The organism is Enterobacter sp. CPE_E1241 (genome assembly GCF_045618265.1).
Lineage (GTDB): Bacteria > Pseudomonadota > Gammaproteobacteria > Enterobacterales > Enterobacteriaceae > Enterobacter > Enterobacter adelaidei.
In genome coordinates, this window is the sequence record NZ_JBIWYV010000001.1 from 4,163,425 (window position 1) to 4,278,767 (window position 115,343).

Annotated in this window: 99 protein-coding genes, 1 tRNA gene, 6 pseudogenes and 1 riboswitch (2 of these 107 only partly in view); of the genes and pseudogenes, 50 read left to right on the top strand and 56 right to left on the bottom strand. The window is 53.3% G+C overall.

Features of this window, described 5'->3' with window-relative positions; translation table 11 throughout:
* Positions 1-954, bottom strand: the start of a protein-coding gene (locus ACJ9Y9_RS20385; RefSeq protein WP_023314849.1) for a P-loop NTPase fold protein. It extends 2,322 nt beyond the left edge of the window; 954 of the gene's 3,276 nt are visible here — the first part of the coding sequence; its start codon is at positions 952-954; its stop codon lies off the left edge, out of view.
* A gap of 858 nt (positions 955-1,812) precedes the next feature.
* Between ACJ9Y9_RS20385 and ACJ9Y9_RS20390 the strand changes: the two genes are divergently transcribed.
* On the top strand, positions 1,813-2,109 hold the full coding sequence (locus ACJ9Y9_RS20390) for a helix-turn-helix transcriptional regulator (protein WP_023314851.1): 297 nt from the start codon (positions 1,813-1,815) through the stop codon (positions 2,107-2,109).
* 423 nt (positions 2,110-2,532) lie between these two features.
* Positions 2,533-3,189 (top strand): TetR/AcrR family transcriptional regulator, encoded by a 657-nt coding sequence (locus ACJ9Y9_RS20395; RefSeq protein ID WP_023280966.1) that lies wholly within the window; start codon positions 2,533-2,535, stop codon positions 3,187-3,189.
* A gap of 62 nt (positions 3,190-3,251) precedes the next feature.
* Here ACJ9Y9_RS20395 and ACJ9Y9_RS20400 read toward each other — a convergent pair whose 3' ends face one another.
* The gene (locus ACJ9Y9_RS20400; protein ID WP_023280857.1) at positions 3,252-4,235 is read right to left on the bottom strand and encodes an MDR family oxidoreductase; all 984 of its coding nucleotides are present in this window, start codon (positions 4,233-4,235) and stop codon (positions 3,252-3,254) included.
* 400 nt (positions 4,236-4,635) lie between these two features.
* Here ACJ9Y9_RS20400 and ACJ9Y9_RS20405 point away from each other — a divergent pair.
* The 5 genes from ACJ9Y9_RS20405 to fghA all read left to right on the top strand — a co-directional run bounded on the left by ACJ9Y9_RS20405 (position 4,636) and on the right by fghA (position 8,208).
* A protein-coding gene (locus tag ACJ9Y9_RS20405) for an IS1 family transposase (protein WP_407198206.1) occupies positions 4,636-5,332 on the top strand; the annotation gives its coding sequence in 2 pieces (ribosomal slippage) (positions 4,636-4,889 and positions 4,888-5,332; 699 coding nt in all).
* 113 nt (positions 5,333-5,445) lie between these two features.
* A complete protein-coding gene (gene frmR / locus ACJ9Y9_RS20410; RefSeq protein WP_017384071.1) occupies positions 5,446-5,721 on the top strand; it encodes a formaldehyde-responsive transcriptional repressor FrmR in 276 nt (91 codons plus the stop codon).
* Positions 5,722-5,755: 34 nt separating this feature from the next.
* Positions 5,756-6,865 (top strand): S-(hydroxymethyl)glutathione dehydrogenase, encoded by a 1,110-nt coding sequence (gene frmA / locus ACJ9Y9_RS20415; RefSeq protein ID WP_017384070.1) that lies wholly within the window; start codon positions 5,756-5,758, stop codon positions 6,863-6,865.
* A 43-nt stretch (positions 6,866-6,908) separates the two neighbouring features.
* Complete coding sequence (locus ACJ9Y9_RS20420; protein WP_012561111.1) at positions 6,909-7,307, top strand: VOC family protein; 399 nt, start codon at positions 6,909-6,911, stop codon at positions 7,305-7,307.
* A 64-nt stretch (positions 7,308-7,371) separates the two neighbouring features.
* Positions 7,372-8,208: an S-formylglutathione hydrolase gene (fghA, locus tag ACJ9Y9_RS20425; protein WP_012561110.1), complete on the top strand. Its 837-nt coding sequence runs from the start codon at positions 7,372-7,374 to the stop codon at positions 8,206-8,208.
* 199 nt (positions 8,209-8,407) lie between these two features.
* Here fghA and ACJ9Y9_RS20430 read toward each other — a convergent pair.
* Positions 8,408-9,541 (bottom strand): annotated as a pseudogene (locus tag ACJ9Y9_RS20430) (IS3 family transposase).
* Positions 9,542-10,157: 616 nt separating this feature from the next.
* On the opposite strand from ACJ9Y9_RS20430, the gene ACJ9Y9_RS20435 reads away from it, so the two are divergent.
* On the top strand, positions 10,158-12,809 hold the full coding sequence (locus ACJ9Y9_RS20435; RefSeq protein ID WP_012561117.1) for an excinuclease ABC subunit UvrA: 2,652 nt from the start codon (positions 10,158-10,160) through the stop codon (positions 12,807-12,809).
* A 71-nt stretch (positions 12,810-12,880) separates the two neighbouring features.
* Here ACJ9Y9_RS20435 and ACJ9Y9_RS20440 read toward each other — a convergent pair.
* Both ACJ9Y9_RS20440 and ACJ9Y9_RS20445 read right to left on the bottom strand, forming a co-directional pair.
* Positions 12,881-13,180, bottom strand: a pseudogene (locus tag ACJ9Y9_RS20440) (transposase); the annotation flags it as partial.
* Between the two features lie 569 nt (positions 13,181-13,749).
* The gene (locus ACJ9Y9_RS20445; RefSeq protein ID WP_022651297.1) at positions 13,750-14,883 is read right to left on the bottom strand and encodes a glutathione-independent formaldehyde dehydrogenase; all 1,134 of its coding nucleotides are present in this window, start codon (positions 14,881-14,883) and stop codon (positions 13,750-13,752) included.
* A 431-nt stretch (positions 14,884-15,314) separates the two neighbouring features.
* Between ACJ9Y9_RS20445 and ACJ9Y9_RS20450 the strand changes: the two genes are divergently transcribed.
* Positions 15,315-15,641, top strand: a complete 327-nt coding sequence (locus ACJ9Y9_RS20450) for a four-helix bundle copper-binding protein (protein WP_022649401.1) — start codon at positions 15,315-15,317, stop codon at positions 15,639-15,641.
* A gap of 585 nt (positions 15,642-16,226) precedes the next feature.
* On the opposite strand, the gene ACJ9Y9_RS20455 is transcribed toward ACJ9Y9_RS20450, so the two are convergent.
* The 5 genes from ACJ9Y9_RS20455 to ACJ9Y9_RS20475 all read right to left on the bottom strand — a co-directional run bounded on the left by ACJ9Y9_RS20455 (position 16,227) and on the right by ACJ9Y9_RS20475 (position 21,227).
* Positions 16,227-17,033, bottom strand: a complete 807-nt coding sequence (locus ACJ9Y9_RS20455; RefSeq protein ID WP_016239971.1) for a hypothetical protein — start codon at positions 17,031-17,033, stop codon at positions 16,227-16,229.
* Positions 17,034-17,050: 17 nt separating this feature from the next.
* Entirely contained in the window at positions 17,051-17,491 is a 441-nt protein-coding gene (locus tag ACJ9Y9_RS20460; protein ID WP_016239970.1) for a hypothetical protein, read from the bottom strand.
* Between the two features lie 152 nt (positions 17,492-17,643).
* Entirely contained in the window at positions 17,644-19,005 is a 1,362-nt protein-coding gene (locus ACJ9Y9_RS20465) for an FRG domain-containing protein (RefSeq protein WP_000482601.1), read from the bottom strand.
* A 13-nt stretch (positions 19,006-19,018) separates the two neighbouring features.
* Entirely contained in the window at positions 19,019-19,822 is an 804-nt protein-coding gene (locus tag ACJ9Y9_RS20470; RefSeq protein WP_000589340.1) for a hypothetical protein, read from the bottom strand.
* A 58-nt stretch (positions 19,823-19,880) separates the two neighbouring features.
* Positions 19,881-21,227 (bottom strand): ISNCY-like element ISLad2 family transposase, encoded by a 1,347-nt coding sequence (locus ACJ9Y9_RS20475; RefSeq protein WP_076611902.1) that lies wholly within the window; start codon positions 21,225-21,227, stop codon positions 19,881-19,883.
* 187 nt (positions 21,228-21,414) lie between these two features.
* Here ACJ9Y9_RS20475 and ACJ9Y9_RS20480 point away from each other — a divergent pair.
* A pseudogene (locus tag ACJ9Y9_RS20480) lies at positions 21,415-22,011 on the top strand (LysR substrate-binding domain-containing protein); the annotation flags it as partial.
* Between the two features lie 41 nt (positions 22,012-22,052).
* On the opposite strand, the gene ACJ9Y9_RS20485 reads toward ACJ9Y9_RS20480, so the two are convergent.
* The 5 genes from ACJ9Y9_RS20485 to ACJ9Y9_RS20505 all read right to left on the bottom strand — a co-directional run bounded on the left by ACJ9Y9_RS20485 (position 22,053) and on the right by ACJ9Y9_RS20505 (position 26,767).
* A complete protein-coding gene (locus tag ACJ9Y9_RS20485; RefSeq protein WP_007897903.1) occupies positions 22,053-22,712 on the bottom strand; it encodes an SDR family oxidoreductase in 660 nt (219 codons plus the stop codon).
* 294 nt (positions 22,713-23,006) lie between these two features.
* Positions 23,007-23,843 (bottom strand): helix-turn-helix transcriptional regulator, encoded by an 837-nt coding sequence (locus ACJ9Y9_RS20490; protein WP_023279881.1) that lies wholly within the window; start codon positions 23,841-23,843, stop codon positions 23,007-23,009.
* A 75-nt stretch (positions 23,844-23,918) separates the two neighbouring features.
* Positions 23,919-24,770 carry a DMT family transporter gene (locus ACJ9Y9_RS20495; RefSeq protein ID WP_023279882.1) on the bottom strand — a complete coding sequence of 284 codons (852 nt, stop codon included), beginning with the start codon at positions 24,768-24,770 and terminating at the stop codon, positions 23,919-23,921.
* Positions 24,771-24,876: 106 nt separating this feature from the next.
* A complete protein-coding gene (locus ACJ9Y9_RS20500; protein WP_017384065.1) occupies positions 24,877-25,752 on the bottom strand; it encodes an MBL fold metallo-hydrolase in 876 nt (291 codons plus the stop codon).
* An 82-nt stretch (positions 25,753-25,834) separates the two neighbouring features.
* Complete coding sequence (locus ACJ9Y9_RS20505) at positions 25,835-26,767, bottom strand: LysR family transcriptional regulator (protein ID WP_158002126.1); 933 nt, start codon at positions 26,765-26,767, stop codon at positions 25,835-25,837.
* A 260-nt stretch (positions 26,768-27,027) separates the two neighbouring features.
* Here ACJ9Y9_RS20505 and ACJ9Y9_RS20510 point away from each other — a divergent pair, with 260 nt between their 5' ends.
* Both ACJ9Y9_RS20510 and ACJ9Y9_RS20515 read left to right on the top strand, forming a co-directional pair.
* The gene (locus tag ACJ9Y9_RS20510; protein WP_023279877.1) at positions 27,028-28,152 is read left to right on the top strand and encodes an alkene reductase; all 1,125 of its coding nucleotides are present in this window, start codon (positions 27,028-27,030) and stop codon (positions 28,150-28,152) included.
* A gap of 95 nt (positions 28,153-28,247) precedes the next feature.
* Positions 28,248-28,556: a helix-turn-helix transcriptional regulator gene (locus ACJ9Y9_RS20515; protein WP_032415288.1), complete on the top strand. Its 309-nt coding sequence runs from the start codon at positions 28,248-28,250 to the stop codon at positions 28,554-28,556.
* A gap of 546 nt (positions 28,557-29,102) precedes the next feature.
* On the opposite strand, the pseudogene ACJ9Y9_RS20520 reads toward ACJ9Y9_RS20515, so the two are convergent.
* From ACJ9Y9_RS20520 to ACJ9Y9_RS20540, 5 genes and pseudogenes are all read right to left on the bottom strand, one after another.
* Positions 29,103-29,791 (bottom strand): annotated as a pseudogene (locus ACJ9Y9_RS20520) (IS3 family transposase); the annotation flags it as partial.
* 90 nt (positions 29,792-29,881) lie between these two features.
* Positions 29,882-30,310, bottom strand: coding sequence for a hypothetical protein (locus ACJ9Y9_RS20525; protein WP_017384060.1), 429 nt, complete (start codon positions 30,308-30,310; stop codon positions 29,882-29,884).
* Between the two features lie 3 nt (positions 30,311-30,313).
* Positions 30,314-32,431, bottom strand: coding sequence for a hypothetical protein (locus ACJ9Y9_RS20530; protein ID WP_017384059.1), 2,118 nt, complete (start codon positions 32,429-32,431; stop codon positions 30,314-30,316).
* Positions 32,419-34,185, bottom strand: coding sequence for a hypothetical protein (locus ACJ9Y9_RS20535; protein WP_007897920.1), 1,767 nt, complete (start codon positions 34,183-34,185; stop codon positions 32,419-32,421). The genes ACJ9Y9_RS20530 and ACJ9Y9_RS20535 overlap by 13 nt, the downstream gene beginning before the upstream one ends.
* Entirely contained in the window at positions 34,172-35,419 is a 1,248-nt protein-coding gene (locus tag ACJ9Y9_RS20540) for a site-specific integrase (protein ID WP_007897923.1), read from the bottom strand. Before ACJ9Y9_RS20540 ends, ACJ9Y9_RS20535 begins: the two co-directional genes overlap by 14 nt.
* 613 nt (positions 35,420-36,032) lie before the next feature.
* Between ACJ9Y9_RS20540 and ACJ9Y9_RS20545 the strand changes: the two genes are divergently transcribed.
* Complete coding sequence (locus ACJ9Y9_RS20545) at positions 36,033-36,668, top strand: hypothetical protein (RefSeq protein WP_023279901.1); 636 nt, start codon at positions 36,033-36,035, stop codon at positions 36,666-36,668.
* A 135-nt stretch (positions 36,669-36,803) separates the two neighbouring features.
* Here the strand turns inward: ACJ9Y9_RS20545 and ACJ9Y9_RS20550 are convergent.
* Positions 36,804-37,979 (bottom strand): annotated as a pseudogene (locus tag ACJ9Y9_RS20550) (YgiQ family radical SAM protein); the annotation flags it as partial.
* 200 nt (positions 37,980-38,179) lie between these two features.
* Here ACJ9Y9_RS20550 and ACJ9Y9_RS20555 point away from each other — a divergent pair.
* The gene (locus tag ACJ9Y9_RS20555) at positions 38,180-39,655 is read left to right on the top strand and encodes a TrkH family potassium uptake protein (RefSeq protein ID WP_407226221.1); all 1,476 of its coding nucleotides are present in this window, start codon (positions 38,180-38,182) and stop codon (positions 39,653-39,655) included.
* Positions 39,656-39,687: 32 nt separating this feature from the next.
* On the opposite strand, the gene ftsP is transcribed toward ACJ9Y9_RS20555, so the two are convergent.
* The 4 genes from ftsP to ACJ9Y9_RS20575 all read right to left on the bottom strand — a co-directional run bounded on the left by ftsP (position 39,688) and on the right by ACJ9Y9_RS20575 (position 44,838).
* A complete protein-coding gene (gene ftsP, locus ACJ9Y9_RS20560; protein ID WP_028017172.1) occupies positions 39,688-41,100 on the bottom strand; it encodes a cell division protein FtsP in 1,413 nt (470 codons plus the stop codon).
* A 58-nt stretch (positions 41,101-41,158) separates the two neighbouring features.
* Positions 41,159-41,896, bottom strand: a complete 738-nt coding sequence (gene plsC, locus ACJ9Y9_RS20565) for a 1-acylglycerol-3-phosphate O-acyltransferase (RefSeq protein ID WP_028017171.1) — start codon at positions 41,894-41,896, stop codon at positions 41,159-41,161.
* 163 nt (positions 41,897-42,059) lie between these two features.
* The gene (gene parC / locus ACJ9Y9_RS20570) at positions 42,060-44,318 is read right to left on the bottom strand and encodes a DNA topoisomerase IV subunit A (protein ID WP_028017170.1); all 2,259 of its coding nucleotides are present in this window, start codon (positions 44,316-44,318) and stop codon (positions 42,060-42,062) included.
* A 118-nt stretch (positions 44,319-44,436) separates the two neighbouring features.
* Positions 44,437-44,838 carry a YgiW/YdeI family stress tolerance OB fold protein gene (locus ACJ9Y9_RS20575; RefSeq protein ID WP_028017169.1) on the bottom strand — a complete coding sequence of 134 codons (402 nt, stop codon included), beginning with the start codon at positions 44,836-44,838 and terminating at the stop codon, positions 44,437-44,439.
* A gap of 138 nt (positions 44,839-44,976) precedes the next feature.
* On the opposite strand from ACJ9Y9_RS20575, the gene qseB reads away from it, so the two are divergent.
* From qseB to ACJ9Y9_RS20595, 4 genes are all read left to right on the top strand, one after another.
* The gene (qseB, locus tag ACJ9Y9_RS20580) at positions 44,977-45,636 is read left to right on the top strand and encodes a quorum sensing response regulator transcription factor QseB (protein ID WP_028017168.1); all 660 of its coding nucleotides are present in this window, start codon (positions 44,977-44,979) and stop codon (positions 45,634-45,636) included.
* Entirely contained in the window at positions 45,633-46,970 is a 1,338-nt protein-coding gene (gene qseC, locus ACJ9Y9_RS20585) for a quorum sensing histidine kinase QseC (RefSeq protein ID WP_028017167.1), read from the top strand. Before qseB ends, qseC begins: the two co-directional genes overlap by 4 nt.
* A gap of 105 nt (positions 46,971-47,075) precedes the next feature.
* Positions 47,076-47,657, top strand: a complete 582-nt coding sequence (locus ACJ9Y9_RS20590) for an NAD(P)H-dependent oxidoreductase (RefSeq protein WP_023616895.1) — start codon at positions 47,076-47,078, stop codon at positions 47,655-47,657.
* A gap of 31 nt (positions 47,658-47,688) precedes the next feature.
* Positions 47,689-48,003: a putative quinol monooxygenase gene (locus tag ACJ9Y9_RS20595; RefSeq protein WP_028017166.1), complete on the top strand. Its 315-nt coding sequence runs from the start codon at positions 47,689-47,691 to the stop codon at positions 48,001-48,003.
* Positions 48,004-48,048: 45 nt separating this feature from the next.
* On the opposite strand, the gene ACJ9Y9_RS20600 is transcribed toward ACJ9Y9_RS20595, so the two are convergent.
* Genes ACJ9Y9_RS20600 through ACJ9Y9_RS20620 form a run of 5 tightly spaced genes read right to left on the bottom strand, consistent with a single transcriptional unit; the run spans position 48,049 to position 52,723 of the window.
* The gene (locus ACJ9Y9_RS20600; protein ID WP_028017165.1) at positions 48,049-48,936 is read right to left on the bottom strand and encodes a MurR/RpiR family transcriptional regulator; all 888 of its coding nucleotides are present in this window, start codon (positions 48,934-48,936) and stop codon (positions 48,049-48,051) included.
* A complete protein-coding gene (locus ACJ9Y9_RS20605; RefSeq protein ID WP_028017164.1) occupies positions 48,933-49,883 on the bottom strand; it encodes an iron-siderophore ABC transporter substrate-binding protein in 951 nt (316 codons plus the stop codon). The genes ACJ9Y9_RS20600 and ACJ9Y9_RS20605 overlap by 4 nt, the downstream gene beginning before the upstream one ends.
* 10 nt (positions 49,884-49,893) lie before the next feature.
* Positions 49,894-50,934 carry an iron ABC transporter permease gene (locus ACJ9Y9_RS20610; protein WP_028017163.1) on the bottom strand — a complete coding sequence of 347 codons (1,041 nt, stop codon included), beginning with the start codon at positions 50,932-50,934 and terminating at the stop codon, positions 49,894-49,896.
* Positions 50,931-51,914, bottom strand: coding sequence for an iron ABC transporter permease (locus ACJ9Y9_RS20615; protein ID WP_028017162.1), 984 nt, complete (start codon positions 51,912-51,914; stop codon positions 50,931-50,933). The genes ACJ9Y9_RS20610 and ACJ9Y9_RS20615 overlap by 4 nt, the downstream gene beginning before the upstream one ends.
* Positions 51,911-52,723 (bottom strand): ABC transporter ATP-binding protein, encoded by an 813-nt coding sequence (locus ACJ9Y9_RS20620; RefSeq protein WP_028017161.1) that lies wholly within the window; start codon positions 52,721-52,723, stop codon positions 51,911-51,913. The genes ACJ9Y9_RS20615 and ACJ9Y9_RS20620 overlap by 4 nt, the downstream gene beginning before the upstream one ends.
* A gap of 385 nt (positions 52,724-53,108) precedes the next feature.
* Between ACJ9Y9_RS20620 and ACJ9Y9_RS20625 the strand changes: the two genes are divergently transcribed.
* Complete coding sequence (locus ACJ9Y9_RS20625; RefSeq protein ID WP_028017160.1) at positions 53,109-55,250, top strand: TonB-dependent siderophore receptor; 2,142 nt, start codon at positions 53,109-53,111, stop codon at positions 55,248-55,250.
* A 37-nt stretch (positions 55,251-55,287) separates the two neighbouring features.
* Here ACJ9Y9_RS20625 and parE read toward each other — a convergent pair whose 3' ends face one another.
* The 5 genes from parE to nudF are packed head-to-tail and all read right to left on the bottom strand — an operon-like array spanning position 55,288 to position 59,696.
* On the bottom strand, positions 55,288-57,180 hold the full coding sequence (gene parE / locus ACJ9Y9_RS20630) for a DNA topoisomerase IV subunit B (protein ID WP_028017159.1): 1,893 nt from the start codon (positions 57,178-57,180) through the stop codon (positions 55,288-55,290).
* Between the two features lie 28 nt (positions 57,181-57,208).
* Entirely contained in the window at positions 57,209-57,790 is a 582-nt protein-coding gene (gene yqiA / locus ACJ9Y9_RS20635) for an esterase YqiA (RefSeq protein WP_028017158.1), read from the bottom strand.
* The gene (gene cpdA / locus ACJ9Y9_RS20640) at positions 57,790-58,617 is read right to left on the bottom strand and encodes a 3',5'-cyclic-AMP phosphodiesterase (protein WP_108090476.1); all 828 of its coding nucleotides are present in this window, start codon (positions 58,615-58,617) and stop codon (positions 57,790-57,792) included. The genes yqiA and cpdA overlap by 1 nt, the downstream gene beginning before the upstream one ends.
* Positions 58,618-58,644: 27 nt before the next feature.
* Positions 58,645-59,067, bottom strand: coding sequence for a DUF1249 family protein (locus ACJ9Y9_RS20645; RefSeq protein ID WP_014833293.1), 423 nt, complete (start codon positions 59,065-59,067; stop codon positions 58,645-58,647).
* Positions 59,064-59,696 (bottom strand): ADP-ribose diphosphatase, encoded by a 633-nt coding sequence (nudF, locus tag ACJ9Y9_RS20650; protein ID WP_028017156.1) that lies wholly within the window; start codon positions 59,694-59,696, stop codon positions 59,064-59,066. The genes ACJ9Y9_RS20645 and nudF overlap by 4 nt, the downstream gene beginning before the upstream one ends.
* Before the next feature lie 204 nt (positions 59,697-59,900).
* Here nudF and tolC point away from each other — a divergent pair, with 204 nt between their 5' ends.
* The 3 genes from tolC (at position 59,901) to ACJ9Y9_RS20665 (ending at position 63,369) form a co-directional block, all read left to right on the top strand.
* Positions 59,901-61,379: an outer membrane channel protein TolC gene (tolC, locus tag ACJ9Y9_RS20655; RefSeq protein ID WP_028017155.1), complete on the top strand. Its 1,479-nt coding sequence runs from the start codon at positions 59,901-59,903 to the stop codon at positions 61,377-61,379.
* 161 nt (positions 61,380-61,540) lie between these two features.
* Positions 61,541-62,206 (top strand): DUF1190 family protein, encoded by a 666-nt coding sequence (locus tag ACJ9Y9_RS20660; RefSeq protein WP_028017154.1) that lies wholly within the window; start codon positions 61,541-61,543, stop codon positions 62,204-62,206.
* Positions 62,207-62,208: 2 nt separating this feature from the next.
* Complete coding sequence (locus ACJ9Y9_RS20665; protein WP_028017153.1) at positions 62,209-63,369, top strand: glutathionylspermidine synthase family protein; 1,161 nt, start codon at positions 62,209-62,211, stop codon at positions 63,367-63,369.
* A 92-nt stretch (positions 63,370-63,461) separates the two neighbouring features.
* On the opposite strand, the gene ygiD is transcribed toward ACJ9Y9_RS20665, so the two are convergent.
* Positions 63,462-64,250, bottom strand: coding sequence for a 4,5-DOPA dioxygenase extradiol (gene ygiD, locus ACJ9Y9_RS20670; protein ID WP_028017152.1), 789 nt, complete (start codon positions 64,248-64,250; stop codon positions 63,462-63,464).
* Between the two features lie 196 nt (positions 64,251-64,446).
* On the opposite strand from ygiD, the gene zupT reads away from it, so the two are divergent.
* The 5 genes and pseudogenes from zupT (at position 64,447) to ACJ9Y9_RS20695 (ending at position 70,444) form a co-directional block, all read left to right on the top strand.
* Positions 64,447-65,220 carry a zinc transporter ZupT gene (zupT, locus tag ACJ9Y9_RS20675; RefSeq protein ID WP_028017151.1) on the top strand — a complete coding sequence of 258 codons (774 nt, stop codon included), beginning with the start codon at positions 64,447-64,449 and terminating at the stop codon, positions 65,218-65,220.
* 331 nt (positions 65,221-65,551) lie between these two features.
* Positions 65,552-66,112, top strand: coding sequence for a fimbrial protein (locus ACJ9Y9_RS20680; protein WP_028017150.1), 561 nt, complete (start codon positions 65,552-65,554; stop codon positions 66,110-66,112).
* 74 nt (positions 66,113-66,186) lie between these two features.
* A pseudogene (locus tag ACJ9Y9_RS20685) lies at positions 66,187-68,631 on the top strand (fimbria/pilus outer membrane usher protein).
* Between the two features lie 9 nt (positions 68,632-68,640).
* Entirely contained in the window at positions 68,641-69,399 is a 759-nt protein-coding gene (locus ACJ9Y9_RS20690) for a molecular chaperone (RefSeq protein ID WP_028017149.1), read from the top strand.
* Complete coding sequence (locus tag ACJ9Y9_RS20695) at positions 69,383-70,444, top strand: type 1 fimbrial protein (RefSeq protein WP_028017148.1); 1,062 nt, start codon at positions 69,383-69,385, stop codon at positions 70,442-70,444. The genes ACJ9Y9_RS20690 and ACJ9Y9_RS20695 overlap by 17 nt, the downstream gene beginning before the upstream one ends.
* Before the next feature lie 44 nt (positions 70,445-70,488).
* On the opposite strand, the gene ribB is transcribed toward ACJ9Y9_RS20695, so the two are convergent.
* Complete coding sequence (gene ribB, locus ACJ9Y9_RS20700) at positions 70,489-71,142, bottom strand: 3,4-dihydroxy-2-butanone-4-phosphate synthase (protein WP_028017147.1); 654 nt, start codon at positions 71,140-71,142, stop codon at positions 70,489-70,491.
* Between the two features lie 105 nt (positions 71,143-71,247).
* A riboswitch (FMN riboswitch) is annotated at positions 71,248-71,398 on the bottom strand.
* A gap of 120 nt (positions 71,399-71,518) precedes the next feature.
* Between ribB and ubiK the strand changes: the two genes are divergently transcribed.
* The gene (ubiK, locus tag ACJ9Y9_RS20705) at positions 71,519-71,815 is read left to right on the top strand and encodes a ubiquinone biosynthesis accessory factor UbiK (protein WP_028017146.1); all 297 of its coding nucleotides are present in this window, start codon (positions 71,519-71,521) and stop codon (positions 71,813-71,815) included.
* A gap of 78 nt (positions 71,816-71,893) precedes the next feature.
* On the opposite strand, the gene hldE is transcribed toward ubiK, so the two are convergent.
* From hldE to ACJ9Y9_RS20720, 3 genes are read right to left on the bottom strand one after another with little or no spacing between them, the layout of a single operon-like run.
* Complete coding sequence (gene hldE / locus ACJ9Y9_RS20710) at positions 71,894-73,324, bottom strand: bifunctional D-glycero-beta-D-manno-heptose-7-phosphate kinase/D-glycero-beta-D-manno-heptose 1-phosphate adenylyltransferase HldE (RefSeq protein ID WP_028017145.1); 1,431 nt, start codon at positions 73,322-73,324, stop codon at positions 71,894-71,896.
* Positions 73,325-73,364: 40 nt separating this feature from the next.
* Entirely contained in the window at positions 73,365-76,220 is a 2,856-nt protein-coding gene (gene glnE / locus ACJ9Y9_RS20715) for a bifunctional [glutamate--ammonia ligase]-adenylyl-L-tyrosine phosphorylase/[glutamate--ammonia-ligase] adenylyltransferase (protein ID WP_028017144.1), read from the bottom strand.
* Between the two features lie 21 nt (positions 76,221-76,241).
* A complete protein-coding gene (locus ACJ9Y9_RS20720; protein WP_028017143.1) occupies positions 76,242-77,543 on the bottom strand; it encodes an inorganic triphosphatase in 1,302 nt (433 codons plus the stop codon).
* 229 nt (positions 77,544-77,772) lie between these two features.
* On the opposite strand from ACJ9Y9_RS20720, the gene ACJ9Y9_RS20725 reads away from it, so the two are divergent.
* Positions 77,773-78,393: a TIGR04211 family SH3 domain-containing protein gene (locus ACJ9Y9_RS20725; RefSeq protein ID WP_028017142.1), complete on the top strand. Its 621-nt coding sequence runs from the start codon at positions 77,773-77,775 to the stop codon at positions 78,391-78,393.
* Between the two features lie 61 nt (positions 78,394-78,454).
* Positions 78,455-79,696, top strand: coding sequence for a multifunctional CCA addition/repair protein (locus tag ACJ9Y9_RS20730; RefSeq protein ID WP_028017141.1), 1,242 nt, complete (start codon positions 78,455-78,457; stop codon positions 79,694-79,696).
* Positions 79,697-79,706: 10 nt separating this feature from the next.
* On the opposite strand, the gene bacA is transcribed toward ACJ9Y9_RS20730, so the two are convergent.
* Both bacA and folB read right to left on the bottom strand, forming a co-directional pair.
* Complete coding sequence (bacA, locus tag ACJ9Y9_RS20735; RefSeq protein ID WP_032666809.1) at positions 79,707-80,528, bottom strand: undecaprenyl-diphosphate phosphatase; 822 nt, start codon at positions 80,526-80,528, stop codon at positions 79,707-79,709.
* A 106-nt stretch (positions 80,529-80,634) separates the two neighbouring features.
* Positions 80,635-81,003 (bottom strand): bifunctional dihydroneopterin aldolase/7,8-dihydroneopterin epimerase, encoded by a 369-nt coding sequence (gene folB, locus ACJ9Y9_RS20740; RefSeq protein ID WP_028017139.1) that lies wholly within the window; start codon positions 81,001-81,003, stop codon positions 80,635-80,637.
* Positions 81,004-81,110: 107 nt separating this feature from the next.
* Between folB and plsY the strand changes: the two genes are divergently transcribed.
* The 9 genes from plsY to ureG all read left to right on the top strand — a co-directional run bounded on the left by plsY (position 81,111) and on the right by ureG (position 87,321).
* Positions 81,111-81,725, top strand: a complete 615-nt coding sequence (gene plsY, locus ACJ9Y9_RS20745) for a glycerol-3-phosphate 1-O-acyltransferase PlsY (protein WP_028017138.1) — start codon at positions 81,111-81,113, stop codon at positions 81,723-81,725.
* A gap of 110 nt (positions 81,726-81,835) precedes the next feature.
* The gene (locus ACJ9Y9_RS20750; RefSeq protein ID WP_028017137.1) at positions 81,836-82,663 is read left to right on the top strand and encodes an urease accessory protein UreD; all 828 of its coding nucleotides are present in this window, start codon (positions 81,836-81,838) and stop codon (positions 82,661-82,663) included.
* Positions 82,664-82,673: 10 nt separating this feature from the next.
* Positions 82,674-82,976, top strand: a complete 303-nt coding sequence (locus ACJ9Y9_RS20755; protein ID WP_003862556.1) for an urease subunit gamma — start codon at positions 82,674-82,676, stop codon at positions 82,974-82,976.
* A gap of 10 nt (positions 82,977-82,986) precedes the next feature.
* On the top strand, positions 82,987-83,301 hold the full coding sequence (locus ACJ9Y9_RS20760) for an urease subunit beta (RefSeq protein ID WP_028017136.1): 315 nt from the start codon (positions 82,987-82,989) through the stop codon (positions 83,299-83,301).
* On the top strand, positions 83,294-84,997 hold the full coding sequence (gene ureC / locus ACJ9Y9_RS20765; RefSeq protein ID WP_028017135.1) for an urease subunit alpha: 1,704 nt from the start codon (positions 83,294-83,296) through the stop codon (positions 84,995-84,997). Before ACJ9Y9_RS20760 ends, ureC begins: the two co-directional genes overlap by 8 nt.
* A gap of 9 nt (positions 84,998-85,006) precedes the next feature.
* On the top strand, positions 85,007-85,471 hold the full coding sequence (ureE, locus tag ACJ9Y9_RS20770; RefSeq protein ID WP_028017134.1) for an urease accessory protein UreE: 465 nt from the start codon (positions 85,007-85,009) through the stop codon (positions 85,469-85,471).
* A 9-nt stretch (positions 85,472-85,480) separates the two neighbouring features.
* Positions 85,481-86,020: a HupE/UreJ family protein gene (locus ACJ9Y9_RS20775; RefSeq protein WP_028017133.1), complete on the top strand. Its 540-nt coding sequence runs from the start codon at positions 85,481-85,483 to the stop codon at positions 86,018-86,020.
* Complete coding sequence (locus ACJ9Y9_RS20780; protein ID WP_028017132.1) at positions 86,020-86,694, top strand: urease accessory protein UreF; 675 nt, start codon at positions 86,020-86,022, stop codon at positions 86,692-86,694. Before ACJ9Y9_RS20775 ends, ACJ9Y9_RS20780 begins: the two co-directional genes overlap by 1 nt.
* A 9-nt stretch (positions 86,695-86,703) precedes the next feature.
* Entirely contained in the window at positions 86,704-87,321 is a 618-nt protein-coding gene (gene ureG, locus ACJ9Y9_RS20785) for an urease accessory protein UreG (RefSeq protein WP_028017131.1), read from the top strand.
* Between the two features lie 47 nt (positions 87,322-87,368).
* On the opposite strand, the gene tsaD is transcribed toward ureG, so the two are convergent.
* Complete coding sequence (tsaD, locus tag ACJ9Y9_RS20790) at positions 87,369-88,382, bottom strand: tRNA (adenosine(37)-N6)-threonylcarbamoyltransferase complex transferase subunit TsaD (protein WP_028017130.1); 1,014 nt, start codon at positions 88,380-88,382, stop codon at positions 87,369-87,371.
* A 236-nt stretch (positions 88,383-88,618) separates the two neighbouring features.
* On the opposite strand from tsaD, the gene rpsU reads away from it, so the two are divergent.
* From rpsU to rpoD, 3 genes are all read left to right on the top strand, one after another.
* Positions 88,619-88,834: a 30S ribosomal protein S21 gene (rpsU, locus tag ACJ9Y9_RS20795; RefSeq protein WP_001144069.1), complete on the top strand. Its 216-nt coding sequence runs from the start codon at positions 88,619-88,621 to the stop codon at positions 88,832-88,834.
* A gap of 115 nt (positions 88,835-88,949) precedes the next feature.
* Positions 88,950-90,695 (top strand): DNA primase, encoded by a 1,746-nt coding sequence (gene dnaG / locus ACJ9Y9_RS20800; RefSeq protein WP_023294585.1) that lies wholly within the window; start codon positions 88,950-88,952, stop codon positions 90,693-90,695.
* Between the two features lie 154 nt (positions 90,696-90,849).
* Positions 90,850-92,697: an RNA polymerase sigma factor RpoD gene (gene rpoD, locus ACJ9Y9_RS20805; RefSeq protein ID WP_028017129.1), complete on the top strand. Its 1,848-nt coding sequence runs from the start codon at positions 90,850-90,852 to the stop codon at positions 92,695-92,697.
* Between the two features lie 87 nt (positions 92,698-92,784).
* Here rpoD and mug read toward each other — a convergent pair whose 3' ends face one another.
* Positions 92,785-93,291, bottom strand: coding sequence for a G/U mismatch-specific DNA glycosylase (gene mug / locus ACJ9Y9_RS20810; protein ID WP_028021370.1), 507 nt, complete (start codon positions 93,289-93,291; stop codon positions 92,785-92,787).
* 124 nt (positions 93,292-93,415) lie between these two features.
* Here mug and ACJ9Y9_RS20815 point away from each other — a divergent pair.
* Positions 93,416-93,491 (top strand) — tRNA-Ile (locus ACJ9Y9_RS20815).
* 296 nt (positions 93,492-93,787) lie between these two features.
* Here the strand turns inward: ACJ9Y9_RS20815 and ACJ9Y9_RS20820 are convergent.
* Positions 93,788-94,276 (bottom strand): hypothetical protein, encoded by a 489-nt coding sequence (locus ACJ9Y9_RS20820; protein ID WP_032666808.1) that lies wholly within the window; start codon positions 94,274-94,276, stop codon positions 93,788-93,790.
* Between the two features lie 525 nt (positions 94,277-94,801).
* Here ACJ9Y9_RS20820 and ACJ9Y9_RS20825 point away from each other — a divergent pair.
* Positions 94,802-95,626: a hypothetical protein gene (locus ACJ9Y9_RS20825; protein WP_028017127.1), complete on the top strand. Its 825-nt coding sequence runs from the start codon at positions 94,802-94,804 to the stop codon at positions 95,624-95,626.
* 89 nt (positions 95,627-95,715) lie between these two features.
* Here ACJ9Y9_RS20825 and ACJ9Y9_RS20830 read toward each other — a convergent pair whose 3' ends face one another.
* Positions 95,716-96,399 carry an outer membrane protein gene (locus ACJ9Y9_RS20830; RefSeq protein WP_028017126.1) on the bottom strand — a complete coding sequence of 228 codons (684 nt, stop codon included), beginning with the start codon at positions 96,397-96,399 and terminating at the stop codon, positions 95,716-95,718.
* A 367-nt stretch (positions 96,400-96,766) separates the two neighbouring features.
* Here ACJ9Y9_RS20830 and ACJ9Y9_RS20835 point away from each other — a divergent pair, with 367 nt between their 5' ends.
* Positions 96,767-97,936, top strand: a complete 1,170-nt coding sequence (locus tag ACJ9Y9_RS20835; protein ID WP_028017125.1) for a DNA repair protein — start codon at positions 96,767-96,769, stop codon at positions 97,934-97,936.
* On the opposite strand, the gene ACJ9Y9_RS20840 is transcribed toward ACJ9Y9_RS20835, so the two are convergent.
* Positions 97,937-98,701: a siderophore-interacting protein gene (locus tag ACJ9Y9_RS20840; protein ID WP_028017124.1), complete on the bottom strand. Its 765-nt coding sequence runs from the start codon at positions 98,699-98,701 to the stop codon at positions 97,937-97,939.
* Between the two features lie 146 nt (positions 98,702-98,847).
* Here ACJ9Y9_RS20840 and ACJ9Y9_RS20845 point away from each other — a divergent pair, with 146 nt between their 5' ends.
* Positions 98,848-99,342 (top strand): PadR family transcriptional regulator, encoded by a 495-nt coding sequence (locus ACJ9Y9_RS20845; RefSeq protein WP_028017123.1) that lies wholly within the window; start codon positions 98,848-98,850, stop codon positions 99,340-99,342.
* On the opposite strand, the gene ACJ9Y9_RS20850 is transcribed toward ACJ9Y9_RS20845, so the two are convergent.
* A complete protein-coding gene (locus ACJ9Y9_RS20850) occupies positions 99,339-100,898 on the bottom strand; it encodes a methyl-accepting chemotaxis protein (protein ID WP_028017122.1) in 1,560 nt (519 codons plus the stop codon). The genes ACJ9Y9_RS20845 and ACJ9Y9_RS20850 overlap by 4 nt on opposite strands.
* 336 nt (positions 100,899-101,234) lie before the next feature.
* Positions 101,235-102,755, bottom strand: a complete 1,521-nt coding sequence (locus ACJ9Y9_RS20855; RefSeq protein WP_028017121.1) for a PAS domain-containing methyl-accepting chemotaxis protein — start codon at positions 102,753-102,755, stop codon at positions 101,235-101,237.
* Between the two features lie 435 nt (positions 102,756-103,190).
* Between ACJ9Y9_RS20855 and ygjG the strand changes: the two genes are divergently transcribed.
* On the top strand, positions 103,191-104,570 hold the full coding sequence (gene ygjG / locus ACJ9Y9_RS20860) for a putrescine aminotransferase (protein WP_032666807.1): 1,380 nt from the start codon (positions 103,191-103,193) through the stop codon (positions 104,568-104,570).
* Between the two features lie 36 nt (positions 104,571-104,606).
* Here the strand turns inward: ygjG and lsrG are convergent, their stop codons facing one another.
* From lsrG to lsrA, 6 genes are read right to left on the bottom strand one after another with little or no spacing between them, the layout of a single operon-like run.
* On the bottom strand, positions 104,607-104,900 hold the full coding sequence (gene lsrG / locus ACJ9Y9_RS20865; RefSeq protein ID WP_028017119.1) for a (4S)-4-hydroxy-5-phosphonooxypentane-2,3-dione isomerase: 294 nt from the start codon (positions 104,898-104,900) through the stop codon (positions 104,607-104,609).
* Positions 104,897-105,784, bottom strand: coding sequence for a 3-hydroxy-5-phosphonooxypentane-2,4-dione thiolase (gene lsrF, locus ACJ9Y9_RS20870; RefSeq protein ID WP_028017118.1), 888 nt, complete (start codon positions 105,782-105,784; stop codon positions 104,897-104,899). Before lsrF ends, lsrG begins: the two co-directional genes overlap by 4 nt.
* A gap of 11 nt (positions 105,785-105,795) precedes the next feature.
* Positions 105,796-106,797, bottom strand: coding sequence for an autoinducer 2 ABC transporter substrate-binding protein LsrB (lsrB, locus tag ACJ9Y9_RS20875; protein ID WP_028017117.1), 1,002 nt, complete (start codon positions 106,795-106,797; stop codon positions 105,796-105,798).
* Position 106,798: 1 nt separating this feature from the next.
* Positions 106,799-107,776 carry an autoinducer 2 ABC transporter permease LsrD gene (gene lsrD, locus ACJ9Y9_RS20880; protein ID WP_028017116.1) on the bottom strand — a complete coding sequence of 326 codons (978 nt, stop codon included), beginning with the start codon at positions 107,774-107,776 and terminating at the stop codon, positions 106,799-106,801.
* The gene (gene lsrC / locus ACJ9Y9_RS20885) at positions 107,777-108,808 is read right to left on the bottom strand and encodes an autoinducer 2 ABC transporter permease LsrC (RefSeq protein WP_028017115.1); all 1,032 of its coding nucleotides are present in this window, start codon (positions 108,806-108,808) and stop codon (positions 107,777-107,779) included.
* A complete protein-coding gene (gene lsrA, locus ACJ9Y9_RS20890; RefSeq protein WP_028017114.1) occupies positions 108,805-110,292 on the bottom strand; it encodes an autoinducer 2 ABC transporter ATP-binding protein LsrA in 1,488 nt (495 codons plus the stop codon). The genes lsrC and lsrA overlap by 4 nt, the downstream gene beginning before the upstream one ends.
* 215 nt (positions 110,293-110,507) lie before the next feature.
* Here lsrA and lsrR point away from each other — a divergent pair, with 215 nt between their 5' ends.
* From lsrR to ACJ9Y9_RS20905, 3 genes are all read left to right on the top strand, one after another.
* Positions 110,508-111,479, top strand: coding sequence for a transcriptional regulator LsrR (lsrR, locus tag ACJ9Y9_RS20895; protein ID WP_028017113.1), 972 nt, complete (start codon positions 110,508-110,510; stop codon positions 111,477-111,479).
* Between the two features lie 32 nt (positions 111,480-111,511).
* A complete protein-coding gene (gene lsrK, locus ACJ9Y9_RS20900; RefSeq protein WP_028017112.1) occupies positions 111,512-113,104 on the top strand; it encodes an autoinducer-2 kinase in 1,593 nt (530 codons plus the stop codon).
* 165 nt (positions 113,105-113,269) lie between these two features.
* Complete coding sequence (locus ACJ9Y9_RS20905) at positions 113,270-115,291, top strand: NADPH-dependent 2,4-dienoyl-CoA reductase (RefSeq protein WP_028017111.1); 2,022 nt, start codon at positions 113,270-113,272, stop codon at positions 115,289-115,291.
* On the opposite strand, the gene rlmG is transcribed toward ACJ9Y9_RS20905, so the two are convergent.
* On the bottom strand, positions 115,288-115,343 hold the 3' end of the coding sequence (gene rlmG / locus ACJ9Y9_RS20910; RefSeq protein WP_028017110.1) for a 23S rRNA (guanine(1835)-N(2))-methyltransferase RlmG. It continues 1,081 nt past the right edge of the window; the window shows 56 of its 1,137 coding nt (coding positions 1,082-1,137); its start codon lies off the right edge, out of view; its stop codon occupies positions 115,288-115,290. The genes ACJ9Y9_RS20905 and rlmG overlap by 4 nt on opposite strands.

The following is a 115,343-nucleotide window of genomic DNA, read 5'->3' on the forward strand; positions in this document are numbered from 1 at the left end:
AATAAGAGGAGGAACCTGAAAACTTACAGGAATCCGCTTTGCAATAAACTCACGCCCGCTGAAACCCGCCACAGAAAGTGAGGCTGAAACCTGTCTTGCCGAATAGGGCACCACTATCCTGAAGTGTTCATGAGTGGCTCCGGCAATAAGCTCCATATCACTCCAGAGCTCTTTCACTTTGTCTGCACTGATTCGGTCCAGATTATCAATGATAAGGATGAAGCGATCTCCATGGGAAATGACCTCTTTGGAGGTAAATCCCTGCAGAGCTTCAGCCAGCTCAATAGCTCCGACCTCCTTATTAACTAGCCAAGTCTCTTCAATCCTGTCAGTACTGTTGCGTTTGAACAAATCACCAATACTCGAATACCCTTTCTTTCTGTACCATTCCATGTTCTGCAGGCATGCCAGTCCTGCGACCATAATGGCAGGAGAAAGAAACGCGGCCACCTCAACATAAAAAAGCCACCCTAATAATGACTCCTTGTTAGTAAAATATTGATTAAGGTCTGTTAGCACATAACGAAGCATCTGCACGGAAAGCAATGACAGTAAAATAAAAACGACGGTCAACCAGCTTAGCCTGCTGCTGACCCTCTTGTCGTATTCAACGATGTTACCCAGAGCCAGATTTTTATACTTATCCAACACATCCCGGGAGCCCGGACATTGTAGGCTGACCCCGTGGTGGATGACATCGATAAGCGCTTTTTTAGTTGAGCCATGATGGTAACGTTCTGCATCAAAGTTAATGAACGTAAAATCATCTTTAAGCTTTTTCTGCAGGAACTTCAATATTGTTGACTTACCTGAACCCAGCTCACCTTCCAGACCAATAATATTGACATCAGGTGTCCTGATGATCTGAGCCACATTCTCTGCAACTTTTTCATGACTGCTGCCTCTAAACATATCCTGGTCAGCGGGTGATTCCGTCTGCAATCGTAGAGTCATTCAGCAATTTCCTTCGTTATAACGTAAGATTCTTTCACTATTAGACACAGTACAGAGCCCACAGCAACCAAATGACTGCAGCCGGGGCAGTTTAGTTTTAAGCATGCATAAGCCGATTTCGATGGAATCCCTTTCACACAATAATATTGAATTGAAGCAATGAAAACATTAATGTGTTTGTTGTGACTAGCTGCAGGGGCCTGGAAGAAATTCCAAAGCCTGACAAACCGGAACAGGGCTTGCTCTGCTCCGGTTTTATCCAGTTCATCTTGAAGCCCTTGTTTTTGTTACATATCCCTGCTCACTCTTTCAGCCATTGTTAAGCTTCTTGTGTGTAATCTGCGAATAATACGGATGCAAAATTGATGCAATGGATTATACATACCTACAGCGCACGTTACGCTGAGCTGAATCGAATTTCAGAGAACGTTCTTCGCTATTACCCTGCCCAGCCAGTTGAACACATTTTATCATCCGGCCCCGAGAGTGACATGTTCTCTGCCTGGTACAGCCTTCATCAGAGTCAAACTAGACGTTATTTACAGGCAAAAGAAGACAGCTACAGAGTTTAAGTCTGACATTATTCGTGGCTGTGTCTGCCTTCGGAGTTTTCAGCTTATCCCGATAACAGCGGTTTTGAAAAATTGACGTTTTTTACACCGGTACATTGCCCGAACGCAATCTCCCCCGTAGCGAAATACCGCCCCGCAGAAAATCGTCCATGCTCGGCATGCCCCTGGAACATCAGCATCTTTTCAATAAAGGTTTTACAGCCTATAGTCTGTATAACACAAAATACACCTTACCTGCTGTATTACAGGGCGGTACTCCCTACTCAGTCTGCGAGGCAGGTCACTTATGAATAATCAGTTCCCGATAAAAACGCTGAACCAGCTCAGACCTGTGCTAATCGGGTTTCGCAAAATCAAGGGCTTCACGCAAAAAGATGTGTCTGAGAGGCTTGCCGTAACGCAGCAAACCTATGCCCGCCTGGAAGCAAACCCTGCTAGCGCCAGTATTGATCGTCTGTACAAGGTATTCAGTATTCTGGGCGTAGAAATAACGCTGTCATCTATTTCCCCTTCACCCTTCATTTCCCACACAGAGATGAGGGGGGCATTTGACAGCACTCCCGCCAGACGGGAGAAATGGTGACTATTAGAAGTTTGCTAGTTTTGTCGAATGACGCCAACTACATGTCCGCATCCATCGAGTAGTGGCTTCAAGCCACGATTGTCACTGCCTCCGCTGCCTTTTTCCAGTAACTCTCTCCTTTTAATTCTAATATTTAGGGGTGTCAACGCAAAGCAGAAACGGCACCTTCTTTGCGAGACAGAAATGACCTGTGATTGCCTGGCCGATTTATGGCAGCTAAGTGCGAGAAGCGGATATAGCGAATTCGCCATTGTACGGGATTAGCAGGTTTACTGAAGCAACCTGCGATGGCGTTATGGCAATAGTCAGTCCCCTGTCCAGTCGGCATAGGTGGCCACCTCGTCACCGCCGGGGATAAACTGATTGAAGCCTCCGCGCAAAATCACTTATTCTTTTCCGTTAATAAAATGCAGGAGCAAAGTCATGACTGGCGAAATTCGTGGGCGAGGCAGGCCACGAAAAACAGAGAGTACCTATACAGATACCCGTAATGACCTGATCCGAAGCGGGCTTGAACTGCTCACGCAGAATGGTTTTCTTTCAACGGGAGTCGATGCCATTGTCAAAAATGCCAGTGTTCCTAAAGGCTCATTTTATTACTATTTCAAGAGCAAAGAAGAGTATGCCCAGACTGTTCTGAGCGCCTATGACAGTTTCTTTGTGCATAAACTCCAAAAACATCTGTATGAATCATCCTTCACACCAATGATGCGTCTGGAAAATTTCATCGACGATGCCTGCGACGGCATTAAAAAGTACAATTTCACCCGGGGCTGTCTGGTTGGCAATATGATGCAGGAGAGTCCGGGTCTTCCACTGTCCTTTATCAAACAGCTCCACGAAATACTTGAGCGCTGGCAGGCGCTTGTGGCGTGCTGTCTGTCCGACGCGTTATCTTCGGGCGAAATCCGTTCCGATATGAATAATACGCAACTGGCGGCCATTTTCTGGAGCAGTTGGGAGGGTGCCGTAATGCGTGCCAAACTTTATTGCTCAACCCAGCCTGTGTACGACTTCTGGAGCTATTTCAAAAAGTCAGTACGCTATCAGCCCTCTAAGGACACGGCTGTTGAAAAGTAAAAAAGGGGCCGCAGCCCCTGATAATAATTATCAAACCCAGGCTGAGCCTGGCTTCCACTTCATTAGCTACACTGAATTACTGCCCGGCCACGAATTCCGCCACTCAGAAGTTTTTCGGCCACATTGATGGCATCACTCAGCGGATAAACGGTGGTCAGGCTATCCAGTCTGGACTCCGGTAAATACTGTACCGCCTGCTGCCAGATCGCCGCTCTTTTTTCCTTCGCGAACATGACACTGTCAATCCCTTTCAGCGTGACGCCACGCAGGATAAACGGAGCCACATTCCCCATTAGTTCCATCCCCTGTGCCATGCCGCAGGCTGCAACAATACTGCCATAACGCACCCCGGCGCATACATTGCAGAGCGTATGGCTACCGACTGTATCAATGGCGGCAGCCCAGCGTTCTTTCTGTAACGGTTTTCCGGGACAGGAGAGCTCGGAACGGTTAATAATCTCGTCCACACCGACCGTTTTATAGAGCCAGGCAGCCTCTTCCGGGCGTCCAGTAGACGCCGTAACGCGGTACCCCATTGATGCAAGGATCATGGCCGCAATGCTCCCGACGCCGCCGCTGGCACCGGTAACAAGTACCGGACCATCTTCAGGCTTAATACCATGATTCAGAAGTGCGTCTACGCACAGCATCGCGGTAAACCCAGCTGTTCCGATTGCCATTACGTGTTTGCCGTTAGCGCCAGCCGGGAGCGGCGTCAGCCAGTCTCCATTTACCCGTGCTTTTTCGGATAGTCCGCCCCAGTGTTTTTCCCCAACACCCCAGCCGGTCAGGAGAACCTTATCTCCGGCCTGATATTCGGGATGTGAACTGGCGGACACTGTACCGGTAAAATCAATGCCGGGCACCATGGGAAAGCGTCGGACGATTGGGCCCCGGCCCGTAATGGCCAGTGCGTCTTTGTAGTTGATGGATGAATAGTCAACATTGACCTCCACATCCCCCTGCGGTAGTTCACTTTCAGCGATTTCAGCAAGTTGCGCACTATAGCGTCCATCTGTTTTGTTGATTAATAAAGATTTAAACACGTTCACCTCGTTTGTCCGGGCGTTTACCGTTCAGTCATTAAGTCGTCAATAAATAATATTGACCGATCGTCTAATAATCAACACTACGATCCCAGTGCTTTGCCAGCATTCAAGAAACATTATTCATTTCATGCACTTAAAGCTGTCTTTTTTGACCGACATCAAACTGTATTCTGGTTTATCTGGTGCAGAGGGAAAATCAGCATCCCTGAAGATACATAGCTAATGCTTCAGAACACGGCTGATGATGCGATAAAACAACCAGGCTTTAATGAGTTAGTCTGAGCGGACCTTCGGCTCAGTAAATAGGTCCGCTCCGTGCCAAGAGCAGACGCTGGTAATTCGGGTAATGGTGCCAACTTACTGATTTAGTGTATGATGGTGTTTTTGAGGTGCTCCAGTGGCTTCTGTTTCTATCAGCTGTCCCTCCTGTTCAGCTACTGAAGGCGTGGTGCGTAACGGTAAAAGTACTGCCGGACATCAGCGCTATCTCTGCTCTCACTGCCGTAAAACATGGCAGCTACAGTTCACTTACACCGTCTCTCAGCCCGGTACACACCAGAAAATTATTGATATGGCCATGAATGGCGTCGGATGTCGCGCCAGTGCACGCATTATGGGCGTTGGCCTCAACACGATTTTACGACACTTAAAAACTCAGGCCGCAGTCGGTAAACTCACGCATACAACCGGGCAGTGACGTCATTGTTTGCGCGGAAATGGACGAACAGTGGGGTTACGTCGGCGCTAAATCACGCCAGCGCTGGTTGTTTTACGCGTATGACAGGATACGGAGGACGGTTGTGGCGCACGTATTCGGTGAACGCACGTTGGTCACGCTGGAGCGTCTTCTGGGCCTGCTGTCGGCCTTTGAGGTCGTGGTATGGATGACGGATGGCTGGCCGCTTTATGAATCACGCCTGAAGGGAGAACTGCACGTTATCAGCAAGCGATATACGCAGCGCATTGAGCGGCATAACCTGAATCTGAGGCAGCATCTGGCAAGGCTGGGCAGGAAGTCACTGTCGTTCTCAAAATCGGTGGAGCTGCATGACAAAGTCATCGGGCATTATCTGAACATAAAACACTATCAGTAAGTTGGAGTCATTACCGGTGCTCTGATATATTTATTATACTATAGTGGGGTATGTGTTGATCTTAATGTAATACTCCCCTATAGTATAAGAAATACAGAGCAGTGAGGTAAGCAATGCCCAGTACTCCTGAAGAGAAAAAAAAGGTCCTAACCCGGGTTCGCCGTATCCGGGGTCAGATTGATGCTCTGGAAAGAGCACTTGAAAGTGGCGCTGAATGCCGTTCCGTTCTCCAGCAAATCGCCGCCGTCCGGGGCGCCGCTAACGGACTGATGGCAGAGGTGCTGGAGAGCCACATACGGGAAACCTTTGACCAGAATGACAGCTACAGTCATGAAGTCAGTAAATCAGTTGACGATACGATTGAGCTGGTTCGTGCCTATCTTAAATAGGTGAGGCCATTATTACATTGAGGATATATTACGTATGAAATCACGTGCCGCTGTTGCATTTGCACCAGGGAAGCCCCTGGAGATTGTTGAAATTGATGTTGCTCCGCCTAAAAAAGGCGAGGTGCTGATTAAAAACACCCACACAGGTGTCTGCCATACCGATGCCTTTACCCTCTCAGGGAATGACCCTGAGGGCGTTTTCCCGGTGGTTCTCGGCCACGAGGGAGCCGGTATCGTCGTTGAAGTTGGTGAAGGCGTCACCAGTGTGAAGCCGGGTGACCATGTTATTCCGCTCTACACCGCTGAATGCGGGGAGTGTGAATTCTGCCAGTCCGGTAAAACGAACCTCTGTGTATCGGTTCGCGAGACTCAGGGCAAAGGACTGATGCCTGACGGGACCACTCGCTTTTCATACAACGGTCAGCCTCTTTACCACTACATGGGATGTTCCACATTCAGTGAATACACCGTTGTGGCCGAGGTTTCTCTGGCAAAAATTAACCCGGAGGCGAACCATGAACACGTCTGCCTGTTGGGTTGTGGCGTGACTACCGGTATTGGCGCCGTCCATAACACGGCTAAAGTGCAGCCGGGCGATTCAGTTGCCATTTTTGGTCTGGGGGCAATTGGTCTGGCTGCGGTACAGGGGGCCCGTCAGGCAAAAGCGGGACGTATTATCGCTATCGATACTAATCCGACAAAATTTGACCTGGCCCGTCAGTTCGGGGCCACTGACTGCATTAACCCGAATGATTATGACAAACCGATTAAAGATGTTCTGCTGGATATCAACAAGTGGGGTATTGACCATACCTTTGAATGTATCGGTAACGTTAACGTCATGCGTGCAGCGCTGGAAAGTGCTCACCGTGGGTGGGGGCAGTCCGTTGTCATTGGTGTCGCAGGGGCCGGACAGGAGATTTCCACCCGTCCTTTCCAGCTGGTCACCGGGCGCGTATGGAAAGGTTCCGCGTTTGGCGGAGTAAAAGGCCGCACTCAGCTCCCCGGTATGGTCGAGGATGCCATGAAGGGGGATATTGACCTTGAGCCATTTGTAACCCATACGATGACACTGGATGAAATCAATGACGCCTTCGAGCTTATGCATGAAGGCAAATCTATCCGGACAGTGATTCATTACTGATCCCATCAGAATTTTAATCAACTCAAACTGAAGGAAGTGGAAAATGACAACTCCGGTAATTTCTGGTGACGGCATCTTTTCTCATGTGTTCATTGGCGCAGCCGATGTCGAGAAATCCTCCGCATTTTACGATGTCGTCCTGGGCACGCTTGGTATCAATAACCTCGGCCCGTTTGGCAACGGCTGGGTACTCTATGGCCGCGAAAAGCCGGCATTTATCATTGCCCGTCCGGGCAACGGTGAAGCACCTTCCGCTAACGGGGTGACTGTCGGCTTCGCTGCTGCCACCCCGGAAGAGGTTGATGCTTTCCATGCTGCCGGCCTTGCCGCCGGTGGAGCTGATGAAGGTCAACCTGGCCCGCGTGGTCACCTTCCCGGGGCCTATGCTGCCTACCTGCGGGATCCGGCGGGTAACAAAATCACGGCGTATACGTTTATCTGACGTCCGGATTTAAAGATACTTCCCCTGGCTTCGGTCAGGGGAAATAACCATGAGATAACGGCTGATGGAACTCATTGAGCAGCATGCCAGCTCTGGCGGCTGGCAAAACGTGTACCGGCATTATTCACAATCCCTTAATTGTGAAATGAATTTCGGTGTGTATCTTCCTCCCAAAGCAGTAACAGAAAAACTGCCGGTACTATACTGGTTGTCGGGCCTGACCTGTACTGAGCAGAATTTCATCACCAAATCAGGTATGCAGCATTATGCAGCCCGGCATAACGTCATCGTTGTTGTCCCGGATACCAGTCCCCGGGGTAATAATGTCCCGGATGCCGACAGTTACGATCTTGGCCAGGGGGCCGGTTTTTATCTGAACGCGACGGAACAGCCGTGGAATGTTCATTACAGGATGTATGACTATATTCTCAGAGAGCTTCCGGATGTCGTCATGAATCATTTTCCTGCAACGGCAAGAAAATCTATATCCGGTCATTCTATGGGAGGGCTGGGTGCTCTGGTGCTGGCTCTGCGAAATCCTGGTGAATATGTGAGCGTATCAGCATTTTCCCCGATAGTATCGCCTTCTCAGGTGCCATGGGGGCAACAGGCATTTAGCGCTTACCTGGGTGAAAACAGAAAAACGTGGGAAGCCTACGATCCAGTCAGCCTCATTTTACAGGGTGAAAAATTACCAGAAATCTTCATTGATCAGGGGCTGAGTGACGCCTTTTATGAAGAGCAACTGCGCACCAAAATCCTTGAGAGAGTATGCAATGAGATGAACCTCAATGCGTCGTTCCGATATCATACTGGATACGACCACAGCTATTATTTCATTTCCAGCTTTATTGGTGAGCACATTGCTTACCATGCCAACAGGCTCAGGCTGTCAGCATGAGTTGATTTCCAGCCTCAGAAAATGTGCTTAATTTTCAGGCCTGAACAGGGCCTGAACCCTGCAGACCTGAGATGTACTGTAACTGAATCGCCACGGATAATCTAGACACTTCCGAGCCGTTGATGGACTGACCCCGCCCCGGTAGACGATCCTGCCCTATAGTTTGGACTGACCCCACGCCTGTAGACAAATCCTGTCCTCACGACGAGGCCTGTTCGAAGGCCTCCGGACTGACGTCGCCGAGGTGGCTGTGGCGCCGGGACCGGTTATAGAAGACTTCAATGTAATCGAAGATCCGCCCGGGCCAGATCCCTGGTTTTATATATGCGTTTTCTGATCCGTTCTTTTTTCAGCGAACTGAAGAACGATTCGGCCACCGCATTATCCCAGCAGTTGCCACGCCGGCTCATGCTCGGCGCCAGGTTATTGGCCCGGTAGAAGCGCTGCCAGTCGTCACTGCCGTACTGGCTGCCCTGATCGCTATGTACGATAACCTCGCTGTCTGGTTTTCGGCGCCAGACCGCCATCATCAGCGCGTCGAGCGCCAGTTCGCGTGAGAGAGTGGGTTTCATCGACCAGCCGACCACATTACGGGCGAAGAGATCGATAACCACCGCCAGATACAGCCAGCCCTGCCAGGTGCGGATATAAGTAATATCGGTGACCCAGACCTGGGTGGCCCGGACAACGGTGAACTGCCGCTGCACGAGATTAGGAGCAACGACTGAAGGCCTGCCAGCGATACGACGTGGCGCTTTATAGCCGCGCACAGCTTTAATCCGGTCCAGTTGCATGATCCGACCCACCCGGTTTCTACCACAGGTTTCCCCGATTTCGTTCAGATCGCCATGAACCCGCCGGTAACCGTATACGCCTCCGCTCAGGGAATATGAGTCGCGGATAAGCATCAGCAGGCGCTGGTTATCTTTATCACGCGCCGAGACAGGGTTATGCAGCCACGCATAGAACCCGGCCCGGGCGACATTCAGTACCCGACACATCGTCATCACACCCCATACAGTTCGGTGCTCATTGATAAAGCGGTACTTCAGTCGGGCTCCTTTGCAAAGTACCGCGCGGCCTTTTTCAGGATATCCCGTTCTTCTTCGGTGCGTTTTAGCTGCGCCCGGAGTTTCAGGATCTCGCTTTTAGCTTCCAGTAAATCCCGGGCATGCTGCTCGCTGTTATCAGGTTTGATAGCCCGTAGCCACTTGTAGAGGCGGTGTGCAGAGACGCCCAGACGCTCAGATACTTAGGCGACGGAATAACCGCGTTCCGTTATCTGACGGACGGCTTCTTCCTTAAATTCAGGTGTAAATCGTGGTGTGCCCATACGCTCCTCCTATACTCAAACTATAGGGCAGGATCGTCTACCGGGGCGGGGTCAGTCCAGGGAGCCGTTAACGACCTGATGGCGGTTGTTCTGGAAAGCTATCTTCGGGAGGAATTCCCCGATACGGGCAAACGAAATGAGTCGCAGAAGAGGTCAATCGACGACACCATTTCGATAGTCCGCTCCTATCTCCGTTAACTCTGCCAGGCAGATGTCTGATGGGGTCTAAAACTGTAATGAAAGGAAATGACATATGAAATCACGTGCATTATTCATCTGTATTTTTTAATTGGTACCCGAAACCGCCTGAGTGTCGCCATCAGCTGGGTCTGGAACCACAGCGTCGCGTACCGGGGAGCCCGCATTATCACGGGAGCCAAATCTCCGGTCCCGGGTACGCCGCCAGCCAGTTCTCATACAGAAGGCGGATCCGCAGGGTACCGCTGAAACTTCAGCGGTGTCCCACATGGTACCACCGGGCCCAGCTTCAGCAATCTGTTTCCAGTCACACAAACGCTTTTTTCGACGGGCTTTCTGATCGAGCGGTCCGGCACACCAGATACCGTCACAAGAGGTGGCCTTATTAAGAGCGGACACACCTAGCACAGGAAATTCTATGGCAAAGAAACTTTTCGGTTATCATCCCATCCTGACTGACGACAACAATTCAGTTGTGATTCGCGGTGCTCGCGAGAACAACCTTAAAGAGGTGGATGTTTCCATTCCGCGCAACGCATTGGTTGTTTTTTCGGGTGTGTCAGGCTCGGGTAAGTCTTCACTGGCCTTTGGCACCATTTATGCTGAGGCGCAACGGCGCTACTTTGAATCGGTTGCCCCCTACGCTCGTCGCCTCATTGATCAGGTCGGGGTTCCGGATGTGGATGCCATTGACGGACTGCCGCCAGCCGTTGCGCTTCAGCAACAACGCGGTGCCAGTAACGCGCGCTCCTCTGTCGGCAGCGTGACCACCTTATCCAGTCTGGTGCGAATGATGTACTCACGGGCGGGCGCTTATCCTGCCGGACAACCGATGCTGTATGCCGAGGATTTTTCTCCCAACACGCCGCAGGGGGCATGCCCTTCTTGCCATGGTCTGGGCCATATCTATGAGGTAACTGAAACACTGATGGTGCCCGATCCCTCACTTAGTATCCGTGAAAAGGCTATTGCTTCCTGGCCCCCGGCCTGGCACGGACAGAATCTGCGGGATATTCTGGTGACGCTGGGGTATGACATCGACACTCCCTGGAAAAATCTGCCAGCGGAAGACCGTCAGTGGATCCTTTTTACCGAAGACACCCCCACTGTACCGGTTTTCCCGGGACTGAGTCCGGAAGATACGCGCGAAGCCGTCAGGAAAAAAATGACGCCGGGTTATATGGGGACCTTCACCGGGGCACGTCGTTATGTGCTACATACCTTCGCCAGCACGCAAAGCGCGTTGATGAGAAAACGAGTCTCCCGTTTTATGGAAGGCAAGCTGTGTCCGGTCTGTCACGGGAAAAGACTGAAGTCAGAATCATTGTCCGTCACCTTTGCCGGTGTGGACATTGGTGAATTTATGCAGATGCCCTTAGACCAGCTGGCGGAATTGCTCCTTCCAATCTCCCGGGGGGATTTCAGTGCCCACCACGCCGGCGCAGATGCCGACAGGGATATCACCCGTCGGGATCTGACAGAGCGTGCTGCATCCGGAAAAGCGGTCCATTCCGATAACGCCGATGTCTGCCGGACATCGGCGTTATCGGAAGAGAAACGACTGGCGGCACAACGGCTGACCGGTGGTGTCATGGCCCGGTTGTATCAGTTGCAGAAGCTGGGGCTGGGTTATCTTACGCTGGACAGAGCAACCCCAACTCTATCTGCAGGAGAGCTTCAGCGACTGCGTCTTGCCACGCAACTCAGTTCGATGCTGTTTGGTGTGGTCTATGTTCTTGATGAACCGTCTGCGGGTCTGCACCCCTCAGACAGTAAAGCGCTTTACGATGCGCTTGAGAACCTTCGTGATGCCGGCAACTCGGTGTTTGTCGTTGAACATGATCTTAACCTGATGCGACGGGCGCAATGGCTTGTTGATGTGGGACCGTCGGCTGGTGAACAGGGAGGACATGTTCTCTACAGTGGTATTCCTGAAGATCTGAAAGCCGTCACCCAATCTCGTACCGCGCGTTATTTATTTGATGAAGTCCGGCCACCACAATCTTTTGCCCGTATCCCATCCGGGTGGCTGAAACTGCAGGGGATCCATCGCCACAATCTTAAGTGGATCGATGTTGATATTCCTCTGGGTGTGCTGACAGCCGTGACGGGAGTCTCTGGCTCCGGTAAATCCAGTCTGATTGCCCAGGCCTTACCGGAACTGGTGCTTTCTTCACTTGGCGGTGAGCCAGAAGACGTGCTTTCCGAAGCCAGCGACGCTGAGGGGCCATCCGTAACGGAGAAAACGTACGGTACCCTGACCGGTGATACCGGACTGGTAAAGCGTCTGGTTCAGGTTGACCAGAAACCGATAGGCAGGACCCCCCGTTCAAACCTGGCGACATATACCGGGTTGTTTGATCCTGTTCGTAAGCTCTTTGCCGGAACGACTGACGCCAAACTCCATCATTACGATGCGGGTCAATTCTCTTTCAATGTGGCAAAAGGCCGCTGTGCAACCTGTGAAGGTGAAGGATTCGTCAGCGTGGAGCTGTTGTTTATGCCGAGCGTGTATGCACCGTGCCCGACCTGCCATGGCGCGCGGTATAACCGGGATACTCTCAGGATCTGCTGGCAGGACAAAAATATCGCGGAGGTCCTGCATATGACGGTGGATGAAGCCAGTCAGTTCTTTGCGACTGAAGAACCAGTGGCTCGTCCCCTCCGTCTGCTGAGTGAAATTGGTCTGGGCTACCTGCGTCTGGGACAACCAGCAACCGAGTTATCCGGAGGGGAGGCGCAAAGGATCAAGCTGGCAACCGAACTACAACGTAGCCAACGTGGCCACACGTTGTATATCCTAGATGAACCGACAACCGGCCTGCATGCTTCAGACGCCGACCGCCTCCTTGTGCAGCTGCAGCGGCTTGTTGATGCAGAAAATACGGTGATAATGATTGAACACGATATGCGGGCGGTTACTCAGGCAGACCAGGTTATCGACATCGGTCCTGGAGCGGGACATGAGGGAGGACGCCTGGTTGCCGCAGGAACTCCCGAACAGGTATCGCAGGTCAAAGAAAGCCGTACCGCACAGTATATTGCCAGGGAACTCTCACGGAACGGTTAAAAAGGGCTGTGTCGTCATTGCGTCAATGGCGGCACATTCCCGGCGTGTTCTGTATCAGTAATCTCCCGCAGGTATAATTTCAGCGCATCCCACTGGTTCAGCGCGTACGCGAACGCCTTCGACAGCTCCGAGTGCCGTGACAGCGTTTTCTGCTTTTCACGCAGCCAGCCCTCCAGCGCGGTCAGCAGCGGTACCGCTTTTTCCTGCCGAATGGCCAGCCGTTCCGCCGCGCTTTTGCCCCGGATGCCCGCCTCGATGCCATACAGCTCGCCGATACGGCACAGCGCTTCGGTCGTGGTGTCAGAGGGCGTCCGCACGTGCACGTCCGCCTGCAACACCCCGCTGAACCCCGCAAGATGCGACTGCGGATGTGTAACGCTGGCGTGATAGAAATTTTAAGTCAGTCATCAGGTGTCCACCTAATTAGGGGTCAGTTTGGATATCGAAAATTATTGTACGTCAAGGTTATTTTTTGACCTCTCTACTTTAGCGGGCCTCAGCCGACGAAACTTATCGGAAGCCGGTACCGGCCAGTCTGACTGAAGATGGAAGCAAAATTAATGCTGTGGGCTACCATACCTTCTTTAACAGGTGATTTGTGAACTGCAACTTCTCGGAACGGGAGTTTGCGCAAGGACCGGAAGTCCGCTTTTCGCTCATAGCGGACCGTTCCTGCGCACATGTCTGCTATGTGGTAGAGGCAGACAATACTTACAGCACAGGGCGTTAATAAATACGGAACAGATCAACCGCAGATGCCTCCTCCTGAATGTATTAATTTTGCTATCTCGTCGGCAAAATCAGGGAACAAGTCTGGATATGGAAGCGCCTGGCAGCTGAAAGTATGAATAATAACGCCCTGACAGGATATTTTATTGCACCCTGTCAAAAGTCATACATTCTTTCCCGGTTTTTGCTTTCTCATACCGGATAACTCTATTTAAGGCTTAAGGATAACCTTCGTCCATCCTTCATCCCGCTCATCGAAGTGCTTATATCCGGCAGGAGCCTCTTCAAGCGAAAGACGATGAGAAATTATTTTGCCCGGACTGGCTTTATCGTGATGGATGAGGCGAGACAGCTGACGGTTATAGGCCTTAACGTTCGCCTGGCCGGTACGGATTGCCTGTCCTTTAAACCAGAAACTCCCAAAATCAAATGGCATCTTACCCTCTCTGGCAAGCTCCGATTCAGCCCCCGGATCCTGAGGAATAAAGACGCCAACCACACCAATTCCCCCGGTTGCTTTCGTCGACGCAACAAGACTGTTCATGGTAACAGAGTTATCTTCATGGCCATGTTTGTTACAGCACTGATAGCCAACACATTCGCAGCCACAATCCGTACCGCGTCCATCCGTCAGGTCGAGAATTTTTTGTACAGCTTCATCGCCAGTAGCATTGATGCCCGTCGCCCCCATTTTTTCAGCCAGAGCCAACCGGTCTGTGTGCGTATCAACCACAAACACCTGTGAAGCACCTTTAATGATCGCCGAATGAGCTGCCATCAAACCGACCGGCCCCGCGCCATAAATGGCCACGCTTTCACCAGGCTTCAATCCGGCAAGTTCTGTTGCATGCCAGCCGGTAGGAAAAATGTCAGAGAGCATCACATAATCATCTTCTTTTTCTGCCGCATCAGGGGGAAGAACAAGGCAGTTAAAGTCGGCAAATGGCACCCGAAGCAGTTCCGCCTGACCTCCCTCCCAGGGACCCATTTCAGCAAAACCATAAGCTGCGCCTGCCGTACCCGGATTGGTAGTGAGACAAAAGCCGGTCAGACCTTTTTCACAGTTTTCGCAAAAACCACATCCCACGTTAAACGGCAGACAAACATAGTCGCCCACCTTAATACGTTCAACGCCTGAGCCAATTTCGACCACTTCACCCAGGTTTTCGTGACCCAGAATCCGTCCCTGTTCAAAGCTGGTCCGGCCCTCATACATGTGCAAGTCCGACCCACAAATGTTGGTGGTGGTGATGCGGACGAGTACATCCGTGGGGCGGACAATTTTCGCATCCGGTACGTCTTTTACTTTTACATCATAAGGACCGTTGTAAATTACTGCTTTCATGATCTTCTCCTTCTTGCGTGCGGAAAGGAAATGCTGCCCCGCGGATTGGGGTATCAATCGAGTTTAGCTGCCATAACAGATCTCGCGATCGGCGAAAGGACGATTAGGATGTTTCTTAACTAAGTGCATTGAAGTCTGTAAGACAGGTACTTACCGATGAAGGCTGCCTGGAAAACGTAAAAACATCACACGTTAATCCGGTTTTTTTAAGCAGGCAAGGGATTACGGACAGCTTTGAGCGAGAAGCGGATAAAGTAAATCTATCTCATTTCTGCATTGTGCCAGAAGTAGACATAGGTGAATTAGGTAACCCTAGAGATGCACTTTGAATCAATGATATGAAATGCTGAAAAGGTAATTAACTAATTCAAAATTTGAATAATCAGTTATCTCTTCCATGCTTAATACGTAACCTTAGCTAAGGAGAAATTATGTTAGACGAATACAAAAAATGCATCGAAGCCTGTTATCTATGTGCAACGGCATGTGATAACTGTGCGGCTTCGTGTCTCGACGAAGAGAATCTGGAGATGATGCGCGAGTGCATAAAACTGGATATGCAGTGTGCAAATATCTGCCGTCTTGCAGCTCAATTCATGACACTAAATAGCGGGTCTGCCCAGGATCTTTGCCGTCTTTGCGCTGATGTTTGTCAGAAGTGCGGTGACGAGTGTGGAAAGCATGAACATGACCATTGTCAGGATTGCTCAAGCGCTTGTCATCACTGCGCCGAACAATGCAGAAAGATGGCCGCCTGAGAAAAACTCAAATTACCAAACCCGCTTCGGCGGGGTTTTATATTCCCGGTAATAAGTCGTAGAAGGATGAGATAGATGAGTTTAAGAGTACGGGCGGGAAATAGATCTACTCGAAAGTACTAGCCTCAATGACAAATTCTGGCACAGATTATTTGATTGGCTCAATGTCCGTTTTCGCTGACAGCGGACTGCACCCCGCCGGGGTGACCGCTTCGTGCCAGAATTGGACGTTTCCAAAATCTGCATGCACTAATCGGTGGAGAGCAGATCTCACTGCATAGCCATGCAGACGCGCAGAAATCATCAGGGGCGTTTGAAAGGTGCCGGAAACAGGCGGGAGGCCGCAGAAACGTGCTGAGGGCGCCTGCGGCTGTCAAAGCAAGTTTAAAATGTCACCTCTTTGTGCAAGATAGAAAGGGCACTTTCAGCCTATGTAATCATATTAATGTGACTGCTGCGTTATCCCACTCAACCAATTAATAAAGCAAAAGTTAAATATGAAAGACTGGAATAAAAATATAACGAAAACATCTTAATATGGAAATATCTGTGTCAACGGGATCTTTAGTTATTGAATATCTGGTTCTAAATAGGTTCTACATTCAACGGGAAGGGAAACCAAATATCTATATGTTTTTTATAAATACCATTACGTGGCAAACAACAATCTGCATATTTTTTTAAAGAATCTCCACATGGACAAATATTTTCTGGCGATAATACTCCATCATGTTCTTTCGCCTTAAATCTCCAGGTCGTAATATTGAAAATTTGATGTGGGGATTGTATGTATTTGACAACACTAATTAAAGTTGAATAGTTATAATGATCACCATCATTGGAGAAAAAAACACTACATTTGTTAACGGGATTACTAACTATGTCATAAGTAATTAATTCAAAATCGATCACTTCATCAAAGCAAAGAACTCCATTATAAAGTTTATTTTTAACATGACCACAATCATTAATAAAACTACGGGTTGTATTACATACTGAACATTTCACTTCTTTTATTATTTCACGAGAACTACCGAAGATTTTATATGGGAATAACGCCTGCCAATTACATACCATTCTCGCTAAGAAGTTAACACCATAGAAATTAACCTCAGGCAGAAACTCATTATTTTCTTTAATATGTATTAAATCTATTTCTATCCTTTCAAGTTCTACCCATGCTTCATAAAAATCACCTCTTGTAAGTAAATTAATGACTTGAATATATTTTAAATGGGCTAGTAAAATTGTTTTGTATAAAAACAATCTGTTTGATTCATTATTCAAGCTCAAGGATTGAGCTTTTTTTAACTCAGCATTAAGATAATCAAGAATAGCACTATCTTCTTGAGTAATACACATCCAACGCTTTAACTTTTCGTGAATATTCATAATATCTATATAGATTTTTATTTGATTTTGTTAATTACTTTTAAAACATCGTCTACTTTTCCAGAAACAGTGTATTTCACATGTTTTCCTGATTTATTTTTTTTAATTATAGAGACTTTAACGTCTATATCTCTAGTTCCAAAGTTATCAATTTTTTTCTGAATATAATTTGAAACAAGATTTACTAAAAAAGGTATCATTACTGATGTGGCAAAGAAAGTGCCTAACGCTAACGTTATACTGTTTAATTGCAGGTACGAAACACCATTAGAATCTCCGTACACTTTAACATTAGAATGTGATTGCTTGGTGAACTGGAAAAAATCCAGTGCATTACCTCCAGTAATTTTTGAACTATCAAAAACGATCGCAATCTCATCATCTTGAGGTTCATATGAAGAAATGATTTTTACCTCTTCATCTTCATCACTCATTTCACTCAAAGTAATGGGGTTCATTCTCAACTCCTTGTTTTATATTTTTACATTCAAATTTTACTATACGACTGGTTAATTGCTCCTGTCCAACACACACCAGAGTTCATATGCTTAGCATACAAGGGACCAATGCCAGTAGCGACAGGCTAGTGTGTCAAAAAACCACATGAAGATCAATCTCCTGCGGAAAATTTGGCCGCAATTAGTTTCATTGTCCTTTCCATGCCTTGATAAACTGTCGCATCTGTAATGTTTAACCTTGCGAGTTCCTTAAGTATTCTAGCTTTGTTTCTGATCACTATTTTTTCTACTTTAAACTCTTGCATAGCATCATCAGGGTTTGAAACTAAATCGGGATAAACAGCATTATTCCCAAATAATAAGAATGCACCTGACTGTGATGACATCCTTTCATTATTATTTCTTCCTTTAACGAAAATTAACCTTTCCAAATCTGATGGTATAATTACATCTTTAAAATAAGGTTTTTCATCTTTAATGTAATGTATGAGTTTTTGACAAGCTTCAGTTTTATTGAAAGCCTCCTTGTCCATTTTACAATCCAGCTGATCTTTCAGTGTTTGACTTAGCATTGATATATTTGATATGCAACTTACTGTATCAGAGTCAAAGAATTTTATACGATCCCTTTTTGTTTTGAAAATAATAACATGTCCATCAACCTCATTTGTATTTTCATTATTACTAATGTCGCAACAAGCGAAATACAGAGCGATTAGTGGATTTGATGTTATATCCAACAAACGAGTTGGTAGTCCGTAGTGTTGCATCCTTACTAACTTGTCTAGCATTGTTTTATCATCAACAAACTCAGTTGGCCTTGCTGTTAGGGCTTCACGGACTAAATTTGATTCACTGTGCAAATGCTTGAAGTTACCTTTTTTGTTTTTCCTGAAAACTGATGGAGCCAACTCGTAAGATACATCAGAATGTCCACGATAAAATATTTCTGCATCTTCTTCATGATCTTGTTCTAAAACACGCGCCATGAAACTTTGAACATTATCTATTATTGGGTAGTTATCAACTTCATCAGGAAGTGCTTCAGTAGGAGGAAGTGGTGTACTTCTTGTCGTTATATTTAGAAGTGCTAATGTTTGATTTAAATCACGTGCTTTTATTCCCCAGTGAGTCCGTTTCAGCCCATATGCACCTAATTCTAAAGCTGTTTGATATAACTCTTTGTTTATCACTACGACATCATCTTGTGAGTGAGTGATTCTGAAATCAAACTCAACATTTTTGTTAACTGTTCGTAGATTTGAAATTACACCAAGTCGCAAAGTAATGTATTCAACATTGTCTCGGGAATAAAGTTCTGACATAAAAAGCGTAGGTAATTTCTCAATATAAGATAATGCTTTATCATTCAAAGGCGTTAACTTCAACCGGATGTCATCAGAGGTGCCTTCTAACATACGTGATATAGGAAAATCACAACTCCCACTAACCCGTTCATACATGGGCCAATGTTCAAAATAGTCAGGTTCTCCGCCCATAATTAGATTAAACATTAAAACTAAATCCTTATATTTTACTTAATGAATTATTTACAATCCAATCAATTGCGCCAGAGGTGCGAATCCAAGGCTTTATATTATGATTCACATAATAAATGGCTTCATCCATTCCACCTAACGTGATATATCCACTGTTAGACTTGATCTGTAATCTGCACTTCGATAACAAGCCGGGGATGTGTCTATTAGAATCAATCGCAGCTTTAGCGATATCATCGGCATCCGGGGATGACTGTCGGTAGGCGAGTAGGGCGCGTGTATACTGAAAAAACGAACGCATATCCCCAGGATAATCGTCCAGTAGCAAGGCCAGATCATCCACCATTTCAAGCTCAAGGTAATAGTTCGCTAATAAATGACGAATCCCCTGGTTATCGTTCGGGTTGAGCTTCAGCATTTCGCGGCTATGAGCCATAGCCGGATAAAAATTACCAGACTCCCATAAGGCCTCAGCCAAAGCTGCTTTTGCTCTCATATATGGACGTGTTTCGACAAATCCCCAGAAACGTCCTGCGAACTCCTGAAAATCCTCGCCAAGTGCAATGCTGGCTGCGTACAAAGCAGTCTCCAGCTTCCCGATTTTTGACTCAGGAGGTTCTTGAGATATCTCGCAGTAGAATGAGTATGCGTCAGCACAGAGCGGGGATTTCTTGATAGCTTTTCTGATGAGTTTCAGCACAACTTCCAGGTCATCATTTTCCCAGGCATCGAACATGAACTCCTGAGCCGCAACCAGATCTAGATGTAATTGCTCAGAGCTGACAGCAGTTTTATACAAATCAACGCGCTTTGTAGTCGGGAATTTAATCATCTCAAGTATCCTTTTGGGGACTCACTGTTCCGGTACTTTGCAGCACTGATGGTCGATTCTATCGCTTTGAACTTGCCACAAACAAGCTCGGGTCTGCCAGAACGGGATTGATAGCCCGGAGCTGTTCCTGGATGCGCACCTGAGCCTTACGGCTGGGCGATTTTTTGCTTCGTTCCCGTTTGCCTTCGCTTTCCCGCTCATCCTGTTTTACCTGAGCCAGTCGGAGTACAGTCCCGAGACGTTTGTTATCAACAATCTGCCCCTGGTCGACACAGGCCAGCTTATCAAATGCCTGGCACTTAAGGCTCCGGTGCCCATAGAGGAAGGCGAGGGTGCCATCGGGATAATCCAGTACTTTAATTTTTTCACCGGCAAGACGGCTATTTTCTTCTGTGGTGTCCATGAGATAAAGGATCTTATCGTACTGGAAGGTCAGTGATTTCGACACGGTACGAACATCATGCCAGGCAAAGATGTCTCTTAATTCATCGGGGCTTTCCTGCACCGGACGATGCAAATCTTTGGGGAACTTAGCCGGTCGTGAAAACCGGCTGTTAAAGTCAGCGATGAAAGTGGCAAGCCAGGCATTTGCGGCCTCAATGCCGGTTATACCTTCCAGACGCATTTCTTTGATCAGCCGATCCTGAAGTGTCTGATTCGCACGTTCCACGCGGCCTTTAGCTTCAGAGCTGTTGGCACAAATAAGCTCGATTGCCAGGTCATAAAGCACACGTCCGAACTGGGTAACGGTGGTATTGCGTTTCTCCGGACCACTGACGCGAAATATTGCGTGTTTGTCACTGTACAGCGATACCGGCTTCCCATGCTGCTCGATGTATTCCCGGGTTGCCAGCATGTAGTCAAAGGCTGTTTCTGACTCGCTGAACCGCAAATGCATCAGACGCCCGGTGGCATCATCGATAAAGACCAGCAGGCAGCATTTTGGCGCACGGCCTTCAAACCAGTCATGGTGGGAGCCGTCGATCTGGATAAGTTCACCCAGACAATCACGCCGATGTCGGGGTTGATAAACCCGTGACTTACGGCGAGCATGCGGGACCCAGAGTCCGTCAGACGTCATCCAGTTGCGGACGGTCTCGATTGAAAGCCGGATATTATGGCGCTCTCTGAGTTTTTCTGCGGCCAGTGTGGGCCCAAAGTCACTGTAGTTTTCACGTATCAGCGTGAGTACTCGTAGTTTGAGAGATTCGGTCAACCGGCGGTTGCTGGGCTGGCCGCGTTTGCGGCTGACAAGTCCTTCAGCACCAGAAACTCGGTAACGATTGATAAGTCGTTGCGCCTGACGTTCTGAAATGCCAAGCTGTGATGCTGCATCACGACGGCGTAGACGCTTTTCACAAACTGCCTGTATCACCGGTAGGCGGTGGATCTCTTTATCTGACATGGTCACCAACATGCGTTGAGCCCCTTAGAATTGCATTCAGTTTAGCTTACTCTAAGGTGACGTTTCTATCTGGATAAAAAGTGACATTACTAAATGGTTCTAACATGCGGCGGTGCGCCCAAGGGTTGTTATGTTTAATATGGCAGAACTTTCCTGTCGCTATCATTTTGACGCCCGCTATTCGCTCATAGATATGCCTGTCGCGTTTGCGGCTTTACTTGTTATACCCAACCTGCCTGATTTTTATCGCCAGCATCCCGGAATTGAAATTATCCTGAGCAGCTCAGACCGCCGACGGAATATGCTGCATGATGGCCTGGACTGCATACTGAGGGTGGGGGAGCTGGACGATGGCGACTATATCGCAAAGGAGGTGGGAACCGTTAAAATGACGACCTGCGCCAGTCCTGCGTATCTTGATCAACACGGCACCCCGGAAACAATGGACGAGTTGCAGCAGCATCAGGCCGTCAACTGGATTAACAGCAGCAACAGACAAGTTATGCCCTGGACATTCGGGACGTCAGAGGGCTCCACCGAAATTGAACTTCCAGGCAGGCTTGTCGTGGATAACTCAGAAGCCTACATTGCAGCAGGCCTGGCGGGGCTGGGAATACTACAGGGCATGAATATTTTTTTGCAGCCTTATCTCGATCGCGGGCTGTTGGTAGAGGTTCTGCCAGATAATACGTCCCCGAATCGCAAACTGTAACTTCTGTATCCGCACCGCCATCTCTCCCGAAAAGTACGGGCGTTTACCGACTGGCTGGAAAGTTTATTGTAAACGCCTGGGGGCCTGCAGCCTGCTGGTACGTGCGCTGCCTTTTATCGGCCCGCCAGCTTCTGTATGGCTTCACGGACAGGAGCATCGCCAGACGTCAGCTCAATGATGACGCGGCTGACGGCAGGTTGCTCAATGAGTTCAGCCAGCGTAGCCGCCACGTCATCACGGGGCACGTTACCATACGGGATGGCCAGGCCGGCACGTACATAACCCGTACCAGTCTTATCCTGCAGCGCGCCGGGGCGCAGGATCACCCAGTCAAGCTCGCTTTGTGCTAGTTCCACATCGGCCATTTTTTTAACACGCATATAATTTTCGAATGATTCAGAAGTGGTTTCTCCCCGTGCGGACTCCGGGAATGCAGAAACGAGCAGAAAGCGAGACACACCGGCACTGAGGGCGGCAGCTACCGACTTTTTCAGCCCTTCGCCGTCGACCGCATTGGTCATCTCCTGTCCCCCCTTACCGCCGGCACCGGCAGTAAACACCACTGTATCACTACCTGCAAAGTGCATCGCCAGCGCAGCTGCATCCAGCTCTGTCAGGCTCCCACTGACGGGCTCAGCACCCAGCTCGCCTAGCAATGCCTGCTGCTCTGGCTTACGGTAGAGGGCACGAACAGCATGCCCCCTACCTGAAAGGATCCTGCACAGACGCTGGCCGATTTTGCCTGCACCACCGATAATGAAAACATGAACCACAGTTGTCTCCTTCTGGGGTTATGATGTGTCCGAAATTATAACCTGACATCAGGTCAGTTCCTTTGAGCCTGACCGATTGCACTGCATGCTGCTGCCAGCACCAGACAGCTGGTCAGATACTCAGTTGTTCTTATAGCTGAGAACAACAGCCGTACCGATTTAGCTCTCCCGTCACGATGAGAACTCCTGAACCGGTTACACGCAATGCCGGCCAATATCTTCCGTTATATTCGAAAGATCCACGCAAGTTACTGAAGTGCGAGGGACGCAATGTGTACCTTGAACGAACTGAAGTCAGCGGAACCCTGAAGGTTCGATTCCATAGCGTTCAGAAAACTGCTTGCTGAAGCTCGATAGTGAATTGTAACCCACCCGCCCCGCGACCGTTTTTACCGGCAGCGTCGATGTCATCAGCAGGCGGAGAGCCTCCGCGATACGTGCATCGGCGATAACTGAGCGTAAGCTGGTTGACTCACTGGCCAGGTGGCGCCGAAGCGTGGGGCCACTGAGTCCCGTCAGATCTTCAATTTCAGCAGCACTCCAGGGATGAGCCGGTTTGTCCGCTACCATCTGACGGATTTTCATGGCCAGACTTGGCTGCCGGGCTCGCAGCAAAGCATGGTATCCCATGCCATAAAGCCAGAGCACCACTTCAACCATGGCGTGCAGGGAAAGCGGACGCTTCCCTTCCCGCATTGCGGCTGTCCAGCGGTTAAGGGGTGAAAGAAGAGCTGATACGGAAATGGCTGCGATGCTGCCGGTGTCCTGTGGTGGTGGTGCGGCAAGTAACAGCCTGGCTGCTTCAAGCTGTTCCTCCGCGAGCACCACGCTCAGGGCAACAAACTCACCACTTTGTTCTGAAGGGGCATATTCTATATCGATGCTACGGGCATTCGGGACGACCATAATCTCGCCCGGGATCACCCGGTGCCATTTCTCATTTTCACGATACCGGAATTCTCCTTCCAGCGGGAAGGAAAGGGTCGCACCTTCCACCTCGAACTTCTTTACCTGATGCGTCTGTTCTGCGCGAAGGCAATCGCAGGGAAGTGGAAAACGGGAGCGTGCCAGGGTAAGAAGCTCAGCGAGGAGATCATCAACGGGAGAATCGGAAAAGCTGACTGTTTGCATATTCATCCGGAATTTGACTTTGACCGCTATTATACGTCGCCATATACAAAAGCATACAGCGACGCGTGCGGTTGTCTATTCCCGGATGACAAAAATCAGGCCGATTATAGTTATTGCCATACCCACAAGCATGGGCAATGTAATGGCCTCTCCAAACAGCAACCACGCTTCAGCTGCCGTGAGAATGGGAACCAGGTAAAAGTAAGTAGCGACTTTGGTTGCTTCACCGCTTCGTATCATAAAAATCAGCAACATAATCGCCAGAACCGATACGCCAATAACCAGCCAGCCCAGACCCAGCGCAAATGATAAGCTCCACTGCGTCGGAGCAGATTCGAACATCAGGCTAATTGCACCCATCGATATTGTCAAAGTGACGTACTGTAAAAACGTGTTCGCAAAGATATGTCCATCTCCCTGAGCACGGCGCTGATAAAGCGCTCCGATCGTTACGCCAAATAACCCCAGCATGACCGACCCAAAAGCCACAGGATCCAGTGCAAAACTATGCTGGCCTGGCGAGAGCACCAGGAAAACGCCCGCAAAGCCAATCGCAATACCCAGCCATTTCCGGGGATGCAGGGACTGACGGTGCATGAGTGAAACCAGTATTGCAGTCAGTACCGGCTGCAGGCCGGTGATGAGCGCCACAATGCCTGACGGCATGCCACGATGGATGGCATAAAAGCATCCGCCCAGAAAGAAGCTCTGCAGGAAAAGTCCGACAATCAGGTTGCGAACCATTCCTCTGCCGGACGGAAAACGGGCCCTGAACCCCAGTGTAAGCAGCAGAAGGACCAGACAGGAAAATGCGCCACGCAGGAATAAAAGATGAAACGGCGCGCTGTACTGCACGGTAAATTTGGCTGCGACAAACCCTGACTCCAGAGGAATACAAAAAGCCAGGGCGCAAGAGTAATGAGCCATTTTTTTGTGAGGCAGTGATATTCATAGTATTGCAGGTGGGTTCTTGTCGGGCGATATGAAAGGGGATCTTCCCGGTCACTATTGTGTGCACCGGGAAGGAAGGTGATCAGACTGCGGGTGACCACAGGTCGTAATTCAGTGCGAAGCTGTTACCTTCACGGATAACCTTACCGGTAGTAGGCAGGTTGAAGTGCATACCACTGACAGCCAGGTTATCGCTCGCTGCGCGGTCAAGCACTTTGCTACGGATGGCCGCCGCCGCCGCAGGATCGCTGTCGAACGCGATAGTAACGTCAGGCTGAGCAACCTGAATGTGCGGGAAGTGAACAATATCACCCCAGATGAGCAGCGACTCTTTTTCATCACCCAGCAGATAACCGGTATGTCCTGGTGTATGGCCGAACAGCGGTACAGTCTGAATACCTGGTAAAATCGCTTCCTCGCGGAATGGCACCAGTTTGTCGTCATAAGCGCTGAAGGCGTTCCTTGCTACTTCAAAGAACGGCTTGAATGCGTCAGGCGCGCCAGCGGAAATGGTTTCATCACGCCAGAAAGCGAGTTCTTTCTCATGCACAAACAACTGCTGAACATTGCGGAAAACGGGAGTCTGCAGGGGGCCTGCAAGCCCGCCGATATGGTCAGGATGCGCGTGAGTCAGGAGAAGGGTATCAATCTGAAGCGGGTCAATGCCTGCCGCGGCCAGGGCTACCTGAAGCCGACCGCCCCAGCCATTGATACCTCCGGCACCACTGTCAATCAGGATGGTTCGCTCAGGCGTCTGGATAACGTAGACGTTGATATTAATACGGGGTACTGCTGGCACACCGCGCTTCTGCAGTAAATCCTCGGCACGTGAGCCGTCAATACCAGACAGCAGCTCAAAAGATACGTCCAGATAGCCATCACTCAGCATGGTCACAGTCATGTCACCTACTTTTTTGCGATTGATAGCCGGGGCCTGCCAGTTCAGTTGTGAAGTCATATTGGTCTCCGTTACGATTAGAGGTCATCAGGTTTTACTTTAGCAATAGTAACGAAATTTCTGGTTCGAACTGCTCATCCTGCTACGTAAACCGCTCATTCTTAAAATCCGGAGCACAGCAGGTTATATTGCTTTTGCCTTTCTCATGTAAGGTGTCGGTATTATCTTTACCGGAGCCTGTAATGGACATTATTGGAATTATCATGTCGGCGGGAAAAGCCTCTGACCAGTCCTCAAGCACCCGACAATAGTGTCCCGCCTCAATCCCCGCCAGGGCAGAAGACTCCGGCAGGTAGGCCAGGCCGTAGCCATCTTTTACTGCCTGAAGCATTGGATAAATGCTTGAAAAAGTAAGCTGCCCGTCCACTTTTTTCACAATCTCCCCCTGCCTGACAAATTCCCAGCCATACAGCGGGCCTGTGGGTGACAGACGTATATTGATGCAGTCATGTTTTTCCAGCTGAGAGGGATGTAGCGGCAGACCTCTTTCTGCAAGATAGGTGGACGATCCAATGACGACAAACCGTATGTCCGGTGCGATTCGGACGGCCACCATATCCTTTAATATGTCATCACCAATTCGGACTCCGGCATCAAAATTGCCCTCAACAATGTCGACAAAACCGTTCTGCTGCGACATTTCCACCTTGATATCCGAATATTTTTTTAGTAACGGTGACAATCGTGGCCAGAGACATTCATGAATCATGTGATCTGATACCGTAAGTCTGACCAGCCCAGCCGGTGTATGGCGCAGTCTCTGAAGAGCTGTCACGCCCGCTTCAATGCGCGCAAGACCGGGTTCAAGCGTCAGTAATAATTGTTTACCGGCTTCGGTGACAGCCACCCGCCTGGTTGTACGCATAAGTAACGGCATGCCAACGCGCTCCTCGAGACGACGTATCGTGTGTGAAAGCGTGGATGCCGAGATCCCGAGGCGGACAGCAGCCCGTGAAAAACTGCACTCCTGTGCTACTGCCATGAATGCAACATAGTCATTAAAATCGTGACGCATACCGTTCCCGTTCAGGATCTCCGATAACATTATCAGAACCATTTAGGTTCATGATGCCGATTCTGTGAGCCATCAGGCAACCCCCCCGTTCCGCTCATCCGATCATAATTTTTATAAATCTAGATATTGGTAAATCTCAATATGTGGAATAAAGTGTCGTGGTTCTGCGGCTACATCGGCCGAACGACGACATGCCAGGTCGTAAATGCTGAGACATGGCGTTTCAGTGATATTGAAAATTCGCTATATCAGGATATGTAATGAAGACGAAAAACCTGTTCTCTCCCACCAGACTAGGTCCCTACACCCTGAAGAATCGTGTTGTACTTCCGCCTTTAACCCGCTCACGGAGCTCACAACCGGGTGATATTCCGAACGAACTGATGGCTGAATATTACGCACAGCGCAGCAGTGCCGGGTTTATGGTGACCGAAGGAACACAAATCGAACCTCGTGGGCAGGGTTATGCGTGGACCCCGGGGATCTACAGCTCACGGCAAGTGGAAGGCTGGAAGAAAGTGACGCGGGCAGTGCATGAAAAAGAAGGCATCATTTTTGCCCAGCTCTGGCATGTCGGAAGAGTATCCCATAACTCCCTGCAGCCATGTAACGCCTCGCCTGTCGCTCCGTCGGCGATACCGGCAGGGGAAAACGTTAAGGTATTCATCGAAACCGGGCCGGGAGAGGGTGCGCTGGCTACCGCTTCCTGCCCCCGCGCACTGGAAAAAGAGGAAATTAGTGAGATTGTCAGGATGTACGCCGGGGCAGCTCAGAACGCCCTTGATGCCGGTTTTGACGGTGTGGAAATTCACTGTGCAAATGGATACCTGGTTAACCAGTTCATGTCATCCCATAGCAACAAAAGAGAGGATGAATATGGTGGCTCATTACATAACCGGCTGCGGTTTCTGCGCGAAGTGACGCAGGCTGTCGCTGATGTGGTCGGTAAAGACCGTGTGGGAGTCCGTTTTGCTCCGCTCTTTCAGACCACGGATGAAGTAAGGGTCTATCTTGGCCTGGTGGAAGATGATCCCCATGAAACCTATACCGAAGCCGTTAAAATTCTTGAAGAAATCGGAATAGCCTATATTTCTCTTGCTGAAGCCGACTGGGATGATGCTCCCGAATTGCCTGAAGCATTCAGAGCTGAAGTCCGTAAGTTATTCAGCGGTGTAATTATGTATGCCGGGCGATATACGCAAGAAAAAGCCGAACGGATTATCGGTGCTGGCTGGGGAGACATTATCGGATTTGGCCGCCCGTTCATAGCTAATCCGGATTTACCGCAGCGCCTTTATCATGAATGGCCACTGAATCCGGTCGATCCAACAACCATGTATGGTGGAACGGCAAAAGGCTACACAGATTATCCCGCCTTTGGCTAACCATTCTTATGAGCATCAGCTTTTCAAAAGCTGATGCTTAACGTAGAGAAGTATCGTAACATTGCAATTCCTCAATGCGACAAGTGACAGAGTTTATGCCTGATATTGATTTGAATGACGTGATTAAGGCGCTGGGAAACCCTGTTAGAAGAAAAATTCTGCATATGCTCAAGGAACCGAAAATACACTTCCATCAGCCTTATGCTGATGCGGACGAGTTCGGTGTGTGTGTCAGTATCATTCAGGAAAAGGTCGGGCTCTCACAGTCTACCGTTTCTCTTTACCTCTCAGCTCTTCAACGGGCACAACTTGTTACTTCTCAGCGCATCGGTCCCTGGACGTACTACAAACGTGACAATGATAAAATAAGGGTTGTTCTTGAGTTGCTGAAAAATACAATCTGATACAGGACTGAGCACATTCAGTGTAACAGTACCGGGGGTTCGTACTTGCGATCCCGGCAGGCATTCCATGAAAGCGCACTAATTCCTCAATATCAGGCTGCAGACCGGTCATAAGAGGCTAATAGTTTTGCAAAATATCCACCAGTTTGGGTCAAATCACTCTGTCGGTTGGTGTGCATACTCGGTGCAAGGACCTGCAGATATTTAAGATGGCGGATAGCTTGTTACAGTGCCGCTGATGACATTCCGACCCTGTTGCCGTCCGGGTAAGATAATACCTCTGACAGCGGTCATAAAAGCCCAACATAATTGTCTTTCGAGCCATATATTAATCGCTCATCGCGCTCTCTTTTTCGAAGAGGTGTCACTTAATCATGATCGGTCAGTACAAAAAGACAGTGCTTTTCCAAATTCCGGACGGTTGTATGCGAAAACGGTGAAGCTCAACAAATGGTGTCATCGCTGTGCAATGCTCTGCGGGCTCATTCTTTCAGTTAACTGTTTGGTTACAGCTTCAATGAAGTATTTCAGTTAATTCACAGCGAGGGTTTGAGGAAACCACGCTGTGATTACCCAACGCTCATCCGGAGCATCCGGATTGAACTGTCGCTGGAGCTTGTTGGGCGACACGATACTGGCCTCGCCTTTACATGCCCTCGGGCTCCGGTATCCGACCTGAGCCTTTATCCCGACACGTTTCATCAGTCGCCAGACTCTGTTCACTCCGCACTGTTGCCCGCTGTCCCGCAGATCCAGATGGATTTTGCGATAACCATAGACGCATCCCGATTCCAGCCAGAACTGTTTAATCTGTCCTGTCAGTCTCAGGTCTGCCTGATGGCGTTGTGAATGCGGCTGCTGAAGCCAGGCGTAAAAACCACTGGGATGTTCATCCAGCACCCGACAGAGCAGGCGAACAGGCCAGCAATAGGTGTTGTCACGAATAAAGGCGTACCTCAGTCGGACAGCTTTGCGAAGTACGCCGCGGCTTTTTTTAATATGTCCCGTTCGTCGGTAACCCGCTTCAGCTCTTTCTGAAGACGGCGGATCTCGGCCTGAGCATCTGACTGTTCTTTATTAGTGGAAGAATCCGGACCGTAGTTCTTTATCCAGGCGTAAAGGCTGTGGGTGGTGATATCGAGACGCGTTGCAACGCTGGCAACAGAATAACCGCGATCAACAACCTGTTTGACTGCTTCAATTTTAAACTCTTCAGGATAACGCTTACCGCTCATGGGCACCTCTCTTTAAGTCATCTTAAATGACTCTGAGGTGTCTGTTAAACCTGTGGCGATTCACCTCGCGTCCTTCCGTTCAGTATAGCCTCAGTCCCTGACACCACCCGAGAACGGAATGACGTCCCCTTTCTCCCTCCCGGTGTTGCGTTCAAGCTCCCTGACATACTGCTGTAAAAGTATAAGGTTATGTAACAGCTCTACATTTTCAGCCATCATCTTTTTGATTTCTTCCCTCAGCTCATTTCTCTGACGGCGATACTTTTCTTTCAGCTTGATCTGCTGCTCAATGCCCTGCTCATCAACCGGCGCGGTGCCCTGGCACGTTTTTTTCAGACTGCGGATAGCCTCCCTGACCTGCCTGTACTCAGGACAGTTATAATTCAGGGTGCCGTTTGCCAGCCCCGCTCGTTTTTCCACAGCATACTGGCTGATACGCTCCCCTGATAACATCAGTTCCCTCAGGGCCTGCTCTGCTCTTGCCTGTGTTTTTTTAACCCCCGACTGTTCGTTCGTCATGCTCTATTCATCCTTTTCAAAAAAACGGACAGCATCTGCATAAAAATCTCTCTCAAGCATCAGAAAATCCCTGTCAGCCTGAGGAGCATTATTTCGCACGGCAATCTCCAGAAGGTTGTCATAATGAGCCATCCTGCGTTTCCACACGGGAACAGAATCAGCTCCGGCCAGCATGTTCTCACATCCCGGATTGCAGGACGCTGACTGAACAACCGCCTTAAACTCGCAGTCATGGCCATTCATGCAATAAAAACCGTTTCCAAGAGATACCAGTTTTTGCCCGCCTCGTTTAGCCATGCTCATCGCTTTTTTCAGTGTAGGAAACGTCATCTGATGTAAGTGCCCACCTCTCTGGGACATCAGTAACTTCCCGCCTTCGCCATAAAGCAGGCCTTCATGCTGATAAGAAACAGCCCTGGAAGCTGAGAGTTCGGTATCAACCCTCTCAATCTCGGCAGCGAATGCCTGAGGGATCGCCCGGCTAAAATGCGAAGCGTTGAGTGCACCGGACATATACCACTCCGTCATGCCTCTGATTAAGTGCTTAAACTGCCGGATAAGATCATTAGTAGAAATCAGATCAAGACGCCTGAGGTGTACAGCAAGTGAACGGCGAAACTGATGGGTTCGCAATGGCCAGAAAGCCCCCTCCCGAATCTCCATCGCAACGCGTTCATCATCACGTATGTTTGGATTTAAAAGCCTGAACTCATCAATATGGTCACGTCGGATGAACAGATGGTGTCTTTTCACAAATTTCTTTGCCCACTCAGTCTGGCGCTGCGTCCCCATAAAAGAGAGTTTTTGCTCCGAGAACCACGACCTGATATTTAAAGACAATGGAACATTGTCCAGCGTCTTCCCGTCCAGGCCTGTCATGATTTGATTAATTCTGCGTAAATGCTGAAAAGGCTTTTCCACATAGCGACAAACAACCCAGTCTTCGTGACTTCCACCTTCCGGGGCGAACTTATGCAACACCGAACGAAGTCCCAGGATATCACCATCATAAATCAGTGAACCGTGCATCACGCCAAGCACTTCGCTGTGTCTCATCCCCGACATGGCCTGTATCACATTCATGACTTTTAACGTCAGCTCAAAATGCCAGGTGTTCAGCTTTATGTGATCAACGCCAATAAAATCAGATCTCCAGCGCTTATTTTTATGTACCGAGAACCAGCCCTGCATCCCGGGGCCAAGTGTCGCGAAAAGCGCCCGAATTTCCCCGGCAACAATATTGTAGTAATACGCGGCCCGGTAATCCGGTATGCTTTTTGCTGTCCCTCTTTTACGGGCTTCCAGCATCGACGTATAGTAAGGCGAATCATAAAAACCGTTTATGATAGCGCACAGCCGGGAAAACCCGTCAAAATCGAAATCACTGATTTCAGCATCCAGTTCAGTAATCAGCCCTTCCCAGACAGACATCATAAGACTGAAAGGCATACAATATGTCTGGTTTGAATCATCCACACTGTTGTAACTGTCGAAGCTAATATCAGGAAAGTAACCGTATTTTCGAAGACGGGTATGACCTGTCAGCGAGATATCCGCCAGGTCCATAAAGTAATTACGTAATGTTCTTTCAGAACGCTTCCTGCCGTGCTCATCCTCCTCCTTCATCTTTACAATGAAAGCATTCCGGACAAGCGGAAAACGAAGCTGAAACAGACTGCGATACCCCATAGACTCAATAATACGGGCTCCCGCCACAATGTTTGCACATTTCCGGATCAGGGACTGCGTCTTCGCGGTCCTGCCGACAATCCAGAGCAGGCTGGCTGAGATGATTTTGGCTTCAAGACGCAGTTCAGGATCCCGTATGCCTGAAAAATTAACGGTTCTTAACGTTTCACCAATATGGGTTCTGACATAGCGATTGGTCCAGACATCATCCCTGAAATAAATATTCAGCGTCTCCTCATTGATAAAACGCATATCATGTTCATCTGAGCTGGCGATAACCAGGCAGTTATTCAGACGTTCAAAGCTTTTGTTTTCTAGTGCCTCACAGATGATATCCTCAGTCGGAAACTCATCCCCTGAACGAAGCGGCGTTCCGGCAGGAAACTCCGCCATTCGACTACGGCTTACCTCTTTTTTCTTCAAATCTGCCATACCGGAGCCACACCTTCTCGCTGAAGTTTAACGCGCGCTTTTTTCAGGGTCGCCTCATCTACCAGCCCAAGCCGTAAATCAATCTTCAGGAGTAACGTTTCATAACGCTCCACAGCATTGACCGAACCGATGTACAACGGTTTTCCATACTCGATAGCATGCCTGAATGACAGCAGGAGCCATACAGACTCCAGCGTTTCCACAACGCAACTTTTTGAACATTCGACACAATGAGAAAAATCCGCACAAGCCTTTGGTGTCCGGCCAAATCGTTTTTGCTTTTTTATAAAGCGCAATTCAATATCTGTAGGCGGCTCCTGCGATCGACATCCCAGGCCATTCAATAAAAGATCCACACCCTCATCGCTTCCACGCAGATCGATCCCCAGCTCATCAGCAACTTTTACCCGCTCGGATAACGCACGTGTCGCAATCCCCTGATTCATAAGCGTATCAAGTGCAGCACTGAAGTTTTCCTTCGCCCCCTGTGGGTTACCTGCAGCATAATTCCGCCTGTAAGTGCCCCAGTTATGCTGTGCTTTTTCCGCCGTAATCAGACCATTCTTTAATGTTCTGTCCGTATACTGCTCAGACGTTTTGCGCAAGCCAGAAACGGTAATTGATGGAAGCGAGGGATTAAGCTGCCGCATCGTGGCCCACGCCCCCTCAGAGTTAGAAAATTTAGTCAGATGACTGGGATTAAGAGAATAAAGCTTACGGAATTTCACCTGCGGCTCACTCAGAAACAGCGCCTGTACCGGAGGGAAGTTATCTGCGGAAACCAGATAGTTAACGATGTCGTCCCTGAGCCTGATAAAAGACAGAAACCAGTAATAGCCCGCACGTTTGGTCACATACTCCGATTTACCTATCGTCAGACGTATATACTTATTCGCTCTCCCCTTATAAACATAATCAGTGCTGATACCCTTTTCATCCAGATGTATATCATCCCGCGTCAGACCCAGAACCTGAGAGGTGTTTCCCCATGTGTGGTAACAGAACAGAAAAAAAGAAGTAAGAAAGTAATTTTCCAGAACGTCCCTGATGATGATCTCTGCCCTGCTGACCCCGTTCTCTCCCGGATACCGGAAATACGCTTCATAAACAGGTGCCAGCAAAGACGGTGAGAAATGCCGCACCCCTTTTTCCGATTTAGCGATATGCTCCCGGATACATCCCGCAAGGAACTCATTCATGGATGACAACTGCCTCAGGATCTCGGAAAGTTCATTCCTGGTATAGCTATCCCTTCCCTGCTGCTGATACGTTCCTTTCGGTAAGAATTCATATTCATACCGCCTCTGAATCTGCCCGCCCGTAAGCAAAAACCGGTTGACCACGGACAAGTAGTGTCTTGCCATCCTGACTGAAATTTTTCGCCGACGAATATCGTTCATGAGATGTTTAATATACATTTCAACGCCTTCAGCCGTGCCATAGTCATACTGATTGACTGACTGCCATATAAAAAACATATTGAGATAACGGAAAATGGTTAACCTTCCGGCGGGACGGTAAGACAGAAGAAATCGTTTCAGAGAGGCAATAAAATCGCGTTTTTCAGGGCGGGCAAGATGCGAATGTTCACTAAACCATCCGGGGAGCAACACATAATCTGAAAAATGAGCCTGAAGATAAACGTCAAGTAAATAATATCGGTTCAGATCCCGCTGAGTGATGTGTCCGCTGACCGTCTCCCATGACAGCACATTTTCGGCCATCCACGTTATCTGCGTTTCACTCCGGCTCATATATGGCTCCATCGCGACCTGCAGCACCGTCAATCAATGCGTCCATGACCCCGGCGACTGCATCAGAAATCTGGTTTTGCTGAAGAAAGACGATGTATTTCATCGTCGTATTTTCGCTTTTATGGCCCATCCAGTATTTTACTGTACCCAGCGCATTTGCGGCCTGATCGGGATAGCAACTCAGTGCCGAGCGTAAAAAATGGGTCGCAAACGTTGCCCGCAAATCATGGGGTTTATGTCTGAACACATTTCCCGGAGCAGACCGGGCCAGGCGATGGCGAAAACTGTACCAGCGGGAGTAAAAGGCTTTTTCAGACATCCGTTTCCCGTTTGCCATTAAAAATAAAGGCTCGTGCCGCCCTTCCCCACCCTGTCGTGCACGCCATTTTTGGATCTTCTTTTCATACTCCTCATCCGCCAGATAATCCAGAACCTGCTCGTACAATCGTCTGGTGATGAAGAGTTCTCGCGTCATCCCAAACTTCGTATGAACTCCGCATCTCGGACCAATATGAAGCCCCCTGATGGTCAACTCAGATACAGGGACACTGGCAAGGTACTCTTCAGTAAAGAGTGACGACGGCAGGGTCAGCATTTCATCCAGCCGTAACCCACAATTTTTCATCAGCACAATCATTAAACTGAACAACCCGGACTCAGATTTCAGTGCCTCATCCAGGATATGAACCTCTGCATCATTCAGTGGGTTGATTGTCCTTTTTGTTGTGCTGGTTATCCTGATGGCAAGATCCGAACTTATCACCTTGCGTCGCCCGTCAACGACTTTTTCGACCAACGTAAAAAATGAGCTGGCAGCCAGCTCACCACACTTGCCCAGAAATACGTAAAACCGTCGGATAACGCTGATGTACACCGCCGCGGTGGATGAGGCGATGCGCCCCTGCCTTACGGCCCCCAGAAGATACTCCCTGAAGCCATATGTAGGGCTTTGGTATTTCAACGTTCCCGGGGTGAAAGGGTCAAGTCCGTTATCCTCCAGCCACCTTATCCAGCGTAAAAATGCCCGGGCTAAAGGCTTTAAATCCCTGGCCTGCAGGATAGCTTTATCCATAAGATAAAAGTGTACATATCGGCTCAGTTTTCGATTCTGGATGCCGCTAATATAAGGTATTTCAGCATACAGAAATCCGGGTTCAAATTTCAGTTTCGGCTCTGTTGCATCCAGTTTGCTGACACGCCCATAACGCGCATGAATGTTAGTGATTATCCTCACAGTCTGTCGCCCTGAAACGCCACCTCATGCCTACACTATAAATCCGGAAGAAGAAAAAACAAACAACCAGGTTGCCGGGAGTGAATATGCAAATCAGGAGGAAAGTAAAAGATGTAACGACACCATCACGATGCAATACATTGACCTCAACACGTTACCCGGACCATACGTGATAAACATCACAAATCCTTTGAGTGAAGAACTTAAGATGTGATTTTCATTTCCCGGCACAAACCGTGCCCTTAAAAAACAGGCAACGGATACATCTTAATGCCAGAAGTAAACCTTAATTGATTGAATACAGCCTGAGTCCATTGCAAAAATAACACACAGGGTAAATTCGCATATACAGAACCCAACGAAAAGCAAAAGAAACCTGTAACACATTTCGTTTACCTGTCACTTTCAATTGTAAAAGCCAGCAGAAAAAGCGCATATAACTATATTTATCCCTGCGGGGACTTTTGTTTGTGCTATATATTTTTTACAGAGAACCGCAACGCGTCCAAACACAAGAATATATTTACCTCTGGAAAATGGTCTGACTCCCTTTCACGTGGTTGTAGTGACCTGTTCTGTGATTCATGTAATGTCTTTTCTGGATGAGGAAAATATGTCATCACTGATATTTTATACAGACGAAGCACAAGCACTGATTGTAACAGATACCCTTGCCGTCACCGATAATGGGGAGCCGTTATCTTTTGTTTCCAAAGCAGGTTACATCCCCCAGCTAAGAACCATCATAGCAGGTACGGGGGCAGGTGGATTTTCTAACACCTGGTTGCTTGAAGCATCAACCAGAATGGTCGTATCAGGTATACAAAATCTCAATTATCATACATCGGCCTGTCTAAGGAGGCTGTGGAAACAATACAAGCATGACCATGCAATTCCCTCTTCTTCAACGGTGACAACCAGTGTTTATCAGTTCGCAATTTGCGAGGAAACAGGAAATATCGTTTCGTTCGCCTATCGCTCAGTCCATGATTTCGAATCAGAGCAATTACAATACGGAACAGGAGTAAAACCTGAGTGCCAAATCCTGGATGGGGATTTGTTGCAGACAATTCCTGTAATGATGAATGAACAAAGGGCTATACAGGCGACATACTCACACCCGGAACGGATCCATATTGGCGGTGAGATGATTGCGCATTATCTGACATCATCTATGTATCAATGCTTTAAGATTGGGGAATTTGAGGATTTCAGAACTCAGGGAGAGTATATATTGAGCAGGATTTAGGCAAAACGCGGTTCAGATAAAGTGCTTTTAACAGGCTTGCTGAACATTAAAAGGATATCTCTCAATTACGATGAATAGCTTGAATTCTAAAAATAGAAAAGTAGAGTTTAACTCTAAATACATAAAAACAAGAGTAAACGAGCACCCGCCGAAGCAGCCGCGCATGATGTTGATCGAGAAGCGGATCATCTCATACGCCGGGATACGGGCGTTGCCATATGCCGGGTGCGGCACGCGCTTATAAGGCAGCGCAAAGACGCTATCCATCTCTTCAGTTGACAGCGGGATCGCTGGCGGGTTGATCCAGATATAGCGCTCGCCGTGTTTCTGCAGCAGTGCGCGGGCACAGCCCGGGTTGGTTTCATGGTGCAGAATACGCGACGCATGCGCGTAGAGCACTTTGTCAGCTTTTACCTTCTCGTAGGACGGCAGCAGTACATACGTTTTTTCCCACGGTTTCGGGCGTGGCGGTTGTACAACAATCGCCTTCGCTTCCGCTTTTTTCGGCTCAACCGGCTTGTTATCGGCACACGGCAGATCTTCGCCGTAAGGATGTGGGATAGGGTCGATTTTGCCCGGCATATCGATAATACGGGAATCCACCCCGCTCCAGCCCGGCAGCGCCTCTTTCACCATGATCGCGGTGTTACGCACGTCGCGAATACTGCTCACCGGTTCCCCCTGCGACAGACGGTGTGCGACTTCCACCAGCGGACGCTCGCCGTTACCGTAGATCAGCATGTCGGCTTTAGAATCCACCAGCACCGAGCGGCGCACGGTATCTGACCAGTAATCGTAGTGCGCGGTGCGGCGCAGACTTGCTTCAATGCCGCCCAGGATCACCGGCACATCTTTCCAGGCTTCTTTACAGCGTTGGGTATACACCAGGGTGGCGCGGTCCGGACGTTTACCCGCCACGTTATCCGGGGTATAGGCATCGTCATGACGCAGCTTACGGTCAGCGGTATAGCGGTTGATCATCGAATCCATGTTGCCGGCGGTCACACCGAAGAACAGGTTGGGTTTACCCAGACGCATAAAGTCGTCTTTGCTGTTCCAGTCAGGCTGAGAGATGATCCCCACGCGGAAGCCTTGTGCTTCGAGCATGCGGCCACAAATGGCCATGCCGAAGCTCGGATGGTCAACGTAGGCATCGCCCGTGACCAGAATGATGTCGCAGCTGTCCCAGCCCAGTTGGTCCATCTCTTCCCGGGACATCGGCAGGAACGGCGCCGGTCCAAAGCAGGCCGCCCAGTACTGGGGCCAGGAGAAGAGGTCACGATCCGGCTGGATCAGGGAAATTGCGCTCATAATGCTTCCGAAGAAAAAATAGACAAAAGGAGCCGGATTATACGCTGTTCATCCGCCACATTTGAAGAAAAGGATGCATGAAGCAGACAGATATTCCTGGAAGTCGTTAAAATACAGCGCCCTGTTAATTTTGGATCATAATATCCACTATATCTTCCGGTGTTTTGCCCCCGGAACGTGTTCTTGCGCGGAGTTCTGCTGTGAAGTCCAACGATTCGTTACACATTTCCCAGCTGCGGGTTGTCCTTCACCTCTGCGGTTTTCTGGTTCTGCTGTACAGCCTTTCGATGCTGCCGCCAATGGTCATCGCCCTGCTGAATAAAGAGCGGACCTACTTTGCATTTTTAACCACCTTTTTTACCTTTTTCAGCCTGGGTGGAGTGACGTGGAGGGCAACCCGTCATGCCGGTATTCAGCTGCGCACCCGCGACGGGTTTGTGATTATTGTGCTGTTCTGGCTGCTGTTTTCATTGATCAGTGCCATGCCGTTATGGATGGACGATGGTCTGCATCTTTCCTTTGCTGACGCGCTCTTCGAAGGGGTTTCCGGGATAACCACTACCGGTGCAACGGTAATCGGGGACGTCAGCGCCCTGCCTAAGTCGTACCTATATTACCGCGCCCAGCTGAATTTCATTGGTGGCTTAGGCGTCATCGTGTTGGCCGTCGCGGTCCTGCCGCTGCTGGGCATCGGTGGTATGAAACTGTATCAGTCAGAGATGCCGGGGCCGTTCAAGGAGGAGCGTCTGACTCCCCGCCTTGCCGATACCGCGCGCACGCTGTGGGTAACTTACTTCGCGCTGGGCGCGGCCTGCACCCTGGCCTACTGGCTGGCGGGCATGTCTTTTTTTGACGCCATTTGTCACGGACTTTCGACCGTGTCATTGGGCGGATTCTCTACCCGCAGCGAGAGCATTGGTTTTTACGACAGCCACGCGATTGAACTCGTCGCTGGCGCGTTTTCGCTGCTCTCCGCGTTCAACTTCACCCTCTGGTACGTCGCGATTGTCAGACGCACCCTGAAGCCGATTCGCCGCAGCCCGGAGGTTAAATTCTTTCTGGGTGCCGCCGCAGTGGTGATTGTCATTACCGCCTGGCAGGTCTGGCATGCGGGGATGTACAACGCGACGGATAGCCTGGTTCATGCTTTCTTCCTGGCCAGTTCGATGATGACCGATAACGGTCTTTCGACGGCCGATTATGCGCACTGGCCTGCCCACACCATTTTCCTGCTGTTGAGCGCCAGCTTTTTTGGTGGCTGCGTGGGTTCGACCTGTGGCGGGATCAAAGCACTGCGTTTTCTGATCATGTTCAAACAGAGTATTCAGGAAATGAATCAGCTTGCACATCCGCGCGCGCTACTGAGTATCAAGGTCGGTAAAAGCGTGGTGAATGAACGCGTCCTGCGCTCGGTATGGAGCTTCTTTTTCCTCTACGTGATGATTACGGGCTTTTTTGTCTGGGCGCTCAATCTGATGGGCTACGACCTGTTTACGTCATTTGCAACGGTCGCTGCCTGTATCAATAACATGGGGCTGGGTTTTGGCGAGACCGCGTCCACCTTCGGGACGTTAAAAGAAGAGGCCAAGCTGTTGATGTGCGCAGCGATGATCTTAGGGCGTCTGGAAATTTATCCGGTGCTGATCCTCTTCTCGCGCTTTTTCTGGCGGGCATAAAACATTCCCGGCGAACCGGGAATGTCGGGGGGTTATGGCGCAGGGTTGACCAGCATCTGCCCCACTGACCCCCTGTCCATCATCTCCAGCGTCTGGCTGTGGAACAGGAACGGGAAGTGCGGCCACGAAGGCTGACCATAGTAGACAAGCAGTTCGACCTGACCATCCACCCAGACGGTGTCTTTCCAGCCACGGTCTTCCGGGAAAGGCATCGCGCCGTTCACGTTGCGGATCAGGAATGACACACCTTCAATATGGAACGACTGCGGCATGTCGGAACGCACGGTCCAGCGCTCCCAACTACCCTGCTGCGCGGTAATGTCGATACGGTTGACGTCCCACAGCGCGCCGTTGATACCCGGATCGTCGCCCAGGCTGATATCGCGGCTGCGCACAGGCGAACCGCTCATGATCTCCTGCGGCAGCAGGCGCATGGGCAGGCTGTCGGTCACCAACGGCAGCAGACCGGTTGGGCGCAGGGTCAGCACCAGAGTAGAAACAAGAATGCTCGACGGCTCAAAGAACCCTCGAATACGGTCAACAATACTTGCTGCTTCACCGCAGGTGACAGACACTTCATCCCCATTCGTCATATCAATGAGAATTTCACGACGTTCACCCGGCGACAGCGCCAGTTGTTTGACGGAAACCGGCGCAGGTAAAAAGCCCTGGTCACCGGAGATCACGTGCAGCGCGCGGCCATCACTCATTTTCAGCTGATAACGGCGCGAGTTTGAGGCGTTGAGCAGACGCAGACGCACCCAGCCACGCGAGACTTCAACGTAAGGGCTTTGCGCACCATTGACCAGCAGCGTGTCGCCGACGAAGCCACCGCTGCCCGGCTCGCTGTATTCCGGCGTACCGAAATTATCCAGACGTTTGTCCTGGATGATGATCGGGAAATCATCCACACCGTAGTGATTCGGGATCGGCAGGGATTTGCTGACCTCATCTTCTACCAGCCACATCCCGGCCAGACCGTTATACACCTGTTGTGCAGTGCGGTTCGGGGTATTGGCGTGATACCACAGCGTTGCCGCACTCTGACGAATGGGCAGCACTGGCGCCCAGTCAGCATTGGGTGACATCATCCTCGGCGCACCGCCAATCAACGGGCCAGGAACCTGTAAACCGCTGATGGTCATGGCAACATTTTCGGACGTGCGGTTACTGTAGATGAGTTTAACGTCATCGCCATTCCACACGCGTATGGTCGGCCCAAGGTAACGCCCGTTAATGCCCCATACCGGCGCACGCGTCCCCTGGGTAAAGGACCAGTGGCTGCGCTGTAATGTCAGGAAAAGCGGTTGTCCGCGACGGGATTCAATTAACGGCGGAATGGGCAGCGGCTGTTGCTGCCCGGCGGCGCTGGCTGTCAGCGGCATCGCACCCGCACAAAGGGCGATCCCTGAAGCCTGAATAAACTGACGCCGACTGAGTGACATATAAGCTCCATCTGAAACGACTAACAACGCGGGAATTCGTTTTCCCTTTAACGCCGGATTAAATCTTACCGGCGGCTTCTCTCTCTGCGACTTCTTTGTCGAGCAGCGCAATATGCTGAGCCATCAGCTCGCGGCAGTGTGCTGCCAGCTCACGCACCTGATCTTTACCGTATTTGCTGGTATCGACGGGTGGCAGCATTTCGACAATTACCAACCCATTATTCAGGCGGTTAAGATTAATCTTATTAGAAGTATTGGAAACACACACAGGAATAATTGGAACACCTGCCGCAATTGCGGCATGAAACGCGCCAGTTTTAAACGGCAGCAGGCCACGACCACGGCTGCGCGTCCCTTCCGGGAACATCCAGATGGATATTCTGCGTTTTTTAAAATGATTCACGACTTCCGCAATAGTGCTGTGCGCTTTTGCACGGTTATTACGGTCGATCAGCAGGTTACCGGTGAGCCAGTACAACTGGCCGAAAAACGGGATCCACACGAGGCTCTTTTTCCCCACCGTCACGGTTGGTGGAAGAACGATATTAGAGGCCGTCACCATATCGTAGTTGTTCTGATGATTAGCGATAAAGATGGCATTACCGAAATTCTCAGCGCCTTCCGGCAGACGTTTTTCAACCTTCAGACCAAACAGCGGCGCAAGACGACCAAACATATGACCAAAGGTGGCAACATGCTTCGGATTACGCGGGCTGAACAGGCAATAAATAGAGCCGAAAATACAGACCAGAATGCAGTAGATAACGGTAAGAATAAGACGAACAATGTATAGCATAGCGACCTCTGAAGCCCCAACAGCTGACAATTATACTTCACCTGTGGCCAGGTAAGGACTTTATTACGAGCGCGTATTGTTAATCGCAACGCACGAATTAACAACGATTTTACGGGAAATTTTATTGAAACTCCCCCTCCGGACAGAGGGGGATATCACGACATTACTCTTCGCTGTCACCTGCGGTGCTGCGTGCAGGAGAGTCAATCTCCACGCGGTCAATACGCTGCAGGCCACGCATCAGTGAACCGCGACGGCCGCGCTCACCAACGACCTTCTGCAACTCTTCCGGACGAAGTTTGATTTTACGCTTACCGACATGAATGGTCAGCGTGCTCTGCGGCGGCAGAAGGAAGAGGTGCGCGAGACCATCTTCACCCTTCGCGGCTTCCGCCGACGGGATGTTGATGATCTTGTTGCCTTTGCCTTTTGACAGCTCCGGCAGATCGCTGACCGGGAACATCAGCATACGCCCGGCGGTGGTGATCGCCAGCAGCATGTCACTCTCATTCTCAATCACCAGCGGCGGCATAACGTGGGCGTTATCCGGCAGGCTAATCAGCGCCTTACCGGCACGGTTGCGCGAGACAAGATCGTTAAAGGTACAGATAAAACCGTAACCGGCATCAGACGCCAGCAGCAGTTTCTGCTCGTCGGCTTCCATCAGCATATGGTCAACCGTGGCACCCGGCGGCAGCGTCAGCTTGCCGGTGAGCGGCTCGCCCTGCCCGCGCGCGGAAGGCAGCGTGATTGGGTCAATCGCGTAGCTACGGCCCGTAGAATCGATAAACGCCACCGGCTGGTTGCTCTTACCTTTCACGGCGGCTTTGAAGCTGTCGCCCGCTTTGTAGCTCAGCCCTGGCGCGTCGATGTCGTGGCCTTTAGCGCTGCGCACCCAGCCGCTTTGCGACAGGACAATGGTCACCGGTTCGGACGGCTGCATGTCGTGCTCGTTCATTGCCTTCGCTTCTTCGCGCTCGTGCAGCGGAGAACGACGGTCGTCGCCGAAAGCATCGGCATCGGCCTGCAGCTCTTTTTTCAGCAGGTTGTTCATCTTGCGTTCGGACGCGAGGATCGCCTGCAGCTGATCGCGCTCTTTTTCCAGATCGCTCTGCTCACCGCGGATCTTCATCTCTTCCAGTTTGGCAAGATGGCGCAGTTTCAGTTCGAGGATCGCTTCGGCCTGGGTTTCGCTGATGCCAAAACGCGACATCAATGCAGGCTTAGGCTCGTCCTCGGTACGAATGATCTCAATCACTTCGTCGATATTGAGGAACGCCACCAGCAAACCTTCGAGGATATGCAGGCGCTTAAGCACTTTCTCCAGACGGTGGTTCAGACGACGGCGTACCGTATCGCGGCGGAAGGTCAGCCATTCGGTGAGGATCTCCAGCAGGTTTTTCACCGCCGGACGCCCGTCGAGGCCAATCATGTTCAGGTTGATGCGGTAGCTTTTTTCCAGATCGGTGGTGGCAAACAGGTGGTTCATCACCTGCTCCATGTCCACGCGGTTGGAACGCGGCACGATCACCAGACGAGTCGGGTTCTCGTGATCCGATTCATCGCGCAGATCGTCCACCATCGGCAGCTTCTTATTGCGCATCTGGGCGGCGATCTGCTCCAGCACTTTGGCGCCGGAGACCTGATGCGGCAGCGCGGTGATCACCACCGCACCGTCTTCTTTGGTCCACACCGCGCGCATACGCACGGAGCCGCGACCGTTCTGGTAGATTTTACGGATTTCCGCGCGGGAGGTGATGATCTCCGCTTCGGTTGGATAGTCCGGCCCCTGCACAATATCCAGCAGCTCGTCCAGCGAGGTTTTCGGCTGTTCAATCAGGGTGATGGCGGCTTTCGCCACTTCACGCAGGTTGTGCGGCGGGATGTCTGTCGCCATACCAACCGCGATACCGGTGGTGCCGTTCAGCAGAATGTTCGGCAGGCGCGCAGGCAGCATCTTCGGCTCCTGCAGCGTGCCGTCGAAGTTTGGCACCCAGTCAACGGTTCCCTGACCCAGTTCGCCCAGCAGCACTTCGGCATATTTAGACAGACGGGATTCGGTATAACGCATCGCTGCGAAGGATTTTGGATCATCCGGCGCCCCCCAGTTCCCCTGGCCATCCACCAGTGGATAGCGGTAAGAGAACGGCTGTGCCATCAGCACCATCGCTTCATAACAGGCGCTGTCGCCGTGTGGATGGTATTTACCCAGTACATCACCAACGGTACGGGCGGATTTCTTGAACTTGGCGCTGGCATTCAGCCCCAGCTCGGACATCGCATAGACGATGCGGCGCTGAACAGGCTTCAGGCCATCCCCGATAAACGGCAACGCCCTGTCCATGATGACGTACATGGAGTAGTTCAGGTAGGCGTTTTCCGTGAATTCATGTAGCGCGAGGCGCTCTGCCATATCGCTCATTACGTGTGATTCCTCAACTCAGAAACCGAAGGGTTTCAGGCAATATTGCCGCAGATACTACCTTATCTGCCGTGTTGAGTCACAAAGAAAAAGGGCCGCTTATGCGGCCCTTTCCGGGTTATTTGTTCAGCTTAATAACCTGCTTCACGTCGATTTCGAAGTCGTTCCACTCTTTATCGACCTTACCCTGGATTTCCACTTTATCCTGTGGACTTACAGTCACGCCGTTCCAGCGCTTGTGGTCAATCTCCACGTTGACCGTGCCGGTCTCATCGCGGAAGGTATAGCGATCGTCGGACAGGCGCTGGGTGATGTTCCCGCGCAGCTTCACCCAGCTGTCATCCTTCATCTCTTTCACCTTCACCGCGGTGGTGAGGTTCGCGTCATTATCGACAAAGCCGCCTGTCTGAGTTTGGGTCTGGGTTTGTGTGGCCGACGGGCCGTTAAATCCACCCTGTGCAGCAAAAACAGGGGCAGTGCTCATCATCATGATGGCGGCAATTGCAGCGAATTTTTTCATATTAACTCTCCCTTTAATCTGGTTTCGCAGTCCATTTAACAGGGTAATCCTTAACAACTTCTTAAGGGAAAAATTTATTTATTATTGCTGTACAGCAGGCGCTTACAGAGGGTTTACTGACGACATCAAGGAGGGAACATGCGCATTTTACTGGTAGAAGATGACAGGTTAATCGGCGATGGCATCAAAGCGGGTTTAGGCAAAATGGGCTTTAGCGTGGACTGGTTTACCGACGGAAAAACGGGTCAGGCTGCACTGTATAGCGCGCCGTATGATGCCGTGGTGCTGGATCTGACATTACCGGAAATCGACGGGCTTGAGATCCTGCGTGGCTGGCGCGAAAGCGGGCGCAGCGAACCGGTACTGATCCTGACCGCGCGGGATGCACTGAACCAGCGTGTTGAAGGGCTGCGTCTGGGCGCGGATGATTACCTTTGTAAGCCGTTCGCCCTGATCGAGGTCGGTGCCCGTCTCGAAGCACTGGTCCGCCGCAGCCATGGACAGGCACGCAGCGAGCTTCGCCACGGCAACGTCACGCTCGATCCGACCCGTCTCATCGCCACGCTGGACGGCGAAACGCTGACGCTCAAACCCAAAGAATTCGCGCTGCTTGAGCTGCTGATGCGTAATGCAGGCCGGGTGTTGCCGCGTAAGCTGATCGAAGAAAAACTGTATACCTGGGACGATGAGGTCTCCAGCAATGCCATCGAGGTTCACGTCCATCATCTGCGCCGTAAACTTGGCAGCGAGTTTATCCGCACCGTGCATGGCATCGGCTATACCCTGGGTGACGCATGAAACTGAGCCTGAAACTTCGCCTGACGCTTCTCTTCCTGCTGCTCTCTCTGACGGCCTGGTTTGCCGCCAGCCTGGTCGCCTGGCAGCAGACGACACATAAGCTCGATAAGCTGTTTGATACCCAGCAAATGCTATTTGCCAAACGGCTGCTGACAATGGATCTTGATGAGATCCGTGCCCCCGAGCGCATGCGTGAGATCCCAAAGAAAGCGAAGCATGGTCGTCTGGATGACGACGCGCTGGCTTTCGCCATCTATACCGTCGACGGCAAAATGATACTGAACGACGGGGAAAACGGGCGCGATATTCCGTACCACTATCGCCGCGACGGGTTTGATAACGGGCAGCTACAGGGCGACAACGACGAGTGGCGTTTTTTATGGCTGACCTCCCCCGACGGAAAGTACCGCGTGGTGATCGGCCAGGAGTGGGAGTACCGGCAGGATATGGCGCTGGATATAGTCAGTTCGCAGCTTACGCCGTGGCTGGTGGCGCTCCCCGTGATGCTGTTGTTGCTAATCCTTCTGTTAAGCCGTGAACTCAGGCCGCTGAAAAAACTGGCGCAGACCCTGCGCTCCCGCTCGCCAGATGCCACCGAACCGCTGACGGTTCAGGGTGTCCCCACGGAAGTGCGCCCCCTGCTCGACTCGCTGAATCATCTGTTCGCCCGCACCCAGGAGATGATGACCCGCGAGCGCCGCTTTACGTCCGATGCCGCCCACGAATTACGCAGTCCGCTGGCGGCCCTGAAGGTGCAAACTGACGTGGCACAGCTCTCCTCGGACGATCCGCAGGCGCAGGCAAAAGCGCTCACACAACTGCATGCGGGTATTGACCGTGCGTCCCGGCTGGTGGATCAACTTCTTACGCTGTCGCGTCTGGATTCACTGGATAATCTTGACGATGTCGAACCGATTACCCTTGCCGATTTACTGCAGTCGGCAGTGCTGGATATCTGGCATCCCGCTCAACAGGCAGGCATTGATATCCGGCTGAACATCAATGCGCCAGAGGTTACACGCACGGGTCAGCAGCTGCTCCTGAGCCTGCTTGTTCGCAACCTGCTGGATAACGCCATTCGTTATAGCCCGCGAGGCAGCGTGGTGGACGTGACGCTGGACACCCGAAGCTTTACCGTGCGCGACAACGGCAACGGCATTTCGCCTGATGCTCTGGCGCGCCTCGGCGAGCGATTTTATCGACCACCGGGGCAGGATGCCACGGGCAGCGGGCTCGGATTATCCATTGTGAAGCGCATCGCCGCCCTGCACGGTATGCGTGTTTCATTAAGCAATGCGGCGGAAGGCGGTTTTGAAGTGAAGGTCAGCTGGTAAGGGATTATTGCATTTAGCGCAAAAGACTTTGCACATTTTGCTCATTTTTCCGCTCCGTCCTCGCGCGTAGAATACCCGCCATACTCTCATCATCGAGGACAAATAATGAGCAACATTCTGATTATTAACGGTGCAAAAGAATTTGCGCATTCTAAAGGCCAGTTGAATGACACCCTGACCGAGGTCGCGGACGGTTTCCTGCGCGACGCCGGGCATGATGTTAAGGTCGTGCGTGCAGACAGCAACTATGACGTGAAAGCCGAAGTGCAGAACTTCCTGTGGGCTGACGTGGTGATCTGGCAGATGCCGGGCTGGTGGATGGGCGCGCCGTGGACCGTGAAAAAATACATGGATGACGTGTTCACTGAAGGTCACGGCTCTCTGTATGCCAGCGATGGCCGCACCCGCTCTGACGCGTCCAAAAAATACGGCTCAGGCGGTCTGATTCAGGGCAAAAAATATATGCTGTCACTGACCTGGAACGCCCCGCTGGAAGCCTTCACCGAGAAAGATCAGTTCTTCGAAGGCGTAGGCGTTGACGGCGCATACCTGCCGTTCCATAAGGCTAACCAGTTCCTGGGGATGGATCCGCTGCCAACCTTTATCGTCAACGACGTGATTAAAATGCCTGATGTCCCACGCTATATCGCAGAATATCGCAAGCATCTCGCGGAAATTTTTGCTTAACTGGTAGCCTGGAATTAAAGGAGTAGTAAACATGCTTACCGTTATCGCAGAAATCCGTACTCGTCCAGGTCAACATCACCGTCAGGCGGTGCTGGATCAGTTCGCGAAAATTATCCCGACCGTACTGAAAGAAGAAGGCTGCCATGGCTACGCGCCAATGGTGGATGCCACCACTGACGCCAGCTTCCAGGCCACCGCGCCGGACTCGATCATCATGGTTGAGCAGTGGGAAACCGTCGCGCATCTTGAAGCGCACCTGCAGACCCCGCACATGAAAGCGTGGAGCGACGCGGTGAAGGGTGACGTGCTGGAAACCCACATCCGTATTCTGGAGCAAGGGGTTTAAGTTTCCCCCAGGCCTGGTAAGCGCTAGCGCCACCGGGCTTTGTTTTTAGCTACTTTTCTTCCCCGGTTTTAATCCCCGATGAAACTCGTTGATCCGCTTCATTGATTTGATGGTGCGCTGCGGCTCGGTGGAGGCGACGGACACAATAATCATCTCCAGACACAACAGTACCGTACCATGAAGTGGGATTTTGCCCTTTTCACCGCCGCGCGGGACGTGGATCACCACGCTGGCCTCTTTACTGAAACGCGAGTCCAGGGCGTTGGTCAGCAGGATAGTCGGAATACCGAGACGTTTTGCTTCACGCAGCGTGGTTTGCCCCTCCCGGTGCGCGGATTTCTGGGCCATCATCACCAGCACGTCACCGCGCTGAAGGGCGATGAGCTGTTCGGCAAGCCCTATTCCTGTGCGGTTAAGCGGTGTGGCGGGTAATCCCATACGGCTGAACAACCTGGCGGTGTACTCGGCCAGAATACCCGAGGCGCCGATACCAAAAATCGCGACCTGCCTCGCCTGTGCCAGCAGTGAGACCGCCTGAGCCATCGCATAGCGGTTGTGGGGTTCGGATAACACGTCCAGGGTGTGCTGATGTCCCTCCAGCACAAAATCAATGCTCGCGTTGACGTCGCTGGTCAGTGTATTCACCGTGGTAGACATCTTTTCGCTGGAACTGACCACTGGGCCAAACCACTGTTCCAGCGTCTGTTTGAGATCGCGCAGCCCGGCGAACCCCAGCGCCTGAATGGCGCGAACGACGGTGGCATCCGAGGTTTTCAACTGCGTCGCGATCTCCATTGCGGTCTGTTCCATCACCGCTTCGCGGTTCTCATTGATATAGCTTGCCACCTGCAGCACGCGCGGCGTCAACTGGTGCGCACGCGAACGAAAGCGGTCACCGTAGACATCCACGCGCCCTTTCTCTTTGCGGATCACCGTGATGCCTCCGGCAGTGGTCGCCCGGCGATCTGCGATTGCACCTGCGCGGCCATCAGCCCTAAAGACGCGAAGGAATTCGAGATGGCCTCTTCACGTGAGATCAGCACGTAGTGTCCGGTTCGGCAGGCGTTCAGGAACTGACACCAGCCAGGCATTACCGCCTCCATCGCTGCCAGCTCGTCCTGCGGTTTACCGCCCGTATCCCCACGCCAGGTGGCGAAGACGAAATCGGCATCCAGCTCCGGCAGGCGCTCGGCGCTCACGTCAATCCTTCCCCCTTCCGGGATGGCCTCAATTAGCGGCGGGAAGGTGAACCCGGCATCACGCAGTACACGCCCCAACGAGTGGTAGCTGTGCATGGCGTTAATCTTTCCCTGATTCGCCTGAATCACTGATACGCTAATTTTGCGGGTATCCACCGTCGCTTTCAGCGCGTTGATTTGTTCCTGATAGCGGCGCTCCAGGATCTTCAGTCGCGCCTGCGTGCCGGTAAGTTGCGCCAGCTTGCGGTAGATTTCCGGTGCACCACCGTCGAGGTGATCGATGCTCACCGTCGGGGCAATTTTTTGCAGCTGTTCCACCGGCGTGTTGCGGGTCGGCTCGGTGATAATCAGGTCCGGTTTTGCGGCGGCGATGGCTTCAATGTCGATATCCGCAGTGCCGATAAACTTGATGTCGGAATTATCGAAATCGACGCCCGTTAGCATGCCGCTGGAGCGCAGAAAATGGCTGCCGTCCGGTCGCGTACGGCCGTGGCTGGCTACCGGCGGTACGCCAAGCTCAATGAGTGGGATGGTGATATCCAGGTCATGCAGCGAGACAATCCGTTTCGGATGAACTGGCACAACAACCTTGCGCCCCAAATCATCGGTAAATGTCTGAGTCGGTTCTGCCGCGCTCACCGCAAACCCGACCAGCAACAACATCGAAAAAAGTACGCGCATCCTCAGTCCCCTAAAATCTGTCCCGACGCTGCCAGAGCAACAGCAGGAAAAACGGTCCGCCAATCAATGAAATCACAATTCCCGCTGGCAGTTGCAGCGGGAGAAATGCCAGACGGCCAACGTTATCCGCCAGCAGCACCAGCAGCGCACCCAGCACAGCACTTCCCGTCAGGAGCGCGGTTTGCCCACCACGCAGCAGCAGACGTGCCATATGCGGGGCAATGAGTCCCACGAAACCAATACTGCCTACGCAGGAGACGCAGGCCGCCGTCAGCACCACCGGGGCGAGAACGCGCAGCAGTGCCAGTCGGGTTGTACGCACGCCCAGGCCTGTTGCGGCCTGATTACCGAGTAACGCAACATCGGCGGCACGCGCGGTAAACAGTAACAACGCAAACGCGGGAAGCGTCCAGAGTGCAGCCAGGCCCACCAGCGTCCAGTTTGCCGTATGCAGGCTTCCTGCCAGCCAGAGCATTGCCGTCTGCACGTCACGCACGTCTGCGGTGGTCATAAAGACGCCCATTGCAGCAGCAAAGGCCCATGACACGCCGATGCCAATCAGGATGAATCGCGGGCGCGAAATATCACGCGCCAGCAAGATCACCAGCATCGCAGTGAGTAGTCCCCCGGCCATTCCTGCCAGCGGACGCCAGGCCAGGCTCAACGCCGGGAACTGAAAGATCAGCACCAGCACTGCCGCACTGCAGCCCTCTTTCACGCCGATAAGACCGGGATCGGCCAGGCCATTGCGGGTGATGGACTGCATGGCCGCCCCTGCCATACCGAGCATTGCGCCGCACAGTATCGCCATCAGCAGGCGCGGCAGACGAATATCCATCACGATATAGTGCGCCTCTGCTGTCAGACCTTCAGGAGAAAACAGCGCGCGGGCAATAGCGGAGGTGGGAATGGGCAACGAACCGTGCGTCAGACCAAAGCCCAGCAGACTTAATGCTACCAGCGCTAAAAACGCCAGGCATGCCAGCGTCTTCGGGCGAACCAATGCTGACAGGCGACCAATACGGATCGCGCGGAGTCCGGCCCGGTTCATTTGAACATCCTCGACGCCATGAAAATGAAGACTGGTGCGCCAACCAGGGCTGTCATGATGCCGGTTGCCAGCTCCCAGGGCGTAAACAACGTACGGGCGGCAATATCTGCCAGCAGCAGAACCAGCGCGCCACACAGGGCAGACAGCGGCACCATCACGCGTAAATCGACCGACACCAGACGGCGAATGAGCTGCGGCACGACCAGGCCGATAAAGCCAATCGGCCCGGCGATAGAGACGGCCGCACCGCAGAGAAGCGCGATGGCCAGCAGGGCGAGCAGGCGAGTTTTCAGCAGCGATACGCCAAGCCCCTGCGCCATCCGGTCGCCCAGAGCCAGCATATTGAGCGACGGCGACACTCCGATAGCGAGAACAAAACCGGCAGCAGCAGCCCACAGGGCACTCCGGAGCGTTTCTTGTTTTACCCCCGCTAAATCCCCCGCCAGCCAGGTTCGCAGGGCGAGCAGGGTCTGTTCATCCAGAATCAGGACTGCGGCAGTCACTGATGAGGCAAATGCCGACAGTGCCACGCCACACAGCGTCACTTTCATGGGTGTGAGCCCGGTGCGGCCAGACGAGGAGAACATCAGCACCAGCAAAAACAGCGCGGCGGCACCGGCGGCGGCAACGAGCGGGCGACCAAACGGCAGCGTCATCCCGAGCGCACTCGTCAGCACCACCGCCAGCGCCGCCCCGGCATTCAGCCCCAGAATATGCGGTTCACCGAGCGGGTTGCGGATCACGGACTGCAGCAGGACGCCCGCCACGCCGAGCGCGGCGCCTGTCACCATCGCGGCGCTGAGGCGCAGCAGTCTTAATTTGATAATGACGTTATGGTCGAAATTATGGGGATTAAAATCAAAAAACGCCTGGACCACCGTCAGCGGAGGAATAACGCGCGCGCCGATACCCAGGTGGGCGATCGCCCCCATCATCAGCAGTAACGCAAAGAGAATAAAAGCCAGCGTCGTGCGTATCATGGTTTTTCAGTGACCTGACGAAACGGCATAAAAAACGGTTTGCCGGTTAACGGGTTAACCGACATATGCACGTCGACATCAAACACCGCTTTGATCAGTTCCGGCGTGCAGGCATCGCCCTCATGCAATACGCCTTCAACTTTCCCCTGACGTAAAAAGATCAGTGAATCACCGTAGTTCACCGCGAAGTTAAGATCGTGCAGCACCACCACGACGGTGCGTCCGTGCTGGCGGGTCAGCGTATGCAGCAATTCCAGGATCTCCACCTGATAGCGGAGATCGAGAAAGGTTGTCGGTTCATCCAGCAGGATATACGGCGTTTGCTGCGCCAGGGCCATGGCGATCCAGCAGCGCTGGCGCTGGCCGCCGGACAAGCTTTCGACCGGCAGATGCGCAAACTCCGCCGTCCCCGTCAGGTGCAGCGCCTCTTCAACAGCCCGTTCGTCCTCGTCGCTCCACTGGCGCATAAAATTTTGCCAGGGAAAGCGCCCGCGAGAAACCAGCTCAAAGACGGTTAACCCTTCCGGCAGCAGCGGAGACTGAGGAAGGATACCCAACTGACGGGCAACCGTTTTGGTCGGCTGCTCATGAATGGCTTTACCGTCCAGCAGCGCGGTGCCCCCGAGCGGCTGCAGCAGTCGCGCGATAGTGCTCAACAGTGTGGACTTTCCACAGCCGTTCGCCCCTACCAGCACCGTCATTTTCTGCTGAGGGATCGCAAGGGAGATATCATCAACGATGATTTTTTTCTGATAACCCGCAGAGAGGTTCTCCAGAACCAGTCCCGATTTTTTCGTGTTGTAAGTCACGTGAACGCCAACGTAATGAAAAACTAACAAATAAAAATAAAACTCATTCTCTTTTGAGAAGTTTGACGCTGCACCATGTAGTAGTCAAGAGAAGAAACACCCTGATAAAAACAGGGATAAGCAGGAAATTAATCGAAACTACCACACCTAATAAAGACATTAATTTCATCATGTTAAATGCAATTTCGTTTCGTTTTTACGTGTAATTTTCGGCTGTAGTCGATTTTTGTTTTTTTCCATTTACTACTACATCCTCACATGATTGAATGATTCTCAATTACATGTTCGATGCCTGAAAAGGCTAACGGATAGACCATTAAGGGCAATGACTCACACATTCTTCCGCAAACATTCATGTGCGGGATATTTCGGGAAAACAGATGTAATGGCTACGTACACACCTTCTCTCTCTGGGGCAAAAGGGCGCGCGCTCTTTTCAATGCTGTTTATGGCGCCGTTGGTACAGGCAGCGGACAACACAACGGCTAAAGACGGCGAAACGCTTACCGTCATCGCCAGTCCGAATGCCACGGCAGATGCTACAAATGGCTATCAGCCGTTGAATACCTCCACCGCGACACTGACCAACATGCCAATGCTGGATATCCCGCAGGTGGTCAATACCGTCAGCGATAAGGTGCTGGAAGATCAGCACGCCACTACGCTGGATGAAGCGCTCTATAACGTCAGCAACGTGGTGCAAACCAATACTCTGGGCGGTACGCAGGATGCATTTGTTCGTCGTGGGTTTGGCGCGAACCGCGACGGGTCAATCATGACCAACGGTCTGCGCACCGTCCTGCCGCGCAGTTTTAATGCCGCAACCGAGCGCGTGGAAGTGCTTAAAGGCCCGGCCTCAACGCTGTATGGCATTCTCGATCCTGGCGGTTTGATTAACGTCGTCACTAAACGCCCGGAGAAGACCTTCGGCGGCTCACTTTCTGCTACCTCTTCCAGCTTTGGCGGCGGTACCGGCCAGGTTGATGTTACCGGCCCAATTGAAGGCACGCGTCTGGCGTATCGTCTTACGGGTGAGTATCAGGACGAAGATTACTGGCGCAATTTTGGCAACGAGCGCAGCACCTTTATCGCACCGTCGCTGACCTGGTTTGGCGATGATGCCACCGTGACCGTGCTCTATTCGCATCGCGACTATAAGACACCATTCGATCGCGGAACGATCTTCGATCTCAACACCAAACAGCCGGTAAACGTTGATCGCAAAACGCGTTTTGACGAACCGTTTAACATCACCGATGGTCAGTCAGACCTGGCGCAGCTCAACGCAGAATATCGCCTGAACAGCCAGTGGACCGCAAAGTTCGACTACAGCTTTAGCCAGGATAAATACAGCGATAACCAGGCCCGCGTAATGGCCTACGATTCAAAAACTGGCAACCTGACCCGCCGCGTAGATGCGACGCAAGGCTCGACCCAGAGGATGCATACGACACGTGCGGATCTGCAGGGGAATGTGGACATCGCTGGCTTCTACAACGAGATCCTGACCGGCGTATCGTATGAGAATTACGATCTGCTGCGTACGGATATGATCCGCTGTAAAAACGTCAAAGATTTCAATATCTATAACCCGACGTATGGCAACCTTAGCAAGTGCACCACTGTCTCAGCGTCAGACAGCGACCAGACCATCAAGCAAGAGAGCTACTCCGCCTACGCTCAGGACGCGCTGTACTTGACCGATAAATGGATCGCCGTCGCCGGATTGCGCTATCAGTATTACACCCAGTACGCCGGTAAAGGTCGCCCGTTCAACGTCAATACCGACAGCAGCGACGACCAGTGGACACCGAAGCTGGGGCTGGTTTACAAACTCACGCCAGCGGTCTCGCTGTTTGCCAACTATTCCCAGACGTTTATGCCGCAATCGTCCATTGCGAGCTACATCGGCGATCTGCCGCCAGAAACATCAAATGCGTATGAAATTGGCGCTAAGTTTGACCTGTTCGACGGTATTACTGCCAATATCGCACTGTTTGATATTCACAAACGCAACGTGTTGTACACCGAAAGCATCGCGGGAGAAACCGTCGCAAAAACCGCCGGCCGCGTGCGTTCGCAGGGTGTAGAGGTGGATCTGGCAGGGTCCCTGACGGAAAACACCAATATTATTGCCAGCTACGGCTATACCGACGCAAAAGTGCTGGAAGACCCGGACTATGCAGGCAAACCGCTGCCGAACGTGCCACGCCATACCGGCTCACTGTTCCTGACCTATGACATTCACAATGCGATCGGCGGAAATACGTTGACGCTTGGCGGGGGTGGACACGGCGTGAGCCGTCGCTCAGCGACCAACGGCGCGGACTATTATTTACCGGGCTATTTTGTTGCCGATGCCTTTGCGGCCTATAAGATGAAACTGCAGTATCCAGTGACGCTGCAGGTGAACGTGAAGAACCTGTTTGATAAGACTTACTACACCTCATCTATCGCGACCAATAACCTGGGCAACCAGATTGGCGACCCGCGCGAAGTGCAGTTTACGGTGAAGATGGAGTTTTGATATAAAAAAAGCCCTGCATCGCAGGGCTTTTTCAGCATCAGGCTTCAATATCCGCCATATCGCCTTTCTCCTGCAGCCAGTTACGTCGGTCTTCCGAACGTTTCTTGGCAAGGAGCATATCCATCATCGCGTTGGTTTGCTGCTCGTCTTCGTCACTGATCGTCAGTTGCACCAGACGACGCGTGTTGGGATCCAGCGTGGTTTCGCGCAGCTGCATCGGGTTCATCTCACCCAGCCCTTTAAAGCGCTGGACGTTCGGTTTGCCCTTCTTACGCTTCAGCTGTTCCAGCACACCCGCTTTTTCTTCTTCCGTCAGCGCGTAATACACTTCTTTGCCGAGGTCGATACGGTACAGCGGCGGCAGCGCCACGTGAACGTGGCCGTTTTTCACCAGCGTGCGGAAGTGCTTCACAAACAGTGCGCACAGCAGCGTAGCGATGTGCAAACCATCGGAGTCCGCATCCGCAAGGATACAGATCTTACCGTAGCGCAGCTGGCTCAGATCGTCGCTGTCAGGATCGATGCCGATCGCCACCGAGATATCATGCACTTCCTGCGAGGCCAGCACTTCATCTGAAGAGACCTCCCAGGTGTTCAGGATCTTACCCTTGAGCGGCATGATTGCCTGGTATTCACGATCGCGCGCCTGTTTGGCCGATCCACCCGCCGAGTCGCCTTCCACGAGGAACAGTTCGGTACGGTTGAGATCCTGCGCGGTACAGTCCGCCAGTTTGCCCGGCAGCGCGGGGCCGCTGGTCAGCTTTTTACGCACCACTTTCTTCGCGGCACGCAGACGACGCTGGGCGCTGGAAATGGCCATTTCAGCCAGCATCTCTGCCGCCTGAACGTTCTGGTTCAGCCACAGGGTAAACGCATCTTTCACCACGCCGGAGACAAACGCCGCACACTGACGTGACGACAAGCGCTCTTTGGTCTGACCGGCAAACTGCGGATCCTGCATTTTCACAGAGAGTACGTAGGCGCAGCGATCCCAGATATCTTCCGCCGACAGCTTCACGCCGCGCGGCAGAATGTTACGGTATTCGCAGAACTCGCGCATCGCGTCCAGCAGCCCCTGGCGCAGGCCATTGACGTGCGTACCGCCGAGCATGGTGGGGATCAGGTTAACGTAGCTTTCGGTCAGCAGCTCACCGCCTTCCGGCAGCCACAGCAGCGCCCAGTCCACCGCTTCGGTATCGCCGGTGAAATTGCCGACGAACGGTTTTTCCGGCAGCGTCGGCAGGCCGTTTACCGCTTCGCACAGATAGTCGTTAAGACCGTCTTCATAGCGCCAGCTCTGCTCGGTGTTGTTAACGTTGTCTTTAAAGGTGATTTCCACGCCGGGGCAGAGCACCGCTTTGGCTTTCAGCAGGTGCGTCAGGCGGGAAACGGAGAAGCGCGGGCTGTCGAAGAAACTTTCGTCTGGCCAGAAGTGGACGCTGGTGCCGGTATTGCGTTTACCGCATGTGCCAACAACCTGGAGTTCCTGCACCTTCTCGCCGTTTTCGAACGCGATGTTGTACACCTGACCGTCACGGCGGACGTTTACTTCCACGCGCTTAGACAGGGCGTTAACCACAGAGATCCCCACGCCGTGTAAACCACCAGAGAACTGATAGTTTTTGTTGGAGAACTTGCCGCCTGCATGCAGCCGGCAGAGGATCAGCTCAACGGCCGGGACGCCCTCTTCCGGGTGGATATCCACCGGCATACCGCGTCCGTCGTCAATGACTTCCAGCGACTGATCGGCATGCAGGATGACGTCAACGCGTTTGGCATGGCCCGCCAGCGCTTCGTCCACACTGTTATCAATAACTTCCTGGCCCAGGTGGTTTGGGCGCGTCGTATCGGTGTACATCCCCGGGCGGCGGCGAACCGGCTCAAGCCCGGTGAGGACCTCAATGGCATCAGCGTTATAGGTTTGCGTCATGATTTAAACTAGCAATTCGCATTGATTGTCAGTGGCTGTGCAGTCCAAGAAAATCGACAATCTGGGTGAAATGATTCTCAAAGCCCGTGAAAGCATGGTTTCCGCCCTCTTCTATAGTCTGGCGGCAGGATGCGTAATACGCCACTGCCTGGCGGTAATCCAGCACTTCATCACCCGTCTGTTGCAGCAGCCAGATAAGATCCGGCGCTTCAAGCGGGTCAACCTGCATAACTTTGAGATCGTAAATATGGCGTGACTCTAGCACATATTGCTGGCCGGTGTAGGGGTTCTCGTTTGCGCCAAGAAAGTCACGGAGCAGCTCAAATGGCCGTACCGCCGGGTTAACAACAACTGCGGGCAGCATAAAGCATTGCGATAGCCAGGTGGCGTAGTATCCGCCCAGCGATGAGCCGACCACACCGAATGATTCGCCGCCGTGTTCAAGCACAATAGATTCCAGCATCTCCGCGGCTTCCGCCGGGTAAGGCGGCAGCTGCGGGATAATCATCTCAACATCGGGATGATGCTCGCTCAGCCACTGGCGAAACTGTGTCGCTTTTGCGGAGCGCGGCGAGCTGTTGAATCCGTGTAGATAAAGGAGCGTAGACATCAATAGCCTTCTGAAGCGGTGTCCGGACGGAATTTTGCGCCTGTCAAACGACAGACTTCCGTGGTCAGCGAACCATCGGCATGCAGTTCCAGCCAGCGCCAGCCTGGTGCGATGGTATCCAGCGTAAAGTTGGCACAGTGCGGCTTAAACTGAACGCAGGTCGATGGCGTCGCCAGCATACGGCGACCATTCCAGTCGAGATCCTGTTCCTGATGGATATGTCCGCACAGGAGATTCTTCACACGCGGGAATTTCGCCAGCACGCGATCCAGCGCAGCAGAATTACGCAGACTGTGCTGATCGAGCCAGCTGCAACCCGCTGGCAGAGGGTGATGATGAAGTAATAACAGCGTATGACGTTCAGGTTCAGCAGCCAGTTTGGTCTCCAGCCAGTCGAGCTGGAACTCGCTTAATTCACCGTGCGGGACACCAAACACCTGGCTGTCCAGCAGCAGGATCTGCCACTGTTCACCCGCAAAGACACATTTTGCCGGAGAAATCCCCGCATCCTGGAGTGCATTGTACATAGCCGGCTGGAAATCGTGGTTTCCAGGTAGCCAGACGCAAGGCACACTAAAACTCGCGATGCCTTCAGCAAAATGCTGGTAGGCCGCGGAGGATTGGTCCTGCGCCAGATCGCCCGTTGCGACAATCAGATCGCATGCACGATTTTCAGCGTGAATGGCGCTAAGTACCGCCTGATAGCTCTCCCAGGTGTTGACCCCCAGCAGAGTTTCATGCTTTTCGGCAAAAAGGTGGGTATCGGTGATTTGTAATATCCTGACTGGCGCCCCACCAGCAACAGTCAGGTTCAACAGGCTTTCCAAATGGTGTCCTTAGGTAGGTTTATGACGCTAACAAACCGGAATCGCCATTGCTCCATGTGCTAAACAATATCTTAGCCAGTCAGCTAAAAACTGGTTAATTTGATGCTTTTCGTCGCGTTGATGCAACTTTTTATTCGGGTAATCATACCGTGCCTTGAAGCGAAAGATCTGCTGACTTGAACACACTTCAGCGACCATTGCATCGTGATAGAGGCGCACCGTCATCGACGGCAGGCTCCAGTAGCTAATACTGGGTGCCGTTTGCTCAATCTCCACCAGCGTAGTGTAGCGCGTTGATTCTGTTATCGTTAACCGATACTGCGCGTTGCTCACCTGATAGCTTACCGTTTCGCCGGGTGCGTCATTTTTCGGCAGCAGGCGGCGCAATTGTGCGAAATTGGTTTCGCACAGGCGCATCATTTCTGGGAAGTCAGGTGTATAACGCTTCATTTTTTCCACTCGTTTCGTAATGTCTGATAATGCAGTTGCAGCCATTGCAGGGCGATGACAGACGCTGCGTTGTCGATTTTCCCCTCTTCTACCCACTGATAAGCCTGTTCCCGGCTCACCACATGAACCCGAATATCTTCGTTTTCATCTGCCAGACCGTGGATCCCTTCCGCCGTCGTGGCGTCCACTTCGCCTACCATAATGGAAAGGCGCTCGCTGGTGCCCCCCGGGCTTGCCAGATAGCTCAGCACCGGTTTTGTACGTCCCACCACCAATCCTGCTTCTTCCAGTGCCTCACGGCGGGCAACGTCTTCGACCGATTCGCCCTCTTCGATCATCCCGGCTACCATCTCCAGTAACCACGGGCTCTCGCTGACGTCGTAAGCCGCAATTCGGATCTGTTCCACCAGCACAACTTCGTCGCGCACTGGGTCAAAGGGTAGCAAGACTGCCGCATGCCCGCGCTCAAAAATTTCGCGTCTGATTTCGCCGCTCATTTCACCGTTAAACAGGCGATGCCTGAAACGGTAAAGTTCCATCGAAAAAAAACCGCTATAAAGCATTTCTCGTGCAATAATTTCTACATCGTTTTTGGCGAATGTCACGGGCAACTTTTCTGGTTTCTGCATGAGTCGAGTCCTGGTAGCAATGGTGATGAAATTGTGAATTTCAAGGCTGTTTGGCTGCCGTTTGCAAGGCTATATGTTAGATTGGTGCAAATTACCGCCAGATGGCACGTAACGCCAACCTTTTGGTATGGAAGATTCTGTTAGAATCGGCAATTATTTTTTAATTAGATCAGCGCTAATACTGCTTCACAACAAGGAATGCAAATGAAGAAATTGCTCCCCATCCTTATCGGCCTGAGCCTGACGGGCTTCAGTGCAATGAGCCAGGCGGAAAACCTGTTACAGGTCTATCAGCAGGCACGTCTGGGCAACCCTGATTTACGTAAATCAGCGGCCGATCGTGATGCTGCGTTTGAAAAGATTAACGAAGCGCGTAGCCCATTGCTGCCACAGTTAGGTTTAGGTGCAGATTATACCTACAGCAACGGTTTCCGCGACGCTAACGGCGTCAACTCCAATGCTACCAGCGCCTCACTACAATTGACACAAACGCTGTTTGATATGTCCAAATGGCGTGCCCTGACCCTGCAGGAAAAGAGCGCAGGCATCCAGGATGTGACCTATCAGACTGACCAGCAAACGCTGATCCTGAACACCGCCACAGCTTATTTCAACGTGCTGAGCGCGATTGACTCGCTCTCCTACACCGAAGCGCAGAAACAGGCCATTTACCGCCAGTTAGATCAAACCACACAGCGTTTCAACGTAGGTCTGGTTGCGATCACTGACGTGCAGAACGCCCGTTCACAGTACGACAGCGTACTGGCAAACGAAGTGACCGCGCGTAACAACCTCGACAACGCGCTGGAATCACTGCGTCAGGTCACCGGGAATTACTACCCTGAGCTGGCGTCTCTGAACGTGGACAGCTTCAAAACGGATAAACCGCAGGCGGTCAACGCCCTGTTGAAAGAAGCGGAAAACCGTAACCTGACCTTGCTGCAGGCGCGTCTGAGCCAGGATCTGGCCCGCGAACAGATTCGTCAGGCACAGGATGGCCACCTGCCTACCCTGAGCCTCAGTGCATCTACCGGTATTTCAGATACGACCTACAGCGGCTCTAAAACCAATACGTCCCAGTATGACGACAGCAATATGGGTCAGAACAAAGTGGGTCTGAACTTCTCCCTGCCACTGTATCAGGGCGGTCAGGTCAACTCTCAGGTGAAACAGGCGCAGTACAACTTTGTTGGCGCGAGCGAGCAGCTGGAAAGTGCTCACCGCAACGTGGTGCAGACCGTACGTTCTTCTTTCAACAACGTGAACGCCTCTATCAGCAGCATCAACGCGTATAAACAAGCCGTGGTGTCTGCACAGAGCTCCCTGGATGCGATGGAAGCGGGTTACTCCGTTGGTACACGTACTATCGTTGACGTGCTGGACGCAACCACCACGCTGTACAACGCGAAACAGCAGCTCTCCAGCGCACGTTACCAGTACCTGATTAACCAGTTGAACATCAAACAGGCTCTGGGTACGCTGAACGAGCAAGACCTGCAGATGCTGAACAGCGCACTGGGCAAACCGGTCTCAACATCACCGGACAGAGTGGCACCGGAGAACCCTGATCAGGTTGCCGCCGTTGATAACTTCAACGCTAACAGCAGCGCCCCTGCTGCACAGCCTGCCGCCGCGCGTTCTACCAAGCCAGCAAGCAACAGCAGTAATCCGTTCCGTAACTAAGATTGTCATCAGGCCCTCTCCCTGTGGGAGAGGGCGCATCTGAATCACACCCGAACGTAAGCCAACGTAAAGATCCCCCTGATTCCCCCCCTCTTCGCTTCATTTTCAACCACTCATCCTCTATCCTGAGCGTTATTACCACTGGGTCCTGGAAGACAAAGATGAAACGGACAAAATCCATAAATCACGCTTCGTTCCGCAAAAGCTGGAACGCGCGTCACCTCACCCCTGTTGCGCTGGCAGTTACGGCTGTCTTTATGCTGGCTGGTTGTGAGAAAACCGATGAAACGGTTTCGCTGTATCAAAATGCGGAAGACTGCTCAACGGCAACCGGTAACGCCGCTGAATGTAAGACTGCTTATAACAACGCCCTGAAAGAAGCAGAACGTACCGCACCGAAATATGCTTCACGCGCAGACTGTGTGGCAGAGTTCGGTGAAGGTCAGTGCCAGCAGACGCCTGCTCAGGCGGGCACTGCGCCGGAAAATCAGGCACAGGCGCAGTCCAGCGGCAGTTTCTGGATGCCGCTGATGGCAGGTTATATGATGGGCCGTCTGATGGGTGGCGGTGCGGGTTATCAGCAGCAACCGCTGTTTAGCTCGAAAAACCCGGCCAGCCCGGCTTATGGTCAATACACCGACGCCAGCGGCAAAGGCTACGGCGCAGCAACCCCAGGCCGCACTGTGACCGTCCCGAAAACGGCGATGGCGCCGAAGCCTGCGACCACCAGCACCATCACCCGTGGCGGGTTTGGTGAATCCGTAGCGAAGCAGACCAGCATGCAGCGTAGCGCGACAGGCTCCTCTACTCGCTCAATGGGCGGCTGATCATGGAGCGAGTCAGTATCACCGAGCGCCCGGACTGGCGCGCAAAAGCCACCGAATACGGTTTTAACTTCCACACCATGTACGGCGAGCCGTACTGGTGTGAAGACGCCTATTACAAACTCACGCTCGCCCAGGTTGAGAAACTGGAAGAAGTGACGGCCGAGCTGCACCAGATGTGCCTCAAGGTGGTGGATAAAGTCATCGACAGCGACGAGCTGATGGCAAAATTCCGCATTCCAAAGCACACCTGGAGCTTTGTCCGTCAGTCGTGGAAAACGAATCAGCCTTCGCTTTACTCTCGCCTTGACCTGGCATGGGACGGCGTGGGTGAACCTAAGCTTCTTGAAAATAACGCCGACACGCCCACTTCTTTATACGAAGCGGCGTTCTTCCAGTGGATCTGGCTGGAAGACCAGGCCAATGCCGGAAACCTGCCGGAAGGCAGCGATCAGTTCAACAGCCTGCAGGAAAAGCTGATAGAGCGTTTTGCCGAGCTGCGCGAACAATTTGGCTTCAACCTGCTGCACCTCGCCTGTTGCCGCGACACGGAAGAAGATCGCGGGACGGTTCAGTATCTGCAGGACTGCGCCGCCGAAGCGGAAGTGGCAACCGAATTCCTCTATATCGAAGATATCGGCCTGGGTGAGAAAGGTCAGTTTACCGACCTGCAGGATCAGGTGATCAGCAACCTGTTCAAGCTCTACCCGTGGGAATATATGCTGCGCGAAATGTTCTCCACCAAGCTGGAAGATGCAGGCGTACGCTGGCTGGAACCCGCATGGAAGAGCATTATCTCCAACAAAGCCCTGCTGCCGTTGCTGTGGGAAATGTTCCCGAACCATCCTAACCTGCTGCCTGCGTATTTTGCGGAAGATGATTATCCGCAAATGGAGAAATACGTCGTGAAGCCGATCTTCTCCCGTGAAGGGGCGAACGTGTCGATTATCGAAAACGGCAAAACGCTGGAAGCGGTTGAAGGGCCTTACGGCGAAGAAGGGATGATCGTCCAGGAATTTTATCAACTGCCGAAATTTGGCGACAGCTACACGCTTATTGGCAGCTGGCTCATCAACGATCAGCCAGCCGGGATTGGCATCCGCGAAGATCGCGCCCTGATCACGCAGGATCTGTCACGATTCTATCCGCATATTTTTGTTGAATAGACCGCGGCCTGATGCCCTCACCCAGCCCCTCTCCCACAGGGAGAGGGTGCAAACACTAAAAACGGCAACCTGAGGTTGCCGTTTTGCTTTTATTACCCCACCTGCACCGAAAGCATACTCAGGCTCCCCATCTCAATACCGTCGACCGGGATCGTAACCGGCTCCTGACCATCCCACGCACCAAGAACGTACAATAGCGGCAGGAAGTGTTCCGGCGTCGGGTTAGAGAGCGAACCGCCTTCGTGATCCAGATAGTTCACCAGCGGATGCTCCTCAGCCGGGCCTTGCCAGGTCAGATTCGCTTTGACGTAATCATTAAAAGAGGTCGCCCACGGATAGGGCGTGTTCTCGCCGTGCCAGCGTGCCGTTCGCAGGTTGTGAACCACGTTACCGCTTGCCACCAGCATGATGCCTTCATCACGCAGGGTTGCAAGCTTACGACCCATCTCCAGATGCCAGGCAGCCGGTTTGGTGCTGTCGATGCTCAACTGCACCATCGGGATATCTGCATCAGGATACATTTTAATCAGCACTCCCCAGGAGCCATGGTCAAAACCCCAGGCTTCTTTATCCAGCGCCACCGGAACAGGAGCAAGCAGATCCACCAGATGCTGTGCCAGCTCAGGCGAGCCGGGGGCCGGATAGTGCGTGTCATACAGCGCCTGCGGGAAGCCGCCAAAATCATGAATGGTCTTAGGCGCTTCCATGGCGGTCACGCCCGTGCCCCGGGTGAACCAGTGCGCGGATACCACCACAATCGCTTTTGGACGCGGCAGCGTCTCGCCCAGGCTACGCCATGCACGGGTATAGACGTTGTCTTCCAGAACGTTCATTGGGCTGCCGTGGCCTAAAAACAGGGCTGGCATACGGGAAGAAGTCATGATGATATCCTTACAGAAAGTGTCAATTTAATGGTGCTACATTACGCGCAATCCGGCAAAGATGAACGCTGATAAGCGTGAAGATCATCATCAGGAAATTTGAATGTAAGGAATATGTAAAGCAGAGCCACTCTGCTCGCTTTGCTGACAAATAATCATTTATATTAATGAGAATCATTATCAAAAGGAGTAATGAATGTCAGTACCTTTGATCCTGACGATACTTGCGGGCGCTGCGACCTTCATCGGTGCGATCCTCGGTGTTCTTGGTCAGAAACCCTCTAATCGCGTATTGGCCTTCTCACTGGGCTTTGCAGCCGGGATCATGCTACTCATCTCCCTGATGGAGATGCTGCCTGCCGCGTTGGGAACAGAAGGTATGTCTCCGCTGCTGGGCTACGGCATGTTTGTCGTTGGCCTGCTGGGATATTTCGCGCTCGATCGCATGTTGCCCCACGCGCACCCTCAGGACTTAATGCAAAAAAACGTAGCGCCCGCGCCGCGTAACATTAAGCGCACCGCCATTTTGCTGACGCTCGGCATAAGCCTGCACAACTTCCCGGAAGGCGTGGCGACGTATGTCACCGCCAGCAGTAACCTGGAAATGGGCCTCGGCATCGCCCTGGCAGTGGCGTTGCACAATATTCCTGAAGGACTCGCGGTGGCCGGTCCGGTCTATGCCGCCACGAGCTCAAAGCGCACGGCAATCTTCTGGGCCGGGATATCCGGCATGGCGGAAATTCTTGGCGGCGTGCTGGCCTGGCTCATCCTCGGTAGCCTGGTTTCGCCGGTAGTCATGGCTGCCATTATGGCCGCGGTTGCGGGGATTATGGTTGCGCTGTCGGTTGACGAGCTGATGCCGCTGGCAAAAGAGATCGATCCAAACAACAACCCAAGCTATGGCGTCCTGTGCGGAATGTCGGTGATGGGGTTAAGTCTGGTCTTACTTCAGGCCGCAGGCATTGGCTGACGTGACGGGCGCCTCCTGAAACGGAGGTGCCTATTATTTGTTAAAGAAATAACTTTTTACGGAATATATGTCCTGCATCCTTCCTTATAAAAAAATCAAGTTTTTTATTGAACATTATTGTGCGTAATAACACTAAACAATGCATCCGGCATTATAATTTACACTTCTTGAAATTCATCCACTTACAATAACCCGCATTTATATTTTAATTAGATCTACAATGATTTTTAAGCTTGGTTAATCGCATTGCCCCGCCGGAGATCGGTATACTTCCCCGGCAATATTCTGATTAATATTCAGGATATGAATTCAACTGAAAAAGGATATTTTCATGTTTACAGGAAAAAAAGCAATTTTAGCCGTGGCAATGGCCACGCTTATTTCTGGGTCGGCGTTTGCTGCAGAACAAGGTTCCGGTAAGATTAAATTCAAAGGTGTGGTGATTGATGCACCATGCAATATTGCACCAGACAGCGTTGATAAAGAAGTCGATTTGGGTGAAATTACGACCGCCGTTATTAATGCCAATAAAAAATCGTCACCCGTGGCGGTAGATATCAACCTGGAAAACTGCCAGCTGGACGATCCAGGCGATGAAACCGATACCCCAATCACCAAAGTTGACGTCACGTTCACCAGCTCCGCCACGGATACAACGGATACCAGTCTGATGACCAACACGTATGCCAACGGCGCGCAGAACGTGGGCGTCCGCCTGCTGGATAATGCGGAAGCGAACATCACCCTGGGTAGCGCCAGTGAAGTTACCCTGCTGGCAGGCTCCGCCACCCAGACGCTGCACTTTAAGGCGCAGATGGAAGTACTGAGCGGCAAAACGGCAACGCCGGGTCAGGTTGAAGCCACCGCAAACTATGTGCTGGCGTATAAATAATTCAAATTTACCTCGTTATCTACCGACTGGCTCGTTATGCCAGTCGGCATTTTATATTTACCTTGAGCAACAGGATGATGAAACATAAATCAACATGCATAATCATCATTACCGCCCTGTTAATGACGAAAGTCGCCTCTGGTACCGAATTTAATATTAATGCCATCGATAAAGATCAGCGCAACAGCGTCGATTTAACACAGTTTAAAGATCGCGCCTCCGTCGTCCCCGGACGTTATTTTGTTACGGTTTCGATTAATGACATCCCCTTAGCAAACGGCTGGCAGTTAACGTGGAAAAAAGTGAATGATGCAGTCCAGGTCTGTATTCCCGCCGAGCTGGCCGACACGTTCGGCCTGCAGGATAAAATACGGGAATCGCTAACTGAAAAAGAGGGCTGTATAGACTTCGCCACGCTGCCGGACGTTCATTTTACCTTTGAACAAGTAAGCCAGACGCTAAACGTGTCCATTCCCCAGGCGTGGTTGCAGTACCGTTCTGCCGACTGGATGCCCCCGTCAACCTGGGATAACGGCGTGGCGGGCGTCCTGCTGGACTACAATCTTTTTGCCAGCCACTACCAGCCCAACAGCGGCAGCAGTTCAGATAATGCCAACACTTACGGCACGGCGGGCGCGAACGTCGGCGCCTGGCGGCTGCGCAGCGATTATCAATACAACCAGACACATGCGGACGGCGGTTCAGAGCATAACGGGCGCTTCTCGCGCGTTTATATGTTCCGCCCCCTGCCCACCATGTGCGCCAAGCTGACGCTCGGCGAGACGGATTTCCAGTCGTCGATTTTCGACGCCTTCACCTACACCGGCGCGTCGCTTATCAGCGATGAGCGCATGCTGCCGTGGTCACTGCGCGGCTATGCGCCACAAATCTCCGGCATTGCCCAAACCAACGCGACGGTCACCGTAAGCCTCGCCGACAGGGTCATCTATCAAACAAAAGTCCCGCCGGGCCCGTTCATCATTCAGGATCTCAACCAGTCGGTGCAGGGCACGCTCAACGTGAAGGTAACGGAAGAAGATGGCCGGGTGAGTACGTTCCAGGTCTCTGCCGAATCCGTTCCCTTCCTGACGCGTCAGGGACAGGTTCGCTACAAGCTGGCAGCAGGCAAGCCGCGAAAGGACGCATCGCATGACGTTGAGGACAGCACCTTCATGAGCGGCGAGTTTTCCTGGGGCATGCTGTCGCAAACCTCACTCTATGGCGGAACGCTGGCCGATGGCGACCACTACCGCGCCCTGGCCGCCGGGCTGGGACAAAACATGGCGTATCTGGGGGCGCTCTCGTTTGATATCACCCGGGCCACCAGCCAGCTGCCGGGTGAGGATCCGCAGACGGGCTACAGCTACCGCTTTAACTACAGTAAACGATTCGACACCACCGGTAGCCAGCTTACGCTGGCGAGCTACCGATACTCGGACCGTCAGTTCCTGAGCTATGCGCGCTATCTGGATGACGACTACAGCGACAGCCAGACGGAAAAACAGACTCTCAGCGTCACCGCCAGTCAGTACATATCGGCCCTCTCGCTAAACCTTTATCTAAGCATGCTGCGCCAAACATGGTGGGACGACTCGCCTTCCACGACCGGCAGCGTCACCGCAGGCTATAACTTCGACCTTGGCCGCTGGAAAAACCTTGGCCTGACCCTGTCGTTGAGCAGAACCCATTACGAAGATGATGAAAAGGACGACAACCAGTTTTATCTCTCGCTGAGCGTGCCGCTCGATCCTGACCATCGCCTGAACTACGATCTTCGCAACGGCGACAGCCTGAGCCAGAGCGTCTCCTGGTACGATACCTCTGACCGGAACAATACCTGGGGCGTCTCTGCAGGCACCGAGAGCGAAAAAGCCGATGCGGGCGCACAGTTCAGCGGAAACTATCAGCACTATTCTTCGCTGGGGGATCTCAACGTCTCGGGCAGCTATAAGGCGAATGAGTACAACTCAGTGAGCGCCAGCTGGAACGGATCGTTTACCGGGACGGCGAAAGGGTTTGCCCTGCACCGTCGCAGCTACGGCAATGAGCCACGCGTCATGGTCAGCACCGACGGCGTGGGCCATATCCCGCTGAACGTATCGCATGGCGAAACCAACGCGTCGGGTATCGGTGTTCTGCCGTCGTTTTCCAGCTATACCCCGGCCAGCGTGCGGGTCAACATGAACAATTTGCCTGACGGCGTTGACGTTGATACGCGGGTGGTCACTTCCACCTAGACAGAAGGCGCCATCGGCTATCGTCAAATCGCGACCCGAGCCGGTAACGATATTGCCGGCATTTTGCGAACGCCTTCCGGGACACCGCCGCTCGGCGCCCTGGTCCGCCTGCAGGATAACGGCCAGCAGGTAGGTATGGTCGCCGAGGAGGGTCGCGTCTGGCTGGGCGCCGTCCAGCCTGAGCAACAGTTCCTGGTCACGTGGGGAGACAACCATCAGTGTCGCTTCTCGTTACCTTCTCACCTTGAAAACAGTATGCAGCTCATGCTGCCTTGCCAGTAAGAAACCATGATGAAACTCCCCCCACTCAAGGCCCTGAGCCTGATGTTGCTCGGCACCGCATTGAACGCGCATGCCGCCATTAACCTGGACCGTACGCGGATCGTTTTTCCCGAAGGGGACAAGGCAAGCAGCCTGAAAGTCGATAACCAGAGCAAAACCTTACCCTACCTGGCGCTTTCCTGGATTGAAGACGAAAACGGGCGCAAAGAGGACAGCCACTTCATGGCGCTGCCGCCCATTCAGCGCATTGAAGCGGGCGCGTCATCGCAGGTCAGAATTGTGAAGCAGGCGGCGGTTGGGCAGTTGCCGAAGGACAGAGAGTCGCTGTTTTACTTCAACCTGCGCGAAGTTCCGCCCACAAGCAGCGCCAGCGAGGCGCGCAGCGTTATGCAGGTGGCCATGCAGAGCCGCATTAAGCTGTTCTGGCGGCCAAAAGCCATCACCAAAAAGCCGGGTGATCAAAGCGAAATGCGCATGGAAATTACCGCCACCGCAACGGGGCTCAGCGTACACAACCCCACGCCCTATTACATCACCCTCGCGTGGCTGAGTAAAAATGCGAAAACCCAGCTGCCGGGCTTCGACAGCCTGATGATTGCTCCGTTTGCCACAGCGTCTACCTCTACCGGCGACTACCACGGGAGCTACTACAGCGTGGGTTACATTGATGATTACGGCGCGCTGAAAAAAGTGGACGTTACCTGTGCGGGTAAGGCTCAATGCCAGCTCAGCGAGCGGAAGGGTCAAAACAATGCGCAAGCTCGCTAATTTTTTGTTTTTGCTGCTACTTGCCCTTCTGCCATTCAGGGAGGCGCTGGCGCTTGACTGCTATCTCGGCGTTTCCGGCGGGCCTGTGGAGGAGACAAAAACAATCTCGCCTTTTGCCATTCCCAGCAACGCGCAGGTGGGGGAGAAAATATGGGAATCTGACGATATCAAGGTTCCTGTGACCTGCGACCACAATGCCACCAGTAATTTTGAAAAAGAGGACATCTATGCCTGGGTTAACCCCTACCCGTCGGCGTCCGATCCCTACTACGATCTCGGCGTAACTTATGAAGGGATCGACTACGATGCGACAGGACAACCCAACGGGGTCGATACGTCCCAGTGCCTTGATAACAAACAGATCACTATCTATACACCTGCCCAAATCCAGCAAATGGGCTGGGAAAACCGCATCTGCTCCGGCAATGCAAACGACATTCACACCTCACGCACGTTCATCGTGCGCTTTCGTCTGTACGTCAGAATCAAGGTCATGCCGCCGCACGGCTACGTCAGCACGCTTGGGGACTATATCGTGGTGCAGTTCGACGGCAAGGGCGGCGTCAACCAGATGTCCGACGCGAAAAACCTTAAGTATCATATTAATGGCCTGAACAATATCACCGTCCTGGACTGCGGGGCGACCTTCAGCATCTATCCGGAAAATCAGGAGATTGATTTTGGTACGTTCAGCGCCCGCGACATGATGAATCAGGGAAAGCGAACGCGCACGTTCTCGGTCAGAACGACCAAGATACAGGACGCCGAATGTTCCGATGGGTTCAAAATGGATTCGTCGTTCTATACGAACGAGACGCTGAGCGATGAAGATACCGCCCTGCTCATCGGTAACGGCCTGAAATTACGCATCCTGAACGGAACGCAGCCCTACACCTTTAACCGATACGAAGAGTATGCCGATTTTACCGGCAGTACGTTGCAGTACGAACAGACCTATACCGCTGAGCTGACGCCGGTGCCGGGAAAAGCGATCCAGTCCGGACCATTCGAAACCGTAGTGCTGTTTAAAATTAACTACCACTAAACATAAAAAAGCCGGGTTTCCCCGGCTTTTTCACTTCAGCGGTTTCAGCTGGCTTTGCGCTCGTGCGCCTGGCGGTACTCGACCAGATCTTCAATCGTGACCACTGGCATATTGTGCAGACGGGCAAAGGTGATGCACTCCGGCGCGCGCGCCATGGTGCCGTCATCGTTGGTCAGTTCACACAAAACACCTGCTGGTTTGAAGCCTGCCAGCGTCACCAGATCGATAGTCGCTTCGGTGTGGCCACCGCGGGTCAGGACGCCGCCGGCCTGCGCGCGCAGAGGAAAGACGTGGCCTGGACGATGCAGATCGGAGGGCTTCGCATCATCAGCAATCGCGGCACGTACGGTGGTCAGACGGTCAGCCGCAGACACACCGGTGGTCACGCCATGCGCCGCTTCAATGGTCACAGTGAAACCCGTACCAAAGGCGCTGGTGTTGTTCTCAACCATCATTGGCAGTTCGAGCTGCTTACGACGATCTTCGGTAATACACAGGCATACGATGCCACTACCATGACGGATGGTCAGCGCCATCTGTTCAACGGTCATGTTTTCGGCGGCGAAAATCATGTCGCCTTCGTTTTCACGGTTTTCATCGTCAAGCACCATCACACCGCGGCCTTCGCGCAGTGCATCCAGTGCATGTTCAACACGTTGAGTTGAAGTGCCAAAAGAGGAAAGTAGCGTCTGATTCATGGTAAAAAAACCTCATTAACATTATGGTTACCAGAATCAGGGCAGTCTTAGGAGCGCCGTATAAGCGGCAAAAAAATAACGTGAGCGGGTCATGCCCGACTGGATCGTTACTCTCTCCCATCCGGACTCTAACCGTCGGCCCCGGAATTACACCGGATCTGCTGACCTTTGAGTGTTCACCCAAAGCGCTCGCGGGCTTTCAGCGTGAAGCTGATTTACCGCCGGTGGGGAATTTCGCCCCGCCCTGAGAATAAGCGAGATAACTATAACGCTATTGATTACCCTGGGCAATGCATAAGCATCAAACAATTTTGTTTAACCCGCGGCATGACGCGCTACAATAGGCACTGACACCTTTTCATCAAGGGAAACGACAATGATTGACCCGAAAAAAATTGAGCAAATTGCGCGTCAGGTACACGAATCCATGCCGAAAGGCATTCGTGAATTTGGTGATGACGTAGAAAAGAAAATCCGCCAGACGCTGCAGGCGCAGTTGGTTCGCCTTGATCTAGTCAGCCGCGAAGAGTTTGACGTGCAGACCCAGATTCTGCTGCGTACCCGCGAGAAGCTGGCGTTGCTGGAACAGCGTCTGACCGAGCTGGAAAACCGCAATACGCAGGAAGAAGTGAAGCCGGCACCGGCCATTCCACCGGTGGATGAGCAGGAGTAAGAGCGGCCTGATGCCCTCACCCCAACCCTCTCCCTGTGGGAGAGGGAGAAAAACGAACGGGCCAATTGGCCCGTTTTTTTACTGACTGTCTTTCTGGATTTTCTTAATGATGTTGGTGGTTGAACACCCGTCCTCAAAGTTGAGCACCATCACTTCGCCGCCGTTGGCCCAGACCTCTTCGCTGCCCGCAATTTGATCCGGCTTGTAATCGCCACCTTTCACCAGCAGGTCCGGCAGAATACCGGCAATCAGACGCTGCGGCGTGTCTTCTTCAAACGACACCACCCAGTCCACGGCTTCCAGCGCACCGAGAACGATCATACGCTGTTCCAGCGGGTTCACCGGACGCGTTTCACCCTTCAGACGCTTCGTTGACGCATCACTGTTCACTGCCACAATCAGACGATCGCCCAGCTTGCGCGCATTCGCCAGATACGAAACATGGCCCGCGTGCAGAATGTCAAACACACCGTTGGTCATCACCACTTTCTCACCGCGCTTACGCGCTGCGGCAACGGCGGCTTTCAGTTCGTCTTCGCTCATCACACCGAAACCGGTGTCTGCACGGCCACGCACGGCATTTTCCAGCTCAATAGGCGAAACGGTTGAAGTACCGAGTTTGCCGACGACGACACCCGCCGCTGCATTAGCAAAGTAACAGGCTTCTTCAAGGGAATTCCCGGCTGCAAGCGTCGCCGCCAGCACGCCAATCACCGTATCGCCAGCACCGGTCACGTCATACACTTCCTGCGCCTGAGTGGGCATATGCAGGGGTGCTTTGCCTGGTTGAATCAGGGTCATCCCCTGCTCTGAACGGGTCACCAGCAGTGCAGACAGCTCGAAATCAGCAATGATCTTCATGCCACGTTCGACAATTTCTGCTTCCGTTTTGCACTTACCCGCCACCGCTTCAAACTCGGAAAGATTTGGCGTCAGCAGCGTTGCGCCGCGATAGCGCTCAAAATCGGTGCCTTTCGGGTCGATCAGCACCGGCACGTTGGCTTTACGCGCGAGCTGAATCATCGTCTGCACGCTCGCCAGCGCACCTTTGGCATAGTCGGACAGAACCAGCGCACCAATATTACCCAGCGCCTGATTAATACGCTCGTGCAGCGGCTCAGGGTCAACTCCCTCGAACCCTTCTTCAAAGTCGAGGCGGATTAACTGCTGGTTGCGCGACAGCACGCGCAGTTTGGTGATCGTCGGGTGGGTCGGTACAGAAACGAAGTCACACTTCACGTTCACGTCCGCCAGTGACTTGCTCAGCGCACGCGCCGCATCGTCGATGCCGGTCAAGCCCACCAGACGCGAATGCGCGCCCAGAGAGGCAATGTTCATCGCCACGTTTGCCGCGCCGCCGGGACGCTCTTCAATGGTGTCGACCTTAACCACCGGTACCGGCGCTTCCGGAGAGATGCGGCTGGTTGGCCCATACCAGTAGCGATCCAGCATCACATCCCCGACAACCATAACTCCAGCACGTTCAAACTCTGGCAGTGTTACTTTCATTCCTGACTCCAGAAAGATTCACAATTTGCGCGCGATAATATCACACTTGTTTTGTTACGCACGGTTCCACCAGCCACTTCTGCCAGCTTGCCGTCACCTGAGCGCGTTCACTGCTGAAACAGTCCAGCGCCACATGCCCCGGTTGTTCCTGCAGCGCCAGGTGGTGCAGCTCATCGCGTAGCGTGGTATAGGCGCGGGTTAACGCCTGTGCCTCCTGCTCGTCCATAATGTCGTTTTGCGCGAGCAGTTCCAGAATGCGTACATTGTCCGACCAGCGTGTCAGCTTCGGTTTATCGTGCGCGTGCAGCAGCACCAGGTACTGGGTAATAAACTCAATATCGGTAATCCCCCCCTCATCGGCTTTGATATCAAAGCGATCGCGATGTTTATTGCCCAGATGCGCGCGCATTTTCTCGCGCATTTCCCGCACTTCAGTTTGCAACGTGGCACCTTCTCGCACCGTCGTCATGACATCCTTACGGATGACGTCAAACTGCGTTTTAAGCTGCGGATCGCCGTACACCACGCGGGCACGCACCAGCGCCTGATGCTCCCACGTCCAGGCTTCGTTCTTCTGGTAATCAGCAAAGGACTCCGTCGAGGTGACCAGCATGCCCGCCGCGCCGGAGGGTCGCAGACGTGCATCCACTTCGTACAAAATGCCGGATGAGGTACGGGTGCTGAACAGGTGCATAATGCGCTGGGCCAGACGCAGATAGAACTGGCGCCCGTCAATCTCACGTTCGCCGTCAGTCATCACGTCGACCGGGCAATCGTGCAGGAAGATTAAATCCAGATCGGAGCTATAGCCCAGCTCCCAGCCGCCGAGCTTGCCGTACCCCACCACCGCAAAACCACGACCCTCACGGTCGGCCAGGTGTTTCGGCTGGCCGTAGCGAGCCACCATCTGCACCCAGGCCTGATGCACGACCGCGTCGATGATCGCTTCCGCAAGCCAGGTTAAGTGATCGCTCACTTTCATCACCGGCAGCGTTCCGGCGATATCTGCCGCTGCCACGCGCAGCATCTGTGCCTGCTTAAACTGACGCAACGCCTCCAGCTGCTGCTCTTCGTCCTCTTCCGGCACCCGCAGCAGATATTGGCGCAGCTCGTCCCGGTAGGCGTCCGTCGCCGTCGGTTGGTAGAGCGTATTCGGGTCGAGCAGTTCGTCGAGCAACAGCGGATAACGCGCCAGCTTGTTGGCCACCATCGGCGACGCAGCGCAGAGCGTAATCAGATGTTTAAGCGCCCCTGGAAACTCGCTCAATAGTTCAAGGTACGTGGTACGCGTGATAATCCCACTCAGCAGCGGCATCATGCGCGACAGCGGCACCGGCGCATCCGCGCGGGAGCAAACCTCGCTCAGCAGATGCGGCATCAAATGATCAAGTACCTGCCGACCACGTGGCCCAATCGCACGTTTATTCAGTTCAAGACGAAAATCAGCAATCAGTGCCACTATACGATGGCGGGCGTCGTCACTCAGGTGTGCCAGCACTGGCGTAGTGTCATCTTCCTGAAGCGCATCCTGCCATAGCTCGCGCCAGTGCTCGGAAAGCGCATCGTCCTGCGATTCACTTTCGTCATCGCCAATCAGGTCGTTAAAGATACGGCGTACGCCTGCCATATGCGCATCCAGCCGTTCGGTCAGCATTGACCAGTCATCTGCGCGCATCCCCCAGGCAAGACGCGCCCGGTTCAGATCATCCGCTGGCAGGGTCTGGGTCTGTTCGTCGTTGATACTTTGCAGCAGGTTCTCCAGACGACGCAGGAACAGATAGGCCTCGCGCAGGGTTTGCGCGTCACCGTCCGGTAACAGGTGAAGCTGCTCAATCGCTGTCAGCGTTGGCAGCAACGAACGTGATTGCAGGGACGGCTCACGCCCGCCGCGAATAAGCTGGAAGACCTGGACGACAAATTCGATTTCGCGGATACCGCCTGCACCGAGCTTAATATTGTCTTTCAGCCCACGGCGGCGCACTTCTCGGGCAATCATCCCTTTCATGTTTCTCAGGGACTGGATCACGCTGAAGTCAATGTAACGGCGGAACACGAACGGGCGCAGCATGGCGCGCAATTCGTTGGCGTAGGCATCGTCGCTGTCACCCATGATCCGCGCTTTAACCATGGCGTAGCGTTCCCAGTCGCGCCCCTGCTCCTGGTAATAATCTTCCAGTGCGGCAAAGCTCAACACAAGCGGGCCGCTGTCGCCAAAGGGACGCAGACGCATGTCCACGCGGTAGACGAAACCATCCTGCGTCGGCTGATCCAGGGCCTTAATCAGACGCTGGCCGAGTCGGGTAAAGAACTGGGCGTTATCCAGCTCACGGCGCCCGCCGCGCGTAGAGCCGTTCTCCGGCCAGGCAAAAATCAGATCGATATCGGAGGAGAAGTTAAGCTCGCAACCGCCCAGCTTACCCATCCCCAGAATCAACAGTGGCTGAGGAACCCCTTCCTCGCTGCACGGTGTTCCCCACTCTTTACAGCAGGCGGCGTAGAGCCAGTCTCGCGCAGCAACAATCAACGTCTGTGCCAGCTCACTTAGCTGCTGTAACGTGCTCTCTTCGCTGACCAGCGCCAGAGATTGCGCCCAGGCAATACGCACCATTACCCGGCGACGGAACTGGCGCAGGACGCGCATCAGCGTTGCTTCATCCGCAACTTCAGCAAGCGCGGTTTGCAACCAGTCAGCATAATGCCGCCACTCTTCTGCCTGTGGCGGTGACTTTTCAAGCTCCACCAGCCAGTCCGGGTTGGCGGTGATACTTTCCTGCACAAAATCACTGAAAGTGAGCACGCTCTTCGCCTGCTCGCTTAATGATGACACTGGTAATGACTCAGGCAGACGTTCGCAAACGGTCTGCCACTGCTGCTGTAACTGCGAAGAAAGCGGCATGATTGGGGTTCCTTGCCAGAGTTAACGTTTTCCGCTGTGCAGCCAGAACGGCTCCTGCGAAATGGCCTCGTTACGGAAATGCTCAATCTCAATATGCTGACGGGTTTCAATGGCATGCTTCAACCCCTGCCAGTTCTCCAGCCAGGCCTGAGCCTTCACGCCGTCATAGGCACCGGAAAGCAGCTGCATGCTGTCGATATTGCGCGAAAGACGAGGAAGCTGATCGCCATACTGGTCACCCAGCGGGTAAGCAAAGGTGCTCTTCAGCTCGGCGGCATGACGAGAGAGATGAATATCCGCGAAACGTTTGAAGTTCTCCGCGATTTTGGTCTGCGCTTTCGCATCCAGGAAAGTACGCCAGCCACGCGTGACCAGAAACTCGGTCAGCGCCAGTTTTGCCGTCGCCGTTTGCGGGCTATAGATCGCTGTTTGTGCCGATACGTCGGAGAGCATCAGAGTTTCGGTTTGCGTTAGCAGGTCACGTAAGTGAGCGCTAGCTTTGCGAGGAACAATACCGCCGAACAGCGTCAGGGTATGGCGCACCAGGGCAATCGCCGCCAGCACGTGGGATTTCGCGTTTTTCACATTTCGCGCCCACAGCTCTTCATGATACTGCCACTGCGAGAGCGCCAGCTCCAGCGCGGCTTCCAGCCCCTGCTCTACGCTGGTTTTCGGCGCAACGTGCAAAATCGTCGTCTCTTTCACCACGCGTGGCACATTGCCGGCCGCCAGGTGGTAACCGCGCGCGGCTTTACTCAGGCTTCCCTGACGTAATCCGGACTGGTTCACCAGCTTGCGTGCCAGCTTCAGCACATCGTTCGCATCCCCTTCCAGCAGTTCAAGCTCCAGTTCGCAGATCGGCTCCTGGAACTCACCCGCCTTCACCTCACCTAAATCCAGCGCGATTTCAATGCGGCTCTTGCCTTCCGTCACCAGCCATTTTTCACGCCAGAAATCGGTACTGAACAGGGGCTGTACGTCTGCGGATAAGGTTTCTGGCAGTTTACCCTCAGGCCAAACTTCTGTCGGGAAACGTTCCAGCTCAAGTTCTGGCTTACTGATGTCGATATTGTATTCCGGGCGCTGATGTAAACCGCCAACCACGCGACCGGCAATTTTCATCGTCATCTCGTAGCGTCCGTTCGCGCCACGGATGCGTAGCCCCATATCGTGGCGGCGAAGCCAGTTGTCTGGCGTTTCGTAATAGATATTAAGCAGTTGTACCGGTGCATGGTGTTCGCCGGAAAGCGTGTGCAGATGCTGACGAAGAGCGTCAATGCTGTCTTTTTCGACGATAAACTTTAATTCAATTTCTTGTGCCATAGCCTTGTACTTTTGCGGGCGTCACAGACGCGTCAATGAGGGCGAACTTCCTCGCCATTTGTTTGTCAGTACATAGTATTTTGCGCCAAATTGCCATGCAATGAGCAATTTGACGGGCGTAAATGTGTAGAGTCGTGACACAGATGATTCTGATTGCTGACGAATGCTTTGCGTAGAGACACTGTTGCCACTACTATCGTTCCACTATTTATGAAAATAACGACTAATGATGCTTAAATTACGCCTGATTGGACTTACTTTACTCGCTTTTAGCGCCGCAACCACCGTGCACGCTGAAGAGAAGCGTTACGTTTCTGACGAACTGAACACCTGGGTACGCAGTGGCCCCGGAGATAATTATCGCCTCGTGGGCACGGTAAATGCCGGCGAGGAAGTCACCCTGTTACAGACCAACGCGGACACCAACTATGGCCAGGTTCGCGACAGTACCGGCCGTACGTCCTGGATCCCGCTGAAAGAGCTGAGCACCGTGCCAAGCCTGCGCACGCGCGTGCCGGATCTGGAAAACCAGGTGAAAACCCTGACCGACAAGCTGAATAACATCGACGGAACCTGGAACCAACGCACCGCTGAAATGCAGCAGAAAGTGGCGCAGAGTGACGGTGTGATCAACGGTCTGAAAGAAGAGAACCAAAAACTCAAAAACGAGCTGATTGTCGCGCAGAAGAAAGTGAATGCCGCCAATCTGCAGCTCGACGACAAACAGCGCACCATCATCATGCAGTGGTTTATGTATGGCGGTGGCGTGCTGGGCGTGGGTCTGGTGCTCGGTCTGGTGCTGCCGCATCTGATCCCAAGCCGTAAGCGTAAAGACCGCTGGATGAACTAACTCGTCTTCTCTGCCAGACTTACGTATGATCCTGGAAAAAGAGAAAACGGGAGTGTAGGGCGTGAAGAGTTATCTGGTCGGTGGTGCGGTACGTGATGCGTTGTTAGGTCTGCCGGTCAAAGATAAAGACTGGGTGGTGGTCGGTGCCACCCCCGAAGAGATGCTCAACGCGGGCTACCAGCAGGTAGGCCGCGATTTTCCCGTATTCCTGCACCCAAAAAGCCGGGAAGAGTACGCCCTCGCGCGTACCGAACGGAAATCCGGTTCTGGCTACACGGGTTTCACCTGTTATGCCGCGCCGGATGTCACGCTGGAGCAAGATCTCCTGCGTCGCGATCTCACCATCAACGCGCTGGCACAGGATGAGCAGGGTCAGATTATTGACGCTTATGGCGGTCAGGACGATCTGCGTAACCGCCTTTTACGTCACGTCTCCCCGGCGTTTTCTGAAGATCCGCTCCGCGTTCTGCGCGTGGCGCGTTTTGCCGCGCGTTATGCCCACCTGAGTTTCCGAATTGCCGATGAGACAATGGCGCTGATGACCGCCATGACCGAGGCGGGTGAACTTGAACACCTGACGCCAGAGCGCGTCTGGAAAGAGACGGAAAATGCCCTGACCACGCGCAACCCACAGGTCTTTTTCCAGGTCCTGCGCGACTGCGGCGCGCTGAAGGTGCTGTTCCCGGAAATCGACGCACTGTTTGGTGTCCCTGCACCAGCGAAATGGCACCCGGAAATTGATACCGGCGTTCATACCCTGATGACGCTCAGTATGGCGGCTATGCTCAGCCCCGATGTCGACATCCGTTTTTCCACCCTGTGCCACGATCTGGGCAAAGGCTTAACGCCAAAAGAGTTCTGGCCGCGTCATCACGGGCATGGCCCGGCAGGCGTGAAGCTGGTCGAGGGGCTTTGTCAGCGTCTGCGCGTGCCGAATGAGATCCGCGATCTGGCGAAACTGGTGGCCGAGTTCCACGACCTGATCCACACCTTCCCTATTCTGAAACCGGCCACCATCGTCAAGCTGTTCGATAACATTGACGCCTGGCGCAAACCTCACCGCGTGGAGCAAATCGCCCTGACCAGTGAAGCTGACGTGCGTGGGCGCACCGGGTTTGAAGCGTGTGATTACCCGCAGGGACGTTTATTGCGTAAAGCCTGGGAAGTCGCGAAAGCGGTGCCAACGAAGGATGTTGTCGAAGCGGGCTTTAAAGGACCAGAGATCCGTGAAGAACTAACCAGACGTCGGATTCAGGCGGTGTCTGACTGGAAGGAAAAGCATTGCCCTCAGCCGAAAGACTGAGGGTAATCGGTCAGAAGAAGACCACGTAAACCGCTGCCGCCACGATAAAGCGATAGATCGCGAACGGAATAAACGAGATACGCTTAATCAACTGCAGGAAAGTTTTAATGGCAATCAGCGCCACGATAAAGGCGGTGATGAAACCAACGGCGAACATCGGAATGTCACCCGTGGTGAGGAACCCAATGCTTTTGTAGACGTCGAGTGCAGTGGCTCCCATCATCATCGGTACTGCCAGCAGGAACGAAAACTCAGAGGCCGCATAACGGCTTACGCCCATCAGCATCCCGCCAGAAATGGTCGCGCCTGAACGTGAGAAGCCCGGCCACAGTGCCAGGCACTGGAAGCAACCAATCATAAACGCCTGACGGTAGGTCATGTCATCCAGACCTTCCGCACGCGGGGTTTTCGGCTTCAGCACTTCCGCCGCGATCAGCAGGAAACCACCCACGACCAACGCGTACATCACGTTAATTGGGTTAAACAGAGATTTAATGGCGTCGTGGAACACCAGACCCAGCACCACCGCAGGGATCATCCCGAGCAGAATATGGATCAGTGACAGTCGGCCTTTACCCATACCTTCGTGCTGAGGCGGACGGCCAAAGTGGATGCCGATCAGACCAAACAGACGACGCCAGAACATCACCACTACCGCCAGAATAGAACCCAGTTGGATGACCACTTCAAACGTTTTAGCGGTATCGCCTTCAAAGCCCAGCAGATGGCCAACGATAATCATATGGCCCGTACTGGAAACCGGCAAAAACTCCGTCAATCCTTCGACCACACCCAGTATTGCCGCCACCAGCAGCGAGTGCATATCGCTCATCTATAAACCCCTAAGAAGATATAAAAAAACGGTGCCCCATGCGGACAACCGAGAAAGATACAGCGTTAAGACCGGTATAACCTAAAATGGTTTAGCTATTATGACGTTAAATCTTGCCTTTCAGATTTGTGCCACGCTCAATAATAACGCCAACATTGGTGGCGCGCGCCACTGCTCCTGGTTTACTTAACTTAATGCGCACCCACGGTGAATTGAATTTTTTCAGCAGCAATTCTGCGACTTCTTCAGCCACCCGTTCGACCAGCGCAAAACGTTGCCCTTCAACGTGGGCGATGACCGTTTCACTGATATCGGCATAGCTCAGACAGTCATTCACGTCATCACTTTTTGCTGACTTACGGTTATCCCAGCCCATTTCGATATCGAACACCAGCTTCTGCTCAATGGTCTGTTCCCAGTCGTAAACACCAATAGTGGTGATTACCGAAAGTTGCTCTATAAATACAATATCCATCACGACCTGCCTGCTTTTTGGCTAAACCGGATACCACTTCCGGCGAATTATGCGTATTATCCACAGATGCTGAGAATACAGATACATTTTCAAAACGGAACAGCGTTATGAGTGCAATCGCGCCTGGAATGATCCTCCTCGCCTATCTTTGCGGCTCAATCTCCAGCGCCATTCTGGTCTGCCGCATTGCAGGGTTACCCGACCCGCGTGAAAGTGGTTCCGGGAACCCGGGGGCGACCAACGTACTACGAATTGGCGGCAAGGGTGCAGCCGTAGCGGTTTTGATTTTTGATGTTCTGAAAGGGATGCTACCCGTCTGGGGCGCATATGCGCTGGGCGTCACGCCGTTCTGGCTGGGGCTCATTGCCATCGCTGCCTGTGTCGGCCACATCTGGCCTGTATTCTTCGGATTTAAAGGTGGCAAAGGCGTTGCAACCGCCTTTGGTGCCATTGCGCCTATCGGCTGGGACTTAACCGGCGTCATGGCCGGCACCTGGCTGCTGACCATTCTTCTGAGCGGCTACTCGTCACTGGGTGCCATTGTCAGCGCGCTGATCGCCCCGTTTTACGTCTGGTGGTTCAAACCTCAATTCACCTTCCCGGTGTCGATGCTCTCTTGCCTTATCCTGCTGCGTCATCACGACAATATCCAGCGCCTGTGGCGTCGCCAGGAGACCAAAATCTGGACAAAGCTCAAGAGAAAGAAAAAAGAGCCTGAGTAATCGCGCGACACCCGCAGCAGATAACGTATCCATAAGCGACTCATATGACAGCCTTCATTTCCGCCAGGGCATACTGAAACGTATCCCGATGGTGAGCAAATGGATGCAGCATGTTAGCAGCTCAGGTCACTGATACTACGTATAAAGGCTGGCAGGCGTCGCTTGCCCTGCAGTTTTGTCACACGCCTGAGAAAACCCTCCTGCATTCCGCTCATCACCTCGGGCCACTTACGGTTCAGCGTCCGTTTTACCCGGAAGGGGATACCTGCCACCTTTACCTGCTGCATCCGCCCGGCGGAATTGTGGGTGGCGATACGCTGGACATTTCCGTTCGGCTGGACGCCAAAAGCCATGCGCTCATCACCATGCCCGGTGCCAGTAAGTTCTATCGCAGCAGTGGCCCGCAGGCTCGTCTGAGCCAGCACTTTTATCTCGATGAAGACGCCACGCTGGAGTGGTTGCCGCAGGACACCATTATCTTTCCCGGCGCGAACGCCGCGCTGCGCTCCGTTTTCCACCTGAAGGCCTCCAGTACATTGATGGCCTGGGAGCTGTACTGTCTGGGGCGACCGGTGATCGGTGAGACCTTCAGCCACGGCAGGCTGGAGAGCCGCCTTGAAATCTGGATTGAAGACGAACCTCGCCTGATTGAGCGTCAGCATCTTAGCGATGGCGATCTCACGCCCGTTGCCGGGCATCCGTGGGTCGGCACGCTGCTGTTCTATCCGGCCAGGGAAGAGCATCTCGACAGAGTACGTGAACTGCTTACACCACTGGAAAACGTTGCCGGGGCAACCCTTACTGACGATCTGCTGTCGGTGCGCTTTCTCTCTCACGATAACCTGATTTGTCAGCGAGTGATGCGCGATATCTGGCAGTCGCTTCGCCCGCTTTTATCCCACAAAACCGCCTGTTCGCCGCGTATCTGGCAGACATAAGAGAAACGTTATGGAACTGACCCCCAGAGAAAAAGACAAGCTGTTGCTGTTCACCGCCGCGCTGGTTGCCGAACGCCGCCTTGCACGCGGGGTAAAGCTCAATTATCCGGAATCCGTCGCGTTGATCAGCGCCTTTATTATGGAAGGTGCGCGCGATGGCGAAACCGTCGCCTCACTGATGGAGGCGGGCCGCCATGTCCTCACACGCGACCAGGTGATGGAAGGTGTACCCGAGATGATCCCCGACATTCAGGTAGAAGCCACCTTCCCCGACGGTTCAAAGCTCGTCACTGTCCATAACCCGATCGTCTAAGGAGCGCGTGATGATCCCAGGTGAATACCAGATCCAGCCCGGAAATATTGCCATCAACGTAGGGCGAGCAACGCAGAGTGTGATCGTCGAAAACCACGGTGACAGGCCGATCCAGGTGGGATCGCACTACCACTTTTACGAGGTCAACCCGGCGCTGAAGTTCGACCGGGCGATAACCAAAGGCTACCGGCTGAATATTCCGGCCGGGACCGCCGTACGTTTCGAACCCGGCCAAAAACGCGAAGTGACGCTGGTTCAGATCAGCGGCGCGAAGCGCATTGTCGGTTTTCGCGGTGAGGTGATGGGAGAAGTGAACAATGGCTGAGATTTCACGTCAGGCCTACGCCGACATGTTCGGCCCCACCACGGGAGATAAAGTGCGGCTGGCCGACAGCGATCTGTGGATCGAAGTGGAAGAGGATCTCACTGTTTACGGTGAAGAGGTCAAATTCGGCGGCGGAAAAGTGATCCGCGACGGCATGGGTCAAGGACAAATGACAACGGATCAATGCGTGGATCTGGTTCTCACCAACGCGCTGATAGTTGATCACTGGGGGATCGTGAAAGCCGATATCGGCGTGAAGAACGGGCGGATCTTTGCCGTCGGTAAAGCCGGTAACCCGGATATTCAGCCCGGCGTGACGATCCCGATTGGCGCGGCAACGGAAGTAATTGCCGCCGAGGGGAAGATCGTCACCGCCGGCGGGATCGACACCCACATTCACTGGATCTGCCCGCAGCAGGCGGAAGAGGCGCTGGTCTCCGGCGTCACGACCATGATCGGCGGCGGTACCGGGCCCGCTGCAGGCACCAACGCCACGACCTGCACGCCGGGGCCGTGGTATATCGCCCGCATGTTACAGGCCGCAGATACGCTGCCGGTGAATATTGGTCTGCTCGGCAAGGGTAACGGCTCAAACCCGGACGCTCTGCGCGAGCAGATCGCCGCCGGTGCTATCGGGCTTAAGATCCACGAAGACTGGGGTGCCACGCCTGCCGCCATCAACTGTTCTCTGGAGGTCGCAGACGAGATGGATATACAGGTGGCGCTGCACAGCGACACGCTGAACGAATCCGGGTTTGTCGAAGATACGCTGGCGGCGATTGGCGGGCGTACCATCCACACCTTCCACACCGAAGGCGCGGGCGGCGGCCACGCGCCGGATATCATCACCGCCTGCGCGCACCCGAATATTCTGCCCTCCTCCACCAACCCGACGCTGCCCTACACGGTGAACACCATCGACGAGCATCTCGACATGCTGATGGTCTGCCATCACCTCGATCCGGATATTGCTGAGGACGTCGCCTTTGCGGAATCACGTATTCGCCGTGAAACCATCGCCGCTGAAGATGTGCTGCACGATATCGGCGCATTTTCGCTCACCTCGTCAGATTCTCAGGCGATGGGCCGCGTGGGGGAAGTGATTATCCGCACCTGGCAGGTGGCGCACCGCATGAAGGTGCAGCGCGGCCCCCTGCCGGAAGAGACTGGCGATAACGACAACTTCCGCGTAAAGCGCTATGTCGCCAAATACACCATCAACCCGGCGCTGACCCACGGTATCGCCCATGAAGTGGGTTCGATTGAGGCGGGAAAACTGGCGGATCTGGTGGTCTGGTCCCCGGCATTCTTTGGCGTCAAACCCGCCACCATCGTCAAAGGCGGGATGATCGCCTGCGCGCCAATGGGTGATATCAACGCCTCTATCCCCACGCCGCAGCCAGTCCATTACCGCCCGATGTTTGGCGCACTCGGTGCCGCGCGCCACGCCACGCGGCTGACGTTTATCTCGCAGGCCGCCAGTGCGAACGGCATCCCACAGCAGCTCAATCTGCAAAGTGGCACCGCCGTGGTGAAAGGCTGCCGGACGGTGAAAAAGGCGGACATGATCCACAACGGCCTTCAGCCGAATATCACCGTTGATTCGCAGACCTATGAAGTGCGCGTCGACGGCGAACTGATTACCAGCGAACCGGCTGACGTTCTGCCGATGGCGCAACGCTATTTCCTGTTTTGAGGAGTGATGATGATCTATTTAACCCAACGCCTGGACCATGCCCATCCCGTAACCTCCAGCGTCACGCTGCCGATTGACGTGCGGGTGAAAAGCCGCGCCCGCGTGGCGCTGAACGACGGGCGCGAAGCCGGGCTAATGCTGCCGCGCGGCTTGCTGCTGCGCGGCGGAGACCTGCTCTGCAACGAAGACGGCAGCGAAGTCATTGAAGTGATTGCCGCTCCGGAGTCCGTCTCTGTGGTGCGCTGCGCCGATCCATTCCTGCTCGCCCGCGCCTGTTATCACCTGGGCAACCGTCATGTGCCGCTGCAAATCATGCCCGGCGAGCTGCGCTATCACCACGATCATGTTCTCGACGATATGCTGCGCCAGTTCGGGCTTGAGGTGACGTTTGCCAGCCTGCCATTTGAACCCGAAGCAGGGGCCTACACCAGCGAGGCCCATAGTCATAGCCACTCTCACGCTCATTCACATTAAGGATTAATCATGCGCAAGTACTTACCCCTGTTCCTTCTGGCTTTTTCCCTGCCTGCGCTGGCACATCCGGGACACGGAGCCGACAGCTTCCATGCCGGATTTTTCCACCCGCTGACCGGCCTCGATCATCTGCTGATGCTGACAGGTGCAGGCGTGCTCTCCGCCCTGAGCGGCCGCAAGTTGATACTGCCCTTTGCCACCCTCGGCATGATGCTTGTCGGCGCCATTGCGGGCAGTCTGCTTGGTGGCTTTAGCGGCATGGAGATGCTGATTATCGCCTCGCTGGCGGTCTGCGGCGTGATGATGTTTAAAACCGAAAACCGTCTGCTGCTGGCAGTCCCTGCCCTGGCGATGTTCCACGGCTGGGCGCACGGTGTGGAGATGTCCGGCCACAGCTTCTGGCTGTTCACCAGCGGGTTCATGTTTGCCAGCGCCACCGTACTGTGCGCCAGTTTTGCCGCAGGGTTGCTGCTGCGCCGTCACGATGGGCTGCGTAAAACCTTCGGCGGCGGACTGATTGTCTCCGCCCTGCTGGCGCTGATGAGCTAATGGAGCACGCCCGCCAGTGGCTGCGCCTGATGCAGCTTTCCAGCAGCAGCCTGCCGGTCGGGTCATTTACCTGGTCACAGGGGCTGGAATGGGCTGTTGAAGCCGGTTGGGTCACGAGTACCGATGCCTTAAAACGCTGGCAGACGCAGCAGATGGAGCAGAGTTTTTTCTGCGTCGATCTGCCGCTGTTTATCCGCCTGTATCAGGCCTGTGAGCAACAGGATCTCGTTACAGCCAAACGCTGGACAGCGTATCTGCTCGCCTGCCGGGAAACGCGCGAACTCCGTGAAGAGGAGCGCAATCGCGGAGCGGCCTTTACGCGCCTCATCAAAAGCTGGGAGCCGGACTGCTCGCCCGAATGGCTGCCGCTGTTTACGCAAAGCCAGCTCTGCGGCATGGCGTGGCTCGGCGTGCGCTGGGGCATCGGCGTGCGCGAGCTGGCTCTGAGTCTCGGCTACAGCTGGATAGAGAGCGCGGTCATGGCAGGCGTGAAGCTGGTGCCGTTTGGGCAACAGGCCGCGCAGCAGCTGATTATCGACCTGAGCAACCATTTTGCCGACGGGCTTGAACAGGCATTTTTGCGCAGTGATGACGAGATAGGCGCGGCGACACCGCTGTCCGCTATCGCCTCTGCGCGCCACGAAACACAATATTCACGACTATTCCGTTCCTGAGGAGTCAATATGGCTGATTACAAACATCCCCTGCGCGTCGGCGTCGGCGGCCCGGTAGGGTCGGGCAAAACTGCGTTGCTGGAAGCACTGTGCAAAGCGATGCGCGACACCTATCACCTGGCGGTGGTGACGAACGATATCTACACCAAAGAGGATCAGCGCATCCTGACCGAAGCGGGCGCGCTGGAGCCGGAACGCATCGTGGGCGTGGAGACCGGTGGCTGCCCGCATACCGCCATCCGTGAAGATGCCTCGATGAACCTGGCCGCAGTAGAAGCATTAAGCGAGAAATTCGGTAATCTGGATCTGATCTTCGTTGAAAGTGGCGGCGATAACCTGAGTGCGACCTTCAGTCCCGAACTGGCAGACCTGACGATCTACGTGATCGACGTGGCCGAGGGGGAGAAGATCCCGCGCAAGGGAGGGCCAGGGATCACCAAATCCGATTTCCTGGTGATCAACAAAACCGATCTCGCGCCGTACGTGGGTGCTTCGCTGGAGGTGATGGAGCGCGACACCAACCGCATGCGCGGTGAACGTCCTTGGACGTTCACCAACCTGAAGGCAGGTGACGGGTTAGCGACGATTATTGGTTTTTTAGAAGAGAAAGGAATGTTGCGGGTGTAGTCGTAAATTTCCCTCTCCCCTATGGGGAGAGGGTTAGGTTGAGGGGGTTACGCCTCAGGCAGTTCCGCCAGCGGCCAGCGCGGACGCACGGAGACGCTCAGATCGGACGTTGCACCGGCGTTCAGACGTACCATCCCGGCGTAGGCAATCATCGCACCGTTGTCGGTACAAAATTCCGGACGCGCGTAGAACACTTCCCCACGACGCTTTTGCATCATCTCAGCAAGCTTCGCACGCAGCGTACGGTTGGCGCTGACGCCGCCAGCCATCACCAGACGCTTAAAACCGGTCTGATCCAGCGCGCGTTTGCACTTGATCATCAGCGTATCGACTACCGCATCTTCGAACGCGCGGGCGATATCGGCGCGGGTCTGCTCGCTATCATCGTTATTACGAATGGTATTGGCGGCGAAGGTTTTCAGGCCAGAGAAGCTGAAGTCCAGCCCCGGACGGTCGGTCATCGGACGCGGGAAGACAAAGCGCCCTTCCGTACCCTGCGACGCCATCTTAGAAAGCATTGGGCCGCCAGGATAATCCAGCCCCAGCAGCTTGGCGGTTTTGTCGAACGCTTCACCGGCGGCGTCGTCGATCGACTCACCCAGCAGCTCATACTTGCCAATGCCCGTCACGCTAATCAGCTGGGTATGACCGCCAGAAACCAGCAGTGCCACAAACGGAAACTCAGGTGGGTTATCTTCCAGCATCGGCGCCAGCAGATGCCCTTCCATATGGTGAACCGGAATGGCCGGCACATCCCATGCAAAGGCCAGCGAACGCCCAACCGTTGCACCCACCAGCAGGGCACCGACCAGACCCGGGCCTGCGGTATACGCCACGGCATCAATATCTGTTGAACTCAACCCGGCCTCTTTCAGTGCCGCCTGAATCAGGGGAACCGTTTTACGCACGTGGTCACGAGAGGCCAGTTCTGGCACGACGCCGCCGTAGTCAGCGTGCAATTTCACCTGACTATACAGTTGGTTGGCCAGAAGCCCTTTCTCGTCGTCGTAAATGGCAATGCCGGTTTCATCGCAGGATGTTTCAATACCCAGTACACGCATGACTTATTTTACCTCGTTTCAATACCGCGCAGTGTAGAGCCTGGGCGGGTTGATGTAAAACTTTGTTCGCCCCAGGAAGAAGGCTCGTGTATACTCCTCACCCTTATTAAAGTCCCTTTCAAAATCGCATCGGTGCTTTACAAAGCAGCAGCATTTGCAGTAAAATTCCGCACCATTTTGAAATAAGCTGGCGTTGATGCCAGCGGCAAACCGAATTTATTAAAGGTGAGAGTTACATGCCGGTAATTAAAGTACGTGAAAACGAGCCGTTCGACGTAGCACTGCGTCGCTTCAAACGTTCATGCGAGAAAGCAGGTGTTCTGGCTGAAGTTCGTCGTCGTGAGTTCTATGAAAAACCAACGACCGAACGTAAGCGCGCTAAAGCTTCTGCAGTGAAACGTCACGCGAAGAAACTGGCTCGCGAAAACGCACGCCGTACTCGTCTGTACTAATTGGTTGAGGGCCTCAGCCCTCAATTGACAGACAGAGTAATAGTCGTAAGGCCGTGCTTCCGGAAGGAATGCGCGGCTTGTTTTCGTTTATAAGTCGCTTAAATTTTTGGGGCATATGGCCGGAAGAATCCCACGCGTTTTCATCAATGACCTGCTCGCCAGAACCGACATCGTCGATCTCATCGACGCGCGGGTAAAGCTGAAAAAGCAGGGCAAGAACTACCATGCGTGCTGTCCGTTCCATAACGAAAAAACCCCCTCCTTCACCGTAAACGGTGAAAAGCAGTTTTACCATTGCTTCGGCTGTGGTGCTCACGGTAACGCCGTTGATTTTTTAATGAACTACGACAAGCTCGAGTTCGTTGAAACCGTCGAAGAACTGGCGGCAATGCATAACCTTGAAGTGCCGTATGAAGCAGGCAGTGGGCCAAGCCAGATAGAGCGCCATCAACGGCAAACGCTGTATCAGCTGATGGATGGCCTGAATTCGTTTTACCAACAGTCTCTTAAGCACTCTGCGGCTGAGCCTGCGCGTCAGTATCTGAACAAGCGCGGACTGAGCGACGATGTCATTGCGCGTTTCGCTATTGGTTACGCCCCGCCCGGCTGGGATAACGTGTTAAAGCGTTTTGGCGGCAATAGCGAAGATCGTAAATCCCTCATCGATGCAGGCATGCTGGTCACCAATGACCAGGGACGAAGCTACGACCGCTTCCGCGAACGGGTGATGTTCCCGATCCGCGACAAGCGTGGACGGGTAATAGGTTTTGGTGGTCGCGTATTGGGTGATGCCCTGCCGAAATACCTCAACTCCCCGGAAACCGATATTTTCCATAAAGGCCGTCAGCTGTATGGCCTTTATGAGGCGCAGCAAGATAATGCGGAACCTCCGCGTCTTCTGGTCGTCGAAGGCTATATGGACGTCGTTGCACTGGCGCAGTACGACATTAACTACGCCGTTGCATCGTTAGGGACGTCCACCACGGCCGATCATATTCAGTTGCTGTTCAGGGTGACCAACAATGTCATCTGCTGTTACGACGGTGACCGCGCAGGACGGGATGCAGCCTGGCGCGCGCTGGAAACGGCACTTCCTTACATGACCGACGGGCGTCAATTGCGCTTTATGTTCCTGCCCGACGGTGAAGACCCGGATACGCTGGTGCGTAAAGAGGGCAAAGCGGCGTTTGAAGCGCGGATGGAGCAGGCTCAGCCACTCTCCACGTTTTTGTTTAACAGCCTGATGCCGCAGGTGGATTTGAGTACCCCTGACGGGCGCGCGCAGCTCAGTACGCTGGCACTGCCGTTAATCAGCCAGGTGCCGGGCGAAACGCTGCGTATCTATCTGCGTCAGGAGTTAGGCAACAAGCTTGGCATTCTGGATGACAGCCAGCTTGAACGTTTAATGCCAAAACAGGCTGAAAATGGTGCGGTTCGCCCCGCGCCTCAGCTAAAACGCACAACCATGCGTATACTGATAGGGTTACTGGTGCAAAACCCCGAACTTGCTCCGCAAGTGCCGTCGCTGGCGGGTTTGAACCACGAAAAATTGCCCGGACTTGGCTTATTTTCAGAATTGGTCAACACTTGTTTGTCGCAACCAGGTCTGACCACCGGACAACTTTTAGAACATTATCGCGGCACAAAAGAGGCCGCAACCCTTGAAAAACTGTCGATGTGGGACGATATAGCAGATAAGGATATTGCAGAGAAAACGTTCACCGACTCACTCAACCATATGTTTGATTCGATGCTTGAGCTGCGCCAGGAAGAGTTGATTGCTCGCGAGCGCACGCACGGTTTGAGCAGCGAAGAACGCCGGGAACTCTGGATGATTAACCAGGAACTGGCGAAGAAATAAAAGAACTTAACGGCTTAAGTGCCGAATATCGATCGGGAAGCCCCCGGCAGCCGCACTGAGAGGCAGCGGCAAAAATATAAGTACGCCCTCGCTTTAAAGGTTGGCAGCCCCATCGCCGACACCAATCAAACGAATTAAGTGTGGATACCGTCTTATGGAGCAAAACCCGCAGTCACAGCTGAAACTTCTTGTCCAACGCGGTAAGGAGCAAGGCTATCTGACCTATGCCGAGGTCAATGACCATCTGCCGGAAGATATCGTCGATTCAGATCAAATCGAAGACATCATCCAAATGATCAATGACATGGGCATTCAGGTGATGGAAGAAGCACCGGATGCCGATGATCTGTTGCTGGCTGAAACCTCCAACAACACTGATGAAGATGCGGAAGAAGCTGCTGCACAGGTACTGTCCAGCGTGGAATCTGAAATCGGGCGTACCACTGACCCGGTCCGCATGTACATGCGCGAAATGGGTACCGTTGAACTGTTGACCCGCGAAGGCGAAATTGACATCGCAAAACGCATCGAAGACGGGATCAACCAGGTTCAGTGCTCTGTTGCCGAATACCCGGAAGCGATCACCTATCTGCTGGAGCAGTACGATCGCGTTGAAGCGGAAGAAGCGCGCCTGTCGGACCTGATCACCGGTTTTGTCGACCCGAACGCCGAAGAAGATATGGCACCCACCGCCACTCACGTCGGTTCTGAACTGTCTCAGGAAGAGATGGATGATGACGAAGACGAAGATGAGGAAGACGGCGACGACGACAGCAGCGATGATGACAACAGCATCGACCCTGAACTGGCGCGTGAGAAGTTTGCCGAACTGCGTACCCAGTACGAAGTGACGCGTGACACCATCAAAGCGAAAGGCCGCAGCCATGCCGCCGCTCAGGAAGAGATCCTGAAACTGTCTGAAGTGTTCAAACAGTTCCGCCTGGTGCCAAAACAGTTCGACTACCTGGTGAACAGCATGCGCGTGATGATGGATCGCGTACGTACCCAGGAACGCATCATCATGAAGCTGTGCGTTGAGCAGTGCAAAATGCCGAAGAAGAACTTCATCACCCTCTTCACCGGCAACGAAACCAGCGAAACCTGGTTCAACGCAGCTATCGCGATGAACAAGCCGTGGTCTGAAAAACTGCACGACGTGAAGGACGATGTGCATCGTGGCCTGCAGAAGCTGCAACAGATTGAAGAAGAGACCGGCCTGACCATCGAACAGGTTAAAGACATCAACCGTCGTATGTCCATCGGTGAAGCGAAAGCCCGCCGTGCGAAGAAAGAGATGGTTGAAGCGAACTTGCGTCTGGTTATCTCTATCGCTAAGAAATACACCAACCGTGGTCTGCAGTTCCTGGATCTGATTCAGGAAGGCAACATCGGTCTGATGAAAGCGGTAGATAAGTTTGAATACCGTCGTGGCTACAAGTTCTCCACCTATGCAACCTGGTGGATCCGTCAGGCGATCACCCGCTCTATCGCGGATCAGGCGCGCACCATCCGTATTCCGGTGCATATGATTGAGACCATCAACAAGCTCAACCGTATTTCTCGCCAGATGCTGCAGGAAATGGGTCGCGAACCGACGCCGGAAGAGCTGGCTGAGCGCATGCTGATGCCAGAAGACAAAATCCGTAAAGTGCTGAAGATCGCCAAAGAGCCAATCTCCATGGAAACACCAATCGGTGACGATGAAGATTCGCATCTGGGTGATTTCATCGAGGATACCACCCTCGAGCTGCCGCTGGACTCTGCCACCACCGAGAGCCTGCGTGCCGCGACGCACGACGTTCTGGCTGGCCTGACCGCCCGTGAAGCAAAAGTTCTGCGTATGCGTTTCGGTATCGACATGAACACCGACCACACGCTGGAAGAAGTGGGTAAACAGTTTGACGTTACCCGCGAACGTATCCGTCAGATCGAAGCGAAGGCGCTGCGTAAACTGCGCCATCCAAGCCGCTCTGAAGTGCTGCGTAGCTTCCTGGACGACTAACCAGTCCTGACAGAGAAAAAGCTCCCTTCGGGGAGCTTTTTTTTGTTTATTCCCTCTCAGGGCGAGGGCATCAGGCCGGAGAGGCCCCTAAAGCCCCCGCACCATCAACGCCTCATCCAGCTCCCGATACGCCTCTACCAGCTTATCCAGTGTTGCTCTGTTGAGCCCGCTCGGGTTCGGCAACACCCACACCTGCGTAACGCCAATCATGATGCTCTGCTTGCCCCACTTCGTTCCACGCTGGCTGAACGCCTGCTCGTAGGCCTGCTTACCGAGGATTGCCAGAGCTGCCGGCTGATAATCGTCTATTTTCTTGATCAGCTCCCGCCCGCCGCTACGCAGTTCATGCAGGTTGACCTCCGTTGCCTGCACCGTAGGACGCTCGACCAGCATGGTGATACCGCAGCGCGTATCCAGAAGGTGTTGCTCTTCTTCGGGCTTGAGCAAACGGTCAGTAAACCCCGCCTGATGGATAACCTTCCAGAAACGATTCCCCGGATGGGCGAAGTGAAAACCGGTGTGCGCCGAGGACTTACCCGGGTTAATTCCGCAGAACACCACCCGCAGGCCAGGGGCCAGAATGTCGTTGATCATCTTTACTCCCACTGATACATCATTATGGAAGTATAAAGGATTGATTATGCATTGTTTATAAAAACAGCAGGCAGGTTTGAATGGCTGGATTGCTGAGGGGAGTTACTTTATAATTCACCGCCACGGCCCCTTAGCTCAGTGGTTAGAGCAGGCGACTCATAATCGCTTGGTCGCTGGTTCAAGTCCAGCAGGGGCCACCAAATTTAAGCTTTAAAATCATATAATTAAGCCACTCTAGTGAGTGGCTTTTTTGTTGTGGGAATTGCGAGTGTCCCCTTTTTGTCCCCTGGATTTTTTTCTCAAGCATTCGCCAGGCTGCATCCTGCATAGCATTGTATGATTTTTTTATTACCCGCCTCTGATTTTTGCCGCCCCGTATGAAAGCACATAGCCAACTATCAATGCCCCAAAACACCCGGCGAATTTCATCCATGTACTTTCAAACCAGAAGAATGACCCCATAGCAAAAATCACAGCCAGAGAGGTGATGGTTCCCTCAATTGCGTGGGACATTAACGATTTTACAAATTTCATTCTGTATTCCTTTGCAATCCATAGGATGTCCTTCAATGAACACGAGGTAAGGCTCTAACTGCTGTTCAACGAGAAAGTAGACCATATCCAGATTCTCTTTTGACACCCTGGCGTATGTAGAGGGATATTTGGCTTTCATCCGTCTTGACGCTCTGGCTGATTCTTCAATAATCCCCTGAAACATCACGACGTTTAACGCGGCTGAAGCACTGAACCGGATAAAATGTTTGTACGCCTGATCAATCGCCAAGCGATTCAACATCAGACTTGCGGTTGTCTGAGCCAGTACAATTTGCCCACCTGTTCGCCCACCAATGCTTCCGGCTCCGTAACCCAATTTATTGTTTACGGCCTCTTTACCTTCATCATTGAGTTTCTGATAGAACGAGGTGAAAACGATAGTAATCAGCCTTCGCAAAGGTGACTCAGCATTACCCAAGCTCTTGAGCATATAGAAAAAACGCTACGTCTCAACCTGGTTTCTTTGTTTGGCGCTTTCCCCGGCAAGTCCGCTTCCCTCCCAGCTTCTTACAACCCCCATGTAAGCTGTATTTGGTATAGAGGAGATCCCATCGAGAATCCCTAATGCAACCGGTTTAGCGTCCATATCTCATCCCTATTGCTCTGAACTCGAACAAAGAATAACCAGTCATTAGCAACGTATCCAAGAATTTTTTTCAGTTTCAGACTCCAACACAATATCACGCCAGCCCGCACCACGATTGGCATCGCGCATTTTTGTATATGGTTTGCTTAAACGCCGCCAGCACTGACACGGTCTGGCGATATGTTTTGAAGAAAAAAATGAAAAATGCTTAGGCTCCAAAACCTTAGGCGGGTGCGAATCATGTTGCGCAGCGCATGAGCGAGTTGCTGAGAGATGCGAGAGCATTTATAAGCAACCAATTACTCCACACGTTAAAGATTTTCGACTTAATGCCGTTTTATAACGTATCACACAACATTGAGGCTAAACATGATCGGTAATTTATTGGGCAATAAGGATTTTACACGTTACGTTGTCTACGCAACTCTCTTTGCTGTAGCCCTGAATAGGGCGCATGGTTTGTCGAATTTATTACGATTTGCATTACGCTATTTTGGTGTAGGGTATACAGACTCAAAAATGAAACACATGGATAATAAATGGTTTGATATTCAATTATTTAAAATCATAAATGGCATCAACATCTCAAACATTAATGACATCCGTTTAATCCAGCTTGGACTGAATGAAGGAAAATTAAAACCATCATCTTTCCTCCTTACTAGCTCCTGGGGCGATATCACCAAAAAAATGCCTACCAGGAAAAAAATAACATCAATTATTCTCGGCACGATGTTAATTTTGACAGGTTCTTTTTTTTGGTATACGCAAAACTCTATAGCGTATGGTTTTGCTAAAATTGATTTTGGAACATTTACTTATTATTTATCCAAAGATACATTAATAATTACATCGCAATCTGGTACTATTAACAATGCAACAATCCATAGCAAAGAAGATTGTATAAACTCCCGTAAGCTAATACCTAATGACTCAGTTTTTGCTCTGGCATGCAATAAGCTGTTGAATAACAGCCAATCTTATCAACGGTGGCTTGAACAAGAAATAGCCACAATAAACACATCTAAAAAATATTTACTTGCTTTGGCATATATATACCTGACTATCGGTGTAGTATGGTTGTTTTCACTGTGGCAATTTATTCGTGCTAATTTACAGGTTGTAAACTACAAGCGTTCTTTGGAAAATAAAAATGAAATTAAAAATAATAAAGAAGAACGAATATCAATGTAGCCAATCTGAGTTTAAAAAAAACACAAAAAAGCCAACCCCGTATTCCCACGGCGTTGGCCCTGTTTTAAAGCAGTGACATTTACAACAGGTTAAAAGACATAACGCATGCCAAGGGTAAATTCATTAGAGACGATGTGCGCTTTCATCTGCTCATCTTTTAAGCCACGCATGTTCGCATAGTTGTTATATCCACTTTCGATCTTACCCATATCGATATAGCGATAACCCAAATCGACATAGAGACGATCAACCGGCGTGTAACTTACGCCTGCGCCTAATGCGTAAGTCAGGTTGTTTTGCGTCGTCGAACCGTATTCACGGCCAGGATTACCCTGCCAGCCGTCGGCTTTAATCCTGCTCACACCAAGCCCTGCGGTACCGTAAACAGAGACGCCGTAGCCCAACTCATAATCACGATAGACGTTCAGCATCAGACGTTCTGTTTCAGTCTGAAGATGATCAAAACCGTTAGGGAAGGCGCTGGAGCCGTTGGTGTATTCGGTTTTCTGCTTAAAGGTGTATTCACCTTCAGTGCGCCAGCCATTACCAAACCGGTATCCCGCAGCAATCGCCGCACCGCCTAAGTGCTCTTTTTGTTTACCACCCACAAACTGCCCGACACCCGGACGGGAACTGGTATCCATCTCTTTGGCTCGCTGTTCAATCTGCAGGTATTTTGCGGAACCGTAATACCCTTCTTCGGTATTTGCTGCCAGAACCGTAGCCGGGATCATCGCGATCGGCAGGGCGGCTAAAATAGCTTTCATACTCATCTCTACTCCGTTGAAAAAATATTCCGCACGTCGAACAGTCGTCCGCCGATGCCAGGAAAAATAGTCAGTGAGAGGGATAGTAAATGGCCCGTCACGGGCAAACTATTCGGGTGATTATGGGTTTTACCTGGTAATATTACGTAGGGACTGGTCTTATTTTTCTAACAATAATTAGTAGTTTCAATGAATTAATATATGAGATTTTCAACGGACTGCGTGAAGCGTCTCACTTCCCCTCCACCTTCACAAACTGCAAAACTAAAGAAATCCCCCATCGCGCCGATCATCATCCGTGTGTATTATTTCCTGTAGCTTTTACAACAACTAACCTTAACTCAAATACTTAAGCGCCAAAGCGAAAGGCATCATGAGCACACCGATCAAACGGCTAGAAATCATTAAAAATGCCATTGAACTGGAAGATGACGACATCATCCAGAGCCAGCTGACACGCCTGAAAAATGAAGCGTTTGACGATGAGCTACAGGCAATCGTCGTGGCGCTTGAGCAGAAGAACTACACCGCGGCCATGGCGGCCATTACCGCCTGGCTACAGAGCCAACGCGCAATCACCCAGTGGCGCGATCCACAGGTGGCCGCCAGCAAGCTGGAGCTGAAGGCGCTGGAAGAGCGTCTGCGCGATCTGATAGATCGCCGCAATGCGCGGGTGCAGCAGTTGGATGAGTTCAACGATCTCTACTTCTCCCGCCTCGGCCCGCTGATGCAGCAGATCCTCGCCCTGCGCAAAACGCTGGCGGAGATAAACCTGCGTCGTCAGCAGGCGGAAGCGCGTCGTCGCCAGGAAGATTACCGTCGCTGTCAGCAGTATATGGCTCAGGCTGTAGAAGTGCTGGCAACGCTCACCCAGCGCTGGCGCGATCTGCCTGCCGATTCCGTGCAAGCCGCTGAAGCACGCAAACATTTGCAGCAGCAAAGTAACCTGATTGCCAACCTGCTGGCCGAAGCGCTGGAGCTTGAAAGCGGCTTAACGCGCGAAGAAGAGCCCGCGCGTCAGGCGCGCGACGAAGCCAACGAAGAGTACGAGAAATACCGCGAGCAGCACCACGATGCCGAAGTGCGTCTGCGTAAAGGCAAGGATCTCTCGGAAGAAGATCAGAACGAACTGAAGCGCCTCTGGCGCCAGGCGAGCAAGCTTTGCCACCCGGATCTGGTGGCCGACGACCTGAAAGAAGAAGCCAACGCGATGATGGTGCAGCTCAACCAGGCCAAACAGCGTGGCGACGTCAAAGCCATACGCTCTCTGGTGGCGCGCCTGCAGCAAGGCTTCGAGCCGCTGATGGCCAGCGACAGGCTGAACGATCTGGAACGTATCCGCAAAAAAATGGCGCAGGTCCGCGAGCAAATCGACATTTTAGTGAACGAGCTGGCGGAGCTGGAGAAAGAGGAGTCCTGGCTTCTGGTGTCGTCGCTGAGCAATATGGAAGCCTACTTCGCTCAGCAGGAGAAAGCGCTGCACGAAGTTCGCGCCTCGCTCGAACATCAGGTGAGCGAAGCGCAACTGGATTCTGCAGCCTGATTATTTAGCGTGCCAGTAAGCGCTGGCACGCACCAGCTGCGGATCAATCGTTTCGGATTCAAACTGGCGGCTCAGGCTTTTCACTACCTTCCCTTCCCCGGTCAGCCAGATAAAGTAATCTTCCGCCGGAACGGTTAGCGTCGCCAGATGGTCCGCCACAGCCTGCTCGCTATGGCCAACAATCCAGGTGATGTCGAACATGCTCAGGTGTGCCAGATAATCCTTATAAGATTCATCCCCAACCGTCACCACTGCATGAACGTCCGGGCGAACAGGCAGTTTTGCGATGCCTTCTAAACGGCGGCGCAGTGCGGGCATGCCGGACTCATCGCAGACATACAGCTGCCAGGCATAATCTTCCGGTACCACCAGCGAACCGCGTGGACCGCCGATCGTCAGCTTATCACCCGCCTTCGCCTCGACCGCCCAGTGGCTGGCAATGCCGCCGTCATGAACGAAGAAATCGAGCACCAGCTCATGTTTTACCGCGTCGTACAGCGGCGTATAGTCGCGCGCCTGAGGACGTACGCCGTCACCCCAGTCGATGCCGTCATCGGTGACTACCGGAGGCACAAACGTCGTCCCTGGAGCCGGGAAAAAGACTTTAGTGTGGTCATCAAAGCCACGGGAGCTAAAGCCCTCCAGCGCCTCGCCACCTAAAACAATGCGCTGGAAACCCGCGCTAACGCGCTCAGCGCGGAGCACCGTCAGCTCGCGAAAACGCAGGTCATTACGAACACGCTGTGGGTAACGGGTAGATGTCATTTTTAGACCCTTCTCAGGTGAATACGATATATCTAAATCAATTTTAAATGATAATGATTGCTAATCAACAAGAATGCAAGATCTTTTAGATTGCATCTGAATATATCTTAGATATAGTTTAGATATATCAAAACGAAGGACACAGTATGCGACACGAACACGATGGCGGCGGACGTCGACCGCGCTTTTTTGGCCACGGCGATCTGCGTCTGGTGATTCTGGATATCCTGACGCGTAATGCGAGCCACGGCTACGAGCTGATCAAAGAGATCGAAAACATGACTCAGGGTAATTACACCCCAAGCCCGGGCGTAATCTACCCGACTCTGGATTATCTACAGGATCAGGCCTTTATCCTCATTAAGGAAGAAGAAAACGGCCGTAAGAGCATTACGATTACCGTGGCGGGTCAGCAGTGGCTGGATGAAAATCAGGAACAGCTGACGCACATACAGGCGCGTATCAAAGCGCGTTCCGTCGGTTTCCAGTTGCGAAAAAACCCGCAGATGAAGCGGGCGCTGGATAACTTCAAAGCGGTATTAGATCTGAAGGTCAATCAGGGAGAGCTCTGCGATGCGCAGCTTAAGCAGATCATCGGCGTAATCGACCGCGCAGCGCTGGAGATCTCCCAGCTGGATTAAGCCGGTGCGCGCTCGCTCACGCGGAAGATGCGTACCAGCTCTTTCAGGTGCATCGCCTGTTCGTTAAGGGATGCCGCCGCCGCGACAGACTCCTCCACCAGCGCAGAGTTTTGCTGGGTGGTGGCATCAATCAGGCCAATCGCACTATTAATCTGCGAGATCCCCTCCGTCTGCTCATGGCTGGCCTGGCGGATCTCACGCAGAATAACGTCCATCTCTTCCACGTTGCCGACCATCCCGTTGATCAGCCCACTCGCTTTTTCAACCAGATTCATCCCGTCCTGGGTCTGGCTGGTGGAGCTCTCAATCAGCTCGCGAATTTCACTGGCAGACGATGCGCTTTTCTGAGCAAGCTGACGCACCTCGCCCGCCACAACCGCAAAGCCACGGCCATGCTCACCCGCACGTGCCGCTTCCACTGCCGCGTTCAACGCCAGGATGTTGGTCTGGAAAGCAATGGCGTCGATCAGGTCGATAATGTCGGACATCCGATTTGAGGTCTCGTTAATCAGGCGCATTTTGCTGGTCACCTGCTTCATCATCTCACCGTTGTTTTTAACCACCGTGGCGGCATCTGCTGAGAGGGTGGTCGCCTCACCGGTATGCGACGCGGTGTTTTTCACCGTAGCGGTGATCTGCTCCATGGAAGCGGCGGTCTGTTCAACAGAGCTTGCCTGCTCTTCCGTGCGCGCGGCCAGATCCTGGTTACCGGCGACAATCTGCGCAGCAGCGCTGGAGATATTCTCTGAGCCGGTTTGCACCTGCTGCACAATGTCCATCAGGCGTGTTTTCATCTCCATCAGCGCATGCAGCAGTTGACCCGTTTCGTCTTTGCCGTGCGGCGTGATACTGCAGGTCAGGTCACCCTCGGCGATGGCTTCAGCAAAAGTCACGGCCTGGCCCAGAGGACGGGTAATCGAGCGTACAATAAACCAGCCAATCAGGCTGCCTGCCGCCACGCTGAAAAGGGTAATCAGGATCAGCAGCAGGCGGTTGGTTCTGAAATCCCCCTCAACCTGCGCACCTGCGTACTGCATTTCGTTGTTCTGAATGGCAATCAGCGCCTGCACCTTCGCTTTGTACTCCTGCTGCAGGTTAAGGGTCGTGGTCATCATCTCCCTGATAGCACCCGCGCGATCGTTATTCTGCACTGCCTGTAAAATACGGTAACGCGAGTCCAGATACTGCTGACGCACACCGCGGATATCCGCCAGTGCCTGCTGTGATTTTGCATCATGCAGCGCGTTGTTCAGTTCCCCCAGGATCACGGTGATTTTCCCACTGATCTCCTTCAGATGCTGTTGCGATTGCGCCGTATAGGTCCCCTGTTCATCCAGCAACATGAGCTGCTGAGTGCCAATAAATTCCTGGAAGTTGTCGATTAACTGGTTCGCTTTTACCGTCGTAGGATAGTCACTGGTAATGATAGATTGCATCCCGTTATTGGCCCGGTTCAGACTCAGCAAGGACAAACTCGCACTCACCACCATCAGGACAATTAATAGCCCAAATGCCAGAAATAATTTCGTGCCGATCTTTACGTCATTTAAGAACATATTTTCTCCATCGATGTGATTATTTCTCAGACGATCGCTGTTATCGGTAACGAATTCGCTAACTTTATGACTTTGATCGTTTTTTTATTTCACAACCATCACAATAGATAGGTAGAGGCTATTAATAATGCCCCATCGATCGTTACTCAACCATCGGATGAGGCTTTTTCAAAATAGCATCGTGGAAAATTGGCTTAGGCAGGAATAAATAACTGAGATGATTTTTTTAGTTATTTAATATTAAATTAACAATAAAACACATCAATAATTACAACCTCAAATAATAAAGCCGTTTATTCCGTAAGGAATAAACGGCTTTACTGGAACATGACTCACTCAATGGAGAACCGTCACCGCATCCTTAAGACGTCCGGCGCGGTGTTTCACCATGGCGGAAATGTGCGCGCTTTCCTCGACCAGGTCGGCGTTTTTCTGCGTGATGCTGTCCAGCTCTGCCACGGCACGGGTTAACTCAGACAATCCAGTTGCCTGCTCGGAGGTCGCGTGGCTAATCTGGGCAATAAGCTGGGTCACGTTTTTCACCTGCTCAACGATGTCATCCATTGTACGGCCTGCGGCGTGAACCTGTTCAGAGCCGGACTGCACCTTGCTGGCGCTGGCATCAATAAGCTTACGAATATCATTAGCCGCACTGGCGCTGCGGCTGGCGAGATGGCGAACTTCGCCCGCGACCACAGCAAAACCTTTGCCCTGTTCACCCGCCCTTGCTGCTTCTACCGCCGCGTTGAGCGCCAGAATATTGGTCTGGAAAGCGATGTCATTAATCAAGGAGGTAATCGAACCAATGCGCTGCGTGCTGTCGGCGATATCATCCATGGTTTTCACCACGGTCTGCATCGCATTCCCCCCCTTCGTTGCCGCACTGCTTGCGGCCACGGAGAGTTTGTCTACTTCTGCGGCGGTTTCAGAGTTACTCTGAACAGAAGCCGCCATCTGGTTCATTGTCGCGACGGTCTGCTGCACATTCGCTACGGTCTGGCGCGTACGATCGTTCAAATCTTCATTACCCTGCGCAAGCTTGTCGCTACCATCGCGCACGCTCACCACCTGGCTTGATACATCATTGATTAACCAGCGGCACATCAGCCCCAGTTGTCCTACCGCACGCAAGGTCAGCCCCAGTTCGTCGCTGCGGTTCAGGTGCTGTACGCTGTTGCGCTCACCGGTCGCCACTTTCAACGCCTGACGTGCCACATTCTCTACCGGACGGACAATCTGCTGCTCAAACATCAGTGTTCCCAGCAGCATCACCGCCGCAGCCGCCGCGAGCGGTACCCAGCCTGCGGAAGTCGTGACCAGCGTGGCCGCGAGCACAGCAAAAAGCGCAACCATCACGCTGCGAACGCGCCAGCGCAGCGGCATTGCCGGGAGTTTCCCCAACCAGCCTTTACGTACCACCAGCCCTTTATGAATACGTTTCTTACAGCTTCCGTCATTCAGCGCCCGGTAGAGAGGCTCCACGGTGGCAATCTCTTGTTCCGTGGCTCTGGTGCGGATGGACATATAGCCCGTCACCTGCCCGTGACGCACCATCGGCACTGCGTTAGCACGAACCCAGTAGTGGTCGCCGTTTTTACGTCGGTTTTTGACAATCCCGCTCCACGGCTCGCCCTGTTGCAGGGTGTACCACATATCGGCAAATGCCGCCTTTGGCATATCCGGGTGGCGCACCATATTGTGCGGCTGGCCCGTCAGCGCGTCGAGCTCATAACCGCTCACCTGCACAAACGTGTCGTTAGCGTGTGTAATGTAGCTATGGATGTCTGTGGTAGACATTAAGGTGGTGTCATCATCCAGAGGATATTCATTCTGGCTGACATAGATTGGAGAAGACATCGTGAGCATCCCTTGCAGGTTATTTGAATGTTAATTTTGTGGATTTATGTTTTTTCGGCGGTAAACAATTTATCTTTAGTTGTTAAACTTGATAGAGATCGCAGATTTCACTTAAACCGCACTTTTTGTGAGATTTTATAATTCATTGATTTCAAATACTTTCGCAAAGAAATTACCTGCAAAGCATGATGTGTTAACGCCCACTTAAGTAGCAGCAAATGCCCCACTTTGGTGCGATTGCCTTTTCCCGCGTCTTTTTAAGCTCGCTGCCCTGGATAGCGAAATCCCGTTTCGGTTGTATCGGCATGATTAAATATTGTGCAACATAATTTTAACCTGGCGTTTATCCCGATTTTCGTTAAGTCAGCTGAAGTGGCGTAATCCCTGCAATACTTAACGCAGTATCATGTGATACGCGATCCCCGGGAGCACATTTTGAACAGGTTACCTTCCAGCGCCTCGGCTCTTGCCTGTACCGCGCACGCATTGAATCTCATTGAGAAGCGAACGCTTGATCATGAGGAGATGAAACAACTTAACCGAGAGGTCATCGATTACTTTAAAGAGCACGTCAATCCAGGTTTTCTGGAGTATCGCAAATCTGTTACCGCCGGCGGGGATTACGGAGCCGTAGAGTGGCAAGCGGGGAGTCTGAACACGCTTGTCGACACCCAGGGACAGGAGTTTATCGATTGCCTTGGTGGTTTTGGTATCTTCAACGTGGGGCACCGTAATCCAGTTGTGGTTTCCGCCGTACAGAATCAACTTGCGAAACAACCTCTCCATAGCCAGGAACTGCTCGACCCGCTTCGCGCCATGCTCGCGAAAACGCTGGCGGCCTTAACGCCCGGCAAACTGAAGTACAGCTTCTTTAGCAACAGCGGCACGGAATCGGTCGAAGCGGCGATTAAACTCGCCAAAGCGTACCAGTCGCCGCGCGGGAAATTCACCTTTATCGCCACCAGCGGCGCGTTCCACGGTAAATCTTTGGGTGCACTGTCTGCTACCGCTAAATCCACCTTCCGTAAACCGTTTATGCCGCTGCTGCCGGGCTTCCGCCACGTGCCGTTTGGTGACATTAACGCTATGCGCACCGTGCTGAGCGAATGCCGTAAAACCGGTGATGACGTGGCGGCGGTGATCCTGGAGCCGATTCAGGGTGAAGGCGGTGTGATCCTCCCTCCGCAGGGTTATCTGCCTGCCGTGCGTCAGCTGTGCGATGAGTTTGGCGCACTACTGATCCTCGATGAAGTCCAGACCGGGATGGGGCGTACCGGCAAGATGTTTGCCTGCGAGCACGAGAACGTTCAGCCGGATATTCTGTGTCTTGCGAAAGCGCTCGGCGGCGGCGTGATGCCGATTGGCGCGACGGTTGCTACCGAGGAAGTATTCTCTGTGCTGTTCGATAACCCCTTCCTGCACACCACAACCTTTGGCGGTAATCCGCTGGCCTGTGCAGCGGCGCTGGCGACCATCAACGTGCTGCTGGATCAAAACCTGCCTGCTCAGGCGGAGCAGAAAGGTGACCTGCTGCTGGACGGCTTCCGCCAGTTAGGACGGGAATACCCGGATCTGGTTCAGGACGCACGCGGCAAAGGGATGCTGATGGCAATTGAGTTTGTTGATAACGAAATCGGTTATAGCTTCGCAAGCGAGATGTTCCGCCAGCGGGTACTGGTGGCCGGGACGCTCAACAACTCGAAAACCATTCGTGTTGAACCACCGTTGACGCTGACCATTGAGCAGTGTGAGCAGGTGCTGAAAGCGGCGCGTAAAGCGCTGGCAGCGCTGCGCGTGAGCGTGGAAGAAGCGTGATCTGAATTCCCCCTCCCCGCTGGAGGGGGAAAGTTTTTACTCCGGTAACAACCCCACAAAACTGCGTTTTTTGCGCGGCTCTGACATCAACTCCTCGAGCTTATCCACGCACGCCAGATAATGCGGCGTTTTCTTGTGCGCCAGCACCGCCGCTTCGTCTTTATAGGCTTCGTAGATAAAGAACCGGGTTTTCACCCTTGGATCCTGTAATACGTCAAAACGCAGGTTCCCCGGCTCCTGGATCGCCCCTTCGTGGTTGGCGCGAAATACTTCCAGAAACTCGTCCACCCGTTCAGGCTTGATGTTGATCTCCACTAACGTCACGTTCATTTTGCTTCTCCCTGTTTCTCTTCCTGCCAGAACTGGAACGCATCCCGCGCGCTCATATTCTCGTGAACCACTTTCTTCACCGCTTTCAGCATCGCCAGCGGCGCGCTGGACTGGAAGATATTGCGTCCCATATCCACACCGGATGCGCCCTGGTCGATAGCCCGCCAGCACATCTCCAGCGCCTCGTGCTCCGGCAGTTTTTTGCCCCCGGCGATGACGATCGGCACCGGGCAGCTGGCGGTCACTTTTTCAAAGCCTTCGTCCACATAATAGGTTTTGACGAACTGCGCCCCCATTTCTGCGGCAATGCGGCTGGCCAGCGAGAAATAGCGTGCGTCGCGCGCCATCTCCTTGCCCACGCCCGTCACTGCCAGCGTCGGCATGCCGTAGCGCGCGCCCGCATCGACAAGCTTGATGATGTTGTTGATCGACTGATGCTCGAACTCGCTGCCGATGTATACCTGCGCCGCCACCGCGCAGACGTTCAGGCGCAGCGCGTCTTCCATCGCTACCGCCACGCACTCGTTGGAGAGCTCACCCAGAATCGAGTTACCGCCGGAGGCGCGCAGCACCACCGGTTTGTTCGTCGCGGCAGGTACGGTGCTCCGCAAGATACCGCGGGTGCACATCAGCACGTCGGTTTCACCAAACAGCGGGGCAATCGAAAGATCGATACGCTCAAGACCGGTGGTCGGCCCCTGGAAATAGCCGTGATCAAAGGCCAGCATCACCGTGCGGTTGCTTTTCGGGTTGAAGATGCGCGCCAGCCTGGACTGCATGCCCCAGTCCAGCGAGCCGCAGCCTTTCAGGGTGAACGGCACGTTCTGCTGTGGCGTGCCAATGCCAAAATCTTTACCGTCTTTGATGTCGTCTAAATCAGCCATTTGCTCCCCCGTCAGAAATCATATTTATTGATGTTCTCTTTGGTGAACACCACACGCTCCGGCAGCAGCACAATGCCGTTGCCCTTCGCTTCATACTGGTAGCCCTGCACGCTGTTCGGCTCGACCTTCAGCGCCCCGATATTTTTTACGTCCACGCTGTCGCCAACGTTAAGATCGCCTTTTTTCAGCAAACGATCGGCGACATTGACCGCAATTTTGCCTTGCTGCACGACATCCCACAGACCGAAGGCTTTCACCGTGCCGCGCTCAACGTACGGACGCATCACGTTCGGCGTACTAAAACCAACGATCGCCACCCCCTCCCGCTTGAGGTTTTCCGCCGCCTGCGCTGCCGCAGGCAACGCGTTGGCATCCGGGGCGATGATCGCATCCAGATCCGGATACGCTTTTAAGATCCCCTCTGCGGTTTGCAGGGATTTGGTGGCATCGTTATAGCCAAACTGTGTGGTGACGATCTGCCACTGAGGATGATCTTTCTCGATTTTGGCTTTCGCCTCTTTCACCCACTGGTTCTGGTCGGTGACGGTAGGGCTGGAGTAGAAGAACGCCACTTTGGCATTCGGTTTCGTCACTTGCTTCGATGCCATCTCCACCAGCAGGCCACCAAGCTGTTCCGGCGTTCCCTGGTTGATGTAAATGCTGCGGCACTCCGGTTTGGTGTCGGAGTCCCAGGTCAGGACTTTTACGCCGCGCTGCATCGCGCGCTTCAGCGCCGGACAAAGGCCATCCGGTGACACGGCGGAGACGATAATCGCGTTATAGCCCTGGTTAACGAAGTTATTGATGAGCTGCACCTGGCCAGAGACGCTTGGCTCGGTCGGGCCATCGTAGGTGACATCCACACCCAGATCTTTTCCCGCTTCTTTTGCACCGTTGCCGCCGCTGGTGAAGAAACCCACGCCCACCAGTTTCGGGATAAAGGCAATGCGGTCCGCCGCCTGCGCCGATGCGATGCTAAGGGCCATCGCCAGGACTATCAGTTTTGTTTTCATCTTACGCTCCGGGTAGTTTTGTGAAGAGAGATCGCACCCATTCACGGTGCAGACTCAACGAACGTCCCATCACCACCACAACCAACAGCGCCCCTGACAGCGCGCTCGACACCTGGTTGGGGATGCCGACCATCTGTAAACCCTGTTGCAGATACCCCACCAGCAGTGCCGCCAGTGCAGTACCGATTACCGAACCTGAACCGCCGTAGATATTGGCCCCACCAAGTACAGCGGCGGTCAGAGCAGGCATCAGTAAATCGCGCCCTAAATCCGAGCGCGCGGAACCGAAATAGGAGACCATCACCAGCGCGGCAATCGCCGAGGCAACCCCGACCAGGCCATACAGCACGTACGGCATGCCGTTGACCGACAGCGCCGCATAGCGCGCTGCGCGTGGGTTTTGCCCAATCAGAAACAGATGACGGCCAAAGCGCCCGCGATGGGTAATCAGCCAGAAGAAAACGGTGATCGCCGCGAACAGCACCAGCGGGAGCGGCAAGCCGAGAAGTGTGAGGTTAGCGAATGCGGTAAAGCTGTCCGGGAAGCCACCGATGCCCTCATAGCCCGTCGCCCCCGCCATACCGGAGAGCAGCAGCGCCCCGCCGCCGTAGAGGTAGAGCGTGCCGAGAGTGATCACCAGTGGGCTAATGCCGGTGTAGTGGATAAGCGCGGCGTTGAATAAACCGCACAGCAGGCCGAGCAGTAAGGTCAGCGGAATTGCCACCGCCATCGGCCACCCCGACTGCATCATCACTCCCAGCGCGATGGCGCACAGGCCAATGGTCGAGCCGAGGGAGATATCGATCCCGCCGCTGATAATCACCAGCGTCAGCGGCAGTGCCACAATGCCAATGCAGATGAAATCGCTGGTGCTGAACAGTAACATATTGATATCCAGCATACGCGGGTTGATGGCACCAAAAAGCAGGATCTCCAGCACCAGTAAAATCAGCAGCGTGCTTTCCCAGTTAAGCTTCATTTACGCCACCTCTTTTTTGCGTTTCGGAAACGGTGTGACGTGCTTTCCCCCTTTGTTTCCCGGCTGGAAACGGCTGTACTTCAGCGCCCGCTGATGGCGCGCCAGCGCCTGGCGCAGACGTCCATCGAGCACCAGCACGCCAAGTAGCACCAGCCCGGCAATAAAGTCGTTCCACCAGGCCGGGAGCTTAAACAACACCAGCACGGTGTCGATTTGCGTCAGGAAGAAGGCGCCAAGTAACGCGCCAATTAGCGTGCCCGTGCCACCTAAAAGCGAAATACCGCCGAGCACGCAGGCGGCGATAGCTTTCATCTCCAGCCCGCTTCCGGTCTGGTTCGGCACAAAACCGATCTGCGCGGCAAAGACAATCCCGGCGCAGGCAGCCAGCATGCCGTTCAGCGTGAAGGCGATCATCCGCGTGCGATTCACCGCCACACCCAACTGGCGCGCGGCTGCCAGGTTATCGCCAACGGCATAAAAATCACGACCAAAGGCGGTGCGCGACAGCGTCCACGCCCCTGCCGCCGCGAAAAACAGCACCACCATACCGAGCGGTGATATACCGAAGGCGACAGGTTCAGAGAGAGATTTCAGCTGCGGCGGCAGCCCTTCAATCCACTTTCCACCCGTCCAGAGCAGCATCGCCCCGCGATACAGCCCCAGCGTACCGAGCGTGGCGACAATCGCCGGGATGCGCAGGCCCACGACCAGAAAACCGTTGAATGCCCCCGCCAGTGCCCCAACCGATAACGCAAAAAGCATGGATACCGACAAGGTGTAGCCGCTGTTAAGCGCCACGCCCACGGCAATGGCAGACAGCCCGACGATCGAACCCACAGAGACATCAATATTGCGGGTCAGCATCACCAGCGCGGCACCGAGTGCCAGCAGGATCAGAATTTGCGAACTGGCGAAGATCATCCCCAGCGTCTGCAGGCTGAAATACGCAGGGTTGAGCGCCACCAGCACAGCAAACAGGGCGAGGATCGCCAGAAAGGCGCTCAGCTCGCGGTTTTTCAGTAAGGTCTTCATGATTGCCCTCCAAACGCCAGCGCCATCATTCTGTCGAGGCTGACGGCGTGGCGCGGCAATTCGCCGCTGAGTACGCCCTGGTGCATCACCAGCACCCGGTCAGCAAGCCCGGGAAACTCATCGAGATCGCTTGAGATCATCAACACCGCCACGTTCTGTGCCGCCACGCTTTTGAGCAGTTGATAGATATCGGCGCGTGCCGAGACGTCCACGCCGCGCGTAGGCTCATCAACAATCAGCAGTAACGGATTGGCCTCCAGACAGCGCGCCAGCAGCACCTTCTGCTGGTTGCCACCGGAGAGTGTGCGCACGGTTTGCTCCGCATGGTTAAGCTTGATCCCCAGCGCCCGGTGGTAACGCTCCACCACCGCAGATTCCCGCTTGCGCTGCTGCCAGAGGGAGGGTTCGTTCAGCGCCACGGTGTTCCAGCGGACAGGCGCATCCAGAAATAAGCCGGAAACCTGCCGATCTTCCGGCAGATAGACCAGACCTTTATCGAGCCGTGAAAATACCGGATCGTCGGTGATCTCCTGATTTTCGAGCCAGACGCGGCCGCCGCGCACAGGACGCAAGCCGTAGAGGGTTTCGGCTAACTCAGTGCGTCCGGACCCCACCAACCCGGCAAGACCGACGATCTCGCCTGCGTAAATCTCCAGATTCAGATCGATAAAACCTTCCCCGGTGAGATCTTCCACGCGCAACACCGGGAAATCCTGCGGCTGGGTGCGGCGATTGCCCGGCAGCGCCAGCCACAATTTTTGTGCATCGCTTAAGCCTTTTTCCCGGCTCACCGGCGTCATAGCCGCAATCAGGGCGCTATCGTCAAACTGCGCGGTTTCGCCGCTAAGTACCACTGCGCCGTCGCGCATGACCGAGACGTGGCTCGAAAGCGTGCGGATTTCCGGCAATTTATGCGAGATAAAGACAATGCCAACGCCGAGATCCTGCAGGGCGCGGATCTGCCGGAACAACCGCTCGGTTTCGCCGGGCGTGAGGGAAGCCGTGGGTTCGTCGAGGATCAGGATCGTCGCGTTGCGCATCAGCCCGCGGAGGATCTCCACCATCTGTTGATCCGCCACCTCCAGGGTGCTGGCAGTGGCATCCAGATTAAGCTGGCACTGCAACTGGCGAAGTTTCTCCGCCAGGCGTTTATCCAGATCGCGTTCACGCGGCAGGCGAAAAAGGATGTTTTCCCGCACCGTCAGGTTGGGAAACAGCAATGGCTCCTGCGGCACCAGATAAATGCCGAGCTTGTGTGCCTGCGCTGGGGTAAGCCGCGCAAATGGCTGTCCGGATACCGAAAGTTCACCACTGTCCGGCGTCTCCACCCCGGCAATGATCTTCATCAGCGTCGATTTCCCCGCGCCATTACCGCCCATCAGCGCATGCACCTGACCCGCAAACAGCGTGAAATCAATGCCTTTTAAGACCGGCACGCCGGAGAATTGCTTGCAGATATCACGCGCTTCGAGAAGTAAGGTCATCATCGCCCCGCCATTGAACAAATGATTTTTAGATTTAATAATGTTCAAAAGCGTAGACGGTGAACTATATTTACAACCGTGCAGGGATCACAGTTTTATTGATTAAGATCCAGATAAACCCGAAACAAACTAAAAGATCCGTTTTGCCGCGCGGCTCACACTTTCCACCCGCGTCATCACGAACATATGATCTAAATTTTTATAAGAGTTCAATTATGAGCGATAAACGCACTGCGGAAGAAGGTCGGTTTGCCGGGCTGGCGCTGGCGGAAGAGGAGCTGGTGGCTCGCGTGGCGTGGTGTTACTACCACGATGGATTGACCCAGAACGATATTGGCGAACGGCTCGGATTGCCGCGTCTGAAGATCTCGCGCCTGCTGGAAAAGGGCCGCCAGTCCGGAGTGATACGCGTGCAGATCAACTCTCGTTATGAGGGCTGTCTGGCGCTGGAAACCGAATTGCAGCAGCGTTTTGGGCTCAAGCTGGTGCGCGTGATGCCTGCCCTGAATACGCCGCCAATGAACGTCCGACTGGGCATTGGTGCCGCGCAGTCGCTGATGGGCGTGCTGGAACCCGGACAGCTTTTAGCGGTGGGATTTGGTGAAACCACCATGAGCAGCCTGCAGCACTTAAGCGGTTTTATTAGCTCGCAGCAGATCCGTCTGGTGACGCTCTCCGGTGGTGTCGGGCCGTATATGACCGGCATCGGCCAGCTCGATGCGGCCTGTAGCGTCAGCATGATCCCTGCCCCGCTTCGCGTTTCATCCGCTTCTGTTGCCGGGATCTTAAAACGCGAAACCAGCGTGCGGGACGTGATCCTCGCCGCGAAGGCGGCTGATGTCGCAGTGGTGGGGATTGGTTCCGTGAACCAGCGCCGTGACGCGACGATCTTGCGCTCTGGCTATATCAGCGAAGGCGAACAGCTGATGTATGCCCGCAAAGGCGCGGTGGGGGACATTCTCGGTTACTTCCTGAATGCCGAAGGGGAATGCGTCGAGGAGCTGGAGATCCATAAAGAATTACTGGGCGTCACGCTCGATGAACTGGCGCAGTTGCCCACCATCGTTGGCGTGGCCGGAGGTGAAGAGAAAGCCGATGCGATTTATGCCGCACTGAAAGGTCGCCGTATCAATGGCCTGGTGACGGAAGAGACGACAGCCCGCGCGGTGCTGGCTCTGGCCGGATAAGAGCAGCCCTGCGCCTGACACGAGGCAAGCTCATGAGTTACCTTTTAGCGTTAGATGCAGGGACAGGCAGCGTTCGCGCCGTTATTTTTGATTTGCAGGGCAACCAGATTGCCGTCGGCCAGGCCGAGTGGAAACACCTGAGCGTGGAGAACGTGCCGGGCTCGATGGAATTTGACCTCGCCACCAACTGGCAGCTCACCTGCCAGTGCATTCGCCAGGCGCTGGAGCGCGCGCGACTGAGCGCGGCGGATATTCAGTCCGTTGCCTGCTGTTCCATGCGCGAGGGAATAGTTCTGTATGATCGCAACGGCGAAGCCATCTGGGCCTGCGCTAATGTCGACGCCCGCGCCAGCCGCGAGGTGGCTGAACTCAAAGAGATCCACGACGATCGTTTTGAATCCGAAGTGTATGACGTCTCCGGCCAGACCCTGGCCCTGAGCGCCATGCCGCGCCTACTGTGGCTGGCGCACCATCGTCCGGATATCTACCGCAAAGCGGCGACCATCACCATGATCAGCGACTGGCTGGCGGCGAAGCTCTCCGGCGAGCTAGCGGTAGATCCGTCGAACGCGGGCACGACCGGCATGTTGGATCTGTTCTCCCGTGACTGGCGACCCGCACTGCTGGACATGGCCGGGCTGCGCGCCGATATCCTCTCCCCGGTAAAAGAAACCGGCACCGTGCTGGGCACGATCGCCAAAGCCGCCGCACAGCAGAGCGGTCTGCGCGAAGGGACGCCGGTGGTGATGGGCGGCGGTGACGTGCAGCTTGGGTGTCTGGGGCTGGGCGTGGTGCGCGCCGGGCAAACGGCAGTGTTAGGCGGGACGTTCTGGCAACAGGTGGTCAACCTGCCGCAGGTACGAACCGATCCTGAGATGAACATCCGCGTAAACCCACACGTTATTCCTGGCATGGTTCAGGCGGAGTCAATCAGCTTCTTCACCGGGCTTACTATGCGCTGGTTCCGTGATGCCTTCTGCGCAGAGGAAAAACTGATTGCCGAGCGGATGGGCATGGATACCTACACCCTGCTGGAAGAGATGGCCAGCCGCGTGCCTGCGGGCTCACATGGGGTGATGCCGATCTTCTCCGATGCCATGCATTTTAAGCAGTGGTATCACGCTGCGCCGTCGTTTATTAACCTCTCTATCGACCCGGAAAAGTGCAACAAGGCGACGCTGTTCCGTGCGCTGGAAGAGAACGCCGCAATTGTTTCGGCCTGCAATCTGGCACAGATTTCGCGTTTTTCCGGCGTGACGTTTGAGAGCCTCGTCTTCGCCGGTGGGGGAGCGAAAGGTGCCTTGTGGAGCCAGATTTTAAGCGACGTCACCGGGCTGCCGGTACGCGTTCCGGAAGTGAAAGAGGCCACAGCACTGGGCTGCGCGATTGCGGCCGGAACGGGAGCGGGACTGTTTGCAGATATGGCCTCAACGGGCGAGCGGCTGGTGAAGTGGAGCCGGGAGTTTACGCCGAACCCGGAACACCGCGACTTGTACGACGGCATGATGCAGAAGTGGCAGGCGGTGTATGCCGACCAGCTTGGGCTGGTGGACAGCGGGCTGACGACGTCGATGTGGCAGGCTCCGGGGCTGGTGCGCTCCCCCTCCCCCCGGCCCTCTCCCTGAGGGAGAGGGAGATTAAGTTTTGTAGCCCCGGTAAGCGCAGCGCCACCGGGGAAGTTCTTTGAGTTCTATCACAATCATTTGATCCCGCTTTTACCTTTCTGCTGACGCTGGCTAAATTAGTAACTCATCCGACCACATAACAATAATTTTACACTGGAAGACACTATGAGCCGCTACCCGTCGCTATTCGCCCCCCTTGATCTGGGGTTCACAACGCTCAAAAACCGCGTGTTAATGGGCTCTATGCACACCGGTCTGGAGGAGCATCCGGACGGGGCTGAACGTCTCGCGGCCTTCTACGCCGAGCGTGCCCGGCACGGGGTGGCGCTGATTGTTACTGGTGGCGTCGCGCCTGCGCCTTCCGGCGTCGGCATGGAGGGCGGTGCGGTGTTGAACGATGTGTCACAGCTGCCTCACCACCGCATTGTGACCGATGCGGTGCACAATGAAGGCGGGAAAATCGCCCTGCAAATCCTGCATACCGGCCGCTACAGCTATCAACCGAATCTGGTCGCCCCCTCGGCGATTCAGGCTCCCATTAACCGCTTCAAACCGCATGCCCTCAGCCACGACGAGATCCTGGCGCTGATCGATGACTTTGCCCGCTGCGCCGCGCTGGCACGTGAAGCGGGCTACGATGGCGTCGAGGTGATGGGTTCAGAAGGCTACCTGATTAACGAATTCCTCGCCGCCCGCACTAACCACCGTGACGACGAATGGGGTGGCGATTATGCCCGCCGCATGCGCTTTGCGGTGGAAGTGGTGCGCGCCGTGCGTGAACGTGCGGGCGCTGATTTTATTATCGTCTTCCGCCTGTCGATGCTCGATCTGGTGGAGGGCGGTGGAACATTAGACGAAACCGTGCAACTGGCACAGGCAATTGAAGCCGCAGGTGCAACCATCATTAACACCGGCATCGGCTGGCACGAAGCGCGCATTCCGACCATCGCCACGCCGGTGCCGCGCGCGGCGTTCAGCTGGGTGACGCGCAAGCTGAAAGGCAAAGTCTCTATTCCGCTGGTGACCACCAACCGTATTAACGATCCGCAGGTAGCGGACGATGTTATTTCACGCGGTGATGCCGATATGGTGTCGATGGCACGTCCGTTCCTGGCCGATGCCGAACTGCTGTCCAAAGCGCAAAGCGGCCGCGCGGATGAGATCAACACCTGCATCGGCTGTAACCAGGCGTGTCTGGATCAGATCTTCGTCGGCAAAGTCACCTCTTGTCTCGTCAACCCACGCGCCTGCCACGAAACCAAAATGCCCGTCGTACCGGTGGTCAACCAAAAACGCCTCGCCGTGGTCGGCGCGGGTCCGGCAGGGCTGGCATTCGCGGTGAATGCCGCCTCACGGGGACATAGCGTGACGCTGTTTGATGCCGCAACGGAGATCGGCGGACAGTTTAATATCGCCAAACAGATCCCCGGCAAAGAGGAGTTCTATGAAACTCTGCGCTACTACCGCCGGATGATCGAACTCACAGGGGTCGATCTGCGTCTTAACCAGTTTGTGAAGGCAGACGATCTGATGGATTTTGACGAAGTGATCCTGGCGAGCGGGATCGCCCCGCGTACACCGGCGATCGAGGGCGTCGATCATCCGAAAGTGTTGAGCTACCTGGATGTATTGCGTGACAAAGTACCGGTCGGCGAAAAGGTAGCGATTATCGGCTGCGGCGGGATCGGTTTTGATACCGCGATGTATTTAAGCCAGCCGGGAGAAGCAACCAGCCAGAATATTGCCGAGTTTTGCGTGGAATGGGGTATCGACACCAGCCTGAATCAGTCCGGTGGGTTACGCCCTGAAGGGCAGCAACTCCCCAAAAGCCCGCGTCAGATCGTGATGTTGCAGCGTAAAGCCAGCAAACCAGGCGAAGGACTGGGCAAAACCACCGGCTGGATCCATCGCGCCACCCTGCTCTCTCGCGGCGTGAAGATGATCCCGGCGGTCAGTTATCAGAAGATCGACGATGAGGGGCTGCACGTGCTGATCGGCGGTGAACCGCAGCTGCTGCAGGTTGATCATGTGATTTTATGTGCCGGGCAGGAACCGAAGCGCGATCTGGCCGATCCGCTGCGTGAAGCGGGCAAAACGGTGCATTTGATTGGTGGATGTGATGTGGCGATGGAGCTGGATGCGCGGCGCGCAATTGCGCAGGGCACCCAGCTGGCACTGAAGATTTAGCGACGACGACCCAGCTTCACGGATTTCAGCACCACGAATTTGTTGTTGGTGG

Excerpts from the sequence above, each read along its gene's own strand:
- ACJ9Y9_RS20695 (WP_028017148.1), top strand. The coding sequence starts at position 69,383 with ATGCGCAAGCTCGCTAATTTTTTGTTTTTGCTGCTACTTGCCCTTCTG.
- ACJ9Y9_RS20445 (WP_022651297.1), bottom strand. The coding sequence starts at position 14,883 with ATGAAAGCAGTAATTTACAACGGTCCTTATGATGTAAAAGTAAAAGAC.
- bacA (WP_032666809.1), bottom strand. The coding sequence starts at position 80,528 with ATGAGCGATATGCACTCGCTGCTGGTGGCGGCAATACTGGGTGTGGTC.
- lsrB (WP_028017117.1), bottom strand. The coding sequence starts at position 106,797 with ATGAAAACAAAACTGATAGTCCTGGCGATGGCCCTTAGCATCGCATCG.
- ACJ9Y9_RS20725 (WP_028017142.1), top strand. The coding sequence starts at position 77,773 with ATGCTTAAATTACGCCTGATTGGACTTACTTTACTCGCTTTTAGCGCC.
- ACJ9Y9_RS20595 (WP_028017166.1), top strand. The coding sequence starts at position 47,689 with ATGCTTACCGTTATCGCAGAAATCCGTACTCGTCCAGGTCAACATCAC.
- ACJ9Y9_RS20615 (WP_028017162.1), bottom strand. The coding sequence starts at position 51,914 with ATGATACGCACGACGCTGGCTTTTATTCTCTTTGCGTTACTGCTGATG.
- lsrF (WP_028017118.1), bottom strand. The coding sequence starts at position 105,784 with ATGGCTGATTTAGACGACATCAAAGACGGTAAAGATTTTGGCATTGGC.
- ACJ9Y9_RS20905 (WP_028017111.1), top strand. The coding sequence starts at position 113,270 with ATGAGCCGCTACCCGTCGCTATTCGCCCCCCTTGATCTGGGGTTCACA.
- nudF (WP_028017156.1), bottom strand. The coding sequence starts at position 59,696 with ATGCAGAAACCAGAAAAGTTGCCCGTGACATTCGCCAAAAACGATGTA.
- ACJ9Y9_RS20495 (WP_023279882.1), bottom strand. The coding sequence starts at position 24,770 with ATGGCTCATTACTCTTGCGCCCTGGCTTTTTGTATTCCTCTGGAGTCA.
- ACJ9Y9_RS20450 (WP_022649401.1), top strand. The coding sequence starts at position 15,315 with ATGTTAGACGAATACAAAAAATGCATCGAAGCCTGTTATCTATGTGCA.
- ACJ9Y9_RS20545 (WP_023279901.1), top strand. The coding sequence starts at position 36,033 with ATGTCATCACTGATATTTTATACAGACGAAGCACAAGCACTGATTGTA.
- ACJ9Y9_RS20755 (WP_003862556.1), top strand. The coding sequence starts at position 82,674 with ATGGAACTGACCCCCAGAGAAAAAGACAAGCTGTTGCTGTTCACCGCC.
- ACJ9Y9_RS20750 (WP_028017137.1), top strand. The coding sequence starts at position 81,836 with ATGTTAGCAGCTCAGGTCACTGATACTACGTATAAAGGCTGGCAGGCG.
- ACJ9Y9_RS20605 (WP_028017164.1), bottom strand. The coding sequence starts at position 49,883 with ATGCGCGTACTTTTTTCGATGTTGTTGCTGGTCGGGTTTGCGGTGAGC.
- ACJ9Y9_RS20690 (WP_028017149.1), top strand. The coding sequence starts at position 68,641 with ATGAAACTCCCCCCACTCAAGGCCCTGAGCCTGATGTTGCTCGGCACC.
- parC (WP_028017170.1), bottom strand. The coding sequence starts at position 44,318 with ATGAGCGATATGGCAGAGCGCCTCGCGCTACATGAATTCACGGAAAAC.
- ACJ9Y9_RS20470 (WP_000589340.1), bottom strand. The coding sequence starts at position 19,822 with ATGATTAAATTCCCGACTACAAAGCGCGTTGATTTGTATAAAACTGCT.
- rpoD (WP_028017129.1), top strand. The coding sequence starts at position 90,850 with ATGGAGCAAAACCCGCAGTCACAGCTGAAACTTCTTGTCCAACGCGGT.
- ACJ9Y9_RS20395 (WP_023280966.1), top strand. The coding sequence starts at position 2,533 with ATGACTGGCGAAATTCGTGGGCGAGGCAGGCCACGAAAAACAGAGAGT.
- lsrA (WP_028017114.1), bottom strand. The coding sequence starts at position 110,292 with ATGACCTTACTTCTCGAAGCGCGTGATATCTGCAAGCAATTCTCCGGC.
- plsY (WP_028017138.1), top strand. The coding sequence starts at position 81,111 with ATGAGTGCAATCGCGCCTGGAATGATCCTCCTCGCCTATCTTTGCGGC.
- ACJ9Y9_RS20490 (WP_023279881.1), bottom strand. The coding sequence starts at position 23,843 with ATGCAAACAGTCAGCTTTTCCGATTCTCCCGTTGATGATCTCCTCGCT.
- dnaG (WP_023294585.1), top strand. The coding sequence starts at position 88,950 with ATGGCCGGAAGAATCCCACGCGTTTTCATCAATGACCTGCTCGCCAGA.
- ACJ9Y9_RS20835 (WP_028017125.1), top strand. The coding sequence starts at position 96,767 with ATGAGCACACCGATCAAACGGCTAGAAATCATTAAAAATGCCATTGAA.
- glnE (WP_028017144.1), bottom strand. The coding sequence starts at position 76,220 with ATGCCGCTTTCTTCGCAGTTACAGCAGCAGTGGCAGACCGTTTGCGAA.
- lsrD (WP_028017116.1), bottom strand. The coding sequence starts at position 107,776 with ATGAAGCTTAACTGGGAAAGCACGCTGCTGATTTTACTGGTGCTGGAG.
- ACJ9Y9_RS20760 (WP_028017136.1), top strand. The coding sequence starts at position 82,987 with ATGATCCCAGGTGAATACCAGATCCAGCCCGGAAATATTGCCATCAAC.
- ACJ9Y9_RS20820 (WP_032666808.1), bottom strand. The coding sequence starts at position 94,276 with ATGCTCAAGAGCTTGGGTAATGCTGAGTCACCTTTGCGAAGGCTGATT.
- ACJ9Y9_RS20825 (WP_028017127.1), top strand. The coding sequence starts at position 94,802 with ATGATCGGTAATTTATTGGGCAATAAGGATTTTACACGTTACGTTGTC.
- ACJ9Y9_RS20680 (WP_028017150.1), top strand. The coding sequence starts at position 65,552 with ATGTTTACAGGAAAAAAAGCAATTTTAGCCGTGGCAATGGCCACGCTT.
- ACJ9Y9_RS20855 (WP_028017121.1), bottom strand. The coding sequence starts at position 102,755 with ATGTCTTCTCCAATCTATGTCAGCCAGAATGAATATCCTCTGGATGAT.
- folB (WP_028017139.1), bottom strand. The coding sequence starts at position 81,003 with ATGGATATTGTATTTATAGAGCAACTTTCGGTAATCACCACTATTGGT.
- fghA (WP_012561110.1), top strand. The coding sequence starts at position 7,372 with ATGGAACTCATTGAGCAGCATGCCAGCTCTGGCGGCTGGCAAAACGTG.
- qseC (WP_028017167.1), top strand. The coding sequence starts at position 45,633 with ATGAAACTGAGCCTGAAACTTCGCCTGACGCTTCTCTTCCTGCTGCTC.
- ACJ9Y9_RS20850 (WP_028017122.1), bottom strand. The coding sequence starts at position 100,898 with ATGTTCTTAAATGACGTAAAGATCGGCACGAAATTATTTCTGGCATTT.
- hldE (WP_028017145.1), bottom strand. The coding sequence starts at position 73,324 with ATGAAAGTAACACTGCCAGAGTTTGAACGTGCTGGAGTTATGGTTGTC.
- ACJ9Y9_RS20840 (WP_028017124.1), bottom strand. The coding sequence starts at position 98,701 with ATGACATCTACCCGTTACCCACAGCGTGTTCGTAATGACCTGCGTTTT.
- ACJ9Y9_RS20530 (WP_017384059.1), bottom strand. The coding sequence starts at position 32,431 with ATGGCAGATTTGAAGAAAAAAGAGGTAAGCCGTAGTCGAATGGCGGAG.
- ACJ9Y9_RS20515 (WP_032415288.1), top strand. The coding sequence starts at position 28,248 with ATGCCTGATATTGATTTGAATGACGTGATTAAGGCGCTGGGAAACCCT.
- lsrK (WP_028017112.1), top strand. The coding sequence starts at position 111,512 with ATGAGTTACCTTTTAGCGTTAGATGCAGGGACAGGCAGCGTTCGCGCC.
- ACJ9Y9_RS20435 (WP_012561117.1), top strand. The coding sequence starts at position 10,158 with ATGGCAAAGAAACTTTTCGGTTATCATCCCATCCTGACTGACGACAAC.
- ureG (WP_028017131.1), top strand. The coding sequence starts at position 86,704 with ATGGCTGATTACAAACATCCCCTGCGCGTCGGCGTCGGCGGCCCGGTA.
- ACJ9Y9_RS20510 (WP_023279877.1), top strand. The coding sequence starts at position 27,028 with ATGAAGACGAAAAACCTGTTCTCTCCCACCAGACTAGGTCCCTACACC.
- ACJ9Y9_RS20535 (WP_007897920.1), bottom strand. The coding sequence starts at position 34,185 with ATGAGCCGGAGTGAAACGCAGATAACGTGGATGGCCGAAAATGTGCTG.
- rpsU (WP_001144069.1), top strand. The coding sequence starts at position 88,619 with ATGCCGGTAATTAAAGTACGTGAAAACGAGCCGTTCGACGTAGCACTG.
- ACJ9Y9_RS20845 (WP_028017123.1), top strand. The coding sequence starts at position 98,848 with ATGCGACACGAACACGATGGCGGCGGACGTCGACCGCGCTTTTTTGGC.
- ACJ9Y9_RS20775 (WP_028017133.1), top strand. The coding sequence starts at position 85,481 with ATGCGCAAGTACTTACCCCTGTTCCTTCTGGCTTTTTCCCTGCCTGCG.
- ACJ9Y9_RS20720 (WP_028017143.1), bottom strand. The coding sequence starts at position 77,543 with ATGGCACAAGAAATTGAATTAAAGTTTATCGTCGAAAAAGACAGCATT.
- lsrG (WP_028017119.1), bottom strand. The coding sequence starts at position 104,900 with ATGAACGTGACGTTAGTGGAGATCAACATCAAGCCTGAACGGGTGGAC.
- ACJ9Y9_RS20525 (WP_017384060.1), bottom strand. The coding sequence starts at position 30,310 with ATGACGAACGAACAGTCGGGGGTTAAAAAAACACAGGCAAGAGCAGAG.
- ureC (WP_028017135.1), top strand. The coding sequence starts at position 83,294 with ATGGCTGAGATTTCACGTCAGGCCTACGCCGACATGTTCGGCCCCACC.
- tsaD (WP_028017130.1), bottom strand. The coding sequence starts at position 88,382 with ATGCGTGTACTGGGTATTGAAACATCCTGCGATGAAACCGGCATTGCC.
- frmA (WP_017384070.1), top strand. The coding sequence starts at position 5,756 with ATGAAATCACGTGCCGCTGTTGCATTTGCACCAGGGAAGCCCCTGGAG.
- ftsP (WP_028017172.1), bottom strand. The coding sequence starts at position 41,100 with ATGTCACTCAGTCGGCGTCAGTTTATTCAGGCTTCAGGGATCGCCCTT.
- parE (WP_028017159.1), bottom strand. The coding sequence starts at position 57,180 with ATGACGCAAACCTATAACGCTGATGCCATTGAGGTCCTCACCGGGCTT.
- ACJ9Y9_RS20645 (WP_014833293.1), bottom strand. The coding sequence starts at position 59,067 with ATGAAGCGTTATACACCTGACTTCCCAGAAATGATGCGCCTGTGCGAA.
- ACJ9Y9_RS20575 (WP_028017169.1), bottom strand. The coding sequence starts at position 44,838 with ATGAAAAAATTCGCTGCAATTGCCGCCATCATGATGATGAGCACTGCC.
- ureE (WP_028017134.1), top strand. The coding sequence starts at position 85,007 with ATGATCTATTTAACCCAACGCCTGGACCATGCCCATCCCGTAACCTCC.
- zupT (WP_028017151.1), top strand. The coding sequence starts at position 64,447 with ATGTCAGTACCTTTGATCCTGACGATACTTGCGGGCGCTGCGACCTTC.
- lsrR (WP_028017113.1), top strand. The coding sequence starts at position 110,508 with ATGAGCGATAAACGCACTGCGGAAGAAGGTCGGTTTGCCGGGCTGGCG.
- ygiD (WP_028017152.1), bottom strand. The coding sequence starts at position 64,250 with ATGACTTCTTCCCGTATGCCAGCCCTGTTTTTAGGCCACGGCAGCCCA.
- ACJ9Y9_RS20505 (WP_158002126.1), bottom strand. The coding sequence starts at position 26,767 with ATGCGTCACGATTTTAATGACTATGTTGCATTCATGGCAGTAGCACAG.
- qseB (WP_028017168.1), top strand. The coding sequence starts at position 44,977 with ATGCGCATTTTACTGGTAGAAGATGACAGGTTAATCGGCGATGGCATC.
- ACJ9Y9_RS20610 (WP_028017163.1), bottom strand. The coding sequence starts at position 50,934 with ATGAACCGGGCCGGACTCCGCGCGATCCGTATTGGTCGCCTGTCAGCA.
- ACJ9Y9_RS20465 (WP_000482601.1), bottom strand. The coding sequence starts at position 19,005 with ATGTTTAATCTAATTATGGGCGGAGAACCTGACTATTTTGAACATTGG.
- ACJ9Y9_RS20780 (WP_028017132.1), top strand. The coding sequence starts at position 86,020 with ATGGAGCACGCCCGCCAGTGGCTGCGCCTGATGCAGCTTTCCAGCAGC.
- ACJ9Y9_RS20460 (WP_016239970.1), bottom strand. The coding sequence starts at position 17,491 with ATGAACCCCATTACTTTGAGTGAAATGAGTGATGAAGATGAAGAGGTA.
- lsrC (WP_028017115.1), bottom strand. The coding sequence starts at position 108,808 with ATGAAGACCTTACTGAAAAACCGCGAGCTGAGCGCCTTTCTGGCGATC.
- ACJ9Y9_RS20455 (WP_016239971.1), bottom strand. The coding sequence starts at position 17,033 with ATGAATATTCACGAAAAGTTAAAGCGTTGGATGTGTATTACTCAAGAA.
- frmR (WP_017384071.1), top strand. The coding sequence starts at position 5,446 with ATGCCCAGTACTCCTGAAGAGAAAAAAAAGGTCCTAACCCGGGTTCGC.
- ribB (WP_028017147.1), bottom strand. The coding sequence starts at position 71,142 with ATGAATCAGACGCTACTTTCCTCTTTTGGCACTTCAACTCAACGTGTT.
- ACJ9Y9_RS20500 (WP_017384065.1), bottom strand. The coding sequence starts at position 25,752 with ATGACTTCACAACTGAACTGGCAGGCCCCGGCTATCAATCGCAAAAAA.
- yqiA (WP_028017158.1), bottom strand. The coding sequence starts at position 57,790 with ATGTCTACGCTCCTTTATCTACACGGATTCAACAGCTCGCCGCGCTCC.
- ACJ9Y9_RS20660 (WP_028017154.1), top strand. The coding sequence starts at position 61,541 with ATGAAACGGACAAAATCCATAAATCACGCTTCGTTCCGCAAAAGCTGG.
- ACJ9Y9_RS20665 (WP_028017153.1), top strand. The coding sequence starts at position 62,209 with ATGGAGCGAGTCAGTATCACCGAGCGCCCGGACTGGCGCGCAAAAGCC.
- ACJ9Y9_RS20830 (WP_028017126.1), bottom strand. The coding sequence starts at position 96,399 with ATGAGTATGAAAGCTATTTTAGCCGCCCTGCCGATCGCGATGATCCCG.
- ACJ9Y9_RS20390 (WP_023314851.1), top strand. The coding sequence starts at position 1,813 with ATGAATAATCAGTTCCCGATAAAAACGCTGAACCAGCTCAGACCTGTG.
- tolC (WP_028017155.1), top strand. The coding sequence starts at position 59,901 with ATGAAGAAATTGCTCCCCATCCTTATCGGCCTGAGCCTGACGGGCTTC.
- ACJ9Y9_RS20420 (WP_012561111.1), top strand. The coding sequence starts at position 6,909 with ATGACAACTCCGGTAATTTCTGGTGACGGCATCTTTTCTCATGTGTTC.
- ACJ9Y9_RS20475 (WP_076611902.1), bottom strand. The coding sequence starts at position 21,227 with ATGTCAGATAAAGAGATCCACCGCCTACCGGTGATACAGGCAGTTTGT.
- mug (WP_028021370.1), bottom strand. The coding sequence starts at position 93,291 with ATGATCAACGACATTCTGGCCCCTGGCCTGCGGGTGGTGTTCTGCGGA.
- ACJ9Y9_RS20590 (WP_023616895.1), top strand. The coding sequence starts at position 47,076 with ATGAGCAACATTCTGATTATTAACGGTGCAAAAGAATTTGCGCATTCT.
- plsC (WP_028017171.1), bottom strand. The coding sequence starts at position 41,896 with ATGCTATACATTGTTCGTCTTATTCTTACCGTTATCTACTGCATTCTG.
- ACJ9Y9_RS20625 (WP_028017160.1), top strand. The coding sequence starts at position 53,109 with ATGGCTACGTACACACCTTCTCTCTCTGGGGCAAAAGGGCGCGCGCTC.
- ubiK (WP_028017146.1), top strand. The coding sequence starts at position 71,519 with ATGATTGACCCGAAAAAAATTGAGCAAATTGCGCGTCAGGTACACGAA.